Origin of the sequence: Streptomyces africanus, from assembly GCF_030816955.1 — a bacterium.
GTDB lineage: Bacteria > Actinomycetota > Actinomycetes > Streptomycetales > Streptomycetaceae > Streptomyces > Streptomyces africanus.
Genome location: NZ_JAUSYP010000001.1, coordinates 8,251,509 through 8,365,889, shown reverse-complemented (window position 1 = coordinate 8,365,889; position 114,381 = coordinate 8,251,509). Strand labels below are relative to the sequence as shown.

General features: G+C 70.9%; 101 protein-coding genes and 1 pseudogene (2 of these 102 running past the window's edge). 42 read left to right on the top strand and 60 right to left on the bottom strand.

Features of this window, described 5'->3' with window-relative positions:
• Positions 1-697 carry the start of an aspartate ammonia-lyase gene (locus QF034_RS38070; protein WP_307179210.1) on the bottom strand. Its footprint begins 728 nt before the window's first position, so 697 of the gene's 1,425 nt are visible here — the first part of the coding sequence; its start codon is at positions 695-697; its stop codon lies beyond the left edge, outside the window.
• A 184-nt stretch (positions 698-881) separates the two neighbouring features.
• On the opposite strand from QF034_RS38070, the gene QF034_RS38065 reads away from it, so the two are divergent.
• Genes QF034_RS38065 through QF034_RS38055 form a run of 3 tightly spaced genes read left to right on the top strand, consistent with a single transcriptional unit; the run spans position 882 to position 3,576 of the window.
• A complete protein-coding gene (locus QF034_RS38065; protein WP_307179209.1) occupies positions 882-2,144 on the top strand; it encodes a dicarboxylate/amino acid:cation symporter in 1,263 nt (420 codons plus the stop codon).
• The gene (gene cuyB / locus QF034_RS38060) at positions 2,141-2,869 is read left to right on the top strand and encodes a cysteate racemase (protein ID WP_307179208.1); all 729 of its coding nucleotides are present in this window, start codon (positions 2,141-2,143) and stop codon (positions 2,867-2,869) included. Before QF034_RS38065 ends, cuyB begins: the two co-directional genes overlap by 4 nt.
• 20 nt (positions 2,870-2,889) lie before the next feature.
• Positions 2,890-3,576: a GntR family transcriptional regulator gene (locus QF034_RS38055; protein ID WP_307179207.1), complete on the top strand. Its 687-nt coding sequence runs from the start codon at positions 2,890-2,892 to the stop codon at positions 3,574-3,576.
• Positions 3,577-3,740: 164 nt separating this feature from the next.
• Here the strand turns inward: QF034_RS38055 and QF034_RS38050 are convergent, their stop codons facing one another.
• Complete coding sequence (locus tag QF034_RS38050) at positions 3,741-3,857, bottom strand: immunoglobulin domain-containing protein (protein WP_307179206.1); 117 nt, start codon at positions 3,855-3,857, stop codon at positions 3,741-3,743.
• A gap of 77 nt (positions 3,858-3,934) precedes the next feature.
• Between QF034_RS38050 and QF034_RS38045 the strand changes: the two genes are divergently transcribed.
• On the top strand, positions 3,935-4,132 hold the full coding sequence (locus QF034_RS38045) for a hypothetical protein (protein ID WP_307179205.1): 198 nt from the start codon (positions 3,935-3,937) through the stop codon (positions 4,130-4,132).
• A gap of 41 nt (positions 4,133-4,173) precedes the next feature.
• Here QF034_RS38045 and QF034_RS38040 read toward each other — a convergent pair whose 3' ends face one another.
• Positions 4,174-7,242 (bottom strand): alpha-L-rhamnosidase, encoded by a 3,069-nt coding sequence (locus QF034_RS38040; RefSeq protein WP_307180074.1) that lies wholly within the window; start codon positions 7,240-7,242, stop codon positions 4,174-4,176.
• Between the two features lie 277 nt (positions 7,243-7,519).
• Between QF034_RS38040 and QF034_RS38035 the strand changes: the two are divergent.
• Positions 7,520-8,558: pseudogene (locus QF034_RS38035) on the top strand (LacI family DNA-binding transcriptional regulator).
• A 507-nt stretch (positions 8,559-9,065) separates the two neighbouring features.
• Here QF034_RS38035 and QF034_RS38030 read toward each other — a convergent pair.
• Positions 9,066-9,230 (bottom strand): hypothetical protein, encoded by a 165-nt coding sequence (locus tag QF034_RS38030; protein WP_307179204.1) that lies wholly within the window; start codon positions 9,228-9,230, stop codon positions 9,066-9,068.
• Positions 9,231-9,372: 142 nt separating this feature from the next.
• Between QF034_RS38030 and QF034_RS38025 the strand changes: the two genes are divergently transcribed.
• Positions 9,373-9,999 (top strand): NADPH-dependent F420 reductase, encoded by a 627-nt coding sequence (locus tag QF034_RS38025; RefSeq protein WP_307179203.1) that lies wholly within the window; start codon positions 9,373-9,375, stop codon positions 9,997-9,999.
• A gap of 25 nt (positions 10,000-10,024) precedes the next feature.
• Here the strand turns inward: QF034_RS38025 and QF034_RS38020 are convergent, their stop codons facing one another.
• Entirely contained in the window at positions 10,025-10,303 is a 279-nt protein-coding gene (locus QF034_RS38020; protein ID WP_307179202.1) for a hypothetical protein, read from the bottom strand.
• Between QF034_RS38020 and QF034_RS38015 the strand changes: the two genes are divergently transcribed.
• Positions 10,287-11,903 carry an MDR family MFS transporter gene (locus QF034_RS38015; protein WP_307179200.1) on the top strand — a complete coding sequence of 539 codons (1,617 nt, stop codon included), beginning with the start codon at positions 10,287-10,289 and terminating at the stop codon, positions 11,901-11,903. The two genes, QF034_RS38020 and QF034_RS38015, sit on opposite strands and share 17 nt — an antisense overlap.
• Here QF034_RS38015 and QF034_RS38010 read toward each other — a convergent pair.
• From QF034_RS38010 to QF034_RS38000, 3 genes are all read right to left on the bottom strand, one after another.
• Positions 11,884-12,732, bottom strand: a complete 849-nt coding sequence (locus QF034_RS38010; RefSeq protein ID WP_307179199.1) for an alpha/beta fold hydrolase — start codon at positions 12,730-12,732, stop codon at positions 11,884-11,886. The two genes, QF034_RS38015 and QF034_RS38010, sit on opposite strands and share 20 nt — an antisense overlap.
• Positions 12,733-12,810: 78 nt before the next feature.
• Positions 12,811-14,265, bottom strand: a complete 1,455-nt coding sequence (locus QF034_RS38005) for a polysaccharide deacetylase family protein (protein ID WP_307179198.1) — start codon at positions 14,263-14,265, stop codon at positions 12,811-12,813.
• Positions 14,266-14,391: 126 nt separating this feature from the next.
• The gene (locus tag QF034_RS38000; protein ID WP_307179197.1) at positions 14,392-18,222 is read right to left on the bottom strand and encodes an nSTAND1 domain-containing NTPase; all 3,831 of its coding nucleotides are present in this window, start codon (positions 18,220-18,222) and stop codon (positions 14,392-14,394) included.
• 77 nt (positions 18,223-18,299) lie between these two features.
• Between QF034_RS38000 and QF034_RS37995 the strand changes: the two genes are divergently transcribed.
• The 10 genes from QF034_RS37995 to QF034_RS37950 all read left to right on the top strand — a co-directional run bounded on the left by QF034_RS37995 (position 18,300) and on the right by QF034_RS37950 (position 27,110).
• On the top strand, positions 18,300-18,461 hold the full coding sequence (locus tag QF034_RS37995; RefSeq protein ID WP_307179196.1) for an alpha-L-rhamnosidase C-terminal domain-containing protein: 162 nt from the start codon (positions 18,300-18,302) through the stop codon (positions 18,459-18,461).
• A gap of 67 nt (positions 18,462-18,528) precedes the next feature.
• Positions 18,529-18,825 (top strand): hypothetical protein, encoded by a 297-nt coding sequence (locus QF034_RS37990; RefSeq protein ID WP_307179195.1) that lies wholly within the window; start codon positions 18,529-18,531, stop codon positions 18,823-18,825.
• Between the two features lie 104 nt (positions 18,826-18,929).
• Positions 18,930-20,051 (top strand): PP2C family protein-serine/threonine phosphatase, encoded by a 1,122-nt coding sequence (locus tag QF034_RS37985; RefSeq protein ID WP_307179194.1) that lies wholly within the window; start codon positions 18,930-18,932, stop codon positions 20,049-20,051.
• Between the two features lie 143 nt (positions 20,052-20,194).
• Positions 20,195-21,112: an L-threonate dehydrogenase gene (gene ltnD / locus QF034_RS37980; protein WP_307179193.1), complete on the top strand. Its 918-nt coding sequence runs from the start codon at positions 20,195-20,197 to the stop codon at positions 21,110-21,112.
• A 1-nt stretch (position 21,113) separates the two neighbouring features.
• Positions 21,114-22,394 carry a 3-oxo-tetronate kinase gene (gene otnK / locus QF034_RS37975; protein ID WP_307179192.1) on the top strand — a complete coding sequence of 427 codons (1,281 nt, stop codon included), beginning with the start codon at positions 21,114-21,116 and terminating at the stop codon, positions 22,392-22,394.
• Positions 22,391-23,101: a class II aldolase/adducin family protein gene (locus QF034_RS37970; RefSeq protein ID WP_307179191.1), complete on the top strand. Its 711-nt coding sequence runs from the start codon at positions 22,391-22,393 to the stop codon at positions 23,099-23,101. The genes otnK and QF034_RS37970 overlap by 4 nt, the downstream gene beginning before the upstream one ends.
• A gap of 51 nt (positions 23,102-23,152) precedes the next feature.
• Positions 23,153-24,460, top strand: a complete 1,308-nt coding sequence (locus QF034_RS37965; protein ID WP_307179190.1) for an MFS transporter — start codon at positions 23,153-23,155, stop codon at positions 24,458-24,460.
• A 32-nt stretch (positions 24,461-24,492) separates the two neighbouring features.
• Positions 24,493-25,284 (top strand): 2-oxo-tetronate isomerase, encoded by a 792-nt coding sequence (gene otnI, locus QF034_RS37960; protein WP_307179189.1) that lies wholly within the window; start codon positions 24,493-24,495, stop codon positions 25,282-25,284.
• 22 nt (positions 25,285-25,306) lie between these two features.
• Positions 25,307-26,353 carry a D-erythronate dehydrogenase gene (gene denD / locus QF034_RS37955; RefSeq protein WP_307179188.1) on the top strand — a complete coding sequence of 349 codons (1,047 nt, stop codon included), beginning with the start codon at positions 25,307-25,309 and terminating at the stop codon, positions 26,351-26,353.
• Positions 26,354-26,363: 10 nt separating this feature from the next.
• On the top strand, positions 26,364-27,110 hold the full coding sequence (locus QF034_RS37950) for a FadR/GntR family transcriptional regulator (protein ID WP_307179187.1): 747 nt from the start codon (positions 26,364-26,366) through the stop codon (positions 27,108-27,110).
• Positions 27,111-27,232: 122 nt separating this feature from the next.
• Here QF034_RS37950 and QF034_RS37945 read toward each other — a convergent pair whose 3' ends face one another.
• From QF034_RS37945 to QF034_RS37900, 10 genes are all read right to left on the bottom strand, one after another.
• Positions 27,233-28,093, bottom strand: coding sequence for an SGNH/GDSL hydrolase family protein (locus tag QF034_RS37945; RefSeq protein ID WP_307179186.1), 861 nt, complete (start codon positions 28,091-28,093; stop codon positions 27,233-27,235).
• 38 nt (positions 28,094-28,131) lie between these two features.
• Positions 28,132-29,025 (bottom strand): rhamnogalacturonan acetylesterase, encoded by an 894-nt coding sequence (locus tag QF034_RS37940; protein ID WP_307179185.1) that lies wholly within the window; start codon positions 29,023-29,025, stop codon positions 28,132-28,134.
• Between the two features lie 243 nt (positions 29,026-29,268).
• Entirely contained in the window at positions 29,269-30,324 is a 1,056-nt protein-coding gene (locus QF034_RS37935; protein ID WP_307179184.1) for a glycosyl hydrolase 53 family protein, read from the bottom strand.
• Positions 30,325-30,334: 10 nt separating this feature from the next.
• Positions 30,335-32,167: a rhamnogalacturonan lyase gene (locus tag QF034_RS37930; protein ID WP_370880914.1), complete on the bottom strand. Its 1,833-nt coding sequence runs from the start codon at positions 32,165-32,167 to the stop codon at positions 30,335-30,337.
• Between the two features lie 276 nt (positions 32,168-32,443).
• Positions 32,444-33,325 carry an alpha/beta hydrolase family protein gene (locus tag QF034_RS37925; RefSeq protein ID WP_307179183.1) on the bottom strand — a complete coding sequence of 294 codons (882 nt, stop codon included), beginning with the start codon at positions 33,323-33,325 and terminating at the stop codon, positions 32,444-32,446.
• Positions 33,326-33,528: 203 nt separating this feature from the next.
• Positions 33,529-34,494: a PaaX family transcriptional regulator gene (locus QF034_RS37920; protein ID WP_307179182.1), complete on the bottom strand. Its 966-nt coding sequence runs from the start codon at positions 34,492-34,494 to the stop codon at positions 33,529-33,531.
• Between the two features lie 146 nt (positions 34,495-34,640).
• Positions 34,641-35,408, bottom strand: coding sequence for an SDR family NAD(P)-dependent oxidoreductase (locus QF034_RS37915; protein WP_307179181.1), 768 nt, complete (start codon positions 35,406-35,408; stop codon positions 34,641-34,643).
• Between the two features lie 54 nt (positions 35,409-35,462).
• Entirely contained in the window at positions 35,463-36,467 is a 1,005-nt protein-coding gene (locus QF034_RS37910; protein ID WP_307179180.1) for a transketolase family protein, read from the bottom strand.
• Complete coding sequence (locus tag QF034_RS37905) at positions 36,464-37,354, bottom strand: transketolase (RefSeq protein WP_307179179.1); 891 nt, start codon at positions 37,352-37,354, stop codon at positions 36,464-36,466. Before QF034_RS37905 ends, QF034_RS37910 begins: the two co-directional genes overlap by 4 nt.
• Before the next feature lie 20 nt (positions 37,355-37,374).
• Positions 37,375-38,727 carry an MFS transporter gene (locus QF034_RS37900; RefSeq protein WP_307179178.1) on the bottom strand — a complete coding sequence of 451 codons (1,353 nt, stop codon included), beginning with the start codon at positions 38,725-38,727 and terminating at the stop codon, positions 37,375-37,377.
• A gap of 200 nt (positions 38,728-38,927) precedes the next feature.
• Here QF034_RS37900 and QF034_RS37895 point away from each other — a divergent pair, with 200 nt between their 5' ends.
• On the top strand, positions 38,928-39,614 hold the full coding sequence (locus tag QF034_RS37895) for a GntR family transcriptional regulator (protein WP_307179177.1): 687 nt from the start codon (positions 38,928-38,930) through the stop codon (positions 39,612-39,614).
• Between the two features lie 244 nt (positions 39,615-39,858).
• On the opposite strand, the gene QF034_RS37890 is transcribed toward QF034_RS37895, so the two are convergent.
• Entirely contained in the window at positions 39,859-41,001 is a 1,143-nt protein-coding gene (locus QF034_RS37890) for an aromatic ring-hydroxylating oxygenase subunit alpha (RefSeq protein ID WP_307179176.1), read from the bottom strand.
• Between the two features lie 193 nt (positions 41,002-41,194).
• Between QF034_RS37890 and purU the strand changes: the two genes are divergently transcribed.
• Together purU and QF034_RS37880 are read left to right on the top strand one after the other, a co-directional pair.
• Complete coding sequence (purU, locus tag QF034_RS37885; RefSeq protein WP_307179175.1) at positions 41,195-42,067, top strand: formyltetrahydrofolate deformylase; 873 nt, start codon at positions 41,195-41,197, stop codon at positions 42,065-42,067.
• Between the two features lie 148 nt (positions 42,068-42,215).
• Entirely contained in the window at positions 42,216-42,962 is a 747-nt protein-coding gene (locus QF034_RS37880; RefSeq protein ID WP_307179174.1) for an IclR family transcriptional regulator, read from the top strand.
• Between the two features lie 93 nt (positions 42,963-43,055).
• Here QF034_RS37880 and QF034_RS37875 read toward each other — a convergent pair whose 3' ends face one another.
• From QF034_RS37875 to betA, 11 genes are all read right to left on the bottom strand, one after another.
• A complete protein-coding gene (locus tag QF034_RS37875) occupies positions 43,056-43,661 on the bottom strand; it encodes a sarcosine oxidase subunit gamma (protein ID WP_307179173.1) in 606 nt (201 codons plus the stop codon).
• Positions 43,654-46,977, bottom strand: coding sequence for a sarcosine oxidase subunit delta family protein (locus QF034_RS37870; protein ID WP_307179172.1), 3,324 nt, complete (start codon positions 46,975-46,977; stop codon positions 43,654-43,656). Before QF034_RS37870 ends, QF034_RS37875 begins: the two co-directional genes overlap by 8 nt.
• 20 nt (positions 46,978-46,997) lie before the next feature.
• Positions 46,998-48,230 carry a sarcosine oxidase subunit beta family protein gene (locus tag QF034_RS37865; protein WP_307179171.1) on the bottom strand — a complete coding sequence of 411 codons (1,233 nt, stop codon included), beginning with the start codon at positions 48,228-48,230 and terminating at the stop codon, positions 46,998-47,000.
• A complete protein-coding gene (gene glyA, locus QF034_RS37860) occupies positions 48,227-49,510 on the bottom strand; it encodes a serine hydroxymethyltransferase (RefSeq protein WP_307179170.1) in 1,284 nt (427 codons plus the stop codon). Before glyA ends, QF034_RS37865 begins: the two co-directional genes overlap by 4 nt.
• Entirely contained in the window at positions 49,507-50,367 is an 861-nt protein-coding gene (locus tag QF034_RS37855; RefSeq protein ID WP_307179169.1) for a bifunctional methylenetetrahydrofolate dehydrogenase/methenyltetrahydrofolate cyclohydrolase, read from the bottom strand. Before QF034_RS37855 ends, glyA begins: the two co-directional genes overlap by 4 nt.
• A 90-nt stretch (positions 50,368-50,457) precedes the next feature.
• The gene (locus QF034_RS37850) at positions 50,458-52,896 is read right to left on the bottom strand and encodes a GcvT family protein (protein WP_307179168.1); all 2,439 of its coding nucleotides are present in this window, start codon (positions 52,894-52,896) and stop codon (positions 50,458-50,460) included.
• A gap of 226 nt (positions 52,897-53,122) precedes the next feature.
• Positions 53,123-54,085, bottom strand: a complete 963-nt coding sequence (locus QF034_RS37845; RefSeq protein ID WP_307179167.1) for an ABC transporter substrate-binding protein — start codon at positions 54,083-54,085, stop codon at positions 53,123-53,125.
• 13 nt (positions 54,086-54,098) lie between these two features.
• Positions 54,099-56,099 (bottom strand): ABC transporter permease, encoded by a 2,001-nt coding sequence (locus QF034_RS37840; protein WP_307179166.1) that lies wholly within the window; start codon positions 56,097-56,099, stop codon positions 54,099-54,101.
• Complete coding sequence (locus QF034_RS37835) at positions 56,099-57,187, bottom strand: quaternary amine ABC transporter ATP-binding protein (RefSeq protein WP_307179165.1); 1,089 nt, start codon at positions 57,185-57,187, stop codon at positions 56,099-56,101. Before QF034_RS37835 ends, QF034_RS37840 begins: the two co-directional genes overlap by 1 nt.
• Before the next feature lie 20 nt (positions 57,188-57,207).
• Positions 57,208-58,677 carry an aldehyde dehydrogenase family protein gene (locus tag QF034_RS37830; protein WP_307179164.1) on the bottom strand — a complete coding sequence of 490 codons (1,470 nt, stop codon included), beginning with the start codon at positions 58,675-58,677 and terminating at the stop codon, positions 57,208-57,210.
• Positions 58,678-58,874: 197 nt separating this feature from the next.
• Positions 58,875-60,533, bottom strand: a complete 1,659-nt coding sequence (betA, locus tag QF034_RS37825) for a choline dehydrogenase (RefSeq protein ID WP_307179163.1) — start codon at positions 60,531-60,533, stop codon at positions 58,875-58,877.
• 208 nt (positions 60,534-60,741) lie between these two features.
• Here betA and QF034_RS37820 point away from each other — a divergent pair, with 208 nt between their 5' ends.
• Positions 60,742-61,488 carry an IclR family transcriptional regulator gene (locus QF034_RS37820; RefSeq protein WP_307180072.1) on the top strand — a complete coding sequence of 249 codons (747 nt, stop codon included), beginning with the start codon at positions 60,742-60,744 and terminating at the stop codon, positions 61,486-61,488.
• Between the two features lies 1 nt (position 61,489).
• Here the strand turns inward: QF034_RS37820 and QF034_RS37815 are convergent, their stop codons facing one another.
• The 8 genes from QF034_RS37815 to QF034_RS37780 all read right to left on the bottom strand — a co-directional run bounded on the left by QF034_RS37815 (position 61,490) and on the right by QF034_RS37780 (position 69,937).
• A complete protein-coding gene (locus tag QF034_RS37815) occupies positions 61,490-62,620 on the bottom strand; it encodes an aromatic ring-hydroxylating oxygenase subunit alpha (protein ID WP_307179162.1) in 1,131 nt (376 codons plus the stop codon).
• Between the two features lie 37 nt (positions 62,621-62,657).
• Entirely contained in the window at positions 62,658-63,821 is a 1,164-nt protein-coding gene (locus tag QF034_RS37810) for an NAD(P)/FAD-dependent oxidoreductase (protein ID WP_307179161.1), read from the bottom strand.
• Positions 63,818-64,180 carry a bifunctional 3-phenylpropionate/cinnamic acid dioxygenase ferredoxin subunit gene (locus QF034_RS37805; protein ID WP_037673830.1) on the bottom strand — a complete coding sequence of 121 codons (363 nt, stop codon included), beginning with the start codon at positions 64,178-64,180 and terminating at the stop codon, positions 63,818-63,820. Before QF034_RS37805 ends, QF034_RS37810 begins: the two co-directional genes overlap by 4 nt.
• Before the next feature lie 214 nt (positions 64,181-64,394).
• Positions 64,395-65,030, bottom strand: coding sequence for an MBL fold metallo-hydrolase (locus QF034_RS37800; RefSeq protein ID WP_307179160.1), 636 nt, complete (start codon positions 65,028-65,030; stop codon positions 64,395-64,397).
• Positions 65,030-66,115 carry an S-(hydroxymethyl)mycothiol dehydrogenase gene (locus tag QF034_RS37795; protein WP_307179159.1) on the bottom strand — a complete coding sequence of 362 codons (1,086 nt, stop codon included), beginning with the start codon at positions 66,113-66,115 and terminating at the stop codon, positions 65,030-65,032. Before QF034_RS37795 ends, QF034_RS37800 begins: the two co-directional genes overlap by 1 nt.
• 185 nt (positions 66,116-66,300) lie before the next feature.
• Complete coding sequence (locus QF034_RS37790; RefSeq protein WP_307179158.1) at positions 66,301-67,602, bottom strand: MFS transporter; 1,302 nt, start codon at positions 67,600-67,602, stop codon at positions 66,301-66,303.
• Positions 67,599-68,777: a PLP-dependent cysteine synthase family protein gene (locus QF034_RS37785; RefSeq protein WP_370880913.1), complete on the bottom strand. Its 1,179-nt coding sequence runs from the start codon at positions 68,775-68,777 to the stop codon at positions 67,599-67,601. Before QF034_RS37785 ends, QF034_RS37790 begins: the two co-directional genes overlap by 4 nt.
• Positions 68,778-69,508: 731 nt before the next feature.
• Positions 69,509-69,937: a hypothetical protein gene (locus QF034_RS37780; protein WP_307179156.1), complete on the bottom strand. Its 429-nt coding sequence runs from the start codon at positions 69,935-69,937 to the stop codon at positions 69,509-69,511.
• Between the two features lie 228 nt (positions 69,938-70,165).
• Between QF034_RS37780 and QF034_RS37775 the strand changes: the two genes are divergently transcribed.
• Entirely contained in the window at positions 70,166-70,462 is a 297-nt protein-coding gene (locus QF034_RS37775; RefSeq protein ID WP_307179155.1) for a heavy-metal-associated domain-containing protein, read from the top strand.
• Positions 70,463-70,544: 82 nt separating this feature from the next.
• Positions 70,545-71,951 (top strand): MFS transporter, encoded by a 1,407-nt coding sequence (locus QF034_RS37770; RefSeq protein WP_307179154.1) that lies wholly within the window; start codon positions 70,545-70,547, stop codon positions 71,949-71,951.
• Between the two features lie 146 nt (positions 71,952-72,097).
• On the opposite strand, the gene QF034_RS37765 is transcribed toward QF034_RS37770, so the two are convergent.
• Positions 72,098-72,748 (bottom strand): TetR/AcrR family transcriptional regulator, encoded by a 651-nt coding sequence (locus QF034_RS37765; RefSeq protein ID WP_307179153.1) that lies wholly within the window; start codon positions 72,746-72,748, stop codon positions 72,098-72,100.
• A 115-nt stretch (positions 72,749-72,863) separates the two neighbouring features.
• Here QF034_RS37765 and QF034_RS37760 point away from each other — a divergent pair, with 115 nt between their 5' ends.
• Complete coding sequence (locus tag QF034_RS37760) at positions 72,864-74,306, top strand: MFS transporter (protein ID WP_307179152.1); 1,443 nt, start codon at positions 72,864-72,866, stop codon at positions 74,304-74,306.
• Positions 74,307-74,425: 119 nt separating this feature from the next.
• Positions 74,426-74,950, top strand: coding sequence for a DUF4396 domain-containing protein (locus QF034_RS37755; RefSeq protein WP_307179151.1), 525 nt, complete (start codon positions 74,426-74,428; stop codon positions 74,948-74,950).
• A gap of 55 nt (positions 74,951-75,005) precedes the next feature.
• Here the strand turns inward: QF034_RS37755 and QF034_RS37750 are convergent, their stop codons facing one another.
• Positions 75,006-75,575, bottom strand: coding sequence for a histidine phosphatase family protein (locus QF034_RS37750; RefSeq protein ID WP_307179150.1), 570 nt, complete (start codon positions 75,573-75,575; stop codon positions 75,006-75,008).
• Between the two features lie 249 nt (positions 75,576-75,824).
• Between QF034_RS37750 and QF034_RS37745 the strand changes: the two genes are divergently transcribed.
• Positions 75,825-76,046 carry a CbtB domain-containing protein gene (locus QF034_RS37745; protein ID WP_086560877.1) on the top strand — a complete coding sequence of 74 codons (222 nt, stop codon included), beginning with the start codon at positions 75,825-75,827 and terminating at the stop codon, positions 76,044-76,046.
• Between the two features lie 13 nt (positions 76,047-76,059).
• Positions 76,060-76,803 (top strand): CbtA family protein, encoded by a 744-nt coding sequence (locus QF034_RS37740; protein WP_307179149.1) that lies wholly within the window; start codon positions 76,060-76,062, stop codon positions 76,801-76,803.
• Positions 76,804-76,909: 106 nt separating this feature from the next.
• Here the strand turns inward: QF034_RS37740 and QF034_RS37735 are convergent, their stop codons facing one another.
• Together QF034_RS37735 and QF034_RS37730 are read right to left on the bottom strand one after the other, a co-directional pair.
• Positions 76,910-77,782, bottom strand: coding sequence for a glutathione S-transferase C-terminal domain-containing protein (locus QF034_RS37735; protein WP_307179148.1), 873 nt, complete (start codon positions 77,780-77,782; stop codon positions 76,910-76,912).
• Between the two features lie 266 nt (positions 77,783-78,048).
• Positions 78,049-78,981: a LysR family transcriptional regulator gene (locus QF034_RS37730; RefSeq protein WP_307179147.1), complete on the bottom strand. Its 933-nt coding sequence runs from the start codon at positions 78,979-78,981 to the stop codon at positions 78,049-78,051.
• Between the two features lie 418 nt (positions 78,982-79,399).
• Here QF034_RS37730 and QF034_RS37725 point away from each other — a divergent pair, with 418 nt between their 5' ends.
• The 9 genes from QF034_RS37725 to QF034_RS37685 are packed head-to-tail and all read left to right on the top strand — an operon-like array spanning position 79,400 to position 88,292.
• Entirely contained in the window at positions 79,400-80,131 is a 732-nt protein-coding gene (locus QF034_RS37725) for an alpha/beta hydrolase (protein WP_307179146.1), read from the top strand.
• Positions 80,128-80,979: a sulfurtransferase gene (locus QF034_RS37720; protein ID WP_307179145.1), complete on the top strand. Its 852-nt coding sequence runs from the start codon at positions 80,128-80,130 to the stop codon at positions 80,977-80,979. Before QF034_RS37725 ends, QF034_RS37720 begins: the two co-directional genes overlap by 4 nt.
• Positions 80,980-81,020: 41 nt before the next feature.
• A complete protein-coding gene (locus QF034_RS37715; RefSeq protein ID WP_307179144.1) occupies positions 81,021-81,917 on the top strand; it encodes an ABC transporter permease in 897 nt (298 codons plus the stop codon).
• A gap of 5 nt (positions 81,918-81,922) precedes the next feature.
• A complete protein-coding gene (locus tag QF034_RS37710; RefSeq protein ID WP_307179143.1) occupies positions 81,923-82,657 on the top strand; it encodes an ABC transporter ATP-binding protein in 735 nt (244 codons plus the stop codon).
• Positions 82,654-83,643, top strand: coding sequence for an ABC transporter substrate-binding protein (locus tag QF034_RS37705; protein WP_307179142.1), 990 nt, complete (start codon positions 82,654-82,656; stop codon positions 83,641-83,643). Before QF034_RS37710 ends, QF034_RS37705 begins: the two co-directional genes overlap by 4 nt.
• Positions 83,644-83,651: 8 nt before the next feature.
• Complete coding sequence (locus QF034_RS37700; RefSeq protein WP_307179141.1) at positions 83,652-84,755, top strand: LLM class flavin-dependent oxidoreductase; 1,104 nt, start codon at positions 83,652-83,654, stop codon at positions 84,753-84,755.
• On the top strand, positions 84,752-85,750 hold the full coding sequence (locus QF034_RS37695) for an ABC transporter substrate-binding protein (protein WP_307179140.1): 999 nt from the start codon (positions 84,752-84,754) through the stop codon (positions 85,748-85,750). Before QF034_RS37700 ends, QF034_RS37695 begins: the two co-directional genes overlap by 4 nt.
• Positions 85,747-86,910: an acyl-CoA dehydrogenase family protein gene (locus QF034_RS37690; RefSeq protein WP_307179139.1), complete on the top strand. Its 1,164-nt coding sequence runs from the start codon at positions 85,747-85,749 to the stop codon at positions 86,908-86,910. The genes QF034_RS37695 and QF034_RS37690 overlap by 4 nt, the downstream gene beginning before the upstream one ends.
• A complete protein-coding gene (locus tag QF034_RS37685; RefSeq protein ID WP_307179138.1) occupies positions 86,907-88,292 on the top strand; it encodes an FAD-binding oxidoreductase in 1,386 nt (461 codons plus the stop codon). The genes QF034_RS37690 and QF034_RS37685 overlap by 4 nt, the downstream gene beginning before the upstream one ends.
• 9 nt (positions 88,293-88,301) lie before the next feature.
• On the opposite strand, the gene QF034_RS37680 is transcribed toward QF034_RS37685, so the two are convergent.
• From QF034_RS37680 to QF034_RS41665, 11 genes are all read right to left on the bottom strand, one after another.
• Positions 88,302-89,714: an LLM class flavin-dependent oxidoreductase gene (locus QF034_RS37680; protein WP_307179137.1), complete on the bottom strand. Its 1,413-nt coding sequence runs from the start codon at positions 89,712-89,714 to the stop codon at positions 88,302-88,304.
• Entirely contained in the window at positions 89,711-90,592 is an 882-nt protein-coding gene (locus QF034_RS37675; RefSeq protein WP_307179136.1) for a carbohydrate ABC transporter permease, read from the bottom strand. The genes QF034_RS37680 and QF034_RS37675 overlap by 4 nt, the downstream gene beginning before the upstream one ends.
• On the bottom strand, positions 90,589-91,467 hold the full coding sequence (locus QF034_RS37670; protein WP_307179135.1) for a carbohydrate ABC transporter permease: 879 nt from the start codon (positions 91,465-91,467) through the stop codon (positions 90,589-90,591). The genes QF034_RS37675 and QF034_RS37670 overlap by 4 nt, the downstream gene beginning before the upstream one ends.
• Entirely contained in the window at positions 91,464-92,816 is a 1,353-nt protein-coding gene (locus QF034_RS37665; RefSeq protein WP_307179134.1) for an ABC transporter substrate-binding protein, read from the bottom strand. Before QF034_RS37665 ends, QF034_RS37670 begins: the two co-directional genes overlap by 4 nt.
• 20 nt (positions 92,817-92,836) lie before the next feature.
• On the bottom strand, positions 92,837-94,030 hold the full coding sequence (locus QF034_RS37660; protein ID WP_307179133.1) for an acyl-CoA dehydrogenase family protein: 1,194 nt from the start codon (positions 94,028-94,030) through the stop codon (positions 92,837-92,839).
• Positions 94,031-94,043: 13 nt separating this feature from the next.
• Positions 94,044-95,228, bottom strand: coding sequence for an SfnB family sulfur acquisition oxidoreductase (locus QF034_RS37655; protein ID WP_307179132.1), 1,185 nt, complete (start codon positions 95,226-95,228; stop codon positions 94,044-94,046).
• Positions 95,225-96,385 (bottom strand): LLM class flavin-dependent oxidoreductase, encoded by a 1,161-nt coding sequence (locus QF034_RS37650; RefSeq protein WP_307179131.1) that lies wholly within the window; start codon positions 96,383-96,385, stop codon positions 95,225-95,227. Before QF034_RS37650 ends, QF034_RS37655 begins: the two co-directional genes overlap by 4 nt.
• Positions 96,386-96,411: 26 nt before the next feature.
• On the bottom strand, positions 96,412-97,608 hold the full coding sequence (locus QF034_RS37645; protein ID WP_307179130.1) for an SfnB family sulfur acquisition oxidoreductase: 1,197 nt from the start codon (positions 97,606-97,608) through the stop codon (positions 96,412-96,414).
• Positions 97,605-98,162, bottom strand: coding sequence for an NADPH-dependent FMN reductase (gene ssuE, locus QF034_RS37640; protein WP_307179129.1), 558 nt, complete (start codon positions 98,160-98,162; stop codon positions 97,605-97,607). The genes QF034_RS37645 and ssuE overlap by 4 nt, the downstream gene beginning before the upstream one ends.
• 57 nt (positions 98,163-98,219) lie before the next feature.
• Positions 98,220-99,341: a dimethylsulfone monooxygenase SfnG gene (gene sfnG, locus QF034_RS37635; protein WP_307179128.1), complete on the bottom strand. Its 1,122-nt coding sequence runs from the start codon at positions 99,339-99,341 to the stop codon at positions 98,220-98,222.
• Positions 99,342-99,527: 186 nt separating this feature from the next.
• A complete protein-coding gene (locus QF034_RS41665; RefSeq protein WP_358839838.1) occupies positions 99,528-99,608 on the bottom strand; it encodes a putative leader peptide in 81 nt (26 codons plus the stop codon).
• A gap of 137 nt (positions 99,609-99,745) precedes the next feature.
• Between QF034_RS41665 and QF034_RS37630 the strand changes: the two genes are divergently transcribed.
• Entirely contained in the window at positions 99,746-100,654 is a 909-nt protein-coding gene (locus tag QF034_RS37630) for a LysR family transcriptional regulator (RefSeq protein ID WP_307179127.1), read from the top strand.
• 69 nt (positions 100,655-100,723) lie between these two features.
• Here QF034_RS37630 and QF034_RS37625 read toward each other — a convergent pair whose 3' ends face one another.
• From QF034_RS37625 to dctA, 4 genes are all read right to left on the bottom strand, one after another.
• On the bottom strand, positions 100,724-101,818 hold the full coding sequence (locus QF034_RS37625; protein WP_307179126.1) for a tartrate dehydrogenase: 1,095 nt from the start codon (positions 101,816-101,818) through the stop codon (positions 100,724-100,726).
• A gap of 112 nt (positions 101,819-101,930) precedes the next feature.
• The gene (locus tag QF034_RS37620) at positions 101,931-102,830 is read right to left on the bottom strand and encodes a LysR family transcriptional regulator (protein ID WP_307179125.1); all 900 of its coding nucleotides are present in this window, start codon (positions 102,828-102,830) and stop codon (positions 101,931-101,933) included.
• A 42-nt stretch (positions 102,831-102,872) separates the two neighbouring features.
• Positions 102,873-104,024 (bottom strand): glycerate kinase, encoded by a 1,152-nt coding sequence (locus QF034_RS37615; protein ID WP_307179124.1) that lies wholly within the window; start codon positions 104,022-104,024, stop codon positions 102,873-102,875.
• Positions 104,024-105,412, bottom strand: coding sequence for a C4-dicarboxylate transporter DctA (dctA, locus tag QF034_RS37610; RefSeq protein ID WP_307179123.1), 1,389 nt, complete (start codon positions 105,410-105,412; stop codon positions 104,024-104,026). Before dctA ends, QF034_RS37615 begins: the two co-directional genes overlap by 1 nt.
• Before the next feature lie 225 nt (positions 105,413-105,637).
• On the opposite strand from dctA, the gene QF034_RS37605 reads away from it, so the two are divergent.
• A complete protein-coding gene (locus QF034_RS37605; RefSeq protein WP_307179122.1) occupies positions 105,638-105,946 on the top strand; it encodes a hypothetical protein in 309 nt (102 codons plus the stop codon).
• Between the two features lie 944 nt (positions 105,947-106,890).
• A complete protein-coding gene (locus QF034_RS37600; RefSeq protein WP_307179121.1) occupies positions 106,891-109,449 on the top strand; it encodes a GH32 C-terminal domain-containing protein in 2,559 nt (852 codons plus the stop codon).
• Between the two features lie 30 nt (positions 109,450-109,479).
• Here the strand turns inward: QF034_RS37600 and QF034_RS37595 are convergent, their stop codons facing one another.
• From QF034_RS37595 to QF034_RS37585, 3 genes are read right to left on the bottom strand one after another with little or no spacing between them, the layout of a single operon-like run.
• Positions 109,480-109,974, bottom strand: a complete 495-nt coding sequence (locus QF034_RS37595; protein WP_307179120.1) for a nucleotidyltransferase domain-containing protein — start codon at positions 109,972-109,974, stop codon at positions 109,480-109,482.
• A gap of 49 nt (positions 109,975-110,023) precedes the next feature.
• Complete coding sequence (locus QF034_RS37590; RefSeq protein WP_307179119.1) at positions 110,024-110,326, bottom strand: putative quinol monooxygenase; 303 nt, start codon at positions 110,324-110,326, stop codon at positions 110,024-110,026.
• A 27-nt stretch (positions 110,327-110,353) separates the two neighbouring features.
• Positions 110,354-111,340, bottom strand: a complete 987-nt coding sequence (locus QF034_RS37585; protein ID WP_307179118.1) for a carbohydrate kinase family protein — start codon at positions 111,338-111,340, stop codon at positions 110,354-110,356.
• Positions 111,341-111,584: 244 nt separating this feature from the next.
• Here QF034_RS37585 and QF034_RS37580 point away from each other — a divergent pair, with 244 nt between their 5' ends.
• From QF034_RS37580 to QF034_RS37570, 3 genes are all read left to right on the top strand, one after another.
• Positions 111,585-112,601 (top strand): sugar ABC transporter substrate-binding protein, encoded by a 1,017-nt coding sequence (locus QF034_RS37580; RefSeq protein ID WP_307179117.1) that lies wholly within the window; start codon positions 111,585-111,587, stop codon positions 112,599-112,601.
• A 181-nt stretch (positions 112,602-112,782) separates the two neighbouring features.
• Complete coding sequence (locus tag QF034_RS37575; RefSeq protein ID WP_307179116.1) at positions 112,783-113,796, top strand: ABC transporter permease; 1,014 nt, start codon at positions 112,783-112,785, stop codon at positions 113,794-113,796.
• On the top strand, positions 113,793-114,381 hold the 5' portion of the coding sequence (locus QF034_RS37570) for an ATP-binding cassette domain-containing protein (protein WP_086560898.1). It continues 245 nt past the right edge of the window; 589 of the gene's 834 nt are visible here — the first part of the coding sequence; its start codon is at positions 113,793-113,795; its stop codon lies beyond the right edge, outside the window. Before QF034_RS37575 ends, QF034_RS37570 begins: the two co-directional genes overlap by 4 nt.

Genomic DNA, 114,381 nt, shown 5'->3' with positions numbered 1-114,381 from the left:
CCGTGCCGCCGAGGTTGGATTCCAGCAGGAGATCGGCGGCCTCGTCCAGGCGCTGGCGGTCCTCCTCGATCATGACGGCGTAGGTGGTGAACTCCTGGCCGAGGGTCATGGGAACGGCGTCCTGGAGCTGGGTGCGGCCCATCTTCAGGACGTCTCCGAACTCCGTCGCCTTCACCGTGAAGGCCGTGGCCAGGGCCCCCAGGGAGGCGCCGAGCCGGCGCAGTGAGGCGACCAGGGCCAGACGTACGGCGGTGGGGTAGACGTCGTTGGTGCTCTGGCCGAGGTTGACGTGGTCGAGCGGGTGGATGACGTCGTAGCGGCCGCGGGGGTGGCCGAGGATCTCCAGGGCGCGGTTGGCGATGACCTCGTTGGCGTTCATGTTCGTCGAGGTGCCGGCCCCGCCCTGGACGGGGTCGACGACGAACTGCTCGTGCAGTTGTCCGGAGCCGATCTCCTCGCAGGCCCTGATGATCGCACCGGCGATGTCCGGCGGCAGCAGGCCCAGGTCGCGGTTGGCCCGCGCGGCTGCCTGCTTGACGGCGGCCAGTGAGGTGATCAGGTCGGGGAACTGCGCGATGGTCGACCCGGTGATCGCGAAGTTCTCCACGGCCCGCACCGTGTGCACGCCGTAGTAGGCGTCGGCCGGGACCTCCTTGTCCCCCACCAGGTCGTGTTCCACGCGTGTGGTCGGCGCCATCTGATGCTCCTCGTCCGTGCGGGCCCCTTGACAGGCCGCTGCTTCCGGCATCAGTGTTACCGGCCAACACGCAGAACGCAATATATTGCATGTCAGGAGCATCATGAATCGCGTTCACCCTCACCCCACCAGCACGGACACCCCAGCGACCCGGCCCTCAGGCTTCTGGCGGCGCTGTCTGCGGATGCCGATCGGAGTCCAGTCGGTCATCGCCGTCGGCCTCGGCGCCCTCATCGGAACCCTCGCCCCGTCGGCGGGCGAGCAGATGAAGACCCTCGGGGAGGTGTTCCTGAACCTGGTGCAGGTCGTGGTCCTGCCGCTGGTCTTCCCGCTCATCGTGCTGGGCATCGCCCGCATGGAGTCGGTCAAGAAGGTCGGCCGGATCGCCGGCAAGGCCATCCTCTACTTCGAGATCGTCACCACCGTCATCCTGCTGATCGCGGTGGGACTGGCCAAGCTCACGGGCATCGGCAAGGGCGCTCCCGTTCACGGGGCCGACGCCAAGGACCTGGACGGCATGAGCCAGGGCATCGACTTCCACGAACTGCTCCTGCACGCCGTACCGAAGAACATCTTCGCCGCGTTCAGCGAGGGCAACCTGCTCGGCGCGATCGTCTTCGCCCTCCTCGTCGGCGTCGCCATGGCCGCCATCGGGGAGAAGTCCGAGCCCTTCGCCGCCGTCCTGGAGTCCGTCTCCGCGGTGATGTTCAAGGTCGTCGGCTACGTCATCCGCATCGCACCGCTCGGCGTGCTCGGCTTCATCTCCTACGACGTCGCCCACTACGGCTTCGGCAACCTGCGCAGCCTGCTGGGGTTCATCGCCGTGGTCTACGCGGGCCTGGCCATCGTCGTCGGCGTGCTCTTCCCGCTCATCGCCGCGCTCTACCGCATCCGCTACGTCGAGCTGATGAAGTCGATCGCCGGGCTGGCCGGGATCGCCTTCGTCACCCGCAGCTCCGAGTCCGTCCTGGCACCGCTCATGGGCAAGCTCGAGGCGTTCGGTCTCAGCCGCTCGACGACCTCGTTCGTCGTCCCCCTCGGCTACTCCTTCAACACCGACGGCTCCGTCCTCTACCAGGCCGCCGCCCTGGTCTTCCTCGCCAACGCCTACGGCGCCGACACCTCCCTGCCCGCCCTGCTCCTGATGGTCGGCGTGCTGGTGATCCTCTCCAAGGGCATGGCCGGTGTCGCCTCCGCATCCATCGTCGTCCTCATCGCCGCCGGCAACTCCGTCGGACTGCCCGCCGAGGGCATCGCCCTGCTCCTCGGCGTGGACTTCATCGTCGACATGGCCCGCACCGGCGTGAACGTCATCGGCAACTCGCTCGCCGCCGCCGTCGTGGACAGCTCCGAGAAGCGGCGTGAGGCGAAACACGGCGGGCGTGACATCCCCGGCAGCCCGGCCGAGGCCGACGCTCCGGCCCTGACGAAGGAACCCGTGCAGTGACCACCCCCACCGCGGAGATCATCGGCATCCTGGGCGGCATGGGGCCCGCGGCCACCGCCGACTTCTACGCCAAGCTGGTGTCGATGACTCCGGGCAGCAGCGATCAGGACCACCTCCGGACGGTCATCTGGTCCGACCCCACCATCCCCGACCGCACCGACGCCCTGCTGGGCGGCGGCCCCGATCCCACGCCCTGGCTCCTCGACGGCAGCCGCGTCCTGCGCGAGGCCGGCGCCACGGTCATCGCCATCCCCTGCAACACCGCGCACGCCTTCGTCCCGCGCATCGCCGACCACGTCGGCCTGCCCATCGTCCACATGATCGGCGAAGTGGCCCGGCACCTCACCACCGTGAGCCCGCGCATCCACACCGCCGGACTGCTCGCCACCACCGGCACCCTGAGCGCGGGCCTGTACCAGGAGTGGCTGGACCGCTTCGGGATCCGCCTGGTGCTGCCCGACGCCGACAGCCAGGACCATGAGGTGATGGCCGGCATCCGTGCGGTGAAGGCCGGTGACCGGGACGGCGCGGCCGCTACCCTGGAGCGGGCCGCGCGGCGCCTGATCGCACAGGGCGCCCAGGCCGTGATCGCGGGCTGCACCGAGATCCCCCTCGGCCTGCCCGCCGACGCCGTGGACGCTCCCCTCATCGACCCCGCGCTCGTCCTGGCCCAGGCACTCGTCCGCCGGGTCAGAAGCGGAACCACAGCCGGAGAGGCCGGGTAGGGCGATGTACTGTACGCAATATGTCACTGGACAGCCCTGTCTCCCGCCGCCTCCTCAGCGACGAGGTCTTTCACCGCCTGCGTGACTCCATCGTGCGCGGAGAACTTGCTCCCGGGGAAAAAGTCAAGGACGGTGAACTCGCCGAGCGCCTCGGGCTCAGCCGCACCCCGGTGCGCGAGGCGCTCGCCCGGCTCGCGGACATCGGCCTGGTCGAGGCGAAGCCCGGCGTCTACACGCGCATCACCACCCTCAACCGCCGCGACGTCGAGAAGACCCTCGCCGTGCTGCGCTCCCTGGACCAGCTCGCCGTCGAGACGGCCGTGCCGGTCATGACCGAGCAGGACCTTCAGCGGATGCGCGAGGCCAACCGGGACTTCGAACGGGCCGTCGCCGCCAACGACACCGACGCCGCCCTCGCCGCCGACGACCGCTTCCACGCCGTCCCCATCGCGGCGGCGGACAACCCCGTCCTCAGCCGGATCGTCGAGCAGCTCCACCCGCAGATCCACCGCATCCTCTACCGGAAGTTCTCCACCCTCCTCGGTGGCCGCAACACCATCGAGCACCACGGCCGGCTCGTCGAGGTCTGCGCCGGCGGCGACGCCCGCGCGGCGGCCGAACTCTCCGGACAGCACTGGTCCGAACTCGGCGGCCACATCAACCGGCTCTTCGACACCAACCAGTTCACCGAAGCCGGGCCCGGCTGACACGACGGGGAGGGCGCCTTCAGCGCCGGCGCCGCCAGGACCAGGCCGCCACTCCCTGACCGGTACGGGGACGCTGAGCACCGCGCCGTACCTGGCCGTGGTGACGAGGAGGCGGTTGTCGCTCGGGGGCAGGCAGACCGACGTGGGGTGCGGGGCGGGCACGGTCATCCTTCGGCGTCGCGTAGGCGGGTGGAGGTCTCCGGGGTGCCGGAGAGGTGGCCCGAGACGTGGTCGACCCGGCAGCGGAGGATCGCGCCCTCGGCCGTGTCGGCGAGGTACATGGTCGTGCCGTCGGCGCTGAAGGCCGGGCCGTTGGCGATGGTCAGACGCCATCCCCGCCGTCCTCGGTGAAGGGGTGGTGGGGTACACGCCTCTCCTGACGCGCTTCGAGGAGGACGCCGTCGGCAAGGACATCGCGGAGTTCGTCGTCGACCGCCTGCTCGCGGCGGGTCTCCACGGTGTCGTCCTGACGTCCAACGCGGCACCCCACCACCCCATGTGGCACACCGACGGGGACTGGATGCGGCCGGTGAACGCCCGGATCACTTCCTCCTGATGGTGAACCCGCTGCGCCGCCCGCCCGGCCGGCGGCCCCGGTCAGCGCAGCGCGGCGGACAGCCGGTACCGTCCGGACGGCAGGCGGTACGAGCAGATGCCGTCCGCGGCTCCGAGGAAACGCACTCCGGGCACCCGGGCCAGCGGGGTGCGTCCCTCGCGGACGGTGTCGGCGGAGGTCGCCGGAAGGCGCAGGGTCGCCTCGCTGTTGGCGGGCACGACGGCGTCGTACACCAGGGTCCGGCCCGCCTCGGCGACCTCCCACGCACTTCTGATCTCGCCGTACGGCGACTCGTACGAGCCCGACACCCGCGTGATCCTGCCCGTGGTATCGAGGTGGGGACGGAGCAGGAAGTGCCGGAAGCCGGGGCTGTCCGGGTCCGGGGCGATGCCGGCCATGTGCGTGTACATCCATTCCATGATCGCGCCGTAGGCGTAGTGGTTGAAGGAGTTCATGCTGACCGGGCCGAAGCCGGCGTCGTCGGCGTAGGAGTTCCAGCGCTCCCAGACCGTGGTGGCGCCGTTGCGCACCGAGTACAGCCAGGACGGCAGGGCGTCCTGGTGCAGCAGTGCGTACGCCAGGTCGGCGCGGCCCTCGTCGGTGAGGACGGGGGCGAGGACGTTGACGCCGAGGAAGCCGACGGACAGGGTGTTCTCGGCGTACCTGACCCGGCTGCTGTCCGGGTGCGCCGCCTTGTAGGCCGCGTCGTTGCGGATGTTGTCGGCCAAGTGCCCGATCAGGGCGCGGCGTTGTGCTTCCGTCTCGTAGAACCCGAGCTTGAGGACCCACAGGAGTGCTGTCTGGCTGTTGTCCTCCGTCTTCTGGTCGGGGTCGGCGCCCGGCTCGATCGGGGAGGCGTCGCCCAGGCTGGACTTCACCGTGACCTGACCGTCCGAGGTGCTCAGGTACGTGCTGATGAAGGCCTGCCTGATGCGTGCGAAGAGGCGCTGGTACTTCTCCGCCTCCGCCGTCCTGCCGATCGCCCGGGCCATCCGGGCCATCAGCCGCGCGGAGTAGCCGTAGTAGACGTCGCTCATGAGCTGGGCGCTGGTCTTCTGCGGTGCCAGCCAGTCACCGGTGAGGGAGCCCTGCCCGGCGTAGGTGTCACCGGTCTGCTCGTGGATCCAGTCCAGGTAGCGGGTCATCGCCGGCCAGTTGTCCTCGACGATGCTCGCGTCGCCCGTCATCTGCCAGACGGTCCACGGGACGATCACCCCGCAGTCCGCCCAGCCGCTGCCGCCGCCGGGGAAGTTGTACCGGCCGCCGGGGGCCACGCCGGTGAACTGCGCTCCGTCCGTGCCGTAGACGGCCTGGGAGTCGACGACGGTCGTCTGGAAGTGGTCGAGGAAGGCAGCGGCGTCGGCGTTGAACAGGCCGGTCGTGGCGAAGACCTGGGTGTCGCCGGTCCAGCCGAGGCGTTCGTCGCGCTGCGGGCAGTCGGTCGGCACCCAGAGGTAGTTGCCGCGCTGGCCCCAACGGATGTTGCTCACCAGCCTGTTGATGTCGGCGTCGTCGGTGGTGAGGGTGCCGGTCTCGCGGATCGCGGACGTGGCGACCTTGCCGGTCAGGCCGGTGATCGTGACGGTGTCCGTCGCGGTGACGGAGACGTAGCGGAAGCCGTAGAAGGTCAGGGCGTCCTGATGAGTCTCGCCGTGCCGGTCACCCTTGAGGATGTACGTGCTGGTGGCTTTGGCGCTGCGGAGGTTGGCCCGGTAGACGGATCCCTCGGGGCCGTCCGCGCCGGCGCTGTCGTCGTTGAGCATCTCGCCGAACCTGAACTCGACCCGGGTGCCGGCCGGGCCGCGCAGGCCGTAGCGGGCGACGCCGACCATGTTCTGGCCGAGGTCGAAGACGGCGGTCTCGCCGCTGCCGATGGTGACGGCGGCGGAGGCCGCCTGCTCCGGGTCGGTCACCGTCCGGGCGGGGTCCACGACGATGCGCCCCTTGCCGTTCGGGCTCCCCTCCTGGCCGGTCACTCCGGTGGCGACGGTGATCGACCGCGGCCGCCGGTCCCACCGCGGCATCAGGCGTGCCGTCTCGGCCGGGTAGGCGACGAGCCGCGCGTCCGGGTACCTGTCGTCGAAGGCGACGCGTTCCACGTCCGTCCACGCGCTGTCGTCGAAGCCGGGTGCCGTCCAGCCGGGCAGTTCCCTGCGGGCGTCGTAGGTCTGGCCGTCGTAGATGTCGTCGGCCCGGTACGGCCCCGTGTCCGTGGCCTTCCAGCCGCCGTCCGGCTCGGTGACGACCGTCTGCGCCGTGCCGTCGGTGTACCGGATGAGCAGCTTGGCCTTCACCGCCAGGGCGTTGCCGTCCTGCGAGTAGTACGTGCTGCCTTCGGAGACACGGCCGTTGTACCAGCCGTTGCCCAGGACGAAGGCCAGGGTGACGGTCCGTTGCCGTGTCACGAGGTCGGTGACGTCGTACGTCAGGTACGTGACGCGCTTGTCGTAGTTGGTCCAGCCCGGGGGCAGCAGCTCGATCGTGGTGCCGCCGTCCTGCGGGACGGTGACGTGCTCTCCGTTGACGTGGGCGTCGTAGACGCCGAGGGCCGACACGTACAGCCGCGCCTCGCGCACCTGCCGCCGGCCGTCGGCCTTGAGGGGTGTCTCTTTCCGCAGCATGGGAGCGCCGGCCGAGCCGGGGGCCTTCCCCTGCATCCCGGTCCATTGCGCGCCGTCCCATCCGGTCACGCCGTCGGTGCTCATCAGGCCGGTCTCGAAGGTGGCCGGGGCGGCGACCCCGACCGGACGATCCTCGCTGTCCCAGACGGTGACGGTCCAGTGGTAGCGGGTCGAGGCGCTGAGCGGCTCGCCCTCGTAGCGGACGGCCACGGAGTCGGCGGAGCGGACGCGCCCGCTGTCCCAGAGGTCCGCGCGGGCGGTGGAGAGCTTGTCGGGCGAACTCGCGACGAGGATCCGGTACGACCCCTGCATCCGGCCGCGGGTCGCCGACCGCATACGCCATCCGAAGCGCGGCCTGTTCGCGTCCATACCGAGCGGGTCGGTGCGGTGCTCGACGGTCAGCCCCCACACCGCGGCGCCTTCCGGCGCGCGGGACGGCTCCGCCGCCGCGCTCGTGCCGCCTCCCGTGGCCCCGGCCCCTACCGACATGGCACCGGCCGTCGCGGCGAGCACGGTCCGTCGACGCACCGCCGTGCTGTGCGCGCGGGGAAGCTCTCCCGCGCCGGGCTCTCGGCCGCCGCCGTCCGCACTGCGCTCCTCATGCCTCACACCTGCTTCCTTTCGGTTCTTGAATCGATTCAAAAACAGCGTTTTGGGTAACGTTTTCCAAAGAGGGGTGGGCCGACCTTAGAGAGCAGCCCGAGTGACGTCAAGAGGCCCCGCATACACTCGGCGGCACACGTTTCCCGGAGAGGCAAGGGACCGGATGGAACCGTCGGCACCACGTCGCAGAGTCACCATCGTCGACGTCGCCCGACACGCCCAGGTGTCCACCACCGCTGTGTCGAAGGTGCTGCGCAATGCCTACGGCGCCAGCCCCGAGATGCGTGCCAAGGTGCGCCGGGCGATCGACGAGCTGGGCTACCGGCCGCACGCGGGCGCCCGGGGCCTGCGCGGGCAGACCTACACCATCGGCGTGATGCTGCCCGACATCCGCAACCCGTTCTTCCCCGAGATCCTCGACGGCATCACGGGCGCGCTGGAGGACACCGAGTACCAGGTGCTCCTCGGACCGGGCTGCAACGGCGAGCAGGCGGAAGCCCAGAGTCACCGAGGCGATGATCGACCGCGGCATGGACGGCCTCGTCCTGGTCGCCCCCGTCTCGTCGCGAGCCCGCCTCGACCACGTCGCCTCCGCGGTGCCGACCGTCGTCATCGGCCGGCACGGAACGTCCGCGCTGTACGACACGGTGGTGGACGACGACGTCGAGGGCGCCTCGCTGGTCGTCGGCCACCTCGCCGGTCTCGGGCACCGCCGGATCGCCCACATCGAGCACCACGAAACCGATCCCGCGCGCCTCGCCGAGATGCCCAACGCCCGGCGCGCCGACGGCTACCGGCGGGCCATGCGGGCGCACGGCCTGGAGAAATGGACCGACGTGGTCTCCACCAGCTACACCCAGGAAGGCGGCTACGAGGGCGCGAAGCGACTGCTGACCCGACGGCACCGCCCCACGGCCGTCTTCGCCGGAGCGGACATCGTCGCGATGGGCGTGCTCGAAGCGGTCGCCGAGGCCGGACTGTCCGTCCCCGGCGACCTGTCCGTCGCCGGATACGACAACACCACTTTCGCCGCCCTGGGTCCCATCTCCCTGACCAGCGTCGACCAGGCAGGCCGCGAGATGGGCACAACCGCCGTGCGCCTCCTCCTGGAACGGATCGCCGACCGCCACCGGCCGTCGGACCGAATCGTGCTCTCCCCCACCCTCGTACCCCGCCGGACCACGGCCCCGGCCCCGGCGTAGGCGGTCTCGCCGATCCGGGGCACGCGTCGGACGGCTGCTACCCGACGCGTATCTCGGCGAGTTGCAAGCGGTACCTGGCCGTCTCGTCGGCGGCGGGCGCGCCCAGCCTGGTGGCGCGCAGGCGCAGATAGCGGCCCCTGGCGGAGGCGAGGGTGCCCCGGAGGCGCCCTGATCTCCCGCAACCGCGACCTCGACGACCTCGTCGGCGAGCTCTCGCCACGGCATCGACGTACTGGAGTACTCCCCGGCCGGAGCCCTCGACTCAACGCCTCCCAGCACAGCGAGCGAGACACCTGTGTACGGCGCCATCACCGCCACCCGCACGGTACTGCCCGCGATGCGCGAGGCCGGCTCGGGCCCTGCTCTTCACCACCGGCTCCGGTTCTGTCCGCCCCGTCCCGCGTGCCGCGTCCGCGGCCTTGCGCAACTCGGCGACGAACCTCCACAAGGAGCCGGCCGGCACGGGCATCCAGGCCGCTCATGTCGCCCTCGACGTGACGATCGGCGTCACGAACCCTCGATCGACGCCAGGGCGAACGTCAACGGCAGTGTGGCGGCGGCGAGGGCGAGCCCCGCGGCCGCCATCTCCGCACGGATCACCGAAGCCACGCTCATGACGCGGCAGCGCGAGAGGAAGAGTTCAAGGTCGTCGACCCCACCGAGGAAACTCATGACCGGACTGTCTTCTCCTTCTTCTCCCGCGTGCAAGGCGTGATCGTAACCACCGCCGCCCACCGGACTAGGTCTTTGGTGCCTGGTCCACTCGGCCCGGGGCCCGATTCGCCGCTCCCCGGCAACAGCTAGCGTCCCACTCATGCGCTTAGGACTACTCGGTACCGGTAACGTCGCCCGAGCACTGGCCCACGGCTGGAGCGCCGCGGGGCACGACGTGCTCCTAGGCTCACGCCGACCCGAGGAACGGGCGGGCCTCGGCCTCCCTGTAGCGAGCCTGAAGGACACCGCCGCCCATGCGGAGGTACTCGTCAACGCCACCCCGGGGACCGTCTCCGTTGAACTCCTGCACTCCATCGGGGCACCGGAGCTGGCCGGCACCCTGCTGATCGACGTCGGGGTCGGTCTCTCCGACGACTTCGCCGAGCTCTCGCACCCCAACAGCAGCCTGGGAGAACAGATCCAGGAAGCCTTCCCCCTGACACCCGTCGTGAAGACGCTGTGCACCATGGACTCGTCGGTGATGGTCGCCCCGGGCGATCTGGCCGGCCCGAGCACCGTCTTCCTCTCCGGTGACGACGCCGAAGCCAAACGGATCACCGGCCGATTGCTCACCGACCTCGGCTGGCCCCCGTCCTCCCAGCTCGACATCGGCGGCATCACCACAGCCCGCGGGCAGGAGCACTTCGCCCTGCTCTTCATGGGCATCGCGGGCGGACTGGGGTCTCACGTGTTCAACATCAACGTCGTGGCCGGCCCTTCTGCCTGACAGGCTCGACGTGTCGCCTCCCTGGTCAGTCGTCGCCGGCGGCGCGCTCCTCGTCCCCGGACGTCCCGTCGTCGTCTTCGGGTACCGGTCCCAGCAGGACCTCGATGCCCGCGCGCAGGTACCGCTCCAGCGTGGCGTCCGGCGCCGAGGCCAGGGCGGGTGGGAACGCCTGCCGGCCGCCCTGGCGAGTCGGCCGGCCTTCCCGGTCCCCGGCGCGGGCCGCTCCGGAACCCCGGGGCGGCCCGCGCCCGCGGCGCCGTACCCGCCCACACCCCCGAGGACGACACGTGACCTTCTCCGACACCCAAGAACAGGGCGCGGCCGGGGACATGCCCCCGCGGCTCAGTCACCGGCAGATCACCACGGTCATGTCCGGGCTGGTGCTCGGCATGTTCCTGGGGGCGCTGGACCAGACGGTGGTCTCGTCCGCGCTGCGGACCATCGCCGACGACCTGCACGGGCTGACCGCCCAGGCATGGGTGACCACCGCATATCTCATCACCGCCACCCTCGCGACGCCGCTCTACGGCAAGCTCTCCGACATCCACGGCCGCAGGCCCGTCTACCTCGCCGCGATCGCCCTGTTCACCGCCGGCTCGCTGCTGTGCGGATGTGCCACGTCGATCTACGAACTCGCGGCGTTCCGCGCCGTGCAGGGGCTCGGCGGCGGCGGGCTGATGTCGCTGGCGATGACGATCGTCGCCGACATCACCACCCCGCGCGAACGGGGCCGCTACCAGGGCTACTTCATGGCCGTGTTCGGCGGCGCCAGTATCGTCGGGCCGCTGGTGGGCGGGGCGTTCGCGGACCGGGCCGACCTGCTCGGGATGGCCGGCTGGCGCTGGATCTTCCTGATCAACGTGCCGCTCGCGGCCGCGGCCGCGGTGGCGATCACGCGCGTGCTGCGCTTCCCGCACCGCAGGGTGCGGCACCGGCTCGACTACGCCGGGGCACTCGCCCTGGCCGTGGGCCTTGTGCCGCTGCTGACCGTCGCCGAGCAGGGCCGCACCTGGGGGTGGGACTCGCCCCGGGCCCTGCTGATGTACGCGATCGGCGTGGCGGGGCTCGCGGTGTTCGTCGTGGTGGAGCGGCGGTCGGGCGACGCCGCGCTGCTGCCGCCGCGCCTGTTCCGCATCCGGACCTTCCGGCTGGGCGTCGGGCTGCACTTCGTCGTCGGCATCGGCATGTTCGGCGCGATGACGACGCTGCCGCTCTATCTCCAGCTCGTGCGCGGCATGAGCCCCATCGAGGCGGGCCTGGCCACCCTGCCCACGGTCGCCGCGAACCTCGCGGTGACTCTGCTGACGGGCCGGATGATCGCCCGGACCGGCCGGTTCAAGGTCCATCTCGTCGCCGGTGTCGGCTCGTTCACCGCCGCCATGCTCGTGTTCGCCACGCTGCGCGTGGACAGTCCGCTGTGGCACCCGGCGCTCGGCATGGCCCTGATGGGCGCGGGACTCGGTGCGTCGATGCAGACGCTGACCACGCTCGCGCAGAGCGAGGTGCCCCGCACGGACATGGGCGCGGCGACGGCGTCCGTCAACTTCTTCCGCTCCAACGGCGGTACGGTCGGCACCGCGGCGTTCCTGTCGATCCTGTTCACCACGGCGGCCGGAAGCATCGCCGAGCGACTGGCCGAGGCCCGCCGCGACCCGGCCTACCGCCACCTCCTGGCCCAGCCCGACACCGCGCACGCCCTGACGGGCGTCCTGCGCCCCGGCGGCGGCGTCAACCTGGAGGACTCCGCCTTCCTGCGCACCCTCGACCCGAGCGCGGCACTGCCGTTCCTGGAGGGCTACGTCACCTCGATGCGTTTGGTCTTTCTCACCGGCGCCGCGGTGTCCCTGGCCGCCTTCGCGCTGGCGGCCTGGCGGGTCCCGGACCTCACGCTCTCCGACGAGTAGCGTCCACCGGGGTGCCGCCCCCGGTGCCTCCGCTGCCCCCGGTGGTTGGGGCCGGGGATCGCCGTAGGGGAAGCATCGTGGGGATCGGCTCCTTGGCGAGGAAGTCGAGGATGATCCGGTTGACCTCGCGGGGCTTCTCCATGAGCAGCGCGTGCGACGTTCCCGGCACGACGGCCAGTTGGGATCCGGGGATCGCGCGATACAGGGCAATCGTGTGTTCGAGGGTCATCAGGTCGTCGTCCCCGACGAGGACGAGCGTGGGCGCCGTGATGCGAGCCAGGTCCTCGGTGGGGATGGTCGGCTCGGTGCGGAACATGGCGGCCAGCTTGCCCACGACGACCGGCCAGTGGGCCGCGCCGTCGGGCGACACGGCTTCGTACGCCTCGCGGAACATGGTCAGGTCGGGTGCGCCGGGCGTGATCTGGTCGAGCATCTCCGGAGCCGCGCCACTCTGGGGGCCCGGGAGGAAGTTGGCCCCGATGGCGACGACCTTCCGGACCAGGTCGGGGCGGGCGATGGCGACGAGCAGGGCGACGACCCCGCCGTCGCTCCATCCGACGAGATGGGCGGGACCGCCGACGACCTCCTCGATGAAGGCGACGGTGTCGTCGGCCATGTCCTGGTAGGAGAGCGGCCCGTCGACATCGGGCGTGTGCCCGTGCCCACGGCGCTCGGGAAGCAGCACACGGAAGTTCGCCGCGAGATCGGGCCGCTGAGCCTGCCACGTCTCGTTCGTGCAGAGGCCGCCGTGGAGAAGGAGCAGCGGGTCGCCGGCGCCATCGGTCTCGTACCACGTCCTGACGCCGGGGAGCTCCACATAGTCACCCATGGCTCCGGGCCTTTCCGGGATGCCGCCGTGTACCTTCAGTCTCCGCCGCTGCCTGGACGACCTGCAATGCGAGCGCCGTCAGAGGGTGGCGCGCAGATGGCTGACGGTGACGAAGTGGTAGCCGCGGGCGGTCAGGGTGCGCAGGATCTGGGGGACCGCTGCGACCGACGTGGGGTGGATGTCGTGCATCAGGACGACGTCGTTGCGCCGCACCTTGGCGATGACGGTCCGCGCGACCTTGTCGGCGTCGCGGTACTTCCAGTCCTCGGTGTCCACGTCCCACAGCACCGGGGAAAGACGGGTGGCGGCCCGGACCCGGCGGTCGACGGCACCGTAGGGCGGGCGGAAGAGGGTGGGGGCCTTGCCGGTGGCGGCCTCGATGGCGGCGCTCGTGCGGTTGAGCTGGGAGACGACCTGCCCGCGGGCGAGCTTGGTGAGATCGGGGTGGTTCCAGGAGTGGTTGCCGATCTCGTTCCCGGCGCGGGCGGCGGCGCGGACCAGGCCGGGGTGGGCGGCGACGTTCTGGCCGACGGTGAAGAAGGTGGCGCGCGCCTTGTACCGCGCCAGGTAGGTCAGCAGGGTCGCGGTCTCCGGCGCTGCCGGGCCGTCGTCGAAGGTCAGCGCGACGCACCTGACCTTCTTGCAGTCGGTGTCGTCGTCGCCGGAAGCGGTGTGGGTGGGGACGGCCTGCGTGGGGACGTGCGTCGCGCCCAGGTCGAGCGACGGGCTGGGCGTCACCGTCTGCCGCTGGGCACGCTTGCCGAACGCGGACAGCCAGGGGGTGACCTTCTCCTTGGGGAGAGTCACGGTGACGGCACCGGCGGCCGGTACGGCCACGTCGCCGCGGTCGAAGGCCACCCGCAGTCCGCCGTCGGCGGTGAACGCCATGTCGTCCAGGGCGGCGGTGCGGGAGGCCCGGTCGGAGAACGTGTCGTCGAGGGAGGCGGCGTCCACGCCTTCGCGTCCCTTGAGCCGGTCCTTCAAGGCGCTGAGGAAGGCGTCCCGGGAGCCGTCGGCGACGAGTCCCAGGGCCGTGCGGTACGCGCCCGCCTTGCCGTCGTACCAGTACGTCGTCGCCGACTGCCCCGACCCGGCGCTGCTGGGGTCCTGGGTGCTGAGCCGGACGCCGAGGACGTCGCCGGAGGCGACCAGGAATTGGTGACTGATGTTGAGCTCGCCGCTGTCCGCGCCGCCCGTGCCGTCCTGGCAGATCGCCGAGCCCGAGCGGAAGGCGGCCAGACGCCGCTCCACGTCCTTCTTCATCGCTGCCGTCATCGCCTCGGCGCCGGGCACGTCGGGATAGCTCGTCGCGAAGGGGCAGGACTTGTTCTCGCTGCTGTCGCTGACGATCTCCAGGCCCTTGATCTTCGACGGGTCGACGCTGCGGACGGGTGACGGGCCGGGGGTGGAGCCGGGCTGCGCGGAGGCCGCGCCCGCGGACCCGGACGGTTCGCCGGGTCCGGACGAGCAGGCCGCCGTGAAGGAGAGGGTGCCGAGCAGCAGAAGGGAGGGGACCAGAGGGTGCATGCGCATGAGTGGGACCAGAACCTGACTGAGGGGATTCGCGGACACCGCCGACGGGACGCCGCGGTCGTTCTGGTCATGGAGCGTGCAGGTCAGAGGCGTTTTTCAGCGACCCGGAACGGCCTCTGAAAAAAATCAATCCCCACAGACGGGCTCGTACGGCGCGTCAGGGACGTAGGTGCGCCACTGCGTCTCGGTCAGTCCGCCACCGGCACGGGCGCAGATCGTCCGGACGGCCTGGTCCGGGGCGACGGGGAAACGCTGGAGCGGCACGTTCGGGCCGCTGGCGTACACCGTGCCGCCGTCCTCGGCGAAGGCGAGGGACCGGATCTCGTCGCCGGGCGTGGGCAGGTCCGAACCGAGGAGCTGCTGCCCCCCGGTGTCCCACAGCCGCAGGGTCCCGTTCGCGCCGCCCACGGCCAGCGTGCTGCCGTCGGACGAGAAGGCGAGCGCCTCCACCGCCTCCGGCTCGCCCTCGGAGACCGTGTCGGAGGTGCCCGTCAGCGCACCCGCGCGGTGCCGGAGGTCGCCGTCCCACAGCGTGACGTGCCCGGTGGTGTCGCCGACGGCGAGCCGGGAACCGTCGGGGCTGAAGGCCAGCGCGGTGACCTCACGGCCGTCGGCGAGCGCCCGCCCGGTGACCTTTCCGGACACCGGATCGGCGTACTGATCGTCGGAGCCCACGAGCAGACCTCCGTCCGGCCGTACTGTCAGCCCCGCCCCGGACGGGCCGGGTATGGCCCGGGACCGCCGATGGTTCCGGGTGTCCCAGACCTCCGTCACCTGGCTGCCCGCAGCGTCACGGACGGCCAGCAGCGTGCGGCCGCCGGGCCCCAGAGCCAGAGCGGTGGCCGGGCGGTCCGCCGCGCCGGAGGTGTCGATGACCGTACGCACCCGGTGTCCGCCCACGTCCCACACGGTGAAGCGCAACCGCGGTGAGCCGTGTGTCGACGCGGTGTCGGCGACGGCCAGCGTACGGCCGTCCGGGCTGAACGCCGGCAGCGGGGTTTCCTCGTCGGACAGGTTCGACAGCGGGCCGAGCGTCGCATGGGCGCGGACCGTGCCGGTGCGTGTGGAACGCAACTCGAACCGGTATCCGCCGCCGGACCGGGTGACGGTGGCCAGGGCGGCGCCGTCCGGGCTGAGCAGGCTGGCGTCGGCCGGAGTGCTCTGCCACCGCGGGGTGAGGCGGTCGGTCAGGTCGAGGGTGTGGACCGTGGCGCCGTCGAGGTAGCGCAGGAGGCGATGGCTGCCCGCGTCCCAGGTCAGCCCCCTCATGTCCGCACCGGACAGCGGCCGGTGGAAGACCTGGGTACCGCCGGTGGCCAGCCGCCATACGGCGAGCTCGTGGTCGTCCGCCGTGGCCAGGAACTCCCCGTCGGGAGAGAGGCCGGCCTGCGTGAAGCCGACGTCATCGCCACTGGTGAAGTCGCCGAGTGTGCGTCCACTGGCAACGTCCCACACCACGGCCGTCGTGCCGTAGACGGCGGCCAGCCGCTTGCCGTCCGGGCTGAACCGCAGCAGGCGTGAGCCGCCGTCCGCGCCGGTGCCGGTCCCGCACAGGGTCTTGTCGGCCTTCTCCCAGTCCCCCGGCAGTCGCTTTCCGCGGGCTGCGTCCCACAGCTGGAGCGGCCCGCCGGCGGGGCAGAGGGCGAGCAGACGTCCGCCGGGGCCGACGGCCACCGAGGAGAGGGGGCGCGGCATGCCGGTACTGAAAAGGACCTTGCCGTCGTTCGCCCGGTGCAGCCGGACCGTGCCCGGGCCGTCCAGCGGGCCGGTGAGGTACGCGCTCCCGTCGTCCGCGCTGCCCTGCAACGACACGTCACCCAGCTCGGCGACGGATCCGCCGCGGGGAAGGCTCCACAGCTTCTCGTCCCCGTCCGGGGCCATGACGTCGAGGAACCGGGAGCCGGGACCGGCCGCGACCACTTCCGTACCGCTCGGCAGGTGGTGGGTGGCGGTGACCTTGTGATCGGCCACGTTCCGGACGGTCACCGTGCCGTCGTCCGCGCTGAGCAGGGTCCGGCCCCCGTCGGTGAGGAAATGCCGGACGTCTCTGCCGACCCGGGGGTCGGTGAAGGCGTCGCGTTCCGGTTGCGCGAGAGCACCCAACAGCGCCGAGCGGGACTCGGTGAGCGGGGCCGTCTTCCACGCGGCGGCCCCGAGCAGGGCGGCCGTGCGCGGATCGGTGGAGCGGAGGCTGTCGGCCACCGTGGCCAGGCGGCGGGCGGTGGCCTTGGCGGCCTCTTCCTCACTCACCCGGTCACGCTGCCAGGCGATCAGCCCGGCGGCCAGCGCCAGCACGAGGCCCACGGCCAAGCCGACGCCCAGGAACCGCGTCCGCCGCGCGGCACGACTCTCGGCCTCCAGCTCGGCACCCCGGGCAGCAAGCGAAGCGGTGAGGAAGGCCCGCTCCAGGGGGGTGAGGTCGTCGTCGGGCTCGGACGACCGGGTGGGGTCGTCGTCGGGCTCAACCCGCTGGAGCTCACCGCCGCGCCGAACCGACCACGCAGGACCGCCCTCCGGCCGAATCCGCCCCGTGGAGCCCCCGTCCGACCGTCGTGCGAACAGTTCCTCCGCCCTCGCCAACCGCGCCCCGCGATACAGCGCCCCAGGGTCGCGCTCCAGTTCCTCCCAGCCGCGAGCCGCCTCGCCGAGCCGGCGTTGTGCGCGCAGGCGGTCGCGGCCCTCCTCGATCCAGCCGGCCAGGCGCGGCCACCCGGTGATCAGGGCCTCGTGCGCCAGCTCCACCGAGTCACCGTCCAGGGTGACCAGACGGGCGGCGGCGAGGCGCTCCAGCACGTCCCGCGCACCACTGCCGAGTTCGGCCCGGGAGGCCGGGCGGCGGGTGTCGGCCGTGCCGTCACCCGGCGCGATCAACCGCAGCAGGATCCGCCGGGCGACACGCCCCTGCTCCGCCGGCAGCCCGCCGTACGCCTCCTCGGCGGTGGCGGCGATCGCGCCGCGGACGCCGCCCGCCTCCTCGTACGCCGCCAGGGTCAGCATCCGGCCGCGACGGCGGCGCCAGGTCTCCAGCAGGGCGTGCGAGAGCATGGGCAGCGCGCCCGGCTGGTCGACGACTTCGTCGACGATCCGGGCGGTGAGAGCACGTTCCACGGTCAGTCCTGCGGTGCCGGCCGGCCCGGTGATCACTTCGCGCAGCTCGTCCCGGCCCAGCGGTCCGACCAGCAGGTTCGCCCGGCAGACGGCCTCGGCCAGTTCACGGTGGTCGGCGCAGTGACCGTAGAAGTCGCCGCGGACCGCGACCACGATGCGCAGCCGGCTCTCCGGCCGCAGGGCCGCCAGCAGCAGAGCGAGGAACCGGTCGCGTTCCGCGCGGTCGTGGCACAGGGTGAACAGTTCCTCGAACTGGTCGACGATCACCCAGGTCTCCGCGTCGCCGTCGCGCGCGACGAGCGCCTGCTGGTGCGTGCGCGCGGGCCGCTCCCCCGGTGTGAGCACCCGGATCACCGCCGGCCGCTCCGCCCCCGCCGCCTGCCGCAGCCGCGGAATCAGCCCCGCCCGCAGCAACGACGATTTTCCGCTGCCTGACGCCCCGAACACCGCCGCGAACCGGTGCTCGCGCACCAGCTCCCTCAGGTCGGTGACGAGCCCCTCCCGGCCGAAGAACAGATCGCTGTCGTCCGGCTCGAAGCGGGCCAGCCCCCGGTACGGCGGCCGCTCGTCCGGCGCGGGCGCGCGGACCTCGGCGTCCGCCTTCCGCCAGCGCCGTTCCCACTCGTCCGGGTCGCCGTCCAGCGCCTCGGCGTACGCGCGCACCACCGCGAGGGACGGCAGCTGCTCGCCGGCCGCCGCCTGGGACACTGCGGTGATCGAGTAGCCGGCCCGCTGGGCGATCTCCCGGTACGGGGGCTTCCCGGCCTTCTCCCGAAGCACACGCAGATCGTGCGCAAGCCGCTGTACGGGACCGGCGTCGGGGTCGACCGGCTTCTCGCGTCGCCCCACCGGGACACCTCTTCAACACGCAGCTCGACGAACAGGCGTTCAAGCTACGTTTCCGCCGCATCTCGCGCAATCTCCGCGTGAGCGCGAGATCATCGTGGCGGACGGCCGGGGACGAGCTGACGCTCACCGTCGAGGTGCCGCCGGCCACCACCGCCCGCGTGATCTTCCCCGACGGCACCACCGATACCGCCACGACGGGCACCTTCCGTGCCACTCGCCGTATGAAGAGGACGCCGTGACCGGTGGTAGGTTTTCAGCGGTCAATCGCTGCGCACGACCTGTCCGGACCGGCTTCGTTGGGGGAGAGTGAGCGCACCGTGGGTCAGGCAACAGCGCGCGGGCCGTACGCCAGGACACCAACGCGGGCGCACACAGTTCGCCGATGGGTTCCTCGACGAGGCCGCCCGCGGCCGGCTGCGCGAGGGGGTCAGCCCCGAGAGCGCCGCGGCTCTCTTCCCCGCCGTGCTCAACGGCCTCCAGTTGCAGTGGGTCCTCGACCAGGACCTCGACATCATCGGACCGCTCAACGACTTCGTACGCCTGCTTCTCGACCAGAGCGACCGGGACGACCGCGATGACCGGGAGGACCGGGAGGACCAGTAGGCGCAGCGCAACCCGGGCGGACAAGGGCGCGGCGGGGCGCCGGCCCGCGAGGGGCCGGGCCTGCATAACGTACGGGAGAGATCACGAACCGCCCGGGAGTTCCCATGATCGACACCCGCCGGAGAAGGCCGTCGGACGCCCTTGAGGCGATCGAGCCGCCGGGCAACGCCGAGCTGGCCGTCGGCGTGCTCTCGGTGACGGCCCTGGTGGAGATCCTGGGCGCCCTGTCCGGGTCCGCGGTGTGGCTCCTCGGTCTCCTGGTCTTCCTTCCGGGTACGGCGTCGGCGCTGTGCACCGCTGCGCAGACGAGGTTCGTCGCCGCCTGGACCACGGCCATCGTCACCCTCACCGTGCTGCTGCGCGGCAGCGACGTGGGACGGTCGCTCGACCGCGCCCTGCTGGTCCTGCTCACCCTCGCCCTGGGAGTGACCTCCGTCTACGCCTGCCAGCGCCGCATCAGACGCGAGCACGAGATGCTCCGCCTGCGCTCCACCGCCGCCGCAATGCAGCGGCACATCCTGCACCCCCTGCCCCTGGTCACCGACGACGTCCTGGTCAACGGCGTCTACGAACCCGTACAGGAGGACCGGCTGGTGGGCGGCGACATCTACGAGGTCATCGCCTCGCCCTTCGGGACACGGGTGCTGATCGGTGACGTGCAGGGCAAGGGGCTGGCCGCCGTGGGGGCCGCGTTCGCCGTGATCGGCGCCTTCCGTGAGGCGGCCCACCGGGAACCCACGCTCACCGCACTCGTCGACACCCTGGACGCCGCGGTCGTCCGGCACAACTCCTACGCCGAACAGAACGGCGACGACGAGCGGTTCGTCACCGCGCTCGTCGTCTCCGTCGACGCCCACGCCGAGGTGCAGATCGTCAACTGCGGGCACATTCCGCCCCGCTTGATCCACGACGGCGTCGTCGCGGCGCCGCCGCTGGAGTCCGGTGTGCCGCTCGGTCTCGCCGAGCTGTCTACCGAACCGACGACCGTGGGCTGGTTCGACTTCCCGGCCGGTTCGACACTGCTGCTGACCACCGACGGCCTCACCGAGACCCGTGCCACGGACGGCACGTTCTACCCGGTCGACGAGCGACTGGCGGAACACCTCGCCCTCTCCCCCACCGAACTGCCCCGGGCCCTGTACGAGGACGCCCGCGCCTTCGCCGGCGGCGTCAACCAGCACGACGACGTCGCCGTCCTGACCGTCCGCCGCTCCCCGTACCGCTGACCCACGCCACGGCAAACGCCCTCCGCCCGTGTGAGCGACATCACAGCATGCAAATCTTTGTCCTCAGGTCATCATATGACCTGATCTCCCCTCGGGGATTCGGAGCCGACCCCTCTGGACGACACGGCAGGACGAGGATGGGCATGGACGACGAGAACAAGTCCGCACGACCGCGTGTGGGCGTGGTGGGACTGGGAGCCATGGGCCTCGGGATGGCCCGCAGTCTGCGGAACGCGGGCTACGACGTGGGGGTCCACGACCTGCGGCCGGAGGCGGCCGCGGCCTTCGCCCGCGACGGCGGCACGGCGTTCGCCTCCTGCGGCGAGCTGGCAGCCGCGGTGGACGTCCTGGTCGGCGTGGTGGTCAACGCGGACCAGGTCGAGTCCGTGCTGTTCGGCGCCGACGGGGCGGCCGGACGGCTCCGCCCGGGCTCGGTCTTCGTCATGTGCTCCACGGTCGACCCGGGCTGGTCCGCGCGTCTCGAAGGCCGCCTGGCCGAGTCGGGGGTGCTCTACCTGGACGCTCCCGTCTCCGGGGGCGCCGCCCGTGCGGCGGCCGGCGAGCTCACGATGATGACGTCGGGCTCTGCCGCCGCGTACTCCGTCGCCGACCCGGTGCTGGAAGCCATGAGCAGCACCGTCTACCGCCTGGGCGACCGCGCCGGACTCGGCTCGAAGGTCAAGATCGTGAACCAGCTCCTCGCGGGCGTGCACATCGCCGCCGCGGCCGAGGCGATGGCCCTCGGCATCAGGTCCGGCGTTCCCGCCGAGGCGCTCTACGAGGTCATCACGCACAGCGCCGGCAACTCCTGGATGTTCGAGAACCGCATGGCCCACGTGCTCGCCGGCGATTACACGCCCCTGTCCGCCGTCGACATCTTCGTCAAGGACCTGGGGCTCGTGCTGGACGCCGCCCGCCCGGAGCGGTTCCCGCTCCCCCTCGCCGCCACCGCCCACCAGATGTTCCTCCAGGCATCGGCGTCCGGACTGGGGACCGAGGACGACAGCGCGGTGATCAAGATCTTCCCGGGGATCGCCCTGCCCGAGCCGGTGGAGGCGTGACATGGGAATCCGCCTCGGATGCATCGCCGACGACTTCACCGGCGCCACCGACCTGGCCAACAACCTGGTGCGCGCGGGCATGCGCGTCGTCCAGCTGATCGACGTGCCGCCTGCCGGCGCCGCACAGGCGGTGGACGCCGACGCCGTGGTCATCGCCCTCAAGTCGCGGACCGTCCCGGCCGCCGACGCCGTCGCGGCCTCACTCCGGGCCCTCGCCTGGCTGCGGTCCATGGGCGCCGAGCAGGTGTACTTCAAGTACTGCTCCACCTTCGACTCGACACCGGCCGGCAACATCGGGCCGGTCACCGAGGCGCTGATGGACGCGCTGGGCACCGACTTCACGGTCGCGACGCCCGCGTTCCCCGACAACGGGCGCACGGTCTTCAAGGGCCATCTCTTCGTCGGTGACGTGCTGCTCGGCGACAGCGGCATGCGCCACCATCCGCTGACCCCGATGACCGACTCCAACCTGGTCTCCGTGCTCGGCGCGCAGACCAGGCGGGCAGTCGGCCTCATCGACCACACGGTCGTCGCGGGCGGCGCCGAGGCGATCCGGGCCCGCATCGACGCCCTGCGCGAGGACGGTGTCGGGATCGCCATCGCCGACGCCGTCTCCAACGACGACCTCCTGCGCCTGGGTGCGGCGGTCCGGGGGCTTCCGCTGGTGACCGCCGGTTCGGGTCTGGCGATCGGCCTGCCCCCGAACTGGGGGGTCGAGCCGTCCCCTGCCGCCGCGCGGCTGCCGCCTCCCGGCGGCCACCGGGCCATCGTCTCCGGCTCGGTCTCCGTCGCCACCAACGGCCAGGTCCGCCGGTACCTGAACAGCGGCCGGCCCGCGTTCCGCGTGGATCCGCTGCGCGTGGCGGCCGGTGAGGACGTGGCCGGACAGGCCCTGGCCTTCGCTGCGTCACACCTGGACGACGGTCCGGTCCTGGTCTACTCCACCGAGCCGGCCGACACGGTCCGCTCGGTCCAGGGCCGGCTCGGTGCCGCCGAGGCCGGTGAGCTCGTGGAGCGGACGCTGGCCCGCGTCGCACAGGGGCTGGTGGAACGGGGCGTCCGCCGGCTCGTCGTCGCCGGCGGTGAGACCTCGGGAGCGGTCGTCCGGGCGCTCGGTGTCACCGGGCTCAGGATCGGACCGCAGATCGACCCCGGTGTGCCGTGGTGCGCGGCCACCCTCCCCGGCGGGGACACGCTCCACATCACGCTCAAGTCCGGCAACTTCGGCGGCCCCGACTTCTTCACCTCCGCCTTCGCCCTGCTGGACGAGGAGGCCGCATGACCGAGCAGCCGGGCACCACCGCCGGGACAGGCCACGACGAGGCCATCCACGACGCTGTCGACGAGGCGCGCCACGAGATCGTCCGCGTGGGCACCAGCCTGTTCGCCCGGGGCTACGTCCACGCCAGCGCCGGCAACATCAGCGCCAAGGCCGGCGACCACCACCTGATCACCCCCACCGACGCCGCCCTGGGGTTCCTCGAACCCGGCCGCCTCGCCCTGGTCGACGCCCGTGGCGAGCAGATCGCGGGCGACCGCGCCAGCAAGACCCTGACCCTGCACCGCCGCATCTGCTCCGCCGACCCCACGGCCCGGTTCGTCATCCACACCCACTCCACGCACCTGGTCGCGCTCACCCTGGCCGGGGTGTGGAGCCAGGCCGACGTGCTTCCGCCCCTCACGCCGTACTACGTGATGAAGGTCGGGCACGTCCCGCTCATCCCCTACCACCGGCCCGGCGACCCGCGCGTGGCCGACCTGGTGACCGCCCGCATCGCCGCACACGCGGCGAGCCGTACGCCCCTCAAGGCCGTGCTGCTCGACAGGCTGGGCCCCGTCGTCTGGGGACCCGACGCGGCCACCGCCCTCGCCGTCCTCGAAGAACTCGAGGAGACGGCACGTCTCTGGCTCCTGACCCACCGTCGCCCCGAGCCGCTCCCGTCCCACGCGCTCGACGAACTGAGGTCCACGTTCGACGCCGCGTGGTGACCCGCTCCTCACCCGTCAGAGAATTCCCCCGAGCCGCACGAGGGATCACCCATGTCCATGCCCATAACGACGTCCGCATCCGCCGACGTCGCCCGTGAGAACGCCGTCTTCCGCAAGGTCGTGCGGCGTATCGTCCCCTTCCTCGTCCTGTGCTACGTCGTCTCCTACCTGGACCGGGTCAACGTCGGCTTCGCCAAGCTCCAGATGGCCGACGACCTCGGCTTCAGCGAGGCGGCGTACGGCCTCGGCGCCGGACTGTTCTTCATCGGCTACTTCCTCTTCGAGGTGCCGTCGAACCTGATGCTCCAGCGCGTCGGCGCCCGCACCTGGATCGCCCGGATCATGATCAGCTGGGGCCTCGTCTCGGGGGCGTTCATGTTCGTCCACAACGAGGCGATGTTCTACGTCCTCAGGTTCCTCCTCGGAGCCGCGGAGGCGGGGTTCTACCCGGGGGTGATCCTGTACTGCACCTATTGGTTCCCCTCCCACCGCCGTGCCCGGGTGATCGCGCTCTTCATGTCCGCCATCCCGGTGGCCGGCATCTTCGGCAATCCGCTCTCCGGCTGGATCATGGACCGGTTCCAGGGCGTGAACGGCTGGGAGGGCTGGCAGTGGATGTTCCTGCTGGAGGCGATCCCGGCGCTCCTCATCGGCGTGGCCACGCTGTTCTACCTCGACAACAGCGTGCGTGCCGCGAAGTGGCTCACCGACGAGGAGAAGGTCGTCGTCGAGCGGGCGATCGCCGAGGACGCCGCACACCAGACCGTGCACGGCCGGGTCTGGGACGCCTTCCGCGAGCCCAAGGTGTGGCTGATGTGCCTCATCTACTTCTGCTTCGTGATGGGCCAGTACGCCCTGACCTTCTGGATGCCCACGTTCATCGAGTCCACCGGCATCGAGGGCAACCTCGCGATCGGCCTGCTCAGCGCGGTGCCGTTCCTGGCCGCGCTCGTCACGATGAACCTGCTCGGGCGTTCGGCGGACAAGCGCCGTGAGCGCCGCTGGCATCTGGTGGTGCCCAGTCTCATGGGCGCGGTCGGCTTCTCGCTGGCGGCGGGCTGGGCCGGGTCGACCGCGCTGTCCCTGGCCGCGCTGTCCATCGCCGCGGCGGGCGTGCTGACTTGCGCGCCGCTGTTCTGGTCCCTGCCCACCGCGTTCCTCGGCGGCACCGCCGCCGCGGTCGGCCTCGCCGCGATCAACTCGGTCGGCAACCTCGCCGGCTTCGTCAGTCCCTACATGATCGGCGCGCTGAAGGACGCCACGGGCTCGACATCACTCCCGATGTACGTCCTGGCGCTCAGCCTCGTCGTCGGCGCCGCCGCCGTGCTCACCACCGACAAACACGTCGTCAACCGCTGACCGGGCCTCCCGGTCCCCACACAGGAGCCACCATGCCGAGGTTCGCAGCGAACCTGTCCCTGATGTACACCGAGCACGATTTCCCCGACCGCTTCGCCGCGGCCTCGGCGGACGGCTTCACCGCCGTCGAATACCTCTTCCCCTACGCCTACGACGCCACGGAGCTGCGCCGCCGGCTCGACGACCACGGCCTCAGGCAGGTGCTGTTCAACGCCCCTCCCGGGACGTGGGAGTCCGGAGAACGCGGGATCGCGGCGCTGCCCGGCCGCGAGGCGGAGCTCCGCTCCGGCATCGCCCGGGCTCTGGAGTACGCCGCCGCCTTGGACTGCCCGCGGCTGCACGTGATGGCCGGGCTCCTGCCGCCCGACGCCACGCCGGAGGAACGGGCCGAGCACCGCGCCACCTACCTGGCCAACCTCGGCTGGGCCGCCGGGCGAGCCGCCGCGCTGGGCGTCGACATCCTGATCGAGCCGATCAACGGCCGCGACATGCCGGGCTACTTCCTGTCCCGGCAGGCGGAGGCGCACGCGGTCGTGCGGGAGGTGGGTGCCCCGAACCTCAAGGTGCAACTCGACCTCTACCACTGCCAGATCGTCGAAGGCGACCTCACCACCACCCTGCGCCGCGATCTGCCGACCGGCCGGGTCGGTCATCTGCAGATCGCGGGCGTGCCCGACCGCCACGAGCCCGACCAGGGCGAACTCGCCGTGAGCCACCTGTTCCGTGTCGTCGACGACCTGGGCTTCGACGGGTGGATCGGCTGCGAGTACGTCCCCCTCGCCGGCACGAGCGAAGGCCTCGGCTGGCTGGACGACTACCGTTGAACGACTACCGAGGAGACACCGTATGAGGATCGTCATCACGGGCGGCTTCGGCTTTCTGGGACGACAGGTCACCGGCACCCTGCTCAGGACGCGGACCTTCCGCGGTGCGCCGATCGACCGGCTGGTGCTCGCCGACCGGATCGTGCCGCCCGGTGCTCCGGAGACGGCCGACCCGCTCGTGGAGACGGTGCGCGGTGACCTGGCCGAGTGCCTCGACGAGGTGTTCGCGGAGCCGGTGGACGTGCTGATCCACCTCGCCGCCGCCGTCTCGGCCGAGTGCGAGGCCGACTTCGACCTGGGCATGAGCGCCAACCTGGACACCACCCGCGCGCTCCTCGAAGCCGCCCGGGCGCAGTCGGCCGCCGGCGGGCCTCGACCGCGCCTGGTGTTCGCCAGCAGCGTGGCGGTCTACGGCTCCGACCCGGCGCTGCCGCTCCCGCCGGTGGTCAGCGAGTCGACCCTGCCCACGCCCCGCTCCAGCTACGGCATCCAGAAACTCGTCTGCGAGCAGCTTGTCGCGGACTACACCCGCCGGGGGTTCCTCGACGGACGCGTGGCCCGCCTGATGACCGTGTCGGTGCGGCCCGGCAAGCCGAACGCGGCCGCCTCCGGCTTCCTGTCCGGCATCATCCGCGAGCCGCTGGCGGGCCTGCCCGCGATCTGCCCGGTACGTCCCGACCTGCGGGTGGTCCTGGCGTCGCCCCGGCGCACGGTCGAGGGGATCCTCCGCATCGCGGAAGCGGAGCGCGGTTCCGGGAGGGGCCGGTTGGAGGGCGGGCTGCCGGTCAACCTTCCGGGGCTCACGGTCTCGGTCGCCGAGATGCTGTCCACGCTGCGGCAGCTGGCCGGTGACGCCGTCGCCGACCTGGTGACGATCGCGCCCGACCCTGATGTCGAGGCCATCGTGGGTTCGTGGCCTTCCGTCTTCGACACCACGCGGGCCGCGGCACTCGGGCTCCAGCCCGATCCGGACTTCGCAGCGGTGGTACGGGACTACGCCGCCGACCACCGTGACGCGGTCCTGGTCGGCGGGCCGCTCACGGCGGGGCAGCCGAGCGAGGGTCTATAGACTGAAAACCATGTTTTCCAAGGTGCCCGGTCCTGTCCGGCTCGCCGACCAGGTCGCCGCGACGCTCTCCGAGGAGATCGAGTCGGGGCGGCTCGCCGAGGGTGACCGGCTGCCGACCGAGGTGGAGCTGGTCAAGCAGCTGGGCGTCAGCCGCACCGTGGTGCGCGAGGCCCTGTCGAGGCTCCGCAACGCGGGCCTGATCGAACCGCGGCAGGGCATCGGCGTGTTCGTCCTGCCGCGGCGCACCCGCCCGCTCGACCTCGACGCCGCCGACACCAAGGCGAAGGTGCTGCAGATCGTGGAGGTACGCCGGGCCATGGAGGGCGAGGCGGCCAGCCTCGCCGCCACCCGGGCCACACCGCACGACCTCGCGCGGATGCGCCAGGCACTGGACACCATCGACTCGGCGGTCGCGGCCGGCGGCGACGGCGTGGACGAGGACCTCGCCTTCCACCGGTCCATCGCCGAGTCGACCGGCAACGCCGTGATGGTCTCGACGGTGCGGTACCTGGGCGACGTGTCACGCAGCGGCATCCGCGTCACGCGCGCGAACGAGGCACGCCGGAACGACTTCATCGAAGCGGTCCGGGACGAGCACCACGCCATCCTCGCCGCCATCGAGGCGGGCGACCCCGAAGCGGCACGGGCCGCCGCACGCCGCCATATGAAACACGCCGCCGGCCGGCTCCAGGACGCCGATGACAGCTTCTGGACTCAGACCGAGGAACTGGCCGTGGATCTCGGCACGGCTCCCTGACAGCGGGCGGGCCGCCGTCACGAGTCAGGCCGGACTACTCCGACAGTGCGCCCATCGCCCGGTCGAGCGGCACGGCCGGCGGAACCGTGCGCTCGGCCTGGTGCCCTCCGGCCGCCCGGGCGCTACCTGAGATACGCGGCGAGCGGGAGGTTCTGCCGGCGCACGTCACCGGCGACGAGCGTGGCGATCTGCTGCGCCCCGTAGGTTTCGAAGTGGGTGTGGTCGTTGCAGAAGAAGGCGCCCACGGGGCCCGATCCGTAGTCGCCGTTGTTCGGGCAGAAGCGCAGGCTGTTGTAGCGCGAGACGCTGAGCGCCTGCAGGTCGACGACCGGCGCCCCGGTCGCGGATCCGGCGGCGAAGGTCTGGGAGACGAAGCCGCGGTTCTTGGTCGCCATGCCGCCGGAGCAGGTGATCGCGGCCACCGGGGTGAGCAGCACCGGGTGCGCGCCCCGGGCCAGGGCGGCCTTCGCCATCATGGTCATCAGCTGCTGGTACCGGGCCGGGCCGACGTGCCGGGGGCAGGTCGAGGAGGAGTCGTTGATGCCGAACTGGATGAAGAGATAGTCGCCGGCCTTCATGCCGGTGCTCGAGTTCAGCATCGCCTGCCAGCGGGACGAGTACGTGGTGGACGTGAGGCGGCACTCGCCGTCCGAGCCCTTGGTGCTGCTCACGTTCCCCTCGTACAGCCAGGTCTGGATGCTGCGGCCTCCCACCGCTTGGTTCCTGACCGTCACGTCGCTGTTGAACAGAGCGTCGAACTGGCTGCCCCAGCCGACCGGGCAACGGGCGGCGCCCGGGTTGGCCATGGTGGAGTCACCGGCCAGCCACACAGTGACCGGCGCGGCCGCCGCTCGTGCCGCCGGGGTGTGGGAGGCGCCGGTGCAGTTCGCCGCCACGCTGTCGGCCGCGGACGCGGTGCGAACGCCGAGGCTGGACAAGGCGATCACCAGTGCGGTCGTGACGAGTATCCGAAGGTTTCTCATCGGGTCCTTTCCCGGGGACGGGCGCCGCCGCGCCTCGGTCAGCGCAGGTACGCGGCCAGGGGCAGGCGCTGCTCCCGGATGCTCTGGAGCACCAGCCCGCCGATCTGCGTCGCGCCGTACTGCGAGAAGTGGGTGTTGTCCGTGACACCGTCGACGGAGGAGCGCAGGAAGAGCTGTGCGGAGGCGGACGGGCCGAGGGACTCGACCAGCGTCCTGCTCTTGGCGGTCAGATCGATCACCGGCACCTTCTGTGCCGTGCCGACCGAGCGCATCTGGGCGGGCAGGTCGACTCCGACGCCGTTTACGTGCAGCGCCGTTGGCGTGAGCCGGTTGCCGTCGAACAGCCGGCGGACCGGCGGGGTCACCAGGACCGGGACGCCGCCCTTCGCGCGGACCTGCGTGATCATGGAGGTGAGGTTGTTCCGGAAGGCGGACGCGCTGGTCTGCTTGTCGTTGTGGCCGAACTGGATGAACACCGCGTCGTTCGCCCTGACCTTCGACAGCAGCGCCGGGAAGAGCGCCGAGTTGGACAGGAAGCTGCCCGAACTCTCCCCCGAATCAGCGTAGTTGGCGACAGCTGCGCCGGGACGCACCGCAGTCGTGATCATCTGGCCCCATCCGGTGTAGGGGGCGGCCGGCTGGTCGCACACGGTCGAGTCACCGGCCAGGTAGGCGACCATCGGCTGGGCCGCCGGTTTCACGGAGACGGCCGACACCTGCGGGTTGGCCCCCGCGAACCGGATGTCCAGACCGGGGTTTCCAGTGCCGCCCTGGCCGGTCGGCTGCCCCTCGGGCTGCCGCACGTTGACCGTGAACGAGTACGTGGCGACGGCGCCGGCCGCCGTCTTCGTCGCCGGAAGCATCAGGCGCCGGGCCTCCACCCACATCTCGGTCTGCCCGGCGGAAGCAGCGCCGCCGATGGAGACCGTCACGTCGTAGTTGCCGGGCGAGACCGCGTAGTGACACTTGATCGGCGAAGTTCCGGAACAACCGGCCGGCAGAGCCCGCGTGGCGGCGTCGGCATGCGCCGCACCGGTGCCGACCAATGTCACAAAGGTCAGCAGACCCGCTGCACCCAGCCTGATTCCATGCCCTTCGAGGTCTAATGTCATGCGCATTTCAATATCCCAATCCTTGACCGGAGAGATCCCCGGGTTGAGGTCCACGGCCGTCGCTCAGGCCTGGGTGAAGCCGTTCATGATGACGGTGGGGCGCTGCGTGGCGGAGTCCCAGGCGCCCATGTTGTAGCCGGTGAACGGGGACATGCACTCCGGCTCCCAGTAGAAGATGCCCTGCCCGCCGTTGGCCTTCAGCGCCTTGATGTAGGCGACCAGCGAGGCTTGGGTCGAGGAAGCCCGGTCCACCCGGCCGCCGAACTCGCTCTGGAGGAACGGCTTGCCGTAGGCGTCGGAGATCTTCCTCATGTTCGCCACGATCCCGGGGGCGACGTCGGCGCTGCCGTAGGAGGAGAACACCGACATGTCCCACTTGCCGCCGTTCGCGGCGTAGCGGCTGAAGAACGTCGTCATCACGTCGTACTTCTGCGGCTGGGCCAGGTGGATGCACACGATCGAGTTCGGGGACACGGTCTTGACCTGGGTGTACGCCGCGTTGAGCAGCCCGGTCAGCTGCGCCGGGTTGGAGACGCTGCCGACGGGGCGGCAGATCCCGCTGTTGATCTCGTTGCCGATCTGGACCCACGTGGGGAGCACGTCGTTGTTCCTCATAACCGTCATGGTCTGGTTCACGTAGGTGCTCATGGCGGTGCGCATCTGGCTGTAGCTCATGTTCCGCCAGGCGGCGGGCGGGTTCTGCACGCCGACGGAGTTCCAGGTGTCGCCGAACATGTAGTCGAGCATGATCGACATTCCGGCGGCCTTGACCCGCTTGGCGAAGGCGGCGGCCTCGTTGATGCCGCAGTGCCCGTCGGTGGGGCTGCTGGAGGGGTTGACGAACGTGCGCAACCGCACCGCGCTGATGCCGTACCCCTTGAGAATGGTCAGCAGGTCCTGCTTCTGACCGCTCGCGTTCTTCCAGGAGAAGCCGCGCGCCTCCATCTGCGGCACCCAGCTGATGTCGACGCCCTTGACGAAACTCGCGGCGGCGTTGGCCGGCGTCTCCAGTTCGGCGAGCGCGGCGGCGGTGACGATCGCCCCGGCGGTGGCGGTGGTGGCCTTGAGCAGGGTCCTGCGGCTGATACGCCCGGAACCGACAGCCTCGGTGGGGTGCATGATCTCTCCTTCAGGGCGTGTAGACGGTCGGACGGGGAGCCGTCGGCATGGCGTTGCCGATGAAGAAGCTCGGGTGCGGGGGCTGGTTGTAGGCGGTGTTCTGCCAGGCCAGGGCCGTGCGGTACTGCGTGTCGTGCAGCAGGGTCGTGATCTTCGTGCTGGTCTCGTGCGGGGTCGAGTAGATCCGCAGGGCCCTGTTGTCCGACGTCGGCCAGACGACCTCTTCCCGCCAGTCGCCGAGGATGTCCCCGGCGAGCGACGGCGTGGCCTTGGTCCCGTTGTTGGAGTGGACCCCGGATCCGGTCAGCAGGCGGGTGTCGCCCGAGGTGCCGTACTTGTCGATGCGGGTGCCGTCGAGGAGTTCACGGACCGGGTCGCCGTCCCACCAGGACAGGAAGTTCATGCTGGACGGCTCCCGGCCGAGCGAGGCGCCGGTGGCCGAGCGCAGGGTCGTGTCGGATGCCGACCAGGCCTCCGCGCCCGGGCTGCCGGCGTAGATGTCGGCGGCGACGCCCCGGCCGTTGTCCGAGCCGGAGGCCGTCTGCCACAGCACCTGGCCGGTGCGGGCGTCGGCCATCCAGGAGCCCGGTGAGCTGGAGTTCTCGGAGACCTTGAAATACTCCAGGCCGGCGCGGGTGGGGTTGAGGTCGCCGACGTGGCCGGCGTCGCCGTGGCCCAGCCTGGTCGTCCACAGTCCGTTGCCGTTGTCGTCGACGGTCATCGCGCCGTAGACGATCTCGTCCTTGCCGTCGGCGTCGACGTCCGCGACGGACAGACTGTGGTTGCCCTGGCCGTCGTAGCCCTTGCCGCTGTTGGTCGAGGAGCTGGTGTCGAAGGTCCAGCGGCGGGTGAAGGAGCCGTTCCGCCAGTCCCAGGCCGCTATCACCGTGCGGGTGTAGTAACCGCGCGCCATGATCAGCGACGGGCGGGAGCCGTCCAGATACGCCGTGCCCGCCAGGAAGCGGTCGACGCGGTTGCCGTAGTTGTCGCCCCAGGAGGAGACGGTGCCCCGGCCCGGGACGTAGTCGACGCTCTGCATCGCCTTGCCCGTCTGGCCGTTGAACATCGTCAGGAACTCCGGCCCGGACAGGACATAGCCGCTGGAGTTGCGGTGGTCGGCCGAGGAACTGCCGATCACCGCGCCGGTGCCGTCCCTGGTGCCGTCGGCCGTCTTCATGGCGACCTCGGCCTTGCCGTCGCCGTCGTAGTCGTACACCTGGAACTGCGTGTAGTGCGCCCCGGAGCGGATGTTGCGACCCAGGTCGATACGCCACAGCCGGGTACCGTCCAGCTTGATGCCGTCGACGATCGTGTTGCCCGTGTAACCGGACTGCGAGTTGTCCTTGGCGTTGGTCGGCTGCCACTTCAGGACCAGGTCGAGCCTGCCGTCGCCGTCGAGGTCGCCGAGGGAGGCGTCGTTGGCCTCGTAGGTGTACGCCGAGTTGCCCGGGGCGGTGCCGCCTGCGGGCGGGGTGATGGGGACGTCCAGGTATCCCGACCGGAACTGCAAGGCGCGCTCGGAGGGGGCCTGTTCGGTTCCGTTCACCACCGGGCGCACCGTGTAGTCGGCGGAGTCCTGGGCGCCGGAGTCGAAGTAGTTCGTGGAGCCGGTGATCGGCGAGGAGTTGAGCTTGGTGGCGCCGCGGTAGACGTTGAACGCCACGTCGTTCGGGTCAGTGGCCAGCCAGCGCCACGACACCAGGTTCCCGCTACTGGTGTGGACGCTGACCAGACCTCGGTCGAGGCGCTCCACCTGTCGCGCGGTCGCGGCCTGCGCGGTCTGGGGCAGCACGGTGAGCGCGGAGGCGGCCAGCGTGAAGGCGGCGGCCAGAACGCCTGCCACACGGCCACCCGAAGCTCGGCGGATTCTTCGTGGACGCGGCGCCGTGCGTAGGCGCGGGTGAGAGTCGGTCACAGTGACCTCCGGTGTGGGGGGGGCGGTGCATGCCTGGTGAAGCGCCCGTCGTGGACCCGGCGATCGAGCGCCTCGCTGTACGCGTTCGTGGATGATCAGGGGACGGCCGTCCCGCACGCCCATTGAGTGACGTGATCATGACAATTCTGTCGGACGAGCCTCACGTGCGGGCACGTCACGCCGGGCGTGCGGAGCGGCTGCTTCTCAGCGCAGGACGGATTCCCACTTGGTGTTGGACCCGGCCGCGTCGGCAGGGAGGCGGTCCCGTGCGGCGGTGTCGCCGTACATGCTCCAGCGGGCCCAGTCGACGACGGTGTTCGGGAAGCGCTTGTCGCTCCAGAAGCTGGTGTGGCTGCCGCCGACGAAGGTGAGGAACGCCTTGGGCCAGGCTATCTCCTTGTACGCCTGCCGGGCCGAGTTGTACCCCGTGGTCGAGTCCCGGTCTCCGTGGACGAACAGGACCTTGGCGGAGACCGAACTGGACGGGTTGCCCATGTCGACGCACGACTGCGGGTTGGCGGAGATGATCCGGCGGTCGGGCCAGGAGGTCAGCAGGCCATGGGTGATCATGCCGCCCAGGGAGTGGCCGGAGACGCCGACGCCGAGCCCGGTGTTGATGTGCCCGGCCAACGGACCGCTCGCGTTGAGCGCGAGGGTGTTGGTGAGGATCTGCGAGACGTCCTTGGAGGAGTTGCCGTTGTCGACGTCATTGAAGTTGTGGTTGAAGTGCGGCGCGGGGACGATGAATCCCGCAGAGGCCAGGGCCCGGATGATGAACAGGGAGTTCTGCGGACTGCTTCCGTAGCCGTGGGTGAAGTTGTAGACGGGGAAGACACCGCCCGCGACCGGGGCGTTCGTCACCGGGTTGCCGCCGGGGGTGCCGGTGGCGGGGTAGTAGACGTATGTGGTGCACGGGCGGCTGCCGCGGGTCCAGTCGTACCGGCGCACGCCGACCGCGAACGGCGTGGTCGGTGCGCCCTGCGGCCTGGCGATGGCGCCTGCCTGCCCGGTGCCGAGCAGGGACGCGCCCATGCCCGCTGCTCCGGCCGCGCTCAGTGCCAGGAAAGTACGCCGTTGCATGCTCATGGATGACTCCTGTGTGAGTGGGGGGTTGCACGCGTGGAGCCCGAGGCGGTGAGGAGCGATGCGGTGGAGTCTGCTCTCTGGGGTCACATGACTGTGAACGCTCCCACACCAGGTTTGAATAACAGAAAGAGTCACCACCGGACTCTCATCTGTCAATCGCTGTGACGCAAATACGTCTGAACTCAGGGTCAGACGACGGGTCTTCAGCCGTGGCTGTGACCGATTCCAGCGCTCATGCCGGCGATCGTGTGGGCACTGATGTCGAGGTGCGGACCGTCCGCGGACCGGGCCGCCACCGAACGGACGTGTTCCTGGGCGGGGTGGGCCAGACCGTCGTACACCGCGACGCACACGTCCCGCGCACGGGAACGGGGCCAGTCAGCCGGCAGCAGATCGATGGGCAGCAGGGGGTCCAGTACCGGGAAGTGACGGTAGGTGTTCATCACTTCGGTGCGGGCACGCACCGCCGCGGCGCCGGTGACGTCACCGGCGCTGATGTGAGGCCGCAGACTGCTCCACCGCCGGATGAAGATCTCGTACTGCTCGGCGATGCCGGGCAGGTCCCATGCCTCGATCGGGTTGCGGTTGGCCTCCGTCTCGAGATCCACCTGTCGCGCGCGGAACACGCTCACCGCCCCCAGCGCCAAGTCCGCCAGTTCGGCACGCCCCTTGGGGGTGAGCGGGTGCGGCGACGCCCAGACCGCGTCGTACAGCGGCGCGAACCCCCGCCACCGCAGCGCGGTGCGCAGCGCGCGCCGTCGTGTGCTCTCCTGTTCCGGCACGGAGAAGGCGACCAGCGTCCACCATCCGTCCCATGAGTCGGGCTGCGTGGTGAACGTGGCGATGGAGCCACCGCCGCTCCACAGATCGACAGCGGCCTGACGCGTCAGCCGGTACGAGCTGTACCGCCCCTGCCGACTGCCCTCCAGCACCCCTCGGCGCGCCAGCCTGCTGATCGTCGTACGGGCGGCGCCGGCGGCCACGTCGAACTCCCCCAGCAACGCCACGATCGCCGCCGCCGGCAACCAAGCCCGGCCCGGAAACGTGTAGTCAGCGATCAAGGTGACCGCCAGGCTCGCTGGTGAACCGCCGGCCTGCCAGCGCGGCAGCCTCATCGGCCTGGTGCCCTCGCCGGAGAAGATCTCCTCGAGGTGGGACAGGTTCGCCAAGGTCTGCTCCGACGCGTCGAATACGGCGAGCCTCACTGTAACGGCCCGGCCCGACACCCAGCAGATATGACAGTTCCGAGCCCGATCGGATGACTGAGTGAAGCATGTTCCCGGGCCGTGCCGTCACCCGGTCGCTTGAGGTCTCCTCAGTGGATGTGGGACCCGCCGTTGACGTCGTACGTCGCGCCGGTGAGGTAACCCGACTCGGGCCGGGCCAGGAAGGCGATGACGTCGGCCACGTCCTCGACATCGCCGATGCGGCGTACCGGAACGTCCGCGATCATGGCGGCCTTGCGCTCCTCGTCCAGCTTCCCTTGTGTGATGTCGGTGTTGATCAGGCCCGGGGCCACGGAGTTGACCGTGACTCCGGACGGGCCGAGTTCACGGGCGAGGGCCCGGGCGAAGCCCAGGAGTGCGGCCTTGGCCGCCGAGTAGGCCACTCCCCCGAACACTCCGCCACCGCGCTCGGCGGAGACGGACGACAGGAAGACGATGCGGCCGAAGCCCCGCTCGGCCATCCGGCCGGCCACGCGGTGGGTGACCAGGAAGCTCCCGCGGACGTTGACCTCGAAGATCCGGTCCCACTCCGTGGGCGTGACGTCGACGAAGCGGGTCGGGGACGTGATCCCCGCGTTGTTGACGAGGGCTCCGATCGGCGGGAGTGCTGCTTCGATCTCCCCGATCGCGGCGTCGACCGCGTCGGCGTCGGTGACATCCGCCGCGAGCCCCAGGGCTTTCACCCCGTGCCGGTCGGCGACCTCCCGGGCGGTGTCCTCGGCGGCCTCCTTGTCCAGGTCGAGGACGGCGATGTGGTAGCCGGCGGCGGCCAGGGCGTGCGTGGTGGCGCGTCCGATGCCTCGCAGGGATCCCGCCCCGGTGACGACTGCGGTGCGGGGGGTGTGTTCGGTGACCATGGGGTCCTCCTGAGGAGTGGGAAACGGGGTGAGCCTCGACGACCTGCGCGGTCCTCAGAGTTCGCGGCGGACGCGTTCCTTGATCGCCGCGACGGAGAGGCCATAGCGGTCATGGAGGGTGGGCAGCGCGCCCGCGGCGAGGAATTCGTCCGGCAGCCCGATCGGTACGAGGCGTGCCGTTTGCCGTGCGAAGGCCAGGCAGGACGCCACGGACTCCGCGAGGCCTCCGACGACGCTGTGGTTCTCGAGGGTCACCACCAGGCGTCCCATCGCGGATTCCCGCAGCACCGTCTCGCGGTCGAACGGCTTGATCGTCGGCACGTGGAGGACGGCGACGTCCACATGGTCGTCCTCGAGTTCCTGGGCCGCTGTCAGGGCACGGACCGTCATCAGTCCGGTCGAGATGAACAGCACGTCACGGCCACCACGCAGCTCCGCCGCCTTGCCGAGTTCGAACCGGTAGTCGTACTCGTCCAGGACCGTGGGCACGGCTCCGCGCAGCAGCCGCATGTAGGTGGGACCCGGGTGGGCCGCCAGAGCCGGCACGGCCTGCTCGATGTCCACTGAGTCCGCCGGGTCCACGATCGTCAGGCCGGGCATGCCGCGCAGGATGGCCAGGTCCTCGGTCGCCTGGTGGCTGGGGCCGTAGCCGGTGGTCAGGCCGGGCAGGGCGCCGACGACGTTGACGCCCAGCTGGGGCTCGGCGATGTCGAGGCAGAGGAAGTCGTAGGCGCGGCGGGTGGCGAAGACGGAGTAGGTGGAGGCGAACGGGGTCAGGCCCACCTCGGCCAGCCCCGCGGCCGCACCCAGCATGACCTGTTCCGCCATGCCCATCTGGAAGAAGCGGTCGGGGTGGGCCTCGCGGAAGACGTGCATGTCGGTGTACTTGGCCAGGTCCGCGGAGAGTCCGACCACGTCGGGGCGTTCGTCGGCGAGCCGGGCCAGCGCGTGTCCGAAGGGGGCCTTGGTGGTGCGCTGTCCCTCTTCGGCGATCGAGGCGATCATCGCGGAGGTGGTGAGCTTGCGCTGGGCGACCTGGGTCGGTGCCGGGGTGTTCATCGAACGGTTCCCTCTTTCCGGGCGGCGGTACGGTGACGCTCCGTCAACTGCTCGCGGGCCAGCTGCCATTCGTGCTCCTCGACGCGCATGAAGTGTGCTTTCTCCCGGGTCTCCAGCATCGGTACGCCGCATCCGATCCTGGTGTCGCAGATGAGCACGGCCGGTGATCCCCGGTGCCCGCGCAGGCTGTCGAAGGCCGCGAGGAGCGCCTCGATGTCGTTGCCGTCCACGCGGAGGGCGTGCCAGCCGAACGCCTCCCACTTGGCCGTGACCGGCTCGGTGCGCAGCACGCCCTTGGTCGGGCCGTCCGCCTGGAGGGCGTTGACGTCGACGATAGCGGTGACGTTGTCCAGACCGTGGTGGGCGCAGGCGAGCGCCGCCTCCCAGGTGGAGCCCTCGTCCAGCTCACCGTCCGACAGCAGGTTGTACACGTGCGCGTCGCTGCCCTGGTGGCGCAGGCCGAGCGCCATGCCGGTGGCGACGCCCAGTCCGTGGCCGAGGGAGCCGCCGGAGATCTCCATGCCGGGTGTGTAGGACGCCATGCCCGACATGGGCAGGCGCGAGTCGTCGCTGCCGTAGGTGGCGAGTTCGGCGACGTCCAGCACGCCGGCCTCGGCGAGCGCCGCGTACAGGGCGATGGCGTAGTGGCCGATCGACAGCAGGAACCTGTCGCGCTGCGGCCAGTCCGGCTCGTCGGCACGGTGGTTGAGGACGTCCTGGTAGACGACGGCCAGGATGTCGGCCACGCCGAGCGCCTGTCCGATGTAGCCCTGGCCCTGGGTCTCCCCCATGTCCAGCGCGTGCCTACGGATGCGGTAGGCGGAGTCCTTCAGGGCGGCGGTGCGCCGGAGGGACGGCACCCCTGTTGCGGGTGCCTGAGTGGACATCACGTTGTTCCTCATCTCTGTCAGTGGGCAGCGGGGAGAGCGGGTTCGGCGGACGCGGTCACGGCGCGGTCGGCTTCCCGGCGCTCGTCGACGCCCCACGTCTCACGCGTCAGCAACGTCGCCAGGAGGCCCAACAGCCCGTAGCAGCTGAAGAGAACCGCGGGCCCGGTCCATCCGGTGGCGGAGTACAGGGCAGTGGCGATCATGGGAGTGAACCCGGAGACGACCGCGGAGAGTTGGTAGGCGAGGGAGGTTCCGGCGGTGCGCGTCCTGGCGGCGAACAGCTCGCAGAACCAGGCTCCTTGGACGCCGGCCAGTGAGTTCTGGCAGACGGCATAGCTGATCACGAAGGTGATCAGGATGAGTGCCGCGGCTTCGGTGTTGACGAGCAGGAAGAGCGGGACGCCCCATACGACGCTCACCGCGCAGCCCAGCAGATAGACCGGGCGGCGGCCGACCCTGTCCGACAGGCGGCCCCAGAGCGTGGTGGCGGCGATGCCGAGGGCGGCGGCGGTGACCAGGGCGGTGAGGCTGGTGGTGCCGGAGACGTCGGGGGCGTCGCCGTCGTCCAGGTAGGACAGGACGAAGGTGACCGAGACGGCGTATCCCGCCGTTTCGGTGATGCGCAGGCAGAAGGCCCGCAGCACGTTGCGCCAGTCGTCCCGGATCACCGCGAACAGCGGGTTCTTGACGACCTCGCCGGACTCCTTGAGGGCCTCGAACTGGGGTGATTCGTCGATCTTGAGCCGGATGAAGATGCCCACGGCGATGAGGACGGCACTGAGCAGGAACGGCACGCGCCAGGCCCAGTTGTCGTCCAGCGTGTGCCGGCTCAGGAGGAAGGCGAGGTTGGCGAGCAGCAGACCCACCGGGAAGCCGGCCTGCGTGATGCCCGTGTAGAGGCCGCGTCGTCGCCACGGGGCGTGCTCGAAGGTCATCAGGATGGCACCGCCCCACTCGGCGCCGAAGGCGAGCCCCTGGATCACGCGGACGGCCACCAGCAGGATCGGCGCCCAGACTCCGACCATCTGGTAGGTGGGCAGACAGCCGATCAGCACGGTCGCGATGCCCATGAGCAGCAGCGATCCGACCAGTACGGGTTTGCGGCCGACGCGGTCGCCGAGGTGCCCGGCGACGATGCCGCCCAGGGGCCGTGCGGCGAAGCCGATACCGAGCGTCGCGAAGGACAGCAAGGTGGCTGACAGCGGGTCGGAGTCGGGGAAGAACACGTCGCCGAAGTAGAGGGCCGCGGCCGTTCCGAAGCCGATGAAGTCGTACGTCTCGATGGTCGCGCCGACTCCGCATCCGATGGCGACTCTCAGGCGCTCCGGCGAACCCTGCGCCGCCTGCTGCGGCGCTGTGAACTCAGCCATGCCGATCCTCCTTGATCGTAGGCGGGCGTCCCAGATCGGGCTGTTGGCTGTCGACTGTTAACAGTCGAGAGTCGATGCTGAGCCCGGCGGCAAGACGTGTCAACCCACCCGGCAGGGATCGGCCCAGAATTGCCGACTGTCAACAGATGACAGCGTCGCGGGCTACTATGATCACTCGTGGAGTTGAAGGGGGTTCGACCGTGTCCGGTCAGGCGCTTTCCAGTCTCACCCGCTCGACGACCCTCCGGGAGCAGGCGCTCGTGGCCCTGCGGACGGCCATCACGACCGGCCAGTACCGCCCCGGCGACCACCTCGGCGAGGTGGAGATCGCCGAGCACCTGTCGGTGAGCCGCGGCACGGTACGGGAGGCCCTGCGCCATCTCCAGCAGGAGGGGCTCGTCACGGCGGGAGCCCGGGGCATGCTGCGTGTGTCCCAGTTGACCCCGACCGAAGTGCGGGAACTCTTCCAGGTCCGGGAGGCGCTGGAGGGACTCGCGGTGGCACAGATCATCGCGTCACCGCGCAGGCAGGAAGCGGCCGAGGCCCTGCGCAAGGCCCTGGAGAAGCTTCACGACGCCTTCACGACAGGCGCGGATCTGGCCGCGAAGGTCGAAGCCGATCTCGGCTTCCATCTCCTGCTGTGTGAACTCTCCGGCAACTCGATACTCCTGAAGACCTGGCGGCAACTCGAGGGACCGATGCGCGTGGTCATCATGAGCGCTGCCGGCGAACGCCGCGATCTGGCCATGTCCGCGACGTCCCACACGCCCATCGCCGACGCGATCGCGCGCGGAGACGCGGCAGCGGCCCAGGAGATCCTGCACGCGCACATGACGTCGGCGATCGAGCAGTTGGGCATCGAGCGCGAAGACGTCCGCGACGCCTGAGCAGTTGGGGGCGCTGTAGAAGCCCGCCTCGTTCAGTGGCGGACAGCGCAGATCGGCATGGTCAGGTGAGTCGAGGGCACCCAACTCCGGGCGATGACGGCGGACGCCCATCTGCGCGTGGGCGTGGCGCAGCCAGGACGTGACCGCGGGAACGCCCGCGGCGTGGTCCTTCGGCGGGCCCACCCGCAGACGGGAGTCACCTGGGTCCTCGGCAGTGCCCCGCGGACACCCCCTAACGAGCTCGTTAGCTCTCCGCGAGGTTCGCGCGGGTGCCCAGGCGGTCCTGGACCCAGTCGTGGAACTCGCCGATGTGGTGCTCGCTGGGCACCAGGACGCCACCCTTGGCGTACAGCCGGGAGCTCATCGCGGGCTGGCAGCGCTCACAGGCGTCGAAGTCCTGCCGGTTGACGCGGTCGAACAACTCCACCGACCGGCTCACGTCCCGGCCGCTTGCCACCACGCCCTTCAGGTACAGCCAGTCGCACTCCACGATCGTGCGGTCGACCGCCACCGGGAACATCCGGTGGAAGATCACGTGGTCGGGCACCAGGTTGATGAACACCTGCGGGCGCACCGTGATCGCGTAGTACCGGCGGTCCTGTTCCTCGGAGACCGTGGGGATGCGGTCCAGGCCCTGCGAGCCGTCCACGGTGAAGCCCTGGACGTCCGAGCCGAACTCGGCGCCGTGCCCCACGTAGAACTGCGCCGCGTAGCCGTCGGCGAACTCCGGGAGGACCTCCGTCAGCTCGGGGTGGATCGTCGCGCAGTGATAGCACTCCATGAAGTTCTCGATGATGAGCTTCCAGTTGGCCTTGACGTCGTAGACGATCCGCCGGCCGACCTCCAGGCTCTCGACGTCGTACCGCTCGATGGACTCCACGTCGCCCAGGCGGGCCACCACGTCTCCGATCACCGACTGCTCGAACGAGGGCGGGTTCTCGGCCAGGCACACCCACACATAGCCGAGCCACTCGCGTACCGCCACGCTCGCCAGGCCGTACTCGGTGCGGCCGACGTCCGGCATCTTGGTCAGGTTGGGGGCCGCGACCAGCTTGCCGTTGAAGTCGTACGTCCAGGCGTGGTACGGGCACTGGAAAGCCCGCTTCACCTCGCCGGACTCCTGCGTGCACAGCTTCGCGCCCCGGTGCCGGCACACGTTGAAGAAGGCCCGGACGGAGCCGTCCCGCGACCGGGTCAGCAGGATGCTCTCGCGCCCGACGTCCACGGTCCGGAAGGCGCCCGGCTTCGCCAGCTCCGACGCGCGTGCCGCGCAAAACCACATGGATTCAAATATGCGTTCCTGCTCCAGGCGGAAGATCTCCGGGTCCGTGTAGTGGTCACCGGGGAGGGTCGCGATCAGGCTCTCCGGCAGGCCGGTCGTAGTCATGGTTCACCTCGGAGTGAAGCGCCTCGGGTGGGGCGAGCGGTTGCCTCATGTGCAACGAGCTTCTTGCTACGCAACTCACGGTGCAGTCCGCCCGAAGCAGTGTCAAGCCCTTGACCGCAGACGGTCGCAGCCTGGACCATGTTGCGTATCAGTCAGCTCGTTGCGTAATACGCACTTCCTCTGGGAGGGCTCCGTGTCTCATGGACCCACAGCCGGCCGCGAGTTCGTCCTCACCCTGTCGTGCCCCGACCGCTCGGGCCTCGTCCACGCCGTCACCGGCTTCCTGGTCCGGCACTCCGGGAACATCCAGGAGAGCCAGCAGTTCGACGACCGGCTGCTGGACCGCTTCTTCATGCGGGTGCACTTCGACGTCTCGGATCCGGGCATGACGCTGGAGGACCTGAAGTCCGGCTTCGCCCAGGTGGCGGAGGCGTACCGGATCTCCTGGCAGCTGTACGAGGCGTCGACGCCGACGCGCACGCTGATCATGGTGTCGAAGTTCGGGCACTGCCTGAACGACCTGCTCTTCCGCTGCCGCACCGGCGCGTTGAACATCGAGGTGCCGGCGATCGTCTCCAACCACCGCGACTTCGAGCCGCTCGCCGAGAGCTACGGAATCCCCTTCCACCACGTGCCCGTCACCCGGGAGACGAAGCCCGAGGCGGAGGCGCGGCTGATGGAGCTCGTCGACGAGCTGGACATCGACCTGGTGGTCCTCGCCCGCTACATGCAGATCCTGTCGAACGACCTGTGCAAGCAGCTCGAAGGCCGGGCGATCAACATCCACCACTCGTTCCTGCCGAGCTTCAAGGGCGCCCGCCCCTATGTCCAGGCGTACGAACGCGGCGTCAAGCTCGTCGGAGCGACGGCCCACTACGTCACCCCGGACCTCGACGAGGGACCCATCATCGAGCAGGATGTCATCCGCGTGAACCACTCACAGGGGCCTGACAGTATGGTCGCCCTGGGGCGCGACGTCGAGGCGCAGGTCCTGGCGCGGGCGGTGGAATGGCACACTCAGAGCCGCGTCATGGTCAACGGCAACCGTACGGTCGTCTTCCGTTGAGGATCCCGCTGGGGGATCTGCTGAGGAACCCGCTGAGAAATCCGCCGAGGAAAATAGCCTCCACCCCCTCACGCCTGTTGCTCATTCCACCTAGAGTTTCGCCATGAGCAACCTCGGCGCTGAGACCGCAGGCGCTCCCAGTGGCGGAGTGCAATCCGTTGACCGTGCCGTCGCCGTGCTGGAGATCCTCGCCCAGCACGGAGAGGCGGGCGTGAGTGAAGTGGCCGCGGCGATCGACGTCCACAAGTCCACCGCCTTCCGTCTGCTCGGCGCGCTGGAAGCGCACGGGATGGTCGAGCAGGAGAGCGAACGGGGAAAGTACCGTCTCGGCTTCGGCGTGGTGCGCCTGGCCGGCGCCGTGACGGGCCGTATCGCCGTCACCAGACACGGGCGCGGGATCTGTGAGCGTCTCGTCGACGAAGTGGGCGAGACGCTGAACATCGCCGTGCTCGAGTCCCACCACGCGATCAACCTCTACCAGGTACGCGGCTCGTCGGCCATCGCCGCGCAGAACTGGGTGGGACGGCTGACGCCGCTGCACTGCACGTCGAGCGGCAAGGTCCTCCTGGCCCACCTCACCCGCGAGGAACGCGACGAGCTCCTCGCCGAGGCCGGTCTCCCCCGTCTGACACCGCGCACGGTGACCTCCAGGAAGAAACTGGAGGCGGACCTGGCCGAAGCCCGTGAACAGGGCTATGCCATCACGCTGGAGGAATACGAGGAGGGCCTCAACGCCCTGTCCGTTCCCGTGCGTTCGGCGGACGGCGAGGTCGTCGCCGCCCTCAGCGCGTCAGGGCCGGCCTTCCGGCTCACCCTGGAGCGGATACACGAACTCGCGCCGCTGCTGGTCGCGGGAGCGGACGAGCTCAGCCGCCGTCTCGGTCATGCGGGCTGAGGTTCACGACAAGCGCGGAACAGGCCCCTCGTGACAAGCGGCGGTCGGTGATCCGGACACCGGATCACCGACCGCCGCTTCACGCTGCCCGCGTCAGCCCGTCCACTCCACGGCCGCGTCCAGCAGCCAGTCCGTCAGGTAGCCGGCGAAGGACGACCGGACCAGCACCCAGAACCCGGCCCGGGGCTCGTCACGGGCGACCAGGACGACCTGCGTGCGGGCCAGGTTCGTCTGGGCGCAGCGCCCCGGGCCGAAGACCCGGGGGTGAAGATCGAGCGAGCAGCCGTGGGCCAGCAGGTCGCGGGCCCGGGGGCCCGCGACGAGGAGCGTGGTGCGCTGAGCCGACACATCGATGACGGACACGGGCTCGTCGCCCGCGGCCTCACGGATCCGGCCCTCCAGGTCCTGCCCACCGCCCGGTGGTCCCACCACGAGCCACTCGTCGGGACCGAGCCACAGCGCGGTCAGGTCCCCTGCGCGGACGACGGTGCCGGGTTCGACGGGGAGTTGGAGGCCCAGCGCCAGCCCCACGGCGTCCGCCGCCGCGCCCTTGGGGTCGAGGCGCACATTGATCTGGGTCAGGAAGGGCAGTTCCGCCAGCCGGATCGCGCCCCCGGAGGCGCGGGTCGCGGCGGCCAGCCGGCCGGCGGCATGCGACAGGGGGCTGCGGAGCGGGGTGGTAACGGCGGTGTCAGCCATCGCGGCGGGCTCCCTCGGGGTCGTAGAGGACGGGGCTCGCGACGGTCACCGGGACCAGCCGGTCGCCCACGGGGGCGTAGAGGCGCTCACCGATGCGGTCCCGGCCGCCCTTGACGAGCGCGAGGGCGAAGGTCCGGCCGAGGGCCGCGCTGCGGTAACTGGAGGTGACGTGACCGAGCATCGGGACGGGCGGCGCGGGCAGCACACCGCCCGCGACCAGGTGTGTGCCTTCTGGGAGGAACGTGCCCGGGTCCTCCGGAAGCAGCCCGACCAGGTGCTTGCGGTCGGGGCGGGCGGTGTCGGCGCGGGCGAAGGAACGCTTGCCGATGAAGTCCTTCTTCTTCTTGGACACCGCCCAGCTCATGCCGAGGTCCTGCGGCGTCACGGTGCCGTCGGTGTCCTGGCCGACGATCGGATAGCCCTTCTCCGCGCGCAGGACGTGCATGGTCTCCGTGCCGTAGGGGGTGATGCCGTACGGGGCGCCGGCCTCGTACAACGCCTCCCACAGGGCGAGGGCCTCCCACGGTGACACGTTGATCTCGTAGGCGAGTTCGCCGGAGAAGCTGATCCGGCACACCCGCGCGTCGGTGCCGGCGACCGCCGTCTCGCGCCACGCCATGAACGGGAAGTCCTCGGCTGCGACGGCGAGTCGGGGGGCGAGCGTGCCCAGGACCTCGCGGGAGCGCGGGCCGACCAGGGCGACGGTGGCCCACTGCTCGGTCACCGACGTGCAGTGGACGCGCAGTTCGGGCCACTCCGTCTGGAGCCACTCCTCCATCCAGTCCAGCACGGCGGCGGCGTTGCCCGTCGTGGTGGTGACCAGGTAGCGGTCCCGGTCGAGGCGGATCACCGTGCCGTCGTCGAAGACCATCCCGTCCGGGCGGCACATCACGCCGTAGCGGATCATGCCGACCTTCAGGGTGCTCATCATGTTGGTGTAGAGCAGGTCGAGGAAGACCCCGGCGTCCGGGCCCTGGACGTCGATCTTGCCGAGGGTGGAGGCGTCCATGAAGGCGACGCCCTCGCGGGCGGCGGCGCACTCGCGCAGCACCGCCGTCTCCCTGTCCTCGCCGTCCTGCGGGTAGTACCAGGGGCGCTTCCACTGGCCGACGTTCTCGAACAGGGCGCCGTGCGCGACATGCCACGCGTGCAGGGCCGTGGTGCGGATCGGGTCGTGCAGGGCACCGCGGTGCCGGCCGGCGAGAGCGGCGAAGGAGACCGGGGTGTACGGCGGCCGGAAGGTGGTGGTGCCGAGCGCGGAGATGTCCACGCCGAGCAGTTCGGCGACGACGCCGCCGGCCAGGACGCCGGAGGTCTTGCCCTGGTCGTTCGCCGTGCCGGCCGTGGTGTAGCGCTTGGTGTGCTCGACGGAGCGCAGGCCGGCACCGGTCGCCCGGGCCAGGTCGTCGACGGTGACGTCGCGTTGCAGGTCGACGAAGCGCGGGGCGCCTTCCCGGCCCGGGACGGTGAAGACCGGCATGGGCGGCGTCTGCGGCATGGTGGCCACCCGTGGCAGGTGGACCTCTTCCGGGGTGTAGCCCTCGGCCTCGATCCCGCGGGCTCCTGCGGCGGCCCCTTGGGCGAGAACTCGCGCCAGATCGAAGACGCCGCTCGCGCCGCCCGCGACCTCGACCGCCTGGCGGCAGGTGTCGGGGACGAAGGTGCCGAGTTCCTCGTCGTGGCGGAGCTTGCCTCCCGCCTGGCTGAACAGGTGCGCGACCGGGTTCCAGCCGCCGGAGACCAGGAGGAGGTCGGCCGCGAACTCCCGTCCGCCTGTTGTCTCTCCGTTTGTCTCCCCGTACGGGGCGACGGTCACGGACGTGAGACGGGGAGCGCCTTCCGTGCCGGTGACGGCGTGGCCCGCCAGCACCTCGATGCCGGCCTGCCGGGCACGCTCCGCCCACTCCCCCGGCTCGGCGCGGGTGTCGACGACGGCCTCGACGGCCACGCCCGCCGCGGCGAGGTCCAGTGCTGCCGCATAGGCGCTGTCGTTGGTGGTGAAGACGACCGCGTGGCGGCCGGGCAGGACGCCGTGGCGGTTGACGTGGGCGCGGGCCGAGGCGGCCAGCATCACGCCGGGGCGGTCGTTGTCCGCGAAGGCCAGCGAGCGTTCGTGCGCGCCGGTGGCGAGGACGACGCGGCGGGCGCGGATGCGCCAGACGCGTTCGCGGGAGACGTGTTCCAGGGCCTCGGCGCCGAGGTGGTTGGTGCGGCGCTCCACGGCGAGGAGGTGGTTGTCGTCGTAGTAGCCGAAGACGGTGGTGCGACGCAGGACGTGGACGTCGGGGGCGGCGTCGAGCCGGGCGGTCGTCTCGGTCACCCAGTCGAGGTGCTCTCCGGTGCCGAGGAGACTGCCGCCCGGTTCCGGCTGGTCGTCGGCGAGGATGACGCGGGCGCCCGAGCGGGCGGCGGCTGCCGCTGCGGCGAGGCCGGCCGGGCCCGCGCCGACGACCAGGAGGTCGCAGTGGGTGTGTACGGCGTCGTAGCGGGCCGGGTCCGGGGCGGTGGCGAGGCGGCCCTGGCCGGGGAGGCCGGTCGCGACGAGGCCGTCGTAGAGCTCGACGGTGGTGGCCGGGAGCATGGGCTCGGGGAACGGGGCCTCGATCTGGACGACCGCGTTGGGTTCCTCGGCGCCGGCCGAGAAGATGCCGCGTGGGCGGCCGAGCTTGATGCTGGTGCCGGTCTGGATGACGCCGTTGGCGAGGAGGGCGGAGGCGAGGGTGTCGCCCTTGTAGCCCTGGTATGCGGTGCCGTCGAAGGTGAAGGTGATCGGGGTGTCGCGGTGGATTCGGCCGTGGGTGGGGTGGCGGAACGGCTGGGTTTCCTCGCCCCCGCCGCCCCTACCCGTCCCATCCTGAAGGGGCTCCGCCCCTTCGACCCCGCTGGGGGCTGCGCCCCCAGACCCCCGCGGGGGCTGCGCCCCCTGCACCCCCATCGGGGCTGCCGCCCCGGACCCCGCTTCGGCCTGAACGGCCTCGTCCTCAAGCGCCGGACGGGCTGGTTGTGCCCGACTCGGCTGGAAAGTGGCTGGACGCGGCTCCACCGTTTCCGGGCGCTCCTCCCCCGCCCGGTACACCGTCAGGATCTCGTTCGTGGACGTGTCCCGCACCGCGTTGAACCAGCGGCGGCAGCCTGCCGCGTGGCTCCAGCGTTCGGCGAAGGGGCCCCTGGGGTTGTCGCGGAAGAAGAGGTAGCGGGCCCACTCCTCGTCGGTGAGGGAGGACGGGTCCTGCGGGTACGGCACATGGGCCTGGCCGCCGTAGTGGAACTCGGCCTCGTCGCGGGGCCCGCACCACGGGCAGGGGATCAGCAGCATGGGTCGGCTCCCTGATGGTCCTAGTGGGCGACCGCGGCCGCGCCGTGCTCGTCGACGAGCGCGCCGGTGGTGAAACGGTCGAGCGAGAAGGGGGCGTTCAGCGGATGCGGTGAGTCGTGGGCGATGGTGTGGGCGTAGACCCAGCCGACGCCCGGGGTGGCCTTGAAACCGCCGGTTCCCCAGCCGCAGTTGAGGTAGAGGTTGTCCACCGGGCTGAGGCCGATGATCGGTGAGGCGTCGGGGCTGACGTCGACGATGCCGCCCCAGGTGCGCAGGACGTGGGCCCGGGCGAAGACCGGGAAGAGCTCCAGGGCCGCCGACATCTGCTCTTCGATGATGTGGAAGGCGCCGCGCTGGGTGTAGGAGTTGTACGCGTCGATGCCCGCGCCCATGACCAGCTCGCCCTTGTGGGCCTGGCTGACGTACACGTGGACCGCGTTGGACATGACGACCGTCGGGTGGACGGGTTCCAGCAGCTCCGACACCAGCGCCTGCAACGGGTGGCTCTGGAGGGGGAGTTCGATGCCCGCCATGGCCGCGAGGACCGAGGTGTGGCCCGCCGAGCAGAGCGCGACCTTGCCCGCCGCGATCGGGCCGCGGGTGGTCCGTACTCCCACGACCCGGTCGCCGACGACGTCGAGGCCGGTCACCTCGCAGTTCTGGATGATGTCGATCCCGGCGGCGTCGGCGGAGCGGGCCAGACCCCATGCCACGTGGTCGTGCTTGGCGATGCCCGCGCGCGGCTGGTAGGTCGCGCCCAGGACGGGGTAGCGCACGTCCTGGGAGATGTTGACGATCGGGCAGACGTCCTTGACGCCGTCCGCGTCGAGCCACTCGGCGTCCACGCCGTTGAGGCGGTTGGCCTCGACGCGGCGCACGCTGTCGCGGACGTCCTGGAGGCTGTGGGCGAGGTTCAGTACGCCACGCTGGGAGAAGAGGATCGGGTAGTCGAGTTCCTCGGCCAGGCCCTCCCACAGTTTGAGCGCGTGTTCGTAGATGCCGGCGCTCTCGTCCCAGAGGTAGTTGGAGCGGATGATCGTGGTGTTGCGGGCCATGTTTCCGCCTGCCAGCCAGCCCTTCTCCAGCACGGCGACGTTGGTGATGCCGTGGTTCCTCGCCAGGTAGTGGGCGGTGGCCAGGCCGTGACCGCCGCCGCCTACGACGACGACGTCGTACGAGCGCTTCGGCTCGGGGTTGCGCCACAGCCAGTCGGGGTGTTCGGGAAGCTCGGCGCCGGGGGTGCGGGGGCTCATCGGGCGTCTCCGTCTTCGGACAGGTGGGGGTAGAGCGGGTGCTTGGCGGCCAGGGCCTCCGTGCGGGCGCGCAGGGCGGGCACGTCCGGCTCCGGCTGGAGGGCGAGGGCGATCACGTCCGCGACCTCGGCGAAGTCCGCCTCGGTGAAGCCGCGGGTGGCCAGGGCCGGGGTGCCGATGCGCAGGCCCGAGGTGACCATGGGCGGGCGCGGGTCGAAGGGCACTGCGTTGCGGTTGACGGTGATGCCGATCTCGTGGAGCAGATCCTCGGCCTGCCGGCCGTCCAGCTCCGACGCGCGCAGGTCGACCAGGACGAGGTGGACGTCCGTGCCTCCGGTCAGGACCCGTACCCCGGCCGCTGCCGCGTCCGCCCGGGTGAGGCGTTCGGCGAGGATGCGGGAGCCGGCGAGCGTACGGGCCTGGCGCTCGGCGAACTCCGGTGACGCGGCGACCTTGAACGACACCGCCTTCGCGGCGATGACGTGCTCCAGGGGCCCGCCCTGCATGCCGGGGAAGACCGCCGAGTTGATCTTCTTGGCGAGATCGGCCTCGTTGGTGAGGATGACGCCGCCGCGCGGGCCGCCGAGGGTCTTGTGGGTCGTGGTGGTCGTGACGTGGGCGTGCGGTACGGGGTTGGGGTGCAGTCCCGCCGCCACCAGTCCGGCGAAGTGGGCCATGTCGACCATCAGCAGGGCACCGACCTCGTCGGCGATCCTCCGGAAGGCCGCGAAGTCCAGCTGCCTCGGGTACGCCGACCAGCCCGCGATGATCATCTTGGGGCGGTGTTCCTTGGCGAGGTGCTCGACCTCGTCCATGTCGACGAGGTTGTCCCCGTCCGACACGTGGTACGGCACGACGTTCAGCATCTTGCCGCTGTAGTTGATGCGCATGCCGTGCGTGAGGTGCCCGCCGTGCGCGAGGTCGAGGCCGAGGACGGTGTCGCCGGGCTGGAGCAGGGCGAAGAAGACGGCGGTGTTGGCCTGGGCGCCCGAGTGCGGCTGCACGTTGGCGAAGCCCGCGCCGAAGAGGGACCTGACGCGCTCGATGGCCAGCCGTTCGGTGACGTCGACGTGTTCGCATCCGCCGTAGTAGCGGCGGCCGGGGTAGCCCTCGGCGTACTTGTTGGTCGCGACCGAGCCCTGGGCCTCCATCACCGCGGAGGGCGCGAAGTTCTCGGAGGCGATCATCTCCAGGGTGGACTGCTGGCGGCGCAGTTCGGCGCGGAGCGCGGCGTGGACTTCGGGGTCCAGCTCCGCCAGGGGTGTGTTCAGCGCGTTCATACGGCGTTCGCGTTCCTCTCGGCGGCCTCGACGACATTGGCGAGCAGCATGGCCCGGGTCATGGGGCCCACTCCCCCGGGCATCGGCGCCAGCCATCCGGCGACCTGGGCGGCGTCGGGGTGGATGTCCCCCACCAGGCCCTGGTCGGTGCGGGTGATGCCGACGTCGAGGACGGCCGCGCCGGGGCGCAGCATGTCCTTGGTGATCAGTCCGGGCGAGCCTGCGGCCGCGACGACGATGTCCGCCTCGCGCACATGCCAGGCCAGGCCCCTGGTGCCGGTGTGGCACAGGGTCACGGTGGCGTTCTCGGACCTGCGGGTGAGCAGCAGTCCGATGGGCCGTCCGACGGTGACGCCCCGGCCGATCACGCACACCCGCGCTCCCGCGAGCGGCACGTCGTGGCGGCGGAGCAGTTCGACGATGCCGCGCGGGGTGCACGGCAGCGGGGCCTCGGCACCGAGGACGAGCCGGCCGAGGTTGACGGGGTGCAGTCCGTCGGCGTCCTTGGCCGGGTCCATGCGTTCCAGTACGGCGCCCGCGTCGAGATGGCGCGGCAACGGGAGCTGGACGATGTAGCCGGTGCAGGCAGGGTCGGCGTTGAGTTCGTCGATCGTCTCCTCGACCTGCCGCTGCGAGGCGTCGGCGGGCAGCTCCCGGCGGAGGGAGGCGATGCCCACCTGGGCGCAGTCCCGGTGCTTGCCGCCGACGTATGCGTGGCTGCCGGGATCGTCACCGACCAGCACGGTACCGAGACCCGGCGCACGGCCCGTGGTCGCGGTCAACTTGGCCACGCGCTCGGCGAGTTCGAGCCGGATGGCGGCGGCGGTCGCCTTGCCGTCGAGGAGTTGTGCGGTCACCTGGGGTTCCTTCCAACGAGGCTGTGGCTGACGCCCCCAAGGGGCGCGGGGAACTGCGCGACCAGCCACGACGAAGCCGCACTCGAAAGCTCAGCCACGAAGACGGGACATGGCGGGATCGAACAGTGGCTCATCGGCAACCACGGCCTCGACGGACTCGTCGAAGTACCCGATGTGCACCACGGTCCCCGGAGCCGCAAGCTCCGCCGGCAGCCACGCATAGGCAATCCCCTTGCCGATCGTGTAGCCGTACGCCGCACTCGTGACGTACCCGACCGCACAGTCACCGTCGTACACCGGCTCCTTGCCCATCACGACCGCCCTCGGGTCCTCGATCGTGAGACACGTGAGCTTGCGCCGCACCTGCGCCTTACGCCGCTCCAGCGCCGCCTTGCCGATGAAGTCGTCCTTGTCGAGCTTGACGGCGAACCCGACACCGGCCTCGTAGGGATCGTGCTCGTAGGTCATGTCGGTACCGAAGGAGCGGTAGCCCTTCTCCAGACGCAGGCTGTTGAAGGCGCCGCGGCCGGCGACGATGCCGCCGAGCGGTTCGGCCGCCTGCCAGAGGGTGTCCCACAGCTTCTGGCCCAGGTCGGCGGTGGTGTAGAGCTCCCAGCCGAGCTCTCCGACGTACGACAGGCGCATGGCCGTCACCGGGACGGAGCCGATGTGGGCGCTCCGGGCGCGGAAGTACTTCAGGCCGGTCGCCGAGAAGTCGGCGTCGGTGAGCGGCTGGAGGACCTCGCGGGCGCGCGGCCCCCACAGGCCGATGCAGCACGTGCCGGGCGTGATGTCGCGGACCTGGACCGTGCCGTCGGCCGGGAGGTGACGGGTGAACCAGTCGAGGTCCAGGTTGCCGTTGGCGCCGACCTGGAAGCGGTCGGGGGCCAGCCGGGCGACCGTGATGTCGCTGCGGATGCCGCCGTCGTGGTCGAGCAGCAGCGTGTACGTCACCGAGCCGACGGACTTGGCGACCTTGCCGGTGCACAACCGCTCCAGGAAGGCGGCGGCACCGGGGCCGCTCACTTCCAGGCGCTTGAGGGCCGTCATGTCGTACATCGCGACGGTCTCGCGGGTGACCTGGGCCTCGGCGCCGACGATGGGCGACCAGTACCGGGCGGCCCAGTCGTTGGGGGTCGGGATGGAACGGCCTTCGACCAGGCCGGCGTTGGCCTCGTACCACTGGGGGCGCTCCCAGCCGTTCGCCTCCAGGAAGAAGGCGCCCAGCTCCTGCTGGCGGGCGTGGAACGGGCTGGTGCGGATCGGGCGCGGGTCCCCCGAGGGCTGGAGGGGGTGGAGGATGTCGTAGACCTCGACGAAGTTCTGGCAGTCGCGGGCCAGCACGTACTCCGGCGAGAGCTGGTGCGGCTCGAAGCGGTTGACGTCGCACTCGTGCAGGTCGAACGAGGAGCAGTGGCCGTCGACCAGCCACTCGGCCATGGCCCGTCCGACGCCCGCGGAGTGGGTGACCCAGACGGCCTCGGCGACCCAGAAGCCCTTGAGGTCCGGGGATTCGCCGAGCAGCGGCAGGCCGTCGGTGGTGAAGGAGAACAGGCCGTTGATGCCCTCTTCGACCTTGGCGTCCTTCGTCGCGGGGAGCAGCGACCGGGTCTCGCTCCAGGCCTCCTCGAAGTCCTCCTCGGTGAACTTCAGGACGGACGGCATGTCCTCGGCCTCCCCCACGGAGAGGATGTCGTCGGCGGAGACCGGCATCGGGCGGTGGCCGTAGTAGCCGATGCCCAGGGCGTCGAAGCGGTCGCGGTAGTAGAGGTCGGCGTCCTGGTGGCGCAGGATCGGGCGGACCGCCTCCTGCGTCTGGCCCGCCAGGGCCGGTACCGGGCCCGTCCAGGCGAGCTGGTGGGCGAGCGGCGTGAGCGGGAGGTTCATGCCGGCCATGCGGGCGATCTTCGGACCCCAGATGCCGGCACAGCACACGACGATGTCGGCGGGGATCTCGCCCTGGTCGGTGAGGACGCCGGTCACCTCGCCGTCGGCCTTTGGTACGTCGAGGACTTCGTGGCGGGCGAGGAAGCGCACGCCGCGCTCGGTGGCCCGGCGGATCTGCGCCTCGACGGCGAGGACCGCCTTCGCGAGGCCGTCCGTGGGCACGTGGAGGCCGGCGAGGACCTTGTCCGGGTTGACGAGCGGGTGCTGTGCGACGCACTCCTCGGTGCTCAGCAGCCGGGACTCGATGCCCCAGGAGGTGAGCCAGCCGTGGCGCCGCTGGAGTTCCGCGACGCGCTCCGGGCTGGTCGCCACCTCCAGGCCGCCGACCTGGAGGAAGCAGGGCTGGCCGTCCACGTCGAGCGAGCAGAACTTCTCGACGGTGTAACGGGCCATCTCGGTCATGGTCTTGGAGGGGTTGGTCTGGAAGACCAGGCCCGGGGCGTGTGACGACGATCCCCCGGTGGCGGGCAGCGGGCCCTGGTCGACGACGGTCACATTGGTCCAGCCTCGCGCGGAGATCTCATCGGCGAGCGCTGCCCCCACGACGCCCGCTCCGATGATGACCACCCGGGGTCCCGCCATCGCCGCACCTCCGACGTTGAAAGCGATGCAGTTGCTGTGTGCGCAACAGAGTTCAGGTTGCGCAACTCAATGTGCCCGCCGTGGACAGGCGTGTCAAGGGGTCCGCGACGCCGGAAAAACCCCGGAAGCGGCGGGGAGGAATCACCGGAAAACGCAGAGGCCCGGCAGGCTGGAGACACAGCCTGCCGGGCCTTTCCGGCGGGGTTCACACAGACAGTCGTGCGCCCTACTTGATCCAGGCGTCGACCTTGCCGCGGTTGGCCTCGACCCACTTCTTCGCCGCGGCCTCGGGCGCCATCTTGTCCACCGCGATGTACTTGGCCACGGTGTTCTGGTCGTCGTTGGTCCAGTTGAACTTCTTCACCAGGTCATAGGCCGGGCTGCCCGACTTGGCGAACTTGGCGCTGACTATCTTGTCGAGTTCGTACACCGGGTAGTCGCAGGCGACCTTCTCGGCGTCGGCGTCGCAGCCCGTCTTGTACGCGGGCAGGCTGACCTTCTTGAGCGGCACCTCGGACAGGAACCACTGCGGCTCGTAGAAGTAGCCGATCACCCATTCCTTGTTCTTCTCGGCGTTGCGGTAGGCCTGGATGAGCGCGGTCTCGCTGCCGGCGTACACCACCTTGAAGTCCAGCTTCAGGTTCTTCACCAGCGCCTCGTCGTTGGTGACGTACGAGGGGTCACCGTCGAGGAGCTGCCCCTTGCCGCCCGACTCCGAGGTCTTGAACTTCGACGCGTACTTGTCGAGGTTCTTCCAGTCGAGGATGTCCGGGTGCGCCTTCGCCAGCCACGGCGGCACGTACCAGCCGATGAGGCCTTTGTTGCCGGTCGGGCCCGCTTCTACGGCGGTCTTCTGCTGGGTGATGTACTTCTTCTTCAGATCGTCGTGGCCCCAGTTCTCGACTACGGCGTCGACCTCGCCCGTCCCGAAGCCCTGCCAGGCGATCTCCTCCTTCAGGTTCTTCTGCTCGACCTTGCAGCCGAGGTCGTGCTCGGCGACGTAGGCGAGGACCGCCGCGTTCGCCTCGTAGCCCACCCAGGGGTTGATGGCGAGGTTGAAGGTGCCGCACTTGCCCGAGCTGCCCGAGCCGCCCGCGCTGTCGTCACCGACCTTCGCGCCCGAGCAGGCCGTGAGGGTGAGGCCGAGGACGGCCAGGCCGGCAGCGCCGGCTCTGAAGTGTCGTGCCATGGTGTGGTGCTCCTTATGCGCCGGCGCGGCGAGCCGCTGCCTGAGTGATCCGGTCGAACATGACTCCGAGCAGGACGATGGCGAGCCCCGCGGCGAGTCCCTTGCCGTACAGCTGGCCCTGTGAGAACCCGGCCACGACGTCGTAGCCGAGGGCACCCGCACCCACCAGGCCGCCCACCACGACCATCGACAGCACGTAGATCAGGCCCTGGTTGGTCGCGAGGGTGAGGGCGCCCCGCGACATGGGCAGTTGGACCTTGGTGATGATCTGCCAGGTGTTGCACCCGGTGGACGTCGCCGCCTCGACGGTGGTCTCGGGCACGGCCCGCACCCCGTCCGCGATGATCTTGATGGCGACCGGCGCCGCGTAGACGACCGCGGCGACGATGGCCGTGAACCGTGTCGCGCCGAACAGCGCGAGGAACGGCACGAGATAGACGAACGGCGGCATGACCTGGGCCGCGTCCAGGGTGGGCCGCAGCAGCCGGTCCACGAGCGCGCTGCGTCCCATCCACACCCCGAGGACGACGCCGAGCAGCATCACCAGCACCGTCGCCACCGCGGTGGACGCCAGCGTCGTCATGCCGTCCGACCAGACACCGGTACCGACGAGCAGGCCCACGCACACGGCGGTGGTGACCCCGGCGCGCCACCCGCCGAGCACCGTGCCGAGGGCGACGAGGGCGGCGCCGACGAGCCACCACGGGGAGTCGGTGAGCACGGTCTGGAACGGATTGAGCAGGCCGTTGGTGAGGGCGTCGCGGAAGGCGTTGGTCAGGCCCGACAGGTTGTCCTGTGCCCAGGTGGTCACATCGGCCGTCGTCCTGGCGATGCTGCTGCCGATGCCGCCGTCGCCGGGGAACTCGGCCGCCCACACATACGTGTGCGACAGGTACGCCAGCACCAGCGCCACCACCGCGCCGCCCGCGAGCAGCTGCCGCCGCCACTTGAGGAAGGGGCTGTCCGAGCCCCGGGCCGTCTCCGCCCGTGCGCTCGCCGCGGTGGTGACCCGGTCCAGCACGATGGCCATGACGACGATGGCCAGACCGGCGTTGAAGGCCGTGCCGACGTCCAGCGACTGGAGGGCCTGGACGACGGTCTTGCCGAGGCCGGGCGCGTCGATCAGGGCCGCGATGGTCACCATGGCCAGGGCGGCCATGATCGTCTGGTTGACGCCCATCACCACGGTCCGCTTGGACATCGGCAGCAGGACCTTGAGCAGCGCCTGCCGCCGCGTCGCGCCCATCGAGTCCGCCGCCTCGACCGTGGTCTGAGGTACGGAGCGGATGGCGTGCGCGGTGATGCGGATCGCCGGTGGCGCCGCGTAGATGGCGGTGGCGATCGTGGCCGAGGCGGGACCGATCAGGAAGAACAGGGTCAGCGGCGCCAGATAGACGAAGGTCGGCATCGTCTGCATGAAGTCCAGGAACGGCGTGACGATCCGGTGGAACCGTTCCGACAGCCCGGCCCACACGCCCAGGGGAATGGCGAACAGCAGCGCGACGAAGACCGCGGAGAGGGTCAGCGCCAGCGTGTCCATGCTCTCCTGCCAGAGCCCTTGCAGGCCGAGGAAGGTGAAGCCGGCCACGGCCAGCAGCGCGACGCGCCAGTTGCCCACGGCCCAGGAGACATAGCCGGCGATGCCGACGACACCGAGCCAGCCGATCTGCGGAACCGGGCGGTCCGCGGGCGGCTGCGAGATCAGCTCCTGGACGAAGGTCACCAGGGTGTCGATGACCAGGCGGATCTCGTTGAAGAAGTAGAGGAAGAGGGGGTTGGAGTTGCGGTCGGCGCCGATCGAGTCGTTGACGTCGTTGAACCACCGGTGCAGATCGGTCAGGTCGGCCGCCGCGAGGGACAGGGTCTGCTTGCCGCGCAGCACGGCGAAGAGCACCAGCCAGAGCACCAGGATCGCGGCTACCACCACGGCGCGGTTGACCGTACGCACGCGCCGGGCGGGAGCGGGCGGCTCCGCGGTCCCGGTCTTCTCCGGTTTCTCCGTCGCGACGGTCATCACGCGTCGCCTTCCTGCCCGGCGACCACCGCGAGGATCTCCTCGTCGCCGACGATGCCGAGCAGCTTGCCGTTCTCGACGACCTTGACCGGCTTCTCGGCGGCGAGCACCGCGCGCGTGGCCTCCTTCACCACGACGTCGGGGCCGAGCTCGGGACCGTCCAGGGGGTCGTCGGGCTCCGCCGGGCGCATGATCCACCGCAGGGTCAGTACGTCACCGCGGGGCACGTCCCTGACGAAGTCGCGTACGTAGTCGTCGGCGGGAGCGCCGACCAGTTCGTCGCCGGTGCCGCACTGGACGGTCCTGCCGTCGCGCATGATGAGGATGCGGTCGCCCAGCTTGAGCGCCTCGGACAGGTCGTGGGTGATGAACACCATCGTCTTGCCGACCTCGTGGTGCAGCCGGATGACCTCGTTCTGCATGTCGCGGCGGATCAGCGGGTCGAGCGCCGAGAACGGCTCGTCGAAGAGGAGCACGTCCGGGTCGCCGGCCAGCGCGCGGGCGAGCCCGACGCGCTGCTGCATACCGCCGGAGAGCTGGTCGGGGTAGGAGCTCTCGTACCCCGAGAGGCCGACGAGCTCGACGACCTCCAGGGCCCGCTTGGTGCGCTCGGCCCGGCCCATGCCGCGTATCTCCAGCCCGAACGCCACGTTGTCGACGACCCGCCGGTGCGGCAGCAGTCCGAAGTGCTGGAAGACCATGGAGAACTTGCTCCGGCGCAGTTCGCGCAGGCGGCCCGCGTCCGCGTCGCGGATGTTCTCGCCCTCGAAGAGGATCTCGCCGGCGGTGGGTTCGATGAGCCGGGTCAGACAGCGCGCCAGGGTGGACTTGCCGGAGCCGGACAGGCCCATGACGACGAACACCTCGCCGGGCGCGACGTCGAAGCTCACGTCGCGCACGGCGGCGGTGCATCCGGTACGGTCCATCAGTTCGCGGCGGGTGAGCCCGCGCAGTTCCTCGGAGCCCGGTACCTGGTCCGCCTTCGGCCCGAACACCTTCCACAGCTCGCGTACGGAGATGACCGGCGTGCCTGCCGCGTCCTGGGGTGTGCCGCGCCGCTGCGGCACCTCGGTCGTTGCTGGGGTCATGTTCGACCTCTTTTCGGCGTTCAGCCGCGGAACCAGTGCTGCGGCCTGGGTTGGATGTTCTGCCAGATGTGTTTGGGCTCCCGGTACTCGTCCAGGCCGGTCGGGCCCAGCTCCCGGCCCACGCCGGAGTGCCCGAACCCGCCCCACTCCGCCTGCGGCACATAGGGGTGGTAGTCGTTGATCCACACCGTGCCGTGGCGCAGCCGGCGGGCGACCCGCTGGGCCTTGCCGGCGTCCTGCGTCCAGACGGCGCCGGCGAGTCCGTACTCGGTGTCGTTGGCGATGCGTACGGCGTCGTCCTCGTCGGTGAAGCGCTCCACGGTGAGCACGGGCCCGAAGGACTCCTCGTGTACGACCCGCATGTCCTGACCGCACTCGTCGAGCACGGTGGGCGGGTAGTAGTGGCCGCCGGCCAGGACCGGGTCGTCGGGGCGTGCGCCCCCGCAGCGCAGGACGGCGCCCTCGGCGAGTCCGGCCGCGACACAGGCCTCGACCTTCGCCAGGTGCTGCGCGGAGATCAGCGGGCCGGTCTCGGCCTGCGGATCGAAGGGGCCGCCGAGCCGGATCTGCCGGGCGCGGCGGACCACCTCGTCGACGAACCGGTCGTGCAGCGCGTCCTCGACGATCAGCCGGGCGCCGGCCGAGCAGACCTGGCCCGAATGCAGGAAGACGGCCGTGAGCGCGAAGTCCACGGCCGTCTCGAAGTCGGCGTCGGCGAAGACGACATTGGGGTTTTTGCCGCCGAGTTCCAGGGCGACCTTCTTCACGGTCGCGGCGGCGGTGGCCATGATGCGTCTGCCGGTGTCCAGGCCGCCGGTGAAGGAGACCATGTCGACGGCCCGGTCCTCGGCGAGCGGTGCACCCACCTCGGGCCCGGGCCCCAGGACGAGGTTGGCGGCACCGGCCGGAAGCCCGGCCTCCGCCAGCGCCTTCATCAGCAGGACGGACGTCGAGGGGGTGAGCTCACTGGGCTTGAGGACGATCGTGTTGCCCGCGAGGAGAGCGGGCGCCACCTTCCAACTCGCCTGGAGCAGCGGGTAGTTCCAGGGGGTGATCAGTGCGCACACGCCGATCGGCTCGTACACGACGCGGCTGACGGCGTCGGCGCGGCCGGTGTCGATCACCCGGCCCGCGTCGGTGCCGCCGAGCCCTCCGTAGTAGCGGAAGCAGGAGACGACGTCGGCGATGTCGTACTCGCTCTCCACCAGCCGTTTGCCGGTGTCCAGCGATTCGGCGCGGGCGAAGGCGTCGGCGTCGCGTTCGAGGAGGTCGGCGGTGCGCAGCAGGAGCGCACCGCGCTCACGCTCGGGGGTGCGCGGCCAGGGCCCTTCGTCGAAGGCCCGGCGGGCCGCGGCGATGGCTGCCTCGGCGTCGGGGCGGGCGCCTTCGGACACCGTCACGGAGAGCGAGCCGTCGGCGGGGCAACGGATCTCCCGGTGGCCGCCGGCCACGGGATCCCGCCATTTTCCGTCCACGTACAGGTCTGCCACGTCGAGGGCCCTTCGAGCGAATCGCGTTGCGCATCGTGCATCGAATTGCTTGTGGTGGAACACTCTGGAGAAGGCTGCAACCCACGTCAAGGGGTTGGCCGATGACGGTTTCGCCAAGGAGACAGCCACGAGGACGCGGCACCGGCAGGCCCGGAACGCCTCGCCTCCGGGCCGGTCGGCGGTCTGAAAACTGCTGGTTACGGCAGGGAGCGGTGCCGGTAATAGGCGGCGGCGGACGGTGGAAGCGGGTTCTTCCCGAGGATGAGATCGGCCGCCTTCTCCGCGATCATCATCACCGGTGCGTAGATGTTGCCGTTGGTAATGTACGGCATCACCGACGCGTCGACGACACGCAGCCCCTCCACCCCGTGCACCCGCATACTGGCCGGATCCACGACGGCCATCTCGTCGGTGCCCATCTTGCAGGTGCATGACGGATGCAGCGCGGTCTCGCCGTCCTTGGCGACCCAGGCGAGGATCTCCTCGTCGGTCTCGACGGTCGGCCCCGGCGAGATCTCCCCGGCGTTGTAGGGGGCCATGGCGGGCTGGTTGAGCAGCCTGCGGGCGACCCTGACGGCCTCGACCCACTCACGTCGGTCCTGCTCGGTGGACAGATAGTTGAAGCGCAGCGCGGGGTGCTCGGCCGGGTCCTTGCTCTTGATCTTCACCGAGCCGACGGCGTCGGAGTACATGGGCCCGACGTGCACCTGGTAGCCATGGCCGCCTGCGGGCACGGAGCCGTCGTAGCGGACCGCGACGGGCAGGAAGTGGAACATCAGGTTGGGGTAGGCCACCTCCTCGTTGCCGCGGACGAAGCCGCCCGCCTCGAAGTGGTTGGTCGCGGCGGGGCCGGTGCGGAAGAGCCACTGGAGGCCGATGAAGGGGGCGCGCCACTTCGCGAGGTACGGCTGCATGGAGACGGGCTGCTTGCAGGCGTACTGGATGTACACCTCCAGGTGGTCCTGGAGGTTCTCGCCGACACCCGGCAGATCGTGTACGACGTCGACGCCGAGGGCGCGCAGCTCCTCTGCGTTGCCGACGCCCGAGAGCTGGAGCAGCTGCGGGGAGTTGATCGCGCCTCCGCAGAGGATGACTTCGCGGGCACGCACCCGCTGGGGTCTGCCCTGGCCCCGCCGGTACTCGACGCCGACGGCCTTCTTGCCTTCGAAGAGGACGCGGGTGACCAGGGAGCGCGTCCTGACCGTGAGGTTGGGGCGCTTGCGTACGGGTTTGAGGTAGGCCTTGGAGGCCGACAGGCGGCGGCCGCGGTGGACATTGCGGTCGAACCGGGCGAAACCTTCCTGCCGATAGCCGTTCACATCGTCGGTGGGAGCGTGGCCCGCCTCCTCGGTGGCCTTCAGAAAGGCCTCGAAGAGCGGATTCGTCCCCGGGCCGCGCTCCAGGACGAGAGGGCCGTCGTGACCGCGGAACTCGTCGTCCGGGTCGGCGGCGAGGCAGTTCTCCATCCGCCGGAAGTACGGCAGGCAGTGCGCGTAGTCCCAGGTCTCCATGCCCGGGTCGGCCGCCCAGCGCTCGTAGTCCATGGGGTTGCCGCGCTGGAAGATCATGCCGTTGATGCTGCTGGAACCGCCCAGCACCTTGCCTCGCGCGTGGTAGACGCGCCGGCCGCCCATGTGGGGCTCCGGTTCGGACTCGTACTTCCAGTCGTAGAACCGGCTGCCGATCGGGTAGGTCAGTGCCGCGGGCATGTGGATGAAGACATCCCAGGGGTAGTCGGGCCGGCCGGCCTCCAGGACCAGCACCTGGTTGCCCGGGTCCGCGGAGAGCCGGTTGGCCAGGGCACTGCCGGCCGATCCACCACCGACGATGACGAAGTCGTACTGCACGTGAGCCATGGGGCCTCGTCTCGCTCGCGCCGTTGAGAATGCGCGGCATGCTAGTACTCGTACCGCTATGCGCACCAGGTTGCGAACCGCGCAACTTCTCCGAGGTCTGCACAAGGCCTTGACCTGCACTACTGGCCGCCATGTTTAACGCCCGTATAGTTGCGTTGTGAGCAACTACCATGCAGATGCCGAAACGACAACCGCGCCGACCGGTGGGGTGCAGTCCGTCGACCGCGCCATCACCGTGCTGGAGATTCTGGCCCGGCGCGGCGAGGCGGGAGTCAGCGAGGTTGCCGCCGAGATCGATGTCCACAAGTCGACCGCGTTCCGGCTGCTCGGCGCCCTGGAGGTGCGCGGTCTGGTGGAACAGGCGGGCGAGCGCGGCAAGTACCGCCTCGGCTTCGGCCTCGTCCGGCTCGCCGGCGCGGTCACCGGCCGCATCGACATCACCCAGCAGAGCCGCCCGGTCTGCGAGCGTCTCGCCGAGGAGATCGGCGAGACCGTGAACCTCGCCGTGATGCAGGAGCACTACGCGATCAACCTGTACCAGGTACGCGGTCCCGGCGCTGTCACGGCGTTCAACTGGGTCGGCCAGCTGACGCCGCTGCACGCCACCTCCAGCGGCAAGATCCTGCTGGCCCACATGCCGCCGAAGGAGCGTGCCGCGCTGCTGTCGGAGACCGGCCTGAAGAAGCTGACCCCCCGCACCCTGACCGCGAAGACGAAGCTCGAGAAGAACCTCGTCGAGGCTCTCGAACGCGGCTACTCCTGGACTCTGGAGGAGTTCGAGGTGGGACTGCACGCCATGGCGGCCCCGGTCCGCAACAGGGACGGCGAGGTCATCGCGGCGCTCAGCGCCTCGGGACCGGCGTACCGGCTCACCGAGGACCGGATGCACGAACTCGCCCCTGCGCTGGTCAAGGGCGCGGACGAGATCAGCCACCGCATGGGCTACCTGGGCTGACCTACTGCGGCCGGCCCGTGCCGAGGCGCTCCTGGACGAAGGCGTGGAACTCGCCGATGTGGTGCTCGCTGGGTACGAGCACTCCGCCCTTGGCGTACAGCCGGGAGCTCATCGCGGGCTGACAGCGCTCGCACGCGTCGAAGTCCTGCCGGTTGACCCGGTCGAAGAGCTCCACCGACCGGCTGACATCCTTGCCGCTCTCGACGACGTGCCGGAGGTAGAGCCAGTCGCACTCGACGATGGTGCGGTCCGCGGCGACCGGGTACATCCGGTGGAAGATCACATGGTCGGGCACGAGGTTGATGAACACCTGCGGCCGGACGGTGATTGCGTAGTACCGGCGGTCCTGGTCCTCGGTGATGCCCGGAATGCGGTCGAGGCCTTCGGAGCCGTCGACGGTGAAGCCCTTGATTTCGGAGCCGAACTCCGCGCCGTGTCCCACGTAGTACTGAGCGGCGTATCCGTCCGCGAACTCGGGGAGTACCTCGGTCAGTTCGGGGTGGATCGTCGCGCAGTGGTAGCACTCCATGAAGTTCTCGACGATGAGTTTCCAGTTCGCCCGCACGTCGTAGACGATCCGTCGGCCGACGTCGAGGTTGTCGATGTCGTAGTGCTCGATCGACTCCGTGTCGCCGAGGCGCGCGACCACATCGCCCACGACCTCGTCGAAGGGGGGCGGGTTCGCCGCGAGGCACACCCAGACATAGCCGAGCCATTCCCGCGTGGCAACGGGGGCCAGGCCGTACTCGGTGCGGCTGACGTCGGGCATCTTGGTGAGGTTGGGCGCCGCGACGAGTTTGCCCGTCAGGTCGTACGTCCAGGCGTGGTAGGGGCACTGGAAGGCGCGTTTGACCTCGCCGGTCTCCGCCGTGCAGAGCCTGGCTCCACGGTGTCGGCAGACGTTGAGGAAGGCGCGGACGGAGGTGTCCCGTGCCCGGGTGATCAGGACGCTCTCACGGCCCACCTCGACGGTGCGGAAGGCACCGGGCCCGGCGAGGTCGGCGGAGCGCACGGCACAGAACCACATCGCCTCGAAGATGTGTTCCTGCTCCTGGGCGAAGACCGCGGGATCCGTGTAGGAAGAGCCGGGGAGGGTGGCGATCAGGCTGTCCGGCAGGCCGGTCGAGGTCACTGTGCACTCCTCGGGGAAGCGTGGTGGATCGCCCCTGTCAGGGCGCCTTGGCCGCGAGTTGCTTGCGCCAGCGCGTGAACAGCTTCGGCTGGTTCATCCCGAGCACGGCGACCGGGTGTCCGGCCCGCCGGTAGACGGCGAGGACGTCGCGGTCGTCCGCAGTGCCCGCCTCGATCGTCACGCTGTCGGCGCGGGCCGCGTTGCCGGCGAACTGGATCTTCACGCCGTACTGGTCGGACCAGAAGTACGGCGGCCGGGGCAGGCCCGGTTCGCACTCGCCCCAGGACAGCAGGGCGGCCACGGCCGCGGCGGGGCGTTCGCGGGCGCCGGTCCAGTGCTCGACGCGGCGGTGGGTGCCCGCGCGCGGGTCGTACCAGGAGGCGCAGTCGCCGACCGCGACCACGCCGGCCAGGCTGGTACGGCCGTCCGCACCGCACCTGACGCCGTCGTCGAGTTCGATGCCGGAGCCGGCCAGCCAGTCGACGCAGGGACGGGCCCCGACACCCACGACGACGATGTCGGCGGGGATGCTGCGGCCGTCCTCCATCAGGACGGCGTCGACGCGGGTCTCGCCGCTCAGGCCCTTGACGCCCACGCCGCACAACAGGCGTACGCCGTGGTCCGCGTGGAGGGCGGAGACGATGCGTCCCATGGCCGGGCCGAGCGGTCCGGCCAGGGGGGTGGGCGCCGCCTCGACGATGGTCACGTCGAGGCCGAGCGCGGAGGCGGTGGAGGCGACCTCGGCACCGATGAAGCCGCCGCCGATGACGACCAGGCGTCCGCCCCGGGCCAGTTCGTCCCGCAGGGCGCGGGCGTCGTCCAGGGTGCGCAGGGTGTGCACGCCGGCCAGTCCGTCCATGCCGGGCAGGGTCCGGGCGGCGGCGCCGGTGGCGATGACGATGCCGTCGGCCCGCACCTGCCGGCCGTCGGTGAGCCGCACGGCGCGGGGCGTGGTGTCGAGTCCGGCGGCGCGGGCTCCGAGCAGCCACTCCGCTTGCAGGTCCTCGTCGTCCGGCTCCAGCGCGAGTTCGGCTTCGCCGATGCCGCCGGCCAGGAACTCCTTGGACAGGGGCGGCCTGTCGTACGGGCGGTGGATCTCGTCGCCGATGACGACCAGCCGTCCGTCGTATCCCTGTTTGCGCAACGAGCGCGCCGCCGACAGACCGGCCAGCGACGCGCCCACCACGGCCACTGTCCTCACGCGACGCCCCCGGCGAGCCGGGCGGCGATGCAGGGAGGCAGGTTCGGGGCTGCCGTGGACAGCCGGACGTAGATCATGCCGTCCTCGACGAAGACCTCGTGCGTGCGCACCGGGAGCTTGGCCGGCGGGGCGTCGACGGCTCCGGTCTTGAGGTTGAACTTCGAGGCGTGCAGCGGGCATTCGACCTCACAGCCCTCCAGCCAGCCGTCGGCGAGCGAGGCGTCCTGGTGGGTGCATGTGTCGTCGATGGCGAAGAGTTCGCCGTCGTCGGTGTGGAACACCGAGACCGGCGGGTCGATGTCGAGCCTGTGGGCCTCGCCTCGGGGCAGATCCACGAGACGGCACGCGGCAATCATCATGACACCTCGGTGCGTATAGCGAAACGGATTGCGGTGAACGCAACGCCAGTTTGAGGGCGCCTTCAAACGCTTGTCAAGGAGTTCGTGGGACACCCGGCGGCCTCAATTTTTGTTGCGCGATATGAAACTTTCTGCGCTATAAGAAACGCAGGTCAGGGCGGAGCACCTGCCAGAACCGGGGCGCGAGCGCCCCGGCCGGCCTGGCGGCGTGCTGTCACCAGCCGCGGGCGGCCCACTCCTCCAGGTGCGGCGCCTCAGCCTCGACCGTCGTCGTCTCGCCGTGTCCGGTGTGGACGACCGTCTCGCCCGGGAGGGTCAGCAGCCGGTCACCGATGGAGCCGATGATCGTGCCGAAGTCGCTGTACGAGCGCCCGGTCGCGCCGGGCCCGCCGGCGAACAGCGTGTCACCGCTGAACAGCGCACCCAGATCGGGTGCGTACAGACACACCGCACCCGGAGCGTGTCCGGGCGTGTGGAGGACACGCAGGACGAGGCCCGCCACCGTGAGTACGTCGCCGTCGGCGAGCGGCCTGTCGGGCCGTCGGCCCGGGTGCGCCATCTTCCACAGCACCTGGTCGTCGGGGTGCAGGAGGATGGGCGCGCCCGCGGCCAGGGCGACGTCCGGCGCGGCGCGCACATGGTCGTCGTGGGCGTGGGTGCACACGATGGCCGACAGCCGGCGGTCACCGACGGCCGCCAGGACGGCGTCGGAATCGTGGGCCGCGTCGATGACGACCACCTCGTCGTCGTCACCGATGATCCAGACGTTGTTGTCGACGTCCCAGGTCCCGCCGTCGAGGCTGAAGGTCCCGCTGGTGACGAGGTGTTCGATGCGCGGTGCGCCGGCCATCACAGCACCACCACCGAGCGCAGCACATCGCCGCGGTGCATCTTCTCGAACGCCTCCTCCACGTCACCGAGGCCGATGGTCTCGGAGACGAACGCGTCCAGGTCGAAACGGCCTCCGAGGTACAGGTCGATGAGGGCCGGGAAGTCGCGCGAGGGCAGGCAGTCGCCGTACCAGCTCGACTTCAGCGAGCCGCCCCGTCCGAAGACGTCGAGCAGGGGCAGCTCCACCTTCATCTCCGGGGTGGGCACGCCGACCAGCACCACCGTGCCCGCCAGGTCGCGGGCGTAGAAGGCCTGCCGGTACGTCTCGGGGCGGCCGACGGCCTCCACGACGACGTCCGCGCCGAAGCCGCCCGTCAGCTCGCGCACCGCTTCCACGACGTCGCCCTTGGACCCGTCGACCGTGTGGGTGGCTCCCATGGCCATGGCCCGGTCCAGCTTGCGCTGGTCGATGTCGACGGCGATGACCTTGCTCGCTCCGGCCAGCCTCGCCCCCGCGACGGCGGCCATTCCGACACCACCGCAGCCGATGACGGCGACGGAGTCGCCCCGGCCGACGGCACCGGTGTTCACGGCCGCGCCGAAGCCCGCCATGACGCCGCACCCGAGCAGACCGGCTGCCGCGGCCGGGGCCGCCGGGTCCACCTTGGTGCACTGCCCGGCGGCGACCAGCGTCTTCTCCGCGAACGCGCCGATGCCGAGCGCCGGCGAGAGCGGGGTGCCGTCGAGCAGCGTCATCGGTTGCGTCGCGTTGTGGGTGGCGAAGCAGTACCAGGGCCTGCCCCGGCTGCAGGCCCGGCACTGGCCGCACACCGCACGCCAGTTGAGGATGACGAAGTCGCCGGGCCCGACACCGGTGACTCCCTCCCCGACCGCCTCGACGCGACCCGCCGCCTCGTGCCCCAGCAGGAAGGGGAACTCGTCGTTGATCCCGCCCTCGCGGTAGTGGAGATCGGTATGACAGACGCCGCAGGCCTCGACCTGGACCAGCGCCTCACCCGGACCGGGGTCGGGGACGACGATCGTTTCGACGGAGACCGGTGTGCCCTTCTTACGGGCGACGACGGCACGAACCTCGTGAGCCATGAGCTGCTCCTCAAGCGGGAAACCCTCGTCGATGCGTTGCCTCATTCGCTACACGCACCGCTATACGCAACCGAGCATCCAGGAGGAGCACACCGAGGGTCAAGGGCTCGGTTCCAGCCGGGCCGACACGTGTGCGGCCGATCCGATCCGGCCGCACACGGTCAGCGGTTCAGGCGGTCATGCCGTCAGGCGGCGACGGGCTGCGGCCCGGCCGCCTGAGCTGCCAGACGGCCCGTGCGGTGCAGACCCCACAGTGCTGCCGCGCACGCGAGGCCGAGTGCGCACAAGCAGATCCACGGCAGCGCGGGCATCCCCGCCTCGCGGGCGGCGTCGAGCGACGCGCCGGTGAGGAGGTTGCCGAGGGTGATGCCGATGCCGCAGATGGTGTTGTAGAGCCCGTAGTGCGTGGCGACGAGCCGGTCACCGGAGAGGCGGACGATGGTGTCCATCTCGAAGGGATAGGCGATCATCGTGCCGACGGCCAGCAGCAGCGCGGCCAGCATGGGCGGTACCGCGGCCAGCAGCCACAGGCCCACGCCCGAGTCCGGAACGGGCACCGCGGTGGCCAGCGACAGGGGCACGAAGGCCAGGCCCATGGCGGCCAGTCCCCGGGTCAGGGCCTGGCCCGGCTCGTAGCGGGCCTTGCACCAGGCGGTCACCCGCGTCTGGCCGGCGATCGTGCTCAGCCCGGAGGCGGCGAAGAGCGCGGCCACCGCCGCTGTGCCGAACTCCCCGTCACCGCCGACCCGTCGTACCTCCAGCGGCAGCGCGAGATAGACCTGGAAGGAGAGGACGTACGAGCCGATCATGGCGCCGGAGAAGAGCAGGAACGGCCGGTTGGCGAGGATGCCGCGCCACTGGGCCAGTACGCCGTCGCGGTCCTGCCCCTCCGTGCCGCCCTTGGTGTCGTCGGCCCGTCGCGCCGGCAGGGCACGGATCTGCACGATGCTGAGCAGCGCGAAGATCCCGGCCGAGACCAGGCAGGTGACGCGGAAGTCCACGCCGGTCAGCACCATGCCCACGAGCGGACCCAGCAGGATCCCGGCCTGGTAGAAGACGTTGAACAGGGCGAACGCCTCGACCCTGCGCTCCCCCGCGTCCGCGGCGAGATACGCCCGGACGGCCGGGTTGAACAGGGCCCCGGCGAGCCCGGTGGCCGCGGAGGCGGCGATCAGCGCGGCAAGCGAGTCGACCAGGCCGAGCGTGGCGAAGCCGGCCGTGCGCAGCACGCATCCGGCCACGATCATCGGCTTGTAGCCGAACCGGTCGGCGAGCGTCCCGCCGACCAGGAACATGCCCTGCTGGCTGAAGTTCCGCACGCCGAGGACCAGTCCGACGATCCAGCCGGCCAGTCCGAGGGTGCCGGACAGGTGAGCGGCCAGGTAGGGCATCAGCATGTAGAAGCCCAGGTTGATGGTGAACTGATTGACCATCAACAGCTGGACGCTGCGTTCGTAACCGCGTACCTGTGCGAGGGTGCCCTTCACCGGTTCTCCTCCGCAGCGTCGGCGTGACCGCGCCCGGCGTTCTCGCCGGTTCCTTCCTCGCGGTCGAGTGCGTCGAGCACGTCGGGTTCCTGTGCCGGCTCGGCGAGGGTGAGCGGGTCGACCACGGTGGCGCACCGGGTCCAGCGTGCGACCTCCTTCTCGTCCGCGCGCCCGATCACCTCCGGTTCCGGAGCAGGAGGAGCGTCGAGGAGGCCGTGCGCGCCGCAGTAGTCGTCGTCGAAGACCGTCCCGAGGTAACGCTGCGGACCATCCGGGAAGATCGCGGCGATCCGGCTGTCGGCGGGCAGGGTGCGGGCCAGCCATCCGGCGACCAGGGCGACGGCGCCGACGCTCCACCCGCCGGTGGCGTAGTGCGAGCCGGCCAGCTGGCGGCAGGTCCAGACCGCCTCGGCCGGGGCCACCCAGTGCACCTCGGCGAAGTTGTCGTAGGCGACGTTGCGGGGGTAGATGCTCGACCCCAGGCCCCGCATCAGCCGTGGCCGGGCCGGCTGGCCGAAGATCGTGGAGCCGATGGTGTCGACGCCGACCACCTTCAGCTCGGGGTAGAGCTGCTTCAGCACGCGGGAGACGCCGGCGGAGTGCCCGCCCGTGCCGACACTGCACACGAGGACGTCGATGTGGCCCAGCTCGGACGCCAGTTCCAGGGCGAGCGGGGTGTAGGCGGTGGTGTTGTCCGGGTTGTTGTACTGATCGGGGCACCACGCACCCGGATGCCGCGCCATGAGCTGCTCCACGCGCTCACGGCGAGCCTGCTGCCATCCGCCGGTGGGGTGCGGCTCGGAGACGACGTTGACCTGGGCGCCGTACGCGGTCAGCAGCCGGGTCATCGACCTCTCCAGGCCGGGGTCGGTGACCAGGGTGACCGGGTGGCCGTACACCATTCCGGCCAGGGCGAGGCCCAGCCCGAGGGTGCCGCTGGTGGACTCGATGATCCGGGCTCCGGGGCGCAGGTCGCCCCGGGCGCGGGCGCGTTCCACCATGTACAGACCCGGCCGGTCCTTGATGCCGCCGGGGTTGAAGCCCTCCAGCTTCGCCCAGAAGCCGCGGTCCGGGGGCGTCAGGGGCTGGGACACCCGCAGCAGCGGCGTGTTGCCCACCAGTGCTGACAAGGCGGACCGCTCGGGCAGGGCGGCGGTGTTCGTCATCGACTGCATGTCTTTTCGCTCTCGCTCGATGAATACGCGGTGCACGTTCATCTCGCGCCTCGGCCACGCGGGGGACGGTCGCTCCGTCCGAGGTCGTGGGGCCGTCGCGCGGCAGTCGGGCGGGGCCGGCTGCGAGCGAGAGGTCTAGATCCGCCACCGCGAGGTGCGGACCAGCGCGGTTCTGCCGGTACGTCTTATGCGGGTTCGCAACTGCCGATGCCGGGGCTGCGGCCGTAGGAGAGCCTCGGGAAGGCCGGCGAACGCCGTCGTTCCGGCCTCGCCGGGTGGCTGGTGGGCGGCCTGCGCCGTCGTGCGGGCGGCCCCGTCCAGGCCGCACTCCTCGGCCTCATGGTGCCGATGCGGCCCATGAGGCACCACATCGCTCGCCACCGCCGGCCGTCCGAAGGCCGTGGCGACAGTGGGTGTCAGCCGCTCCTGCTCTTGTAACTGCCCATGCGGCAGGGCGCACAGCCCCAGCATCACGAGCAACGCTCCGGACAGCAGAGCGAGAAGCGGGCGCCGCCGACACGAGTCGGCGGGGTCGCGCGGGGCAGGCATGGGGGTACGGGAGTGTGTCGGCACAGGTTCTCCGTGCGCTCGCCCCTTTCGGCCACGGCGGCAGCCACGGCGGGAAGGAGCGGCGGGCAGGGGTGGGGGAAGTACGGCGTCGACGAGGCGGAGCCCACGCCCGTCGGCAGGCGTGGCCGGAGCAGCCGTGGGAAGAAAGACGACCGCTGTTTCTAGACCTGCTGAACCACGGACAATCTCAGAGCGGACGACGACGCGGCAGACAGGGCCGGCTCGTTGCGGCCCGGCCTGCCCGAGACGCGCCCGGGGTCGGTCGATTCGGCGACCGACTGCGCGAAGCACGGCGGTGTCAGCACCGGGCCCTGCTGCGGCTGGCCGGAGACGCAGTGCTCACCGGTGTGCGAGGGGCCATGACCATCGCCCGGCTCACCTATCGCGACGAGCCGCGGCGCGGCCTGCTCGTCCAGCGGGGCCACAGGTGCCACCGCGCCGGTCACCAGGTGTCCTGCAGCGCTCTCGGCGCTCAGTCCGTGAGCGGACAGGACGCCGAACAGCAACACGACCATGGCCAGCACGCGCAGCAACGGACCCGCAGACGCGCGAGCCCGCACCAGGCGCGGGAGTGACCAGGTCGTGATCATGCCGTGATCCTAACGGCTCGCAGACCTTGGTCCGGTCAACTCCCGCGCAACAGCGCGTTAACGAGCCACACACATGACCGATTCGCTTCGGCGGAGATCACGGACCGCCTGTGGGCGGCCCTCCACCTTGCATATACCCCCTAGGGGTATACTGTTGACTCGTTCGAGAGGAGCGGGGACGAGCCGCTCCCGAAGCGTCCACGCATCGACATCCGAGGATGAAAAGCCATGACCGACCTGAAGAACACCGGCCCCTGCTGCTCCACCGACAGTTCGTGCCACTCCGGCGCCGCGGCCGGCACCCAGGGCGGCGGGGGCACCACCGTCTACAAGGTGTCCGGCATGACCTGCGGGCACTGCGAGGGCGCGGTCTCGCAGGAGATATCCGCACTGAGCGGCGTCACCGCGGTCACGGCAGTCGCCGAGACCGGTGAAGTGACGGTCACCTCCGCCACCCCGCTCGACGAGGAGGCCGTCCGTGCCGCCGTCGACGAGGCGGGTTACGAGCTCGTCGGCACGGCGTGAGCCCGTCCGGGGCCAAGCGGCCCCGGACCACCGCTCACCGCCGCCTGGCACTGTCAGTCCCAGGCGCTGGTGGGCGCTCGCCGTGCTCGCCACTGCCCAGTTCATGGTGATCATGGACACCTCGATCATCGGGGTCGCACTCCCCGAGATGCAGAAGGACCTCGGCTTCTCGCAGGGCGAGCTGCAGTGGGTCTTCAACGCCTACGTCATCGCCTTCGGCGGACTGCTGCTCCTCGGCGGGCGCCTCTCCGACCTGCTCGGCGCCCGCCGGATCTTCTCCGCCGGCTGGACCGTGCTGATCGGCGGGTCCGTCGTCGCGGCGGCAGCGCAGACCGCGTGGGTGGAGGTCGTCGGACGCGCGGTGCAGGGCGTCGGCGGGGCCCTCATCGCCCCGGCCGCGATGACCCTGCTGGTGACACTCTTCGCACACGACCCGAGGGAACTCGGCAAGGCCATGGCCCTCTACGGCGCCGCCGCGCCGGCGGGCGGCACCGCAGGCGTCTTCCTCGGCGGCGTGTTCACCGAGTGGCTCAGCTGGCCGTGGGTGTTCATCATCTACATCCCGATCGGCGTCGCCACACTCGCCGCCACCAGGCTGCTGCCGCCGGTCGCCCCGCGCCGCGGCGCCATCGACGTCCTGGGCGCCGTCGCGGTCACCGCGGGCCTCGCGCTCGCCGTCTTCGCCGTCGTACGCGCACCGGAGACCGGCTGGGGATCCACACGGACCGTGCTCCAACTCCTCGGCGCCGCGGCCCTGCTGGCTCTCTTCTTCGTCATCCAGAAGTCCGTACGTCAGCCGCTGATGCCGCTCGGCATCTGGCGCGTGCCGCGGCTCGGGTCGGCCAACCTGGCGATGACACTGCTCGGGGCCGCCTGGATCCCGATGTGGTACTTCCTCAACCTCTACCTCCAGCAGGTCCTCGGCTACGGGGCGTTCGCCTCGGGTGCCGCGCTGCTGCCGATGACCGTGTTGCTGATGGCCTTCATGACCGCCATCACCGCTCGGCTGCTGGCCCGGTTCGGCGCCAAGCCGCTGATCGGCGGCGGGCTGCTGGTCCTCGCGCTGGGTCTGGCGTGGCTGTCGGCCGTCGAACCGAGCGGCTCCTTCGTCGTCGACGTACTGCCCGCCTCACTGGTCGCGGCGCTCGGCATGTCGCTGGCGTACATCCCGGCGATGATGGCGGCCATGTCCGGCGCCCCGCAGGAACAGGCGGGTCTGGCCTCCGGCATCGTCAACACGACCTACCAGATCGGCTCGGCCCTCGGCCTGGCCGCACTCACCGCCCTGGCCACCTCGCAGGGTGCGGGCCGGCTCGGAGACCTGCCGGCCCTGACCGAAGGCTTCAGCTCGGCGTTCACCGCGGCGGCGGTCATCGCCGCCGTAGGCGGCCTCGTCACGCTCCTGGTGATGGGCGCCGAGAAGTCCTCTGCGACCGCCGTCCAGGAGCAGACCGAACGGGCGGAGCCGGCCCATCGGCCCGGGATCTGACCGATGAGCTGCCGAACCGAGAGAAAGGCGATGTCAGGGCCGACGGTCCGCCGGATCCGCGCAGGAGTCCGGCGGGCCGTCGGCGCATACCGGCGCGTCAGCGACTCCAGCGCGTCCGGCTCGACTTCGTCGACACGGGCCCGAGCTCAGTGGTCCCACCCCGGACCGTAGTGCCCGAGGAACATGTCCACCCCGCTGACGATGAGCCGGTCCGTGAGGCTGTCCTCGATGTGGGTGCCGTAGGTGCTGAAGACCATGTGGGGGAAGACCAGCAGCGCGTAGAGCTGCATGATCGCGACTTCCAGGTCGGGGATGACCAGCCGGCCCTGGTCCGCGAGCGTGCGCAGGGCACCGGCGACGGCCGGATGGTGACCCTCGGGACCATGGCGGTGCCAGGCCCGCCCGAGCTCGGGGAAGCGGTGCTGTTCGGCGGCGACCAGGTTGCGCAGGGCGGTGATGTCCTTGTTCGTCCTGACGGTGTGCACCCAGCTGTGGGCGGCGTCGATGAGGGCCGCGCGCAGGTCCTCGGCCTCGGGCAGCTCTTCGAGCGCGGCCGAGGAGGCGTGGCCGAGGGGTTCGTCGAGGGCGCTGGTGATGACAGCGGTGAACAGCGCTTCCTTGCTTCCGAAGTGGTTGTAGACGGTCACTTTGGACACGCCCGCCTCGGCGGCGATGGCGTCCATTCCGACGCCGAAGCCGTCCCGCAGGAAGAGTTCGCGCGCCGCCCGGACGATGGCCTGCCGCTTCAGTTCGGCACGGGGGCCGCTGGGGGGCTGCTTGACACTGTCCACGCTCATGAGCCGATCCTAGCAATTGACTGAACTGAACAGTTGAGTTCATATGTACTGCCCCGTACAGTTCAGTTGTGGGCGGAGACCGTTTCCCGCCTCTGCTCCGACAGGAGGACCCGTCATGACGCATCCGGCTCATTCCGCAAGCCACACCCACCACGCGCCGGAACATCACCCGCCGTCGGCCGACCCTCGCCGCTGGGCGGCGCTGGCCCTCATCTGCGTCGCCCAGTTCATGTTGATCCTCGACGTCACCGTGGTGAACGTCGCGCTGCCCGACATGGCCGCCGACCTGGACCTCGACCGGGCCACACTGACCTGGGCAGTGACGGCGTACACGCTCTGCTTCGGCGGGCTGATGCTGCTGGGCGGCCGCCTCGCCGACGCCGTGGGCGCCCGCCGCACGCTCCTGGCCGGCCTCGCGGTCTTCACCGCCGCCTCCCTGGTCACCGGCCTCGCCGGAACCGCCTCCGTGCTGCTCGGCGGGCGGATCGCCCAGGGCGTCGGCGCCGCTCTCCTCTCCCCCGCGGCCCTCTCGATCGTCACCACGACCTTCCACGGCACGGAGCGCAACAAGGCACTGGGCGTGTGGGCCGCGATCGGCGGCTCGGGCGCCGCGGCCGGCGTCCTGATCGGCGGCGCCCTGACCGACGGTCCGGGCTGGCAGTGGGTCTTCTACATCAACGTGCCGATCGGCCTCGCCGTCCTCGCCGCCCTGCCGGCGCTCGTCCCCGCCCACGCCCCGCAGCCGGCACGACTCGACCTGCCCGGCGCCCTCCTGGTCACCGCGGGAACGGGCTCGCTCATCTACGGCCTGGTGGAGGCGGGCGACTCCGGCTGGGCCGACACGGCCACGCTGCTGCCGCTGGCCGCCTCGGTGGTGCTGTACGCGGGGTTCGCCGTGGTGGAACGGGCGAGCCGCGCCCCGTTGATGGATTTGCGGATGTTCACCCGCCGACCGGTACTCGCGGGTGCGTTCCTCATGCTCATCGCCACCGCGCTGCTGATCGCGTACTTCTTCCTCGGCTCGGTCTACCTCCAGCACATCCGCGGGCTCACGCCGCTCAGGACCGGCTTGCTGTTCCTGCCGGCGGCCGTGGCCACCGGTCTCGGCGCCCATCTCGCCTCCCGCCTCGTCGGCCGGATCGGCGCTCGCGCCGTCGCCGTGGCCGGCATGGCGATCGCCGCCGTCGGATCGGCACCCCTGACCCGGTTGTCCGACGAGGGCAGCGTGTACGCCGGCCTGCTCCCCGGCTTCGTCGCCGCTTCCTTCGGCCTCGGCATGGTCTTCGTCACCGCCACCACCACCGCGCTGGGCATGATCGACCACCACGAGGCGGGTCTCGCCTCCGGTGTCGTCAACACCTTCCACGAGGTGGGCGGTTCGATCGGCGTGGCGATCGTCTCCACGATCGCCGCCTCGGGCATCGAGTCCGGCTCCGTCGGCGGCTTCACCGACGCCTTCACGGTCTGCGCCGTCGCGGCGGCCGCGAGTGCCGCGGTGGCTCTGGGGCTCGTACCGCGCGGCAAGCCGCAGGTGAGCGGGGGGCCGCACGTGCACTGAGGACCGTTCCACCCGATTCGCGTGAACAAAGCCTTGGCGATATACCCCCAGGGGGTATATCGTTCTGGCTGTGGGGCTCAAGGAACGGGCCGCATTCGACGGGATTGGGGAAGAAGGTCATGGACCACACCGCTCACCACACCGGCGACGGGCACGACCACGCCACCCACGCGGGTCACCACGGCCACGCGGACCATGACGGGCACGCCGGAGCGTCCTGGGGAATGGCGGTCAAGGCGACGCTGCACTGCCTGACCGGCTGCGCCATCGGCGAGATCCTCGGCATGGTCATCGGCACAGCCCTTGCGTGGGGGAACGTGCCCACCATGATCCTGGCGATCGCGCTCGCGTTCCTCTTCGGCTACTCGTTCACGCTGTTCGCGGTCCGCCGGGCCGGCCTTGACTTCAAGACCGCGCTGAAGGTCGCGCTCGCCGCCGACACCGTCTCCATCGCCGTGATGGAGATCGTCGACAACGCCATCATCGCCATCACGCCCGGCGCGATGGACGCCCACCTGTCCGACGGGCTGTTCTGGTACGCACTGCTGGGCGGCTTCGCGATCGCCTTCCTGATCACCACGCCGGTCAACAAGTGGATGATCGGCCGCGGCAAGGGCCACGCCGTCGTCCACGCCTACCACTGACCATCAGCCGGACCGGTCCAGAACACGCCTGGGCGCCCCGCACCAGTCGGGGCGCTCAGGCGCGTCCGTCGACGGCGCCCATCCTCAGATTCCAACGGCCGTTGCGGCCGGTGAGCGCGACTGCGGACAGCGGCGGAACATCGACGCGCCAGAACGACGACATCGGCGCATCCAGCGCAAGGAGCACCGCGGTTCGCGCCACGGCCTGTTCCACCACGGCGTGCGCCCGTCCCGTATCAGCCGGCAGTGTGTCCAGCCAGGCGGCAACCCGGCCACAGACGTCCGCCACGGATTCGCCGCCGTGCGGGGCGGCTTCCGGATCCGACATCCAGGCAGCCAGGCTGGCACCGTCGTCAGCGGCGACCTCGGCGAGGGTCCGGCCCTGCCAGCTCCCCATGTCCATGTCCCGCAGCGGCGGTTCGACCACCACCGCGTCCCAGCCCAGGGACCGCGCCGTCTGCCGGCACCGCTCCGACGGCGCCGTATACCAAGCCGACGCCGCCGGCAGAGCTCCGGCGGCCGCTCGCGCCTGCCGCACCGCCCGTTCGTCGAGCGGCGTGTCGCCGAAGCGCACATCGCGCTCCGCAGGGGCGGCGGCACACAGCAGGGTGAGCCGGACGGTCATGGCAGTCCCTTCGCTGGATTCCGCCAGTGGGCGGTTCATCGTACGTGGCGTACGCCATGTTGGCCGAAGCCGTACTTGCCCCTACCATCTGGGACGACAAGGACGACGGCGCCACGGAAGTCCGGTGCAAGCCCGGCACGGTCGCGCCACTGTGTGCCACCCTCCCCCGAGGTGTGGTGAGTCAGACCCAACGCCGTCGTCGAGTGCTCCACACGATGCGGGACGCGATGTTCCCGAGGAGGTCTCGCCATGGCGCAGTCCACTGCCGCCCCCACTCCCACCACCACCCAGACCCTCACGCCGCTGCCGCTGCGGGCGATCGCCCCCTGGGCCGTCTTCTTCGGCGTCCTGATGCTCGTTCTGCTCTACTTCGTCGGCGCCGAGCAGGGCGCCACCGCACTGGTCTCCGGTGAGGGCGTACACGAGTGGGTGCACGACGCCCGCCACCTCCTCGGCTTCCCCTGCCACTGACAGGGCGCCCTTCATGAACTCCACGACCGTACGCACCCTGTTGGTGCGCGGCATGCTCGCCGGCCTCGCCGCCGGCGTGCTCGCCTTCGTCTTCGCCTATGTCGTGGGAGAGGGATCCGTCGACGCGGCCATCGCGTTCGAAGAGTCCACATCCCATGAGCACGGCGAGGAACTCGTCAGCCGGTCCTTGCAGTCGACGGCCGGTCTCGCGACGGGCGTCCTCGTCTTCGGCGTCGCCATCGGCGGCATCGCGGCGCTCGCGTTCTGCTTCGCGCTGGGCCGCATCCGCCGGTTCGGCGCCCGGGCGACCGCCGCGTTGACCGCGCTCGCCGGGTTCCTCCTCGTCTACCTGGTGCCGATTTTGAAGTACCCGGCGAACCCGCCGGCCGTCGGCGACCCGGACACCATCGGCCAACGCACGGCCCTGTACGTGCTGATGATCGCCCTGAGCGTCCTGCTGGGCACAGGCGCCGTCCTGCTGGGCCGCGGGCTCGCGCCGGGCTGGGGCAACTGGAACGCCTCCATCACCGCCGGCGTCTCCTTCGTGGCGGCGGTCGGGGTCGCGATGGCGATCCTGCCGCACGGGGACAACATCCCCAAGGGCTTCCCCGCCGCCGACCTCTGGGAGTTCCGCCTGGCCTCGATCGGCATCCAGGCCGTGCTGTGGTCGGCGTTCGGGCTCCTGTTCGGCTACCTGGCCGAACGCGTCCTCGAACCGCGGCCCGTACGCGGGCGGGTCTCCACACTGACGGCCTGACAAGGAGGCCTTGTGGCGGAGGGGGTACCGGGGGCGCGCCCGGTACCCCCTCCGCTCGTAGTCGCGTGAAACCCCCGGCGGCCGGGGCGTCTGCCCCGCTTCCCCGTCAGCCGGGCTGCCGCACCGGCTCCCATGCGTCCCGTCGTGCGTACCCCGCCCAGTCCACGATCTGTACCGCCGCTCCGGCGGCTTCCCTGCCCCGGCAGTGGGCGTGGTGCCTGCGGGCGATGCCGTCCAGATCGAGACGGGAGCCGAAGGCGGGGTGCGCCGCCAGCCGTCGTGCGTACGCCCACAGACGGGGGTGGTCGGTGATGCGGTGCACCGCGGCGGCATCCAGGTGGTGGCGGTGCACGGTGTCCAGCTGCACCAGCGTCACCCACAACTGCACGTCCGCGAGGCTGAGTTCGCCGCCCAGCACGTACTCCTGGGAGGCGAACCGCCACTCCAGCACGTCCAGGGCGCTCAGCAGGGTGGCCAGCGCGGTGTCGCGTGCTGCCGAGTCGGCGCCGGGCTGCCCGGCACGCTGGGCGGTTCGGGTGATGCCCTGCTCACAGAGCCGGCCCACGCCCTCGATCGCCTTCTCGGCACCACAGGGGTGGAGGTCAGGGCCATGACCACCGAACCTCGTCAGGTCCCGAAGGATGTCCGGGGCATGCGTGCTCACGATCCGCCCGGTCCAGCCGTCGCTGAGCACCGGCGCCACGGCCGGACCCGGGTGCTGGTGCCAACTGGCCTCGTACAGCGGACGCAGTGCCCGGTATCCGCCGCCGGGTGCGTCGGGCACGGCGGGCAGCAGCGTCACCGGGAGCGTGTCGCCGAGGCCGAGCAGGCTGTGCGTCACGGCGATCTGCAGGCCGTGCGGACAGGAGAGGGCGAGATGGAGCCGGTAGCGGCGCGGCGCGGCGTAGTAACCGCTGCGCGCGTCACAGCCGATCCTGCTCCGGAAGGACGGCACGGCTGTCGGGGATGTCGCGGACATGCGTCTCCTTGGGCGTGCTTGGTCATGGGCGTACGACGGCGACGGCACGCGGCAGCTCCGGCGCGGCCGGGATGCGGTACTGCTGCGGAAGGGTCAGGCGTGAGCGGGGGCTGAGCCGCCATCGCGCAGGGAACTCGCCGCACTGCAGACACGCACGAGATCGATGTGGCGGCGGGACGTCAGCAGGGGCAGCGGCCGGACGGCGACCCGGACGGCGACGCCGCCGAGGTCCAACGCGACAAAGGCCATGATTCCCTACCAGCTCACTAGGATTCCCGTAGTGAAGTGTCAGGCCGTGTCCACGCCGCGTCAAGAGGGCCGCTCAAGGGGCGTGTCCGGGATGCGGCCAGTAGCGCGCGGACCGCCTCGACGGCGGCGCCGGTCACTGAGGGGTCCGCGCCGTGCCGGGGGCGCGCGCTGAGTCGTACCGGAGGAACGGTGGGCAAGCCCTCGACCGGGCTCAGCCCCTCGGGGTGCTGGTCGCCGGGCACGGCGAGCAGCGCGGTGCCCAGTCCGGCGCGGGCCGCGTCCAGGACACCCGCGAGATATCCAGCCTCGGCGACGACCGTGGCCGGTGTGCGGTGGGCGGCCAGCGCGGCGAGGGCGCGGCGGCGGATGACGCAGGGTTCGTTGATCGCGACCAGCGGCATCGGGGCGGGGGCGACGGGCGGCTTCCAGTCAGGGGCGGCGAACCAGCTCAGCGGTAGTCCGCCCACGGGGTTGCCCGCCGCGGCGGTCGCCTCAGTGACGTAGACGGCGAGGTCGAGTTCGCCGCGGTCGACCGCGTCCGTCAGTCGTGCCGAGCGGTCGATCCGCACGCGGACCTCGGCGCCCGGACGCACCTCCCGTACGGCCTCGGTGAGCACCGGGAGGATCTGGTCGGCGCCGTGCTCGGTGGCGCCGACGACGACGGTGGCGGTTCCGGGACCGCCCTCACCCAGGAGCCTGCGCACGGCCGCGTCGTGCGCTCCGACGATCAGCCGTGCCTCCTCCAGGAGTTGGGCGCCGCTCGCGGTGAACCGGGTCTTGCGGCCGTCGCGTTCGACGACGGGACGGCCCAGCGTCTTCTCCAGCCGTCGTACGTGCTGGCTGACCGCGGACTGGCTGAGGGCGAGCGCGCCGGCCGCGCGGTGGAAGCCGCCGTAGTCGGCTACGGCGATCAGGCTGCGCAGTGCCACGATGTCCAGGACCGGTCGCATGCGCGCAGGCTAGCACCCATCGATCAGGGATCGTGATCGGTTTTGATGGCGAATCGTCGTTGGACGTGCGGCTTTCGCCTCCTGCATGCTGGGCGCATGCCGCGTACAGCCGACGCGCCGGCCTGCGGGCCGCGCCCCCACAGCACCGGATCCCGGCCGTCGGCCGTCGGGTCGGCCGTGTGCTGCGGTGCGGGCACGTGGCTGACGCAGCGGCGGGTGGTCGACCTCGGCCGCGCCGTCACCATGCGCTGTCGCTGATCCGCGTACGCGCGATGCTCCGTTGAGCCGAAGCCGGTCCAGCTGATCCAGCACGCCAGGTGGCGGGCCCTCCGCGCAGGTACGCATCACGCTCCCCCTCCCCCGGCCCACGGCACGGGTGCGCCCCGCCTCTCTGAGCCCTCCGATGAATCGAGTCACCATGAGCTCTCCTCAGCCTGTCCACGCCTGGGACGAACCAGAGGGGATCGCCCCGCGCGGCACCCTCGTCCTCCTCCCCGGCCGTGGTGAACACGGCGGCGTGTACGAGCGGTTCGGCCGCCGCATCGCTGCCGACGGCTACCGCGTACGGGCCCTGGCGGATCCCTCCCCCGCCCCGGATGCGGTCATCGACCAGGCCGCCAAGCTCCTTCGCGACGAGACACTGCCGGGTCCCCGGGTCCTGGTCGGCTCCGACACCGGGGCCGTGTACGCGGCCTGGCTCGCGGCGCGTGGCGCACCGGGCCTGGACGGGCTGATCCTCGCCGGGCTGCCCACCACGCCGCACGCCGTCGCGGCGACGTCCGGCTGGGAGGCCGAACTCGACCAGCGCACCGCCTGCCCCACGCACCGCGGCAGGCTCGCCTCCGACGACGCGTTCCGGCGCGGTGCGCTCACGGACACGGACCCTGCCGGCCTGCCTGCCCTGGAGGGCGTCTCCGTCCCCGTCCTCGCCCTGCACGGCGCCGACGACCCGGTCAGCCCGCTCCCTGAGGCCGTCCGCGCCTACCGCGCACTGCCCGGCGTGGAACTGGTGAGTCTGGCCGGGACCCGGCACGACGCCCTCAACGACCTCACCCACCGCACGGCCGCCGCCACGATCGTGCTGTACCTGGAGCGGCTGCGGCTCTCCTCGGACCTCGCACCCATCGCCGTACGGGAGGACCTCGCATGACCGCCCCGGTGCTGACCGGCGTGGCCGAGCTCCGCTCCCTGCTGCACAGCGGTGAGCCGAGCCCCGTCGTCCTCGACGTGCGGTGGCGGCTCGGCGACCCGCACGGCCGCGAGCACTACCTCAAGGAGCACATCCCCGGCGCCGTCTACGTGGACCTCGACACCGAACTCGCCGCCCCGTCCTCGCCCGAGGGCGGTCGCCATCCCCTCCCCGACCCGGCGGACCTGCAGGCGGCCGCGCGCCGCTGGGGCCTCACCGCGGGCCGCCCGGTGATCGTGCACGACGACAACGGCAACACCGCCGCCGCCCGCGCCTGGTGGCTGCTGCGCTGGGCGGGAGTCGAGCGGGTGACGCTGCTCGACGGGGCCCTGGGCGCCTGGCGCGCGGCCGGGCTGCCGACGGAGGCCGGGGAGCCGGAGGCTCCCGCACCGGGCGACATCGTGCTCAGCCCGGGGCGGTTGCCCGTGCTGGACGCGGACGCGGCGGCCGACGTCGCCCGGGACGGTGTGCTGCTGGACGCCCGCGCCGCCGAGCGGTACCGGGGCGAGAGCGAGCCGGTCGATGCGCGTGCCGGGCACATCCCCGGCGCGCTGTCCGCCCCCACGGGCGACAACCTCGGTCCCGACGGAACCTTCCGCGACGCGGCGGAACTCGCCGCGCGGTTCACGGCGCTGGGCGCCGGCGACGCGACCGAGGTGGGGGTCTACTGCGGCTCCGGTGTCACGGCCGCCCACCAGGTCGCGGCGCTCGCCCACGCCGGCATCCCCGCCGCGCTGTACCCCGGTTCCTGGTCCGCCTGGTCCGCCGACCCCGACCGCCCGGCCGTGCTGGGCGAACAGCCGTACTGAATCCCCGACATCCGTCCCACTCCTCCCCGAGAGGCCACCCCATGCCCTCCCCGAACACCACCGTCTCCGGAACGTCCCCGCCGACGCACACGCCCGTGCGGCCGGCGCCACCGGCCCCGGCCCCCACGAAGAGCGACCGCCCCGCAGGTCCACGCCGGCGTCCCGCCCTGCGCGTGCCGCGTGGCGTGCGCCGAGCCGCCGGCCCGGTCGGGCTGCTGGTGGTGTGGTTCCTGGGGAGCACCACCGGTGTGCTTCCCGAGTCCGTGCTCGCCTCCCCGATCGACGTCGTCCAGCGGGCCGTCGACCTGACCGGGACCGGTGAACTGCCCCAGGCCATCGCCGCGTCCGGCCGCCGCGCGGCGATCGGGTTCCTCATCGGTGCGGCCGTCGCCCTCGCGCTGTCGCTCACCGCGGGACTGTTCCGGCTGGGCGAGGACGTCATCGACGCGTCGATGGGCATGTTCCGGGCCATCCCCTGGGTGGGTCTGATCCCCCTGTTCATCGTCTGGTTCGGCATCGACGAGACCCCGAAGATCGCGCTGGTCGCGCTCGGCGTGACGTACCCGCTGTACTTCAACGTCTACGGCGGCATCCGCTCGGCCGACGCCCAGCTCATCGAAGCGGGACGGATGGCGGGGCTCGGCCGCGTCGGTCTCATCCGGTACGTGATCCTGCCGTCCGCACTGCCAGGAGCCCTTGTGGGTCTGCGGTACGCGCTGTCCACCGCCTGGCTCGCCCTGGTCTTCGCCGAGCAGGTCAACGCGGACGCCGGCATCGGCTATCTGATGAGCAACGCCCAGCAGTACTTCCAGACCGATGTCATCGTCCTGTGCCTGGCCGTCTACGCGGTCCTCGGCCTGCTGTGCGACTTCGCCGTACGGCTGCTGTCGCGGCGGCTGCTGGCCTGGCGGGCCTCGTTCGACGGCGAAGGAGCGTGACCGGCATGACGGAGACAGCGAACGTGAAGGTCCGCAGGCTGACCCGGGCCTTCGACGACAAGACGGTCATCGACGGGCTGGATCTCACCCTGCGCCAGGGCGAGTTCGTCGCCCTGCTCGGTCACAGCGGCTGCGGCAAGTCGACGCTGCTGAAGATCCTCGCCGGGCTCGACAACGAGACCGAGGGCGAGGTGACCGTGCCGGAGCGCCGCTCGGTGGCCTTCCAGTCGCCGCGGCTGATGCCCTGGCTGCGCGTGTGGCGCAACGTGGTGCTCGGCCTGCCCGGCTCCCCGGACCGGGCACTCGCCGAGCGGTATCTGGGCGAGGTGGGCATCGAGGAGTACGCAGGCAGCTGGCCCAAGACCCTTTCCGGCGGTCAGGCCCAGCGCGTCTCACTGGCCCGCGCCCTGGTGCGCGAACCCGAACTGCTCCTGCTCGACGAGCCGTTCGGCGCCCTGGACGCCCTGACCCGAGGCAAGGCGCAACGCCTGGTCGCAGACCTGTGGCAGCGGCACGGCTGCTCGGTGCTGCTGGTCACCCACGACGTGGAGGAGGCGCTGCTGCTGGCCGACCGGGTCCTGGTGATGGACGGCGGGCGGATCGCGTACGAGGCCGAAGTCGGCCTGGATCGACCGCGCGACCTCGGCTCCCCCGAATTCGTACGACTCCGTGGCGAACTGCTGCGTCGCCTGGGCGTCCACGACGCCTCGGCGCATCCCCTGGAAGAGGCACCCGCATGAACCCCGTCCACCGCGTCAGCCGTGCGCTGAGCTCCACACTCGTCCTCACCGCGCTCCTCGCCACCGCGGCCTGCGGCGGGAACACCGAGGCCGCGTCCGGTGGCTCCTCATCGCGGGTAACCCTCACCATCGGCGACCAGGCGAAGAACCTGCAGACCCTGCTCGACGCCTCCGGCGCCCTCAAAGGCACGTCGTACCAGGTGAAGTGGGCCGAGTTCGAGGGTGCGGCCCCCCTCTTCCAGGCCGTGCAGGCGGGCGCCGCGGACACCTCGTACGCCGCCGACCTCCCCACGCTCCAAGCGCTCTCGGGGGGTGTACCGGTCAAGGCGGTGGGGGCGCTGCACAACGACGGCACGCACACCGGGATCGTGGTCCGTGACGACTCGTCGGTGAAGAGCGTCAAGGACCTCAAGGGCAAGAAGGTCGTGGTGTCCTCGGCGAAGGGGTCCATCGCCGAGTACCTCCTCGCGAACGTGCTTCAGCGGGCGGGGCTGAGCTACGACGACGTCGAGGTGCAGTACCTGCTGCCGACCGACGCGCAGGCCGCGTTCACCTCGGGCAAGATCGAGGCGTGGGCCACCTTCGGGGTCTACAAGTCCGTCGCCGAGCAGCAGGGCGGCCGGCTCCTCGTCAACGGCGCCGACGGTCGCGTGAGCGGTTACGGCTTCATCGGCGCCTCCGAGAAGGCGCTGGCCGACCAGGGCAAGAAGGCCGCCGTCTCCGACTACCTGCGCCGCCTGGACAAGGCCCTCGCCTGGTCGCGGGCACACCCGGACGACTACGCCGAGGCCATCCAGCGGAACACCGGTGCCTCCCCCGAAATCGCGAAGACCCTGGTGAGCCAGGCCAACAGCGAGCTGCTTCCGGTGAGTTCGCAGGTCGTCCAGTCCGTGCAGAAGGTCGGCGACACCATGCACGGCATCGGCGTCCTCACCCCGAACCCGACCGTCGCCGACCACATCGACACCAGCCTCGTCAAGGAATGAGCCCCGCCATGCCCGTCGAGTTCATCAGTGCCGTCCATCCCAACCCCGCCACCGAGGGCGACCCCACCGCGGGCACGGGCATCGACGTCGACTACGCCCGCCGCTACGCCCGCGCCCTGGACGACGGCGGCTTCGACTACACCCTCGTCACCTACCACTCCGCCTCCCCCGACGCGCTTCAGCTGGCCCAGTTCGTGGCCCACCACACCGAACGCATCAAGCCCGTCCTCGCTCACCGCCCCGGCGTGATCTTCCCGACCCACGCGGCCCGTGCCCTGGCGACGCTGGACCGGATCAGCAAGGGCCGGCTGGTGGTGCACATCATCTCCGGCGGAAGCGACGAGGAGCAGCGCCGCGAGGGCGACTACCTGAGCAAGAGCGAGCGGTACGCGCGTTCGGACGAGTACATCCGGATCCTGCGGGACGTGTGGGCGGCCGACGGGCCCCTTTCCCACGAGGGCGCGTACTACCGCTTCGAGGGCTTCCGCTCCGACGTCACCCCGTACCACGGCACGATCCCCATCTCGGTGGGCGGCTCCTCGGAGGACGCCTACCGGGTGGGCGGGCAGCAGGGCGACATCTTCGGGCTGTGGGGCGAGCCGCTGAAGGAGACCGCAGAGCAGATCGCCGCGGTCAACGCCCACGCGGACGCCGCCGGCCGGCCCCGCCCCCGGATCTGGGTGTCGTTCCGCCCGATCATCGCGCCCACCGACGAACTGGCCTGGGAAAAGGCGCACCGCATCCTCGGCCGGATCAAGACCAACCACGCCGAGCGCGCCAAGCAACGCCACTACCCGGCGCTCGGCCAGGGCACCCCCGCCAACGTCGGCTCGCAGCGGCTGCTGGCCGTCGCCGATCGCGGCGAGGTCCACGACCGCTGCCTGTGGACCGCGCCCGCCTCCGCCACCAACGCCGCCGGCGCCTCCACCGCGCTCGTCGGCTCACCCGAGACGGTCGCCAAGGCACTGCTCGACTACGTCGACATCGGCTGTGAACTGCTGTCCGTCCGCGGCTACGACCCGCTCAACGACGCGATCGACTACGCCCGTCACGTCCTCCCGCTGGTCCGCCAGGAGCTGGCACACCGCGCCGCCTCGGGAGCGGCCGCGTGAGGCGGGGCGGGCACGCCCTCGCACTCGCCGGGCTCCTCGTCGTGGCACTCAGCGCCTGCGGTGGCCCCGCGGGCGCCGAGGACGGCGGTGACTCGGTCACGCTGCGCGTGGGCGCAACGGGCTGGAAGCGCGAGGAGGCCCTCCTGGAGTTCGCCCACCTCGACGACACGCCGTACCAGGTGCGTTGGAGCCTCTTCCAGGGCGGCGACAAGCAGCTGGAGGCGGTCCGGGCCGGAGCTCTCGACGTGGCGAGCTCCAGCGAGATCCCGCCGGTGTTCGCCGCCGCCGACGGCAAACCCAACTTCAAGGTCGTCGCCGTGCAGCGCGGCACCACGCTCAACCAGGAGGTCATCGCCCCCAAGGGCTCGGACCTCACCTCGATCGCGCAGCTCAAGGGCAAGAAGGTCGGCTACGTCAAGAACACCACCGCCCACTACTTCCTCTACGAGCTGCTCCAGCAGGCCGGGCTCGGCTGGGACGACATCACCGCCGCCCCGCTGGAACCCGACAAGGCGCTGGCCGCGCTGAACGGCGGTTCGATCGATGCCTTCGCCGGATACGGCAACGCGATCATCACCGCCCACCAGCAGGGCGCCCGCACCCTCGGTTCCGGCAAGGACATCCTCTCCGGGAACTTCCTGTGGTCCGCCTCCGACGACACGCTCGGCAGCGCGGCCGAACGCGCGGCCCTGGCCGATCTGCTCGCCCGGATCGACAAGGCGTACGCGTACGTCCGCGACGGGCACGAGAAGGAGTACGCGAAGGTCGTCGCCGCCGCCACGCACCAGCCGGTCGACGAGGCGCTGGAGGAGTTCGAGGAGGGCGAGGCACAGCGGAAGACCGAGGTGCGGGTGGTGACCGCGCAGGCCACCGCGTCCCAGCAGGAGGTCGCCGACGCCTTCCGGGGTCTCGGCGCGCTGAAGCAGCCGCTGACGGTCTCCGCGTTCTGGTCCGACCGTCTCAACTCCCCACTGCGGAAGGCCCTTTCCTCATGACGACCGCTCTGCGGCTGCCCGCGCCGGATCTCGCCGGGCTCGCCTCGGTGACGGGCCGGCTCGCCGCCACGGCTGCCGCGTACGACCGCACGGGCGCCTTCCCCTCCGACGGGATCCGCGCCGCGCACGAGGCAGGGCTGCTGACCGCCACCGTCGCCGAGCGCTACGGCGGGCCGGGCCTCGGGGTCGCCGCCACCGCGCGCATCCTGCACGCACTGGGCGAAGGAGACCCCTCGGTCGCGCTCCTCGCGGCGATGAGCCTGACCATCCACCACCGCCAGGCCGTACGGCCGCACTGGCCCGAGGAGTTGTACGGGCAGGTACTGGCCGCAGCGGCCCGGCGGCCGGTGCTGCTCAACCATGTGCGGGTGGAGCCCGAGCTGGGCTCGCCCGCGCGCGGCGGGCTGCCCGCGACGGTGGCCCGGCGCACGGCGACCGGCTGGTCCCTCACCGGCCGCAAGCGCTTCGCCACCGGCATCGAGGGGCTCGACTGGCTGCTGGTGTGGGCCACCACGGACGAGCCCACACCGCGGGTCGGCACGTTCGCCGTGCCCCGCTCCTCCCCCGGCATCGAGATCACCCACCGCTGGGACCACCTGGGTCTGCGGGCCAGCGGGAGCCACGACATCGCACTGCACGAGGTCGAGATCCCCGCGGGGAACGTGGTCGACATCGCCGCACACGGTCCGGGCGCCGAGCAGGACAACCGGGCAGCCGCCGCCCTCCATCTCCCGCTCGCCGCTCTCTACCTGGGCGTGGCCCGCGCGGCCCAGCGGTACTTCCACCGCTTCGCCCACGAACGGGTCCCCGCCAACCTCGGCCACCCGGTCGCCCGCACGGAACGCTTCCGGCGGGCCGCCGGTGAGATCGCCCTGCGGCTGGACTCCGCCGAACAGTTGGTGTTCGGCGGCGCCGAGCGGGTGGACGTGACCGACGACACGTACACCCCCGAACTGGCTCTGGGTGCCCGCATCCTGGCCGACCGGCACGCCGTGGAAGCGGTCGGGCTGGCGGTACGGCTGCTGGGCAACCCGGGGCTGAGCCGCGACAACCCGCTGGAGCGCCACTTCCGCGACATCCAGTGCGCCCCGGTGCACGCCCCGCAGGAGGACATCGCGCTGCTCGCCGTCGGCGGCCGTGCGCTGGAGGGCACCGGATGACCGTCACCCAACCCCGCACCGCCGAGGCCCTGCTGACCGCCCTGAGCCGCGACCTTCCGGGGGACGCGCTCATCACCGGCCCCGAGGCCACCGCCCCGTACGCCGCCGACCGCTCCGGCAGCCGCCCGGACGGTGAGCCCCTGGCCGTCGTGCGCGCGGCGAACGCCGAGCAGGTGCGGACGACACTGCGGCATGCACACGCGCTGCGGGTGCCGGTCGTGCCGCGCGGGGCCGGGACCGGACTGTCCGGTGGTGCGAACGCCGGCACGGGCACGGTCGTTCTGGACCTGTCGCGGATGAACCGGATCCTCGACCTGGACCCGCACGACCAGATCGCCGTCGTCGAACCGGGCGTCATCACCGCCGAACTGGATCGCGCGGCGGGCGAGTTCGGGCTGCGCTACGCCCCCGACCCGGCGAGCGCGGCGATCTCCACGGTGGGCGGCAACATCGCCACCAACGCGGGCGGGCTGCGGTGCGCCAAATACGGGGTGACCCGGGACGCGGTGCTGGGCCTCGACGTGGTCCTCGCGGACGGCACGCCGATACGGACCGGCCGGCGCACCGTCAAGGGGGTCACCGGCTACGACCTGACGGCCCTGCTCACCGGCTCCGAGGGCACCCTGGCCGTGATCACCGCGGCCACGCTGCGACTGCGCCCGGTGCCGGAGAGGACAGCCACCGTCGCGGCGTACTTCGACACCTTCGCCGAAGGAGCCGAGGCCGTGTCGGCGCTGACCGCCGCCCGGCTGGAGCCTTCCATGGCGGAGTTGCTGGACGGTCCGGTGCTCGGCGCCGTGGACGACGCGCAGGGCACGGACCTGCGCTCCCGTGGCGGTGCGCTGCTGCTCGTGCAGTGCGACGGACAGGCGGCCGCGACGGAGGCGGAGCGGGCGGTACGGCTGCTGCGCGGGCGCGCGACATCGGTCGAGACCACCGACGACCCGGCGGAGGCGGACCGGCTGCTCACGGCCCGCAGGCTCGCTCTGCCCGCCCTGGAGCGGCTGGGGCGGGTGTTGATCGAGGACATCGCGGTGCCCAGGTCCCACCTGGCCGCCGCGGTACGGGAGATCACGGCCGCCGCCGAGCGTCACGACGTACGGATCTTCACCTTGGCCCATGCCGCGGACGGCAACCTCCACCCCATTCTCGTCCTCGACCCCGGCACGCCCGGCATCCCTGACGCGGCCTGGCAGGCGGCGGGCGACATCTTTACCGCCGCACTGCGCCTGGGCGGCACCCTCACCGGGGAGCACGGCGTGGGCACCCTCAAGCGGCGGTGGCTCGCGGACGAACTCGGCCCGGAGCAGCACGCGTTGCAGCACCGCATCAAGGCGGCCTTCGACCCGCACCACATCCTCAACCCGGGCAAAGCCCTCTGAAGAGGAAGACTAGGGAAGTGTCCGTGCTCCGGCTGATTCCCGCTCCCGGGAGGCGAGTTCACGAAATCGCGCGGCCGGGTGGTCGTCTGGGACCCGAGGGCCGCTGCCCGGTCCGTGCAGGCGCTCGCGGAGCGTGGAACCGGCCTTCGGGTCCGGGACCCTGCCGCGGGCGCGCAGTTCCGGGACGACCAGGTCGACGAAGTCGGTGAAGGTGCCGGGGGTCACGGCGTAGGCGAGGTTGAAGCCGTCGACGTCGGCCTCCTCGACCCAGCGTTCCAGTTCGTCCGCGACCGTTGCCGGGGAGCCGGCCACCACCGGTCCGATGCCGCCGATGCCCAGGTAGCGGGCGATCTGGTCGGGGGTCCAGCGGCGGGTCGGGTCGGCGGTGGAGAAGATCGCGAGCGCCGAGCGGACGGCGTCGGTGTCGATGTACTCCAGCGGCTGGTCCGGGGCGAGTGCGGACAGGTCGAGGCCGCTCCAGCCGCCGTAGAGGGCGAGGGCGCCCTCGTAGGAGGCGTGGGAGAGGAGGTCGGCGTGCTTGGCGCGGGCCTCCTCGTCGGTGGGGGCGGTGATGGCGGTGAGCAGGATGAAGATCTTGACGCTGTAGGGGTCGCGGCCCGCGGCGGCGGCTTTGGCCCGGATGTCGTCGACGACGCGGCGGGTGGCCTGCGGGTTCACGGCGTTGATGAAGACCCCCTCACCGTGCCGGGCGGCGAAGGACCGGCCGCGCGGGGAGGCGCCGGCCTGGAAGATGACCGGGGTGCGCTGCGGGGACGGCTCGGACAGGAACACGCCCGGGACGGTGAAGTGACGGCCCTTGTGGGCGATGTCGCGGATGCGGCCGGGGTCGGTGTAGACGCCGCGCTCACGGTCGCGGACGACGGCGTCGTCGTCCCACGAGTACTCCCACAGCTTGTAGCAGACCTCCAGGAACTCCTCGGCGACCTCGTAGCGGTCGTCGTGGGCGACCTGTTCGCCGAGTCCCAGGTTGCGGGCGGCGCTCTCCAGGTAGGAGGTGACGACGTTCCAGGCGATCCGGCCCTTGGTGAGGTGGTCGAGGGTGGTGAGGGTGCGGGCGAGCTTGTACGGCTGCTCGTAGGTGAGGGACACCGTGACGCCGAAGCCGAGGCGCTCGGTCACCGCGGCCATCGCGGACACGGCGGGCAGCGGGTCGGACAGCGGGATCTGGGCGCCCTGGCGGACGGCGGCGTCCCGCGAGCCCTGGTAGACGTCGTACACGCCGAGCACGTCGGCGATGAAGAGGGAGTCGAACCCGCCGCGCTCCAGCAGCCGCGCCAGATCGGTCCAGTAGGCGAGATCGGTGTAGCGGTGCGCCTGGTCGTCGGGGTGTCGCCACAGGCCTGGCGACTGGTGGCCGACGCAGGCCATGTCGAAGGCGTTGAGGTGGATACGGCGGGTCACTTGAGGGCTCCGGAGGACAGGCCGGCGACGAGCCGGCGTTGGGCGGCCACGGCCAGGACGTAGACGGGCGCGACGCCGATGAGGGACACCACCGCCTGCTGGCCGAACTCGACGTTCTTGTCGCCCTGGAAGAGGGAGAGCAGCACCGGCAGGGTCTGCGCGGTGCTGTCCTGGGCGAAGCTCAGGGCGAAGAGGAACTCGTTGTAGCTGAGGAAGAAGCAGATCAGCGCGGCGGCCGCGACGCCCGGCGAGATCAGCGGCAGCACGACGCGGCGCAGGCTCGCCCACGTCCCGAGCCCGTCGAGCCAGGCGGCTTCCTCGATCTCCTTCGGCACCTGCCGTACGAAACCGTCCAGGAGCCAGATCGCCACGGGCACGTTGGCCAGCCCGTCGACGAGGGCGAGCCCGGCGACGGTGTTGTTCAGCTCCAGGTTCCGCAGCAGGTAGAACAGCGGCAGGACGGCGACGACGGGCGGCGCGCAGTAGCTGGACAGCACCAGGGTGGCGAGCCTGGCCCCGCGGCGTCCGGCCCGGGCGGTGAAGTACGCGCCCGGGACGGCGACGAGCAGCGTCAGCACCACGGAACCAGCTGCGACCACCCAGGAGTTGGCGATGTAGTGGCCGAGGTCGACGGCCCGGAACGCGTCGGGCCAGTTCTGCCAGAACAAGCGGGAGGGCAGCAGCCCGCCGTTGAGGACGTCGTCGCGGGAGCGGACGGACAGTGAGGCGACGTACAGCACCGGTACGGCGGCGAGGAGGGCGATCACCGCGAGCAGTGCGGTGAGGCCGGTCGTACGGCGGCGGGCGGCCGGTCGGGCCGGGGACCTGACCGCGGTTTCGAGGGCGACCGCTTCTCCGGTGGCTTCGAGCGTGGTCATACGGCCACCTCCTCGTGCCGCTTCCGGCGCACCGCGACCACGCTCGTGACCAGGCCGATGAGCAGGGAGAACAGCACGGTGGCAGCGGCCGCGCCGCCGACGTCGAACTCCTGGAGGGCGGTGCGCTGGATGTCGTAGGTGCTGGTGGTGGTCGAGAAGCCGGGGCCCCCGGCCGTCACGACGTAGACGATGTCGAACACCTTGAAGCCGATCACCAGCTTCAGCAGCACGACCGACAGCAGCGTCGGTTCGATGTACGGCAGGACGACCGAGCGGATGGTGCGCCAGCGGCCGGCGCCGTCGAGGGCGGCGGCCTCGCGCAGGTCGTCCGGCACGCCGAGCAGGGCCGCGTACACGAGCAGCATCACGAACGGCGTCCACTGCCAGCTGTCGATCACGACGAGGGTCACGAACGCCCCGGTGGCGCTGCCGAGCGGGTTCACGCCGGGCAGGCCCAGGGCGTGCAGCACGCCGTTGAGGGCCCCGCCGACCGGGGCGAGCAGCAGTTTCCACGCCACGCCGACCATGACGGGCGGGGTGACCAGCGGCAGCAGCAGGAGGGTGCCGAGCAGGCCAGGGCGCCGGGCCCGGGCGCGCAGCAGGAGCGCGAGGGCGGTGCCCAGCACCAGCTGGACCGCGGCGGCGAGCACCGCGAAGAGCACCGACCGCCACAGCGAGCCGGTGAACGACTGGCTCTCCAGCGCGGTACGGAAGTTGTCGAACCCCGTCCAGCGTTGCAACGGCCGGGCGAGGGTGGAGTCGGTGAACGCCAGGCCGATGACGTAGACGAGCGGGTAGGCGGCGAACAGCGCGAGGAAGGCCACCGGCGGCACGGCGAGCGCGCCGGGGACGCGTACGGCGGACCTGGCCGTCATCCGGACGCTCCCTTGAGTTCCTTGGCCCAGGCCCGCTGCGTGTTGGCCAGGGCGGTCTTCGCGCTCTGCTTGCCCTGCAGGCCCAGCGCGAGCTCGTCCACGAGGGTCTGCAGCAGCTCCGGGGCCTTCGGCACGGTCGGCCAGGGCAGGGGGTCGCCCGCGAGACCGGTGCGGACGACCTCGTAGGAGCCGGGCGAGTTCTTCCGGAACGCCGCGGAGTTGAGCGTGCTGGTGCGGACCGGGTCGGCGCCCGCGTCGGACTCGGCCAGCACGAGGAGGTTCTGCCGCGCGGCAGTGGCCCACTTGACGAAGGCGGCCGCGGCCTCCTTCTGCTTCGACGCCGTGGACACCGCGAGCCCGAAGCCCGCGTCCAGCGAGGTGCGCGGCTTGGTGTTGTCGCCGCCGACGGGGAGGGTGGTGACGGCCCACTTGTCGACGACCTTGGACTGCTTGGGGTCCTGGGCGCGCTTGGCGAAGTCGGTCCAGAAGTCGAGCATGGCGCCCTTGCCGTCGAGGAAGGCGGGCAGCGCCTGGTCGAAGCCGATCTGCAGCGGGGTGGGCAGGGCGTGCGGCGCGGCGTCGAACAGCACCTGGGCGGCGGCGATCGCCTCCGGGGTGTCGAGCGTGGGCGCGCCCGACGCGTCGAGGAACGAACCTCCGTATCCGGCGAGGCGGTTGGCGAAGTCGCAGCCGAGGATGACCGGGACCTGCTGGGCCTCGATGATGGTGCCGTAGTACCTGCCCCTGGCGTCCTTGGTGATCTTCGCGGCGATGTCGTTGTACTCGTCCCAGGTTCGGGGCGCCTCCACCTTGTGCCGTTCGAAGATCTCGGTGTTGTAGAAGAGGATGTGGGTGTCTCCGTCGTAGGGCAGCCCCCAGCGCTTGCCGTCGTACCGGGTGTACGTGTCGTACAGGGACGGCAGGAAGTCGCTCTCCTCGATGTCCTTGTGCGCCTTGATGTACGCGGTCAGGTCCTCGATGACGCCGCCCTCGGCGAGGGTGCCGACGGCCGCGTACCAGTACATGAAGACGTCGAACTGGCCCGCCCCCGACTGCACGTCGAGCACCGCCTTGGCCGTGAGCTTGTCGTACGGCACCGGCGTCACCTTGAGCTTGGCGCCGGTGGCCTCCTCGAAGGGCCTTCTCAGGTACTCGAAGGACAGGGCGTTGGGCTGGTTGGCGAGGATCTTGAGGGTGACGCCGTCCAGATCCGGCTTGGCGGTCGGGTCGAGGGCGGCGGAGGCGGAGCCGCCGCAGGCGGTGAGGAGGGGGCCGGCGGCGGTGAGGGCGGCGGCGCCGGCGGAGGCGCGCAGGAGCGTTCTGCGGGACAGCGGGGACGACGGGGACATGGGGTGGTTCTCCTGGCTTGTTACGTGTAGAGGGTGAACGGCGGGTGGGTGCCGTTGAGGAAGTGATCGCCGACCTCGCGGAGCTTGTAGGCGACCGGGTCGTGCAGGGTGTGGGTGCGTACGTTGCGCCAGAACCGGTCGAAGCCGTACGCGGAGGCGGTGGACCGGGCGCCGGTGGCCTCGAGGATGCGGGCGGTGATGTCGAGGGCGGCCTGGGTGGAGGCGACTTTCGCGGTGGCGACGGTGACGGCGATCTCGCCGCGCTCGTCGGCGGTGAGGTCCGGGCCGCGGTCGAGGCCGCGCTGGACCGCTTCGGCCGCGTGGTCGGCGAGGACCCGCACCGAGCGGGCGGAGACGGCGAGTTCGCCGTAGGTGGCGAGCGTGTACGGATCCTCGGTGGCGGACTCGACGCCCGACAGCAGCCAGGGACGGGTGGCGGTCCTGGTGTACTCGGCCGCGGCGGCGAGCGCGCCCTCGGCGATGCCCAGGTAGAAGTGGACGAAGACCAGTTGGATCGCGGGCGTCACCAGCGTGGCGAACGGGGACAGCGCCTCCTCGTCCTGGGACAGGGAGCCGAGAATGTCCTCCTCCGCCACCGGCACGGCGTGGAACTCCACACTGCCGCTCGCCGACAACCGCTGTCCGAAGTTGTCCCAGTCGTCGTTGCGTACGACTCCGGGGTGGGCCGGGTCGACGAAGACGACGACGGGTTCGCCGGTGTCGGCTCGGGCGGCGCCGACGACAAGCCGGTCGGCCACGCGGGCGCCGGTGGCGAAGGACTTGCGTCCGTCGAGCCGGAAGCCGGCGCCGTCCGGGGTCAGGGTGACGTCGGGGTCGCGCGGGTTGAAGGCCCCGCCCCACAGCCAGGCACCGTCGGCGGCGGCGCGCTCCAGGCGCTCGACCGTGGCGGGCCGGCCGAAGAAGCGGGGGTTCCAGGACAGCAGGTAGTGGTAGCCGAGGAGCTGGCCGATGGAGCCGTCTCCGGCGGCGATCTCGCGGATGACGGCGTAGGCGGTGCGCCAGTCCGCTCCGCCGCCGCCGCGCTCGGCCGGCACGAGGAGGGTGAGCAGGCCGGCCGCGCGCAGCCGCTCGATCTCGTCGAAGGGCGGCTTGTTGGCCTTGTCGCGTGCGGCGGCGTCCTGGGCGAGATCGGCGGCGACCGCGCGGGCGGTGGCGATCCAGTCGGCGTGGGGTCGGGGGGCTGTGCCGGTCATGGTGGTGCCGTCCTCAGACGATTCCGTTGGCGGGCGGGTGGACGCCGTTGAGGGCGTGGTTGCCGAGGTGCTGGATCTTCCATCGGCGCGGGTCGTGGAGGGTGTGGGTGCGGGCGTTGCGCCAGTGCCGGTCCAGGTTTCGGCCGCCGGTCACGGACCGGGTGCCGATGAGCGCGAAGACGTCGTTCGCCACGGTCAGCGAGGCCGTGTCGGCCTGCGCGCGGGCGGCGGTGACGGCGAGGGACGCCCCGGCGGCGAGCTCCGCGTCGGCGGGTGCGCGGCGGGCGGCGTCGATGGCGGCGCCCGCCCGGTCGAGGAGGGCTTCGGCGGCACGGACGAGGAGGGCCAGTTCGCCGAACTGCTGGATCACCAGCGGTTCCTCGCTCGCCCGGTCGGCGCCCGACTCGCCCCAGGGCCGGGCGAGCGTACGGATCAGCTCGCCGCCCTCCTCCAGCGCCGCGCGGGCGATGCCGGTGTCGACGGCCGCGTGGATGAACTGGCCGAAGGCGCCGAAGACTTCGGGCCGTTCGAAGGTGAGGTGGTGGGGCACGACCCGGTCGGCGGGCACGGGCACGTCCTCGAACTTCACGGTGCCGCTGGCGGTGCCGCGCTGGCCGATGCCGTCCCAGTCGTCGACGACGGTGACGCCGGGGGCGTCGTGCGGGACGAACGCGGCGGTGAGGCTGTCGTCCGGGGCGAGTGCGAAGACCGGGATCCAGTGGGCGAACAGGGCGCCGGTGGAGTAGTTCTTGGTGCCGGTCAGGGTGTACGAGCCGTCGGGCCGGGGCTCCAGTCGGGTGGCGAACTCCAGCGCGTGTCCGGTGCCCTTCTCCGCCAGGGCGTTGCCGAACCTGCGTCCGGCCAGCACCTCGGCGTAGAAGAAGTCGCGCTGCTGCGCCGTCGCGTTCTCCTTCAGCACCTCCACGAAGAAGAAGTGGTTCTGCGGGATCTGGCCGATGCTGGAGTCGGCCGCCGACAGCAGCCGGACGACCTCCCCGAGGGTGCGGGCGCCGACTTCGGCGCCGCCGTGGGAGCGGGGCACGGTGATGCCGAGCAGCCCGGAGTCCGACAGTTCGTCGAGTTCGGCGCGGGGCAGGATCCGCTCGGCGTCGCGCAGGGCAGCCTCGCGGGAGAACTTGTCGGCCAGCTCGGCGGCGACGGCGACGGCCTCGGCGTCGTCGGCGATGACGTGGGTCATCGTGGGCTCCCGGCGCCCGCGAAGGGGATCTGCGCCGAGGGGGCGGCTTGCTCGCCGACCGGGTGCTGCCACAGGCCCTGGGCCTGGAGCCGCGGCAGGACGCCCTCGCCGAACCAGTACGCCTCCTCCAGGTGGGGGTAGCCGGAGAAGATGAACTCGTCGATGCCGAGGGCGTGGTACTCCTTGATCCGCTCGGCGACCTCGTCGTGGCTGCCGACCAGGGCGGTGCCCGCGCCGCCGCGCACCAGGCCGATGCCGGCCCACAGGTTGGGGTGGATCTCCAGGCGGTCGCGGCTGCCGCCGCCGTGCAGGGCGAGCATGCGCCGCTGGCCCTCGGACTCGCTGCGGGCGAGGCCGGCCTGCACCGACGCCACCGTCTCCGGGTCGAAGCCGTCCAGCAGCCGGTTCGCCTCGGCCCAGGCCTGCTCGGAGGTGTCGCGGGTGATGACGTGCAGCCGGATGCCGAAGCGGATGCTCCGGCCCTCCTTCTCGGCCAGCGCCCGGATCCACGCGATCTTCTCGGCGACCTTCGCGGGCGGCTCCCCCCAGGTGAGGTAGACGTCGACGTGCTTGGCGGCTACGTCGCCGGCGATCGGCGAGGAGCCGCCGAAGTACACCTCCGGAACCGGGTCGGGCACCCGGGCCAGCCTGGCGCCCTCGACCTGGAGGTGCTCGCCGACCAGGTCGACGCTCTTGCCCTGCCACAACTCCCGTACGACTTCGAGGAACTCACCGGTACGGCGGTACCGGGCGTCCTTGTCGAGGAAGTCTCCGTACGCCCGCTGCTCGTGGCTCTCGCCGCCCGTGACGACGTTGAGCAGGAGCCGTCCGCCGGTCTGCCGCTGGAAGGTGGACGCCATCTGCGCGGCGAGGGTGGGCGAGACGAAGCCGGGCCGGAAGGCGACGAGGAACTTCAGGCGTTCGGTGTTCTGGCTGACCATGGCGGTGGTCAGCCAGGCGTCCTCGCACCAGGCGCCGGTGGGGGTGAGCGCGCCGACGAAGCCGAGGTCCTCGGCTGCGCGGGCGATCTGGCTCAGGTAGGCGACCGTCGGCGGCCGGTCCCGGCCGGAAGCGGTGGCCGGGGTGCCGTGGCCGCCGCCGACGACATGGCGGCTGTCGCCGTTGGTGGGCAGGAACCAGTGAAAGGTGAGGGACACGTGGGGTCTCCGATCGGGGTTGTCCGTTACAGCAGGCCGTGCCGGGGCGGCTGGGTGCCGTTCAGGAGGTAGCGGCCGATGTGCTGGACCTTCCAGCGGGCCGGGTCGTGCAGGGTGTGGGTGCGGGCGTCACGCCAGTGGCGGTGCAGGCCCAGGGAGTCGAGCGCCGAACGGGTGCCGGACACCTCGAAGAGGGCGCTGCCGACCTCCACGGCCGCCTCCGCCGCCGTCACCTTGGCCGCGGCCACCGCGATCGACGCCGCGGCGGCCGAGTCGTCGGTCAGGTCGGCGTGGGCGGAGTCCACGGACCGCGCCGCGGTGGACAGCAGCGCCTCGGCGGCCCGTACCCGGATCGCCAGTTCGCCGAAGCGCTGGATCAGCAGCGGGTCCTCGGTGGCGCTCTCGTGTCCTTCGGCGACGCTCTCGAACCAGGGGCGGCTCTTGGTGCGGACGAAGTCCACCGCCTCGGCCAGCGCGCCGGAGGCGATCCCGGCGTCGATGGCGGCGTGCAGCAACTGTGCGACCGCTCCGTGGAGTTGGGGTCCCTGGAAGGTGAGGTGGTGCGGCACGACCCGGTCGGCGGGCACGGGCACCGATTCCAGGCGGACGGTTCCGCTGGCGGTGGTGCGCTGTCCCATGCCGTCCCAGTCGTCCACGACCGTGAGGCCGGGTGCGTCGCGCGGTACGTACGCCACGTGCAGGTTGTCGTCGTCGGCACGGGCGAGGACGGGGATCCAGTCGGCGAACAGGGCGCCGGTGGAGTAGTGCTTGACGCCGTCCAGGACGTACGACCCGTCCGGGCGCCGCGCGAGCCGGGTGCGGATGTCCTGCACATGGCTGGTGCCCGCCTCGGACTGGGCGTTGCCGAACCGCTTGCCCGCCAGCACCTCGCCGAAGAGGAACTCCTTCTGCTCCCGCGTCCCCTGCCGGCGCAGTACGCCCACGTACACGAAGTGGCTCTGCGGGATCTGGGCGAGACTCGCGTCGGCCGAGGCCAGCAGCCGGAAGATCTCGGCGAGTGTCTCCGTACGGACGTCCGCGCCGCCGAACTCCGCGGGCACCGTCACGGCGAGCAGTCCGGAGGCGGACAGCCGCTCCAGCTCCGGACGCGGAAGCCTGCGCCGTGCGTCCCGCTCGGCGGCGTCCTTGCGGAAGTCCGCGGCCAGTTCGGCGGCGACGGCAAGGGCCTCGGCGTCGTCGGCGATCACGGTCACGGCACTCATGCCGTGGCCGCCAGCAGTGTCGAGCGGCCTTCGAGAGCGAGCGAGAACTGGTCGGTGACCTGGGCCAGGGGCTCGGCGGCGCCCGGTGCGACGGTCAGCGTGCCGTCGTCGCCCACGGTGATGTCCTTGTCGAGCGTGAACCAGCCCGGGGTGATGTGGGCGGCGCCCAGGGAGCTCAGCACCGGGCGCAGGGCGTAGTCGATGGCCAGGACGTGGGCGGTGCTGCCGCCGGTGGCCAGCGGGAGGACGGTCTTGCCCGCCAGCGCGTACTGCGGGAGCAGGTCCAGCAGCGACTTCAGCAGGCCGGAGTAGGCGGCCTTGTAGACGGGGGTGCCGATCACGACCCCGTCCGCCTGCTCGAACAGCGCGGTGGCCTCGACGATCGCCGGGTGGCCGAAGTCGGCGCGCAGCAGGGCCTCGGGCGGGAGAGTGCGGACGTCCAGAGGGATCACCTCATGCCCCTGGGCCGTGAGCCGGTCGTCCAGGTGGCGCAGGAGACGGGCGGTGCGGGAGGTGGCGGACGGGCTTCCGGAGACGGACAGGACGGTGGCCATGTGAGGACCTTTCAGAAGTACCGGGTGGGGTGGGGAAGTGCGCCGTTTCTGGAGCGGTCAGGCGTGGGCGGCGACGGGCGCGGGCTCCTGTGCTTCCAGTTCGCGCACGAGGGGCAGGACCCGCTTGCCGAAGTACTCGACCTCCTCCAGGTAGTGCAGGAAGCCGAGGAGGAAGAGGTCCACGCCGAGCCGCTTGTAGGCGACGATCCGCTCGGCGATCTGCTCGGGGGTGCCGATCAGGCCCGTACGGAAGCCGTCGTTGTACTGCACGAGGTCTTCGAAGCCGGAGCCCTGCCACATGCCCTTGCCGTCCGAGGTGGACGGACCGGCCTGCTGCACGGCGTCACGGAAGCCGTGCACGGCCGGTGTGTCGGCCTTGGCGACGATCTCGCGGAGCGTCTCGCGGGCCTCGGCCTCGCTGTCGCGGGCGATGAGGAAGCCGTTGAGGCCGAACTTCGGGGGTGTACGGCCCGCTTGGGCGGCGGACGCGCGGACGTCCGCGATCTGCTCGGTGACGCCGTCGAAGTCCTTGCCGTTGCTGAAGTACCAGTCGGAGACGCGGCCCGCCATGGCGCGGGCGGCGGTGGAGTTGCCGCCCTGGAAGATCTCGGGGTGCGGGCGCTCGGGGGTGTTGAGGGGCTTGGGCTTGAGGGAGAAGTCGCGCAACCGGTAGAAGTCACCGGCGAGTTCGGTGTGGTCCTCGGTCCAGATCTGGCGCAGGGCTCGGATGAACTCCTCGGAACGCCGGTAGCGCTCGTCGTGCTCCAGCCAGGGCTCACCGAGGGCGGTGAACTCGCCCTTGAACCAGCCGGAGACGACGTTGACGGCGAAGCGGCCCTTCGACAGGTGGTCGGCGGTGGCGCCCAGCTTCGCGAGCACGCCCGGGTGCCACAGACCGGGGTGGACGGCGGCGATGACCTTCAGCCGCTGGGTCGCGAGCAGCAGGGCGAGGCTGAAGCTGGTCGACTCGTGCTGGTACTCGGCGCCGTAGCTCGCCATGTAGCGGACCTGGCTGAGGGCGTAGTCAAAGCCGTTGTTCTCGGCGAGGACGGCGAGTTCGCGGTTGTAGTCGTATCCCCAGTCGGTGCGCTGCTCGATGGTGCTGGTGACCAGGCCGCCGCTGACGTTCGGCACCCAGTAGGCGAAGCGGAGGGGGTCGGACACGGGCGGTACGGGCATGGGGAGCTCCTGGTAAAAGCACACACGAAAAAAGCACGCGTGGTGAGAGGGAAAAGAGTGCGGTGATCGGGACTCAGGCGTGCGGGGACGCCGCATCCGGCACAGCCGAAATCACCATGGATAGCGGCCGGCAGTGGAATTCACGAGAGAGATCGGCGCAGGTGCGAGGGTTTCCCTCGGATGCGCTCAGGCGCGACAGCGACAGCAGGAGCTGGAGACACGCGCAAGGTCGACATGGCGTCGCCGCGTGAGATCCTGTCGCTTCATGTCATCGATCCAACCAGCGGGGAGTCGGGCCGGTCAAGAAAGCCCGGACGTGATTCCACATTCTGAGAGTCGGTATTCACGAGGTTGTGACAGGGATTCCCTTGAACCCGGTGTCCGGCGGACGGCAGTCTCCTGGCGTGCGTATCGAACAGCTTGAATACATCGCCGCCGTCACACGGTTGGGATCACTGCGGCGCGCCGCCGAGGAACTGCACCTGTCCCAGCCCGCGCTCAGCGAGACCATGCGCAATCTGGAGCGCGAGCTCGGCGTGGACCTGCTGGAGCGCAAGCGGTCCGGGGCGAAGATCAGCGACGAGGGCCGGGAACTGCTGCCGCACATCATGAGCGTGCTGGACGCGGTCGACCGTCTGCGCGGCGCGGCCGGTGACCAGCACCGCATCAGCCGCATGGTCCGGCTCGGCACGGTCAACACGGCCACCGTCCCGCTGGTCATCCCGACGGTGCGGGAGTTCCGGGCCGCGCACCCGGTCACCCAGGTCGAGTTGGTCGGCGCTCAGCAGTCCGAGATCCACCGCGGGCTGCTGGAGGGCGCGTTCGACCTGGGGCTGGTGAACTACCTCGGGGGCGATGACATGCCACCCGGCTTCGCAACCACGGAACTCCTGCGCGGCCGGCCCGTGGTGTGCCTGCGCCCGGACAGTCCGCTGGCGGCCCTGGACGCGGTGGACGTGGACAGCCTCCTGGCCGAGCCGCTGGTCGTGATGCGGTCCGGCTATGTCATGCACCGATTCGTGCACCGCCTGCTCGGCGGCCGAACACCGTCCTTCTCGTACTCCACCGACGGCGCGGAAATGGGCAAGCTGATGGTCGCCGAGGGCCTGGGGGCGACGGTGCTGCCGGACTTCAGCGTCGTCGGCGACCCTCTGGAGCGGCGGGGCGCGATCACCGTACGGCCGCTCGCAGGGGACGCGACCGAGGTGCTGCTGGTCCTGCAGCGCCGCCACTCCGGCTCCGTCCCCCGGGCCGTGCGCGATCTGCACGAGCTGTTCGTGCGCAATTCCCGCGCGTATGAGGCCTCTTCGTGAAGGGGGCTCGGCCGGTCCGTCGGACAGCCTTGCCTGCCGGGGAGCGGATCCAGCGGCGCCGCAAGTCCGTCAGGCGTCGAGCGCGTCGATCAGGGCCTTGGTCACTTCGTCCGTCGTGGCCGTGCCGCCGACGTCGCGGGTGAGGATGCCCGCGGCGGTCGTGGTCTCGATCGCCTTGTGCAGACGGGCCGCCTGGTCGGGCAGGCCGAAGTGCTCCAGCATCAGGGCAGCGCTGCCGACCGCGCCGATCGGATTGGCCAGGCCCTGGCCCGCGATGTCCGGGGCGGAACCGTGCACCGGCTCGAACATGCTGGGGAAGCGGCGCTCGGGGTTGAGGTTGGCGCTGGCGGCCAGGCCCAGGCTGCCGGCCAGGGCGCTGCCGAGGTCGGAGAGGATGTCGGCGTTGAGGTTGGAGGCGACGACGACCGAGAGATCCTCGGGGTGCAGGACGAACTTGGCGGACATCGCGTCCACGAGCACGCTCTCGGTCTCGACGTCCGGGTAGTCGGCGGCGACGCGCTTGAAGACGTCGTCCCACAGGACCATGCCGTACTGCTGGGCGTTGCTCTTGGTCACGGAGGAGACCTTCTTGTGCACCCTGGTCCGGGCCAGGTCGAAGGCGAACCGCATGATCCGCTCACAGCCCACCTCGGTGAACAGGGCTGACTGCACGGCGACTTCACCGCCGGGTCCGCGGCCGGAGAGGTTGCGGCCGCCGAGGCCCGCGTACTCGCCCTCGCTGTTCTCGCGGACGACGACCCAGTCCAGCTCCGTGTCGTCGGCCTTGCGCAGCGGGCTCTGGACGCCGGGCAGGAAGTGCACGGGGCGGACGTTGGCCCACTGGTCGAAGCTCTGGCAGATCTTCAGGCGCAGGCCCCACAGGCTGACGTGGTCGGGGACGGTCGGCCAGCCGACAGCGCCGAAGTAGATCGCGTCGAAGTCCTTGAGCCGCTCCAGACCGTCGTCGTCGATCATCGTGCCGGTGCGCTCGTAGAACGCGCAGCCCCAGGGGAACTCCTCCCAGGCGAAGGCGAAGGGAGCCGCGGAGCCCTGGGAGGTCTCGGCCAGGGCGTCGAGGACGGCTCGTCCGGCGGCGACGACCTCCTTGCCCACCCCGTCGGCGGGGATGGCGGCGATGCGGAACGTGCGGGGTGCGGCTGTCATGAGGGCCTCCGGCTCGCTGTCGTGCGGTCGGTTCGAGTCAACACACCGGTGTCACCGCGCGTCCAAGACCTGCTTCCGATACGACGTATAGGCGTGGCCGATCGGTCCTGCGTCAGGCGGCGTGCACCCGCCGCTGCGCCAGCGACCTGGTGAGGGCGAGGAACGCCCGCGCCGCCGGCGTGAGGTGCGCGGGCAGGCTGACCATCGCCACGTGGAGGTGGGCCGTCGGCTCGATGGGGGCGACCACGGCGCCGCAGCGGCGGGCCAGCCGGGTCCAGGAGGACGGCAGGACCGCGACGCCCACCCCGGTGAGGACGAGCGGCAGGATCGAGGTGCGGTGGTCGACGACCGTCACGATCTGGGTGCCGGTGCCGTCCGCGGTGATGTCGTCGACGATGCTGCGCATCAGGCTGCCGGTGCGGGACGCTATGAGCTTCTGGCCGGCCAGGTCCTCGGGCCGGATCGTGACATCGTCCTCGATCGCCCCGCCGGGTGCGGCGACGACCACGAACGGCTGGTCCTCGACGTGCAGGACATCGAGCCCGGACGGGTGCACGGGGGCGGCGCTGCCCAGCAGGCCCAGTTCGCAAGCGCCGCTGCGGACCAGGGAGATGACCTCGTCCGGGGTGAAGGCGGCCTGGGTGCTCACCGTCACCGACGGATGCAGCTCGGTGAAGCGGTGGATGAGCGTGGTGAGCGGTTCGATGCCGGGCGAGGGCATGGTGGCGACCTCGACGGTGCCGCCGTGCAGCCCGGCGAGCGCGGCCGCGGTGTCCCGTACGGCGGTCAGGTCCCGCAGCACGCGCCGGCTCGGCTCCAGCAGTTCCTGTCCGGCTTCGCTCAGGACGACGCCCCGCCCCACCCGGTGGAAGAGGGCCACCCCGAGATCGGCCTCCAGGTTCGCCATCGCCTGGGACAGTGACGGCTGGGCCACGTGGAGGGCGGCGGCGGCCTTGCTGAAACCACCGTGCTCGACGATGGCGAGGAAGTACTCCAGTTGCCGGGCGTCCACGGTGCCTCCCCGCTCTGTGCTGGTACGACAGGCGGAGCGAGCCTACCTGCCGGTTTCCGTTCGTTCACGCCCGATCCAGCGGTCGGCGAGGGTCCGCCCGCACTGGGCGAGCAGCCGCGCGGACAGGGCGCTGTCCCGCGCGCAGTCCTGGTCGGTCAGGTCCGTCAGGGCCTGGACGGAACGGAAGTGGGCGGCGGTCCGGGCCGCGGGCAGGGTGCAGCGGCCGGCCACCGCGTGCACCGCCACGCCCAGTCGACGGGCCCGCCGCGCGAGCGCGACCGGCAGTTTGCCGGACAGGGACTGCTCGTCGAGGCTGCCTTCGCCGGTCACGACGAAGTCGCTCCCGGCCAGCAGGTCGTCGGCGCCGAGCAGGGTGAGGAAGTAGTCGGCCCCGGAGCGCACCTTCCCGCCCAGCAGCAGCCCGGCGTACCCCAGCCCGCCGGCCGCCCCGGCACCAGGGGCGTCGGCATCACGTACCGCCTCATCGTTTCCGGCCGCCGCCAGCCGCCCTACGAAACCGGCGAGAGCGCCGTCCAGTTCCCGTACGTCGCCCGGGCTCGCCCCCTTCTGGGGACCGTAGACGGCCGCCGTGCCCGTCGGTCCCAGCAGCGGGTTGTCCACATCGGTGGCCAGGACGAGATCGACCCCGGCCAGCGCTGCGCGGGCGTCGACGAGGTCGACCGTGTGGAGGTCGGCGAGCCCGGCGCCGCCCGGGCCGATCGGAGTGCCGTCGTCACGGGCCAGGACCGCGCCGAGGGACTGCAGCAGGCCCGCACCACCGTCGGTCGTGGCGACACCGCCGAGTGCGAGGATGATCGTGTCGGCCCCACCCGCCAGCGCGTACCGGACGGCCTGGCCGAGGCCTCGGCTGGTGGCCGTGAGCGGTGCCGTGCGGCCGCCCGGCAGGACACCGAGTCCGCAGACGGCCGCCGCTTCGATGAGGACGGTACGGCCGTGCACCGCGACCTCGGCCGTGACGGGCTGCCCGGCCGGCCCGGTCACCGATACCTTCTCGGAACGGAACCGGCCCGCGCAGGCGGCGGCCACGCTGCCCTCACCCCCGTCCGCCGGCGCGAGCCGTCGGACCCGCGCGTGCGGGGCGGCGTCCAGCAACCCGTGCTCCAGCGCGCGGGCGACCTCGTCGGCGCTGAGGGAACCCTTGAACTTGTCCGGGGCGACCAGGACGGAGACCATCAGGACGCCACCTCGGCGCCGGAAGCCACGGCCGGCCGGCTCGTCGCGGCTTCCGTCTCGACGGGCACCGGCGGTTCCACCGCCCTGCCCGCCAGTACCTCGCGTGCCCGCGCCAGATCCAGGGTCTTCTCCCACCGGGCGATGAAGAGGGTGGCGACGGCGTTGCCGGAGAAGTTCACCATGGCCCGGCACTCGGACATGAACTTGTCGATGCCGAAGACGAGCATGATGCCGGCGGCGGGAAGGGTGCCGACCGTCGACAGGGTCGCGGTGAGCGCGATGAAACCGCCGCCCGCGACACCCGCGGCGCCCTTGGACGTCAGCAGCATGACGGCGAGCAGCCCGAGTTGCTGGGTGACGGACAGCGGGGTGTCGGTGGCCTGGGCGATGTAGAGCGTGGCGAGGGAGAGGTAGATCGCCGCGCCGTCGAGGTTGAAGCTGTAGCCGGTCGGCACGACCAGGCCGACCGTGGACCTCTCGACTCCCATGTGCTGGAGCTTGCGCATCAGCCCGGGTAGCGCGGGCTCGGCGGTGGACGTGCCGAGCACCAGCAGGTACTCCTCCTTGAAGTAGCGGAAGAGCTGGAAGATGTTCAGCTTCACGTACGCGGCCAGCACACCGCCGAGCACCACCACGACGAACAGGGCGGAGGTGACGTAGAAGAGCAGGATCAGCGAACCCAGGCTGGTCAGGGTGGACAGGCCGAACTCGCCGATCGCGTACGCCATCGCGCCGAAGGCGCCCAGCGGCGCGACCTTCATGATGTACGACAGCACCTTGAAGACGACCTCGGTCAGCCGCTGCACAGCCGCGATGGCCGGCTCACCCGCCTTCCCCACCGCCTTCAGCGCGATGCCGAAGATCACCGCGAGGAAGATCACCTGGAGGATGTCGCCCTCGACGAACGGGCCGAAGAAGCTGTTCGGCACGATGTGAGTGAGGAACTCCCACCACTGCTGGTGCTCGCCCTGTTCGATGTACGTGCCCGCTTCGCCGGAGGTGTCGAGGGTCGACGGGTCGGCATGCACACCGTCGCCGAGCCGGAAGATGTTGATGGCCACCAGGCCCGCCGCCATGGCGAGGATCGTGCCGACCTGGAAGTAGGTCAGCGCCTTGATCCCGGTGAGCCCGACCCTCTTCAGGTCCGCGACGCCCGCTATGCCGCCGATGATGGTCAGGAACACGATCGGGCCGATCAGCATCTTCATCGCGGTGATGAACGTCGTGCCGAGCGGCTCCATGTCGGTGGCGAGATCCGGCCACCGCCAGCCCAGCACGATGCCGATCACGATCGCCACGAGGACCTGGACGTACAACTGCCGGTACCACGGTTTCGCCGCGATGCGCGTGGCCTGTGCGGCTCGCTCGTTGTCCGGGGTTTGCGTCATTGCAGCCTCCCTGATCGCGCGCCACCGAGCCCGATCGGTAGCTTGGGCCACAGTGAACCGGGCCACATGTCAGGGGGTCCACGACCAAAAATCGATGCCCCGTATAGGCCGGGCCTATCAGTACCGGCACCGGCCGTGTCAGGTTCCACCTCGCGGCCTGGCACTGTCGCGGACGTATGAAGGCGGTGGCGGCAGCTTGAGCAGACCGGCCACTGAGCCGGTCTCGTGCGGGCGGACGTGGTGCAGGGCAGTGGTGAAGAACGGCACGGCGTACAGGCCTTGGCCGAGTCCGGCCACCACCAGTGCCGGGAGCAGCGGCCACGGGTAGGTCGCCGTCGCCGGGGTCAGGGCCTGCTGCGCGTCACCGACCTCGTTGCGGCCACCGGCTGGTCGGCCGCCGCCGTCGCGCGCCCGCTGGCTGATCTGCGGGGTGGCGGCGCCCTCTTCTTCGACGTCGAGCTCGACAACACCCTGCTGGGCGTCACCACTCAGGCCACGCTGTGGATGGCCGACCCGCACCCGCCGGCCAGGTAGTCACGTCCGGCCGGCGGAATCGGGAGAGCGGGATATGTCGTTGCGCCGGCGCGGTGCCGAGGCTTGGCTGAACGCCATGTCCGTGTGGCTTGCGAGACCTGGCGGACGCGCGCACGATCCGATACGACCCGTACGTCGGGGACGACGCCCTCCGCAGGGCTGAGCGACATCCTGACGGTGCGACTGGTCGGCAGGCGCGACAGAGATCGTGGAAGTACCGTCCCCGCGGCCATCGGCGAGCGGCACTACTGGGAGGCTGTGGGACGGCTGTGGTCGGAGCTCGTCGCGACCACGTTCGACGAGTCCGTGAGTCCGTGCCCGGGGCGGGGTTCGGGCAGGGCGACTGGCCTGCCCGAGGGCGACCATCGTCCACATCAAGCGCCACCCCGTCGCGGTGGTCGCCTCACATGTCGACCAGCCATGGGCACCGCCCACGGTCGACGGCGCGCTCGCATGGCTCAAACCGGTCTACGACCGATGGCTCGCCTGAAAGGCCCGGTCGATCTGACGGCCAAACGCTATGTGGAGGTGAAGGCCGAGGATCTCGCAGCCGACTGGCCCGAGCAGCGCCGCGCCCAGTTCGAACTGCGGTGTCGACGACTTCGCGACCAGATCGACGTTCCAGTCACACTGGCTGGACCATCGCCATGACCAATTCGACCGCCGCACCCGTGAGTTCGTCGAACGAAGCCTTGGCGGTGTCATCCCGGCCATGGGATACGCGTAACCCGTGCCTACGCAAGCAATCTCGCCCGCACCGTTGACGCACCGGCCGGGCTGCCCTTCATAATCGGGCACTCGATGTCATCGCTGACACAAGTCAACGTTGACACCTCGGTCGGTGGCGTGGACGACGACGCCGACCCGAGGCGTCACTTTTTGGTCCGTCCGCACCGGAGCCCGCAGTCACCGCTGCACGGACGGCCGCGGGACAAGGAGACACGATGAGCTCTGTACGCGTATCCCGGCACGCCCGGCTGCGATCGATGGCGGCGGTGGCGACGGTCTGCGCCCTGTCCGCCGCTCCGCTCGCCCCCCAGGCGGTCGCCGCCGGCACCCCGGCATACAGCGAGACCTACAGGCCCCAGTTCCACTTCACCCCGGAGAAGAACTGGATGAACGACCCCAACGGCCTCGTTTACTACAAGGGCGAGTACCACCTCTTCTACCAGTACAACCCGAACGGCAACTCCTGGGGCGACATGTCCTGGGGGCACGCGGTGAGCAAGGACCTCGTGCACTGGACGGAGTTGCCGCTCGCCCTGTCGCACGACGACGAGGAGATGGTGTTCTCCGGCAGCGCGGTCGTCGACTGGAACAACACCACCGGCTTCGGCACGAAGGACAACCCGCCCATGGTGGCGATCTACACCAGCGCCTACAAGAACGGCGGCAAGCAGGCCCAGTCGCTCGCCTACAGCACCGATCGCGGCCGCACCTGGACCAAGTACCAGGGCAACCCCGTCATCGACATCGGCTCCACCAACTTCCGCGACCCCAAGGTCCAGTGGTACGCGCCGACCAAGAGCTGGCTGATGACGGTGTCGCTGTCCGCCGAGCACAAGGTGCGGTTCTACTCGTCGAAGAACCTCAAGGACTGGGAGCTGCTGAGCGAGTTCGGGCCGGCCGGTGCGACGGGTGGCGTGTGGGAGTGCCCGGACCTGTTCCCCCTCGCGGTCGACGGGGACAAGAGGAACATCAAGTGGGTCCTGGTCGTCAACATCAACCCCGGGGGCATCGCGGGCGGTTCGGCCGCCCAGTACTTCGTCGGCGACTTCGACGGCAAGAAGTTCACCGCCGAGGACAAGGGCACGTACACCCCGCCCACCGGCAAGGTCGTGCAGGACTTCGAGGGCACCGGCTTCGGTACGTGGGCGGCCACGGGCACCGCGTTCGGTCAGGGACCGGCAGCCGGGGCGGTGGACGGGCAGGGGACCGTCGAGGGCTTCGACGGCAAGGGCCTCGCCAACAGCTTCCACTCGGGTGACGGATCCACCGGCACGCTCACCTCTCCCCCATTCACCGTCGACAGCCCCTACCTGAACTTCAAGATCGGCGGCGGGCGGCATCCGCGCGAGGCCGGAACCGTCATGGACAGCACTCCGCCCGAGGGCACGGTCCTCACCGACTTCGAAGGCGGAACCTACGGCGACTGGACGGCGACCGGGGACGCCTTCGGCACCGCGCCGGCCACCGGCACCCTCCCCGGCCAGGGACAGGTCTCCGGCTTCCTGGGAGACGGGCTGGCCAACACCTTCCTCAACGGCGACTCCACCACCGGCACTCTCACCTCGCCCGAGTTCACCATCGACAAGAAACACATCAACTTCCTCATCGGCGGCGGCAATCACCCCGCCGGCTCCGACCACCCGACCGCCGTCGAGCTCCTCGTGGACGGCCAGGTCGTCCGCAGCGCCACCGGAAGGGACGCCGAGGCACTCAACTGGGCCTCCTGGGACGTCAGCGACCTCGCCGGCAAGCAGGCGCGGATCAGGATCGTCGACGACAACACCGGTGGCTGGGGCCACGTCAACGTCGACCACATCGTGCTGTCCGACACCCAGGCCCGGCGCGTCTCCCAGGAGACGTCCGTCAACCTGATCGTCGACGGCCAGGTCGTCCGCAGCGCGACCGGCGCCGACAGCGAGTCCCTGGACTGGGCCTCCTTCGACATGCGCCCGTACGCCGGCAAGAAGGCGCAGATCCAGGTCGTCGACATGAACACCGGCGGCTGGGGCCACGTCCTGGCCGACCGGTTCACCGCCGCCGACAAGCCCGCCCAGTCCGTCGTACAGCGCGCCGACTGGGCCGACTACGGCAAGGACTACTACGCGGCGGTCTCCTGGGAGAACGCACCGGGCGGCAAGCGTTACATGATCGGCTGGATGAACAACTGGGACTACGGCCAGTCCGTCCCCACCTCCCCCTGGCGCGGTGCGCAGAGCGTTCCCCGAGAAATGGCCCTGCGCACCGTCGACGGCCGGATCCGGCTGACCAGCAAGCCGGTGGGCAGCCTGGAATCCCTCCGGGACAAGCGGCCGGCGACGGCGTCCGACGTCACCGTCAAGAGCGCGTCCAAGCCCCTGATCCGCCCCGCGGCCAAGGGCAAGGCACTCGACATCGAGGCGACGTTCTCCCTCAAGGACGCCGACCGCTTCGGCCTGAAGGTCCGCACCGGAGCGGGCGGCGAGGAGACCGTCATCGGCTACGACACCACGACCCAGGAACTGTACGTCGACCGCACCCGCTCCGGCGCCGGGGACTTCAACAGCACCTTCCCCGGCGTCCAGACCGCACCTCTGAAACCCCAGGACGGCAAGGTCAAGCTGCGGATCCTGGTCGACTGGTCGTCCGTCGAGGTCTTCGGCGGCGACGGCGAGGCAGTGATCACCGACCAGATCTTCCCCGACCCCTCCAGCACCGGCGTCGAGGTCTTCGCCCAGGGCGGCACCGCCACCCTCGACCGCATGCAGGCGTGGCAGCTGAAGTCCATCTGGCGGTGACGAGCCGCGGCGTCCGGCGTGCGGACCCGGTCAGAAGTGGGTGGTGATCCCGAACCTCTGCCGGAGTCGGGCCATGTCATGAAGGTCGTGAGCAGCAGGTCTGTAGCCCTGGTGGAAGTGGACCTGCTGCTCGGGCGACAGGCACGGGACCGTGGCGCCGAGGATCGTGCCGGTGACGAAGCACGAGGCAGGATAGGCGAACGGGCGCTCGGGGTCGGGTGACGCCTGCACGGCGGATCCGTCCGCGGCGAAGATCAGAGGGTGAAGATCGATCTCCCGGTCCTGAGGGTCGGTGACGACGAACCGCACGGGGCGCCAGTCGAGGGTCTCGACGAACCCGACGTCCGCGAGAGCCGACACGACGGCCGCTTCCTGGTTCTCGCGGTGCATCAGGTCCAGATCGCGGTGCTCGCGGGTCTGCTCGCCGACCAGGGCGTCGATGCCCCAGCCACCGCCGATCCAGATGTCGACGTCCGCGTTCCGCAGCACGGCGAGGATGGACAACACATCGTCGGCCGTCATCATCTGGGACACGCTAGCGGTGACCGTCTCGGCCGGCGAGCGGACTTACCCGCTACGGATGCGTGGCCAGCGGATCGAGGAACGTCAGGACCGACGCGTCCTCCTCGATCAGCGGCGTGAGGGCGGCGTTGAACGGGGCGCCGTACGGGGCGTCCAGGTGTGCCTTGAAGGCGTCCTCGTCCCGGTAGACCTCGAAGATCCAGTAGGCACGCGGGGCGGCCGCCTTGGTGTAGACGTCGAAGGCCAGGTTGCCTTCCTCTTCGCGCACTTTCAGGGCGTACTCCCGGATCAGGCGGGCGACCTCGGCCTCCGCTCCCTCTCGGGCGGTGAACTCGGCGAGCAGGGTTTTCGTCATGGTTTCCGGTCCTTCCAGTCAGTGGAGTCAGCGGGTGGAGTCGACGTGCCGCACGACGGCCTCGTCCGTCGGAGCCTGGGCCAGCTGGTCGTGCCAGGGTGGGTTCGGTCCGGCGACCGAGCAGGTCAGGGCCGCGACCTGCGTGGCGAACAGGCAGGCCGCCTCGACATCGCCGAGACGCAGGTCCGTCAGCCTGCCGCCGAGGAGTCCGCGGGTGCCGAGGTGGTGCAGCAGTCCCGCGGTGAAGGAGTCCCCCGCCCCGACCGTGTCGACGACCTGCGCCGACGCCGCGGGCACCTGCACCCGTTCCCCGTCGAGTGAGGCCAGCGCGCCGTCCGCGCCGCGCGTGATCACGACGAGCCGCGCCCCGGCCGCATGCCAGGTGTCGCACGCCTGCTCGGGCGGCGTCCCGGGCAGCAGGAGCTCCAGGTCGTCCTCGCTCAGCCGCAGCACATCCGCGAGGCCGCACCAGTGCGCCAACCGGGCACGGTAGACCTCGGGGTGCACCAGGAGGGGGCGGACGTTGGGGTCGATGCTGATGGTGGCGTGCGGCGCGGCCGTCGCCAGGAAGTCCTCCACCACCCCCGCCCCGGGGTCCTTGACCAGGGCCAGTGACCCGCTGTGGAGGCAGGCGGTGCCGGCCAGGTCCACCCCGGCCAGTTCCGCGTTCGTCCACTGCCAGTCCGCGGTGGCCTGGGCGTGGAAGGAGAACGCGGCCTGTCCCTGGGTATCCAGTTCGGCCACGGCCAGCGTGCTGGGCTCGGCGGCCTCGACGGCGTGCGACAGGTCCACGCCGGAGGCCTCCAGGTGGGCGCGGAAGAGGCGGCCGAACACGTCGCCGGACAGCCGTGCGAGGAAGCGGGCCGGGGTGCCCAGCCGGGCCAGGGCCACGGCCGTGTTGGCCGGTCCGCCGCCCGGCAGGACGCGCAGGGCGAGTTCGTTCCGGGTCCCTGCGGACTGGGTGAACGCGTCGGCGACGCACTCCCCCAGGACGGTGATCTGGCGCGGGCACATGGGCGGCTCTTCTCTTGGGACGCGTCGGCGAAACGGGCAATTGCGAGCAGTCCCCGGACCGGTTCGGGCGGGTGGCGGCCACGGCGTTGCCGATTTGTGACGGGTGAAAGGCATTGACGTTGCCTGAAGGCGGAGTCCATCATCCTCGCCAAGCAGTGTCAACGCTGACATGAGTCAACGATGACACCTCGGGCGGCATGCGCCCGATGCCGGCCGCTCGTCCGCAATCCCGCAGGAGTCGTTCATGTCACGTATTTCTCGTCTGCCTTCCTCCCTGATCAGGGCCGCCGCGTGCACGGGCATCGCGGCCCTCACCCTGACCGCCTGTGGATCCGGATCCGGATCGGGCACGGCGAACGCCGGATCGGGCAGCGTCAAGGTCGGTCTGATCACCAAGACCGACACCAACCCGTTCTTCGTGAAGATGAAGGAAGGCGCGGAGAAGGCCGCCAAGGACAACGGCGTCCAACTCGTCACCGCGGCGGGCAAGTTCGACGGGGACAACGCCGGGCAGGTCACCGCCGTCGAGAACATGGTCGCCTCCGGGGTGAAGGGCATCCTGATCACGCCGAGTGACTCCAAGGCGATCGTGCCGGCGATCGAGAAGGCCAAGGCCAAGGGTGTTCTGGTCATCGCCCTGGACACCCCGACCGACCCGGAGAGCGCGGCCGACGCCCTGTTCGCCACCGACAACCTCAAGGCGGGCGAGCTGATCGGCGAGTACGCCAAGGCCGCCATGAAGGGCAAGACCGCGAAGATAGCCGCCCTCGACCTCGCGCCGGGTGTGTCCGTCGGCGTTCAGCGGCACAACGGTTTCCTCAAGGGCTTCGGCGCCACCGACAAGGACGTCGCCTGTGCTCAGGACACCGGCGGCGACCAGTCCAAGGGCCAGACGGCGATGGAGAACTGCCTCCAGAAGGAACCCGGCATCAACGTCGTCTACACGATCAACGAACCGGCCGCGCTCGGCGCGTACACGGCACTGAAGGCCAAGGGCCGGGAGAAGGACGTGCTGATCGTCTCCGTCGACGGCGGCTGCACCGGCACCAAGGCCGTCAAGGACGGCAAGATCGCCGCGACCTCGCAGCAGTACCCGCTGAAGATGGCCGCCGAGGGCGTCAAGGCCGTCGCGACGTACGCCAAGGACGGCAAGAAGGCGTCCGGTTACACCGACACCGGCGTCACGCTGATCACCGACAAGGCGCAGGACGGGGTCACGTCCAAGGACACCGCCTACGGCCTGGACAACTGCTGGGGCTGAGCCGCCGGCCGACCCCCGGCTGCCGCCGTAGCTGCCGCCGTTCGACACCTCTCAGCGGGGTGGCCGGCCCCTCCTCCCCGACCGGGGACGGCCGCCCCCTCGTCCTCTTGCCGTCCGAGAAGGACAACTTCCCGTCCGACAAGGACCGGCAAGGACTTCTGTCTTCCGACAAGGACCTCGCATGACTGCCACGTCCACGCCACCCTCCACGTCCACCCCGTACGCCGAGCTCAAAGCACCGACCACGGTCCGCAGACTGCTCACGCAGCCGACCACCGGCCCGCTGGCCGCCCTCCTCCTGGCCTGTGTCTTCTTCTCCGTCTCGACCGACCAGTTCCTCACCGGCGGGAACTTCTCGCTGATCGTGCAGCAGGTCATGGTCGTCGGCACCCTCGCCATCGGCCAGACGCTGATCATCCTCACCGCGGGCATCGACCTGTCCTGCGGAGCGGTGATGGCGTTCGGCAGCATCGTGATCGCCAAGATGGCAGCGGAGGGCTCCCTGCCGCCGCTCGCCGCGATCGCGTTGGGCCTGGTCGTCTGCGCCGGCTTCGGCCTGCTCAACGGCGCGCTGGTGCAGCGGATTCCGCTCCCGCCCTTCATCGTCACCCTCGGCATGCTCAACGTGGCGTTCGCGCTGACCCACATCTACTCCGAGGAGCAGACCGTCACCAACCTGCCCGGCCCGCTGACGGCGCTCGGGCAGACCTTCCCGCTCGGCAAGACCGACATCACCTACGGCTCGCTGGTCACCATCGGCCTGTTCCTGCTCTTCGCGTACGCGCTGAGCAGCACCAGCTGGGGCCGGCACGTCTACGCCCTGGGCAACAGCCCGGAAGCCGCGCGGCTGAACGGCATCCGCACCTCCCGGCTGACCATCGGCGTCTACACCGTGGCCGGTCTGATGTACGGCGTCGCCGCCCTGCTGCTCATCTCCCGCACCGGAGTCGGTGACCCCCAGGCGGGGCAGACCGACAACCTCGACAGCATCACCGCCGTGGTGCTCGGCGGCACCAGCCTCTTCGGCGGACGCGGCTCCGTCCTGGGCACGTTCATCGGCGTCCTCATCGTCGGCGTCTTCCGAAACGGCCTTCAGCTGATGGGCGTCGCCTCCATCTACCAGACCCTCATCACCGGAGTCCTGGTGATCCTCGCGGTGACCGTGGACCAGATCTCCCGGAAGAAGGCCCGATGACCACCACCACTGCGACCCCCGTCCTGCAGGCCCGCGGCCTGGTCAAGCGCTACGGCCACGTCACCGCCATCGACGGCGCCGACTTCGACCTGCTGCCCGGCGAGGTGCTCGCCGTCATCGGCGACAACGGCGCCGGCAAGACCAGCCTCATCAAGGCCCTCACCGGCGCGGTGGTCCCCGACGCGGGCGAGATACGCCTGAACGGCGAGCCCATCACCTTCTCCGGCCCGCAGAGCGCGCGCGCCCACGGCATCGAGACGGTCTATCAGGACCTGGCCGTGGCCGCCTCGATGGACATCGCCTCCAACATGTTCCTCGGCCGCGAACTGCGCCGCCCCGGCATCCTCGGCAGCGCCTTCCGCATGCTCGACAAGAAGCGCATGCGCAAGGAGGCCGCCGAGCACATGGCCGACCTGAAGATCGGGCTGCGCTCGCTGACCCAGTCGGTCGAGACCCTCTCCGGCGGACAGCGGCAGGCCGTCGCGGTGGCCCGGGCCGTGGCCTGGGCCCGCAGTGTCGTCGTCATGGACGAACCCACCGCCGCCCTCGGCGTCAAGGAGTCCGGACAGGTCCTCGACCTCATCC

Excerpts from the sequence above, each read along its gene's own strand:
- QF034_RS37890 (WP_307179176.1), bottom strand. The coding sequence starts at position 41,001 with ATGACTACGACCGGCCTGCCGGAGAGCCTGATCGCGACCCTCCCCGGT.
- QF034_RS37795 (WP_307179159.1), bottom strand. The coding sequence starts at position 66,115 with ATGGCTCACGAGGTTCGTGCCGTCGTCGCCCGTAAGAAGGGCACACCG.
- QF034_RS37970 (WP_307179191.1), top strand. The coding sequence starts at position 22,391 with ATGACCGAGCAGCCGGGCACCACCGCCGGGACAGGCCACGACGAGGCC.
- QF034_RS37690 (WP_307179139.1), top strand. The coding sequence starts at position 85,747 with ATGACGACCGCTCTGCGGCTGCCCGCGCCGGATCTCGCCGGGCTCGCC.
- betA (WP_307179163.1), bottom strand. The coding sequence starts at position 60,533 with ATGGCTCACGTGCAGTACGACTTCGTCATCGTCGGTGGTGGATCGGCC.
- QF034_RS37645 (WP_307179130.1), bottom strand. The coding sequence starts at position 97,608 with ATGAGTGCCGTGACCGTGATCGCCGACGACGCCGAGGCCCTTGCCGTC.
- QF034_RS37870 (WP_307179172.1), bottom strand. The coding sequence starts at position 46,977 with ATGCTGCTGATCCCCTGCCCGTGGTGCGGGCCCCGCGACGAGGCCGAG.
- QF034_RS37625 (WP_307179126.1), bottom strand. The coding sequence starts at position 101,818 with ATGACAGCCGCACCCCGCACGTTCCGCATCGCCGCCATCCCCGCCGAC.
- QF034_RS37845 (WP_307179167.1), bottom strand. The coding sequence starts at position 54,085 with ATGGCACGACACTTCAGAGCCGGCGCTGCCGGCCTGGCCGTCCTCGGC.
- QF034_RS38030 (WP_307179204.1), bottom strand. The coding sequence starts at position 9,230 with ATGAGTTTCCTCGGTGGGGTCGACGACCTTGAACTCTTCCTCTCGCGC.
- QF034_RS37730 (WP_307179147.1), bottom strand. The coding sequence starts at position 78,981 with ATGCGACCGGTCCTGGACATCGTGGCACTGCGCAGCCTGATCGCCGTA.
- QF034_RS37670 (WP_307179135.1), bottom strand. The coding sequence starts at position 91,467 with ATGACGGCCAGGTCCGCCGTACGCGTCCCCGGCGCGCTCGCCGTGCCG.
- QF034_RS37840 (WP_307179166.1), bottom strand. The coding sequence starts at position 56,099 with ATGACCGTCGCGACGGAGAAACCGGAGAAGACCGGGACCGCGGAGCCG.
- QF034_RS37950 (WP_307179187.1), top strand. The coding sequence starts at position 26,364 with ATGTTTTCCAAGGTGCCCGGTCCTGTCCGGCTCGCCGACCAGGTCGCC.
- QF034_RS37585 (WP_307179118.1), bottom strand. The coding sequence starts at position 111,340 with ATGTGCCCGCGCCAGATCACCGTCCTGGGGGAGTGCGTCGCCGACGCG.
- glyA (WP_307179170.1), bottom strand. The coding sequence starts at position 49,510 with ATGAACGCGCTGAACACACCCCTGGCGGAGCTGGACCCCGAAGTCCAC.
- QF034_RS37580 (WP_307179117.1), top strand. The coding sequence starts at position 111,585 with ATGTCACGTATTTCTCGTCTGCCTTCCTCCCTGATCAGGGCCGCCGCG.
- QF034_RS37915 (WP_307179181.1), bottom strand. The coding sequence starts at position 35,408 with ATGGTCACCGAACACACCCCCCGCACCGCAGTCGTCACCGGGGCGGGA.
- QF034_RS37775 (WP_307179155.1), top strand. The coding sequence starts at position 70,166 with ATGACCGACCTGAAGAACACCGGCCCCTGCTGCTCCACCGACAGTTCG.
- QF034_RS37665 (WP_307179134.1), bottom strand. The coding sequence starts at position 92,816 with ATGTCCCCGTCGTCCCCGCTGTCCCGCAGAACGCTCCTGCGCGCCTCC.
- QF034_RS38025 (WP_307179203.1), top strand. The coding sequence starts at position 9,373 with ATGCGCTTAGGACTACTCGGTACCGGTAACGTCGCCCGAGCACTGGCC.
- QF034_RS37875 (WP_307179173.1), bottom strand. The coding sequence starts at position 43,661 with ATGGCTGACACCGCCGTTACCACCCCGCTCCGCAGCCCCCTGTCGCAT.
- QF034_RS37760 (WP_307179152.1), top strand. The coding sequence starts at position 72,864 with ATGACGCATCCGGCTCATTCCGCAAGCCACACCCACCACGCGCCGGAA.
- QF034_RS37900 (WP_307179178.1), bottom strand. The coding sequence starts at position 38,727 with ATGGCTGAGTTCACAGCGCCGCAGCAGGCGGCGCAGGGTTCGCCGGAG.
- QF034_RS37715 (WP_307179144.1), top strand. The coding sequence starts at position 81,021 with ATGCCCTCCCCGAACACCACCGTCTCCGGAACGTCCCCGCCGACGCAC.
- QF034_RS37780 (WP_307179156.1), bottom strand. The coding sequence starts at position 69,937 with ATGATCACGACCTGGTCACTCCCGCGCCTGGTGCGGGCTCGCGCGTCT.
- QF034_RS37750 (WP_307179150.1), bottom strand. The coding sequence starts at position 75,575 with ATGACCGTCCGGCTCACCCTGCTGTGTGCCGCCGCCCCTGCGGAGCGC.
- QF034_RS38065 (WP_307179209.1), top strand. The coding sequence starts at position 882 with ATGCCGATCGGAGTCCAGTCGGTCATCGCCGTCGGCCTCGGCGCCCTC.
- QF034_RS37965 (WP_307179190.1), top strand. The coding sequence starts at position 23,153 with ATGTCCATGCCCATAACGACGTCCGCATCCGCCGACGTCGCCCGTGAG.
- QF034_RS37945 (WP_307179186.1), bottom strand. The coding sequence starts at position 28,093 with ATGAGAAACCTTCGGATACTCGTCACGACCGCACTGGTGATCGCCTTG.
- QF034_RS37925 (WP_307179183.1), bottom strand. The coding sequence starts at position 33,325 with ATGAGCATGCAACGGCGTACTTTCCTGGCACTGAGCGCGGCCGGAGCA.
- QF034_RS37725 (WP_307179146.1), top strand. The coding sequence starts at position 79,400 with ATGAGCTCTCCTCAGCCTGTCCACGCCTGGGACGAACCAGAGGGGATC.
- QF034_RS37575 (WP_307179116.1), top strand. The coding sequence starts at position 112,783 with ATGACTGCCACGTCCACGCCACCCTCCACGTCCACCCCGTACGCCGAG.
- otnI (WP_307179189.1), top strand. The coding sequence starts at position 24,493 with ATGCCGAGGTTCGCAGCGAACCTGTCCCTGATGTACACCGAGCACGAT.
- QF034_RS38005 (WP_307179198.1), bottom strand. The coding sequence starts at position 14,265 with ATGCGCATGCACCCTCTGGTCCCCTCCCTTCTGCTGCTCGGCACCCTC.
- QF034_RS37735 (WP_307179148.1), bottom strand. The coding sequence starts at position 77,782 with ATGTCCGCGACATCCCCGACAGCCGTGCCGTCCTTCCGGAGCAGGATC.
- QF034_RS37935 (WP_307179184.1), bottom strand. The coding sequence starts at position 30,324 with ATGCACCCCACCGAGGCTGTCGGTTCCGGGCGTATCAGCCGCAGGACC.
- QF034_RS37765 (WP_307179153.1), bottom strand. The coding sequence starts at position 72,748 with ATGAGCGTGGACAGTGTCAAGCAGCCCCCCAGCGGCCCCCGTGCCGAA.
- QF034_RS37710 (WP_307179143.1), top strand. The coding sequence starts at position 81,923 with ATGACGGAGACAGCGAACGTGAAGGTCCGCAGGCTGACCCGGGCCTTC.
- QF034_RS37850 (WP_307179168.1), bottom strand. The coding sequence starts at position 52,896 with ATGGCGGGACCCCGGGTGGTCATCATCGGAGCGGGCGTCGTGGGGGCA.
- QF034_RS38010 (WP_307179199.1), bottom strand. The coding sequence starts at position 12,732 with ATGGGTGACTATGTGGAGCTCCCCGGCGTCAGGACGTGGTACGAGACC.
- ssuE (WP_307179129.1), bottom strand. The coding sequence starts at position 98,162 with ATGGCCACCGTCCTGTCCGTCTCCGGAAGCCCGTCCGCCACCTCCCGC.
- QF034_RS37835 (WP_307179165.1), bottom strand. The coding sequence starts at position 57,187 with ATGACCCCAGCAACGACCGAGGTGCCGCAGCGGCGCGGCACACCCCAG.
- QF034_RS37740 (WP_307179149.1), top strand. The coding sequence starts at position 76,060 with ATGAACTCCACGACCGTACGCACCCTGTTGGTGCGCGGCATGCTCGCC.
- QF034_RS37600 (WP_307179121.1), top strand. The coding sequence starts at position 106,891 with ATGAGCTCTGTACGCGTATCCCGGCACGCCCGGCTGCGATCGATGGCG.
- QF034_RS37700 (WP_307179141.1), top strand. The coding sequence starts at position 83,652 with ATGCCCGTCGAGTTCATCAGTGCCGTCCATCCCAACCCCGCCACCGAG.
- QF034_RS37755 (WP_307179151.1), top strand. The coding sequence starts at position 74,426 with ATGGACCACACCGCTCACCACACCGGCGACGGGCACGACCACGCCACC.
- QF034_RS37660 (WP_307179133.1), bottom strand. The coding sequence starts at position 94,030 with ATGACCGGCACAGCCCCCCGACCCCACGCCGACTGGATCGCCACCGCC.
- QF034_RS37985 (WP_307179194.1), top strand. The coding sequence starts at position 18,930 with ATGATCGACACCCGCCGGAGAAGGCCGTCGGACGCCCTTGAGGCGATC.
- QF034_RS37910 (WP_307179180.1), bottom strand. The coding sequence starts at position 36,467 with ATGAACACCCCGGCACCGACCCAGGTCGCCCAGCGCAAGCTCACCACC.
- QF034_RS37800 (WP_307179160.1), bottom strand. The coding sequence starts at position 65,030 with ATGGCCGGCGCACCGCGCATCGAACACCTCGTCACCAGCGGGACCTTC.
- QF034_RS37595 (WP_307179120.1), bottom strand. The coding sequence starts at position 109,974 with ATGATGACGGCCGACGATGTGTTGTCCATCCTCGCCGTGCTGCGGAAC.
- QF034_RS37655 (WP_307179132.1), bottom strand. The coding sequence starts at position 95,228 with ATGACCCACGTCATCGCCGACGACGCCGAGGCCGTCGCCGTCGCCGCC.
- QF034_RS37685 (WP_307179138.1), top strand. The coding sequence starts at position 86,907 with ATGACCGTCACCCAACCCCGCACCGCCGAGGCCCTGCTGACCGCCCTG.
- dctA (WP_307179123.1), bottom strand. The coding sequence starts at position 105,412 with ATGACGCAAACCCCGGACAACGAGCGAGCCGCACAGGCCACGCGCATC.
- QF034_RS38040 (WP_307180074.1), bottom strand. The coding sequence starts at position 7,242 with ATGTCGGTAGGGGCCGGGGCCACGGGAGGCGGCACGAGCGCGGCGGCG.
- QF034_RS38050 (WP_307179206.1), bottom strand. The coding sequence starts at position 3,857 with ATGTACCTCGCCGACACGGCCGAGGGCGCGATCCTCCGCTGCCGGGTC.
- QF034_RS37785 (WP_370880913.1), bottom strand. The coding sequence starts at position 68,777 with ATGCAGTCGATGACGAACACCGCCGCCCTGCCCGAGCGGTCCGCCTTG.
- QF034_RS41665 (WP_358839838.1), bottom strand. The coding sequence starts at position 99,608 with ATGAAGCGACAGGATCTCACGCGGCGACGCCATGTCGACCTTGCGCGT.
- QF034_RS37675 (WP_307179136.1), bottom strand. The coding sequence starts at position 90,592 with ATGACCACGCTCGAAGCCACCGGAGAAGCGGTCGCCCTCGAAACCGCG.
- ltnD (WP_307179193.1), top strand. The coding sequence starts at position 20,195 with ATGGACGACGAGAACAAGTCCGCACGACCGCGTGTGGGCGTGGTGGGA.
- otnK (WP_307179192.1), top strand. The coding sequence starts at position 21,114 with ATGGGAATCCGCCTCGGATGCATCGCCGACGACTTCACCGGCGCCACC.
- QF034_RS37905 (WP_307179179.1), bottom strand. The coding sequence starts at position 37,354 with ATGTCCACTCAGGCACCCGCAACAGGGGTGCCGTCCCTCCGGCGCACC.
- denD (WP_307179188.1), top strand. The coding sequence starts at position 25,307 with ATGAGGATCGTCATCACGGGCGGCTTCGGCTTTCTGGGACGACAGGTC.
- QF034_RS37720 (WP_307179145.1), top strand. The coding sequence starts at position 80,128 with ATGACCGCCCCGGTGCTGACCGGCGTGGCCGAGCTCCGCTCCCTGCTG.
- QF034_RS37615 (WP_307179124.1), bottom strand. The coding sequence starts at position 104,024 with ATGGTCTCCGTCCTGGTCGCCCCGGACAAGTTCAAGGGTTCCCTCAGC.
- QF034_RS37865 (WP_307179171.1), bottom strand. The coding sequence starts at position 48,230 with ATGAGCCCCCGCACCCCCGGCGCCGAGCTTCCCGAACACCCCGACTGG.
- QF034_RS37805 (WP_037673830.1), bottom strand. The coding sequence starts at position 64,180 with ATGATGATTGCCGCGTGCCGTCTCGTGGATCTGCCCCGAGGCGAGGCC.
- QF034_RS37745 (WP_086560877.1), top strand. The coding sequence starts at position 75,825 with ATGGCGCAGTCCACTGCCGCCCCCACTCCCACCACCACCCAGACCCTC.
- QF034_RS37705 (WP_307179142.1), top strand. The coding sequence starts at position 82,654 with ATGAACCCCGTCCACCGCGTCAGCCGTGCGCTGAGCTCCACACTCGTC.
- sfnG (WP_307179128.1), bottom strand. The coding sequence starts at position 99,341 with ATGCCCGTACCGCCCGTGTCCGACCCCCTCCGCTTCGCCTACTGGGTG.
- QF034_RS37590 (WP_307179119.1), bottom strand. The coding sequence starts at position 110,326 with ATGACGAAAACCCTGCTCGCCGAGTTCACCGCCCGAGAGGGAGCGGAG.
- QF034_RS38055 (WP_307179207.1), top strand. The coding sequence starts at position 2,890 with ATGTCACTGGACAGCCCTGTCTCCCGCCGCCTCCTCAGCGACGAGGTC.